Raw genomic sequence first — 93,634 nt, forward strand, 5'->3', positions numbered from 1 at the left:
ATCAAGAACGGTTCCAATGGCGCGGTCGCCATTCTCTTTACGCAGCGACGTGGCCACGCGGATAAAATCGTTACCGCTGCGGACAAATAGCGTCGAGATGGCTCCCGTTCGGCTCAGGAAGTCATCAGAAAGCGTATTGTTTTCATGCAACTCCGTTTCGCCGCCTTTCAGCAGAGGAACGGTAAGCCCGTTTATGGTCCGGCTCTGGCTGCTGTCGCTGTTCAGCGGCTGTGGCAAAAAGGTCGTGAACAGACGGGTATAGCTTTCAACCTCTTCGCTCAGGCTGGTGTTGAACATCTCAACCATATCCACCATGCCGGTGGACTGGTTGTGCAGGTCTTCAACCGCAAGATCTTCAAGCTGCTGGCTGGCGTTGTGGCTCAACAGAAAAGTGAACAGCAAAAAAAGCGTGGCGACACTTGCACCTGTTAGCAGCGATAGCTTCGTGCCCAGACCTGCCCGGCGGAAAAAGGTGATCATAAATTGCTCATTATTGAAAAGTGATGGCTGTTCAACGGCAGAGCAGAGATAACGTTTACCTGTTTAATGTAACTGAATGTTACATGTTTGTTTTTGTTAGGTTTCGGGAGAGATAAAAAATTTGCAAAAGTGAAAAGCCACTAAAATTAAGTGGCTTTTATCGGAAGGGATTATGCATAAAGAATGGCCTGCACGCGCCAGTGATTAACATGGTGATCTTCCTGCATCTGGACGATGCGATACCAGGAAGCGCCCTGTTCATCGGCCTTCAGGGCGACGACACGTTCAACGTCTTGCGGACTCCCCGTGATATTATTGACGGAGATCTGACCAATCTCGTTCAGGCCCGTGACGCAATCCGCGCTGGCAAATTCGGCCGACTGCGCCGTGGTGCTCAGCAGGCCCGCTGAAAGCAATAGCGTCGTTAAAGCAAGGGTTCGTTTCATCGTCAGCTCCTTTTCACGTGTCTCCGGTATCCGCCGGGCAATCCTTCGCAAATAAACTCATTTCCATTGTTGCTGGCATGGAGTTTATTGTGGACAGGAAAATGTCTACGGACGCAAAGCAGTGTAAAAGTCGTTCAAATGATGATGCTTACTTACGGTACAAAATGCCCTGGGCGTACCACTGTCCCGTAATAATGGTTTCATCAATCATCGTGATGACGTAATAATCTGCTTTTGCGGCAACGGCCTGTGCTTCAATTGCGTCTTCTGCATCATCCGGGGAACCACGAACCATCGCGGATACGGTACCCAGGCGTTGTAATCCTTCCGTCTGATTACGACGAATTTCCTGAGGATGATCGGTAACCGGCGGCGCCGGTTCTGGCGTACCCTGCAATACGGAACATCCGCTGAGCAGCGAGACCAGCAATAAAGCGGTAAGCCTGCGCATAAACCTGTCTCTTTTCCTGATAGCCATAGTGTAGTTGTCTGCGAATTTAGTTTTGGGGGAATGTTCCCGAAGTGTTATCTGGGACGTAGATTTCGAATGAAAATATCGTGAAACCGTAATCCAGCTCTCAACATTATGAATCATTCATCAGCACAGGATCGACAATGATTGAAATTGAAACTCGCCAGCTGAATGAGCATGAAATCATCCATGCTTTTCCGGCTGGTAAAGGTGAACAGCCGCTGCCGACGGTAGTTTTCTATCATGGCTTTCTCTCCTCGAAGCTGGTCTACAGCTATTTTGCCGTCGCGCTGGCGCAGGCCGGTTTCCGGGTGGTCATGCCTGATGCGCCGAATCATGGGGCACGCTTTACGGGCGATGAGCAGGCGCGGCTGGGGCTGTTCTGGCAAACGCTGCACGGCAATCTGACCGAGTTCGCCGGGCTGCGTGACGCGCTCTTGCAGGCCGGGCTGGTGGAGGGGAAACGGCTGGCGGTCGCAGGCGCATCAATGGGCGGAATGACGGCGCTGGGGATCATGACCAGGCATCCGGAGGTGACGTCCGTGGCTTGCCTGATGGGATCGGGCTACTTTACATCACTGGCAAAGACGCTGTTCCCGCCGCAGGCACCTCAGGAGATTGAGACCCTGTTGTCTGAATGGGACGTCAGCCATGCGCTTTCGCAGCTGGCCGATCGTCCGCTGCTGCTGTGGCATGGGGATGCCGACGACGTCGTACCGCCCGGTGAAACGTTTCGCCTGCAACAGGCGCTACAGCGTGAAGGGCTGGACAGCAATCTGACCTGCCTGTGGGGAGCAGGTGTCCGGCACCGTATTACCCCGGCCGCGCTGGAGTCAACCGTGGAATTCTTCCGTCAGCACCTTTAAACGCGCAGCACCGTGACACCCTGATCCTCCAGCTTGCTGAGGATCTCGGGGTTGGCGTTTTTGCCGGTGATCACCATGTCGATCTGTTCTGCGCGGCTGAACAGCATGCCTGCGCGTTCACCGACCTTGCTGCTGTCGACCAGCACCACCAGCTTGCCTACCACGTTAAGCATGTTCTGCTCTGCCATTGCGGTGAGCATATCGGTTTTATACAGGCCATCCGCCGTCAGGCCTTTGCCGCTGGTAAACATCCAGTGCCCGGCGTAGAGGCTGTTTTCACTGTCCTGCGGGCTCAGGGTGATGGACTGGCTCTTGTTATACTGGCCGCCCATGATCACCACGCTTTCATGTTCCTGGTCAATGAGATAGTTGGCCAGCGGCAGATAGTTGGTAATGATTTGCACCGGCTTGCCGCACATCTCACGGCCCAGCAGAAACGCCGTCGAACCGCAGTTGATCACCACGCTCTCCCCGGGATTCACCAGCTGTGACGCCGCTCTGGCAATCCGCACCTTTTCATCGTGATTCTGCGCCTGGTGGATGTTCATCGGCGTCCAGCGTGGACGCTGCTGGCTGATGGCCTCTGCGCCGTTGCGGACTTTTTTCAGCTTGCCGCTCTCATCCAGCTTGTTGATGTCCCGCCGCGCGGTAGCGGGGGAGATCCCTAAACGTTCGATCACTTTCTCGACGGTGATAAACCCTGTTTGCGCCAGGAGTTCCAGTAAAATTTGATGCCGTTGCGCTTCCGTCATGAGCTATTCCGATAAGAATTGATTTGAAAAGATGATATTTGAAATAGCGTGAAATTACTAAAATAAAAATGACATCGCCAGACGCAGGGTCTGGCGATTGGGCCTCGGTATCAGAGGAAGGACTTGAACGGCAGGTCTGGTTCAATCGTAAAGCAATCATCGAAACCACGCGGGTAGTGGTACTCAAGATTGTCTTTATCCAGCGGCCAGGTGAACTTGCCGCCAACCTGCCAGATGAACGGCTTGAAGCCATACTTGAGGCGGTCTTTTTTCATCTCCCACAGGACGCGGATCTCTTGCGGATCGGCCTGGAAGTTTGACCAGATATCATGGTGGAACGGGATCACCACTTTGGTGTTCAGCGCTTCGGCCATACGCAGCATGTCCGCGCTGGTCATTTTGTCGGTGATCCCGCGCGGGTTTTCACCGTAAGAGCCAAGCGCCACGTCAATCTGGTGCTCGTTACCGTGCTTCGCGTAGTAGTTGGAGTAGTGGGAGTCTCCGCTGTGATACAGGGAACCGCCAGGCGTTTTGAACAGATAGTTCACTGCGCGCTCGTCCATCCCGTCTGGCAGTACGCCTGCGGCTTTTTGATCGGCAGGCAGGGTGATCAATGCGGTGCGGTCAAAGGCATCCAGCGCGTGAATCTCAATGTCTTTGATTTTCACCACGTCGCCCGGCTTCATCACGATGCAGCGCTCTTTTGGCACGCCCCAGCCAATCCACAAATCCACGCAGGTCTGCGGCCCGATAAACGGTACGTCGTCCGCGCAGTTTTGCATTACCGCTGCCGCCACGTTCACGTCGATATGATCGTTGTGATCGTGGGTAGAGAGAACGGCATCGATCTGGCGAATGGCAAAAGGATCAAGCACAAAAGGCGTGGTGCGCAGGTTCGGCTGGAGCTTTTCAACGCCGGCCATACGCTGCATCTGGTGGCCTTTTTTCATCAGTGGATTGCCGTGGCTCTGTTTGCCGGTGCCGCACCAGAAATCGACACAAATGTTGGCGCCGCCTTCTGATTTCAGCCAGATCCCGGTACAGCCCAGCCACCACATCGCAAATGTGCCAGGAGCAACCTGTTCCTGCTCGATCTCTTCGTTCAGCCAGCTACCCCACTCCGGAAAGGTACTCAGAATCCATGATTCACGGGTGATGGTTTTCACTTTACTCATCGTTTGACTCCTGGTTTTAATCAAAAGTAATCATACTGTGACTTGTTGTGATTAATGCTGGCACTGTTTGAATCGATTTGCAATGGCTGTTTTGCGGAAAATTCCCCTCGCCACATCACAGAAAAAACATCATGACGTTGTTAAGATAACCGCTACAAATGATTAATATATTGAAATTTAAGAATTTATTTATTGGGTTATATCGGTAGTGAAAATCATTACTAACACCATGGAAATAAATTTCGTGATCCGTCACAAATAATCAAATGCAATCTTGTGATGATTATTTGTGATTAATAGAGTGATGACACCAACCACACAGGGATTGCCCCTCGTGTTCTCATTTTCTGGAGAGAGTTATGGAGATCCTCTACAACGTCTTTACCGTTTTCTTTAATCAGGTAATGACCAACGCCCCGCTGTTGCTGGGTATCGTGACGTGCCTGGGGTACATCCTGCTGCGCAAAAGCGTCAGCGTGATTATCAAAGGCACCATCAAAACCATCATTGGTTTTATGCTGTTGCAGGCGGGGTCTGGCATTCTGACCAGCACGTTTAAGCCGGTTGTTGCCAAAATGTCAGAGGTATACGGCATTAACGGCGCCATCTCTGACACTTACGCGTCCATGATGGCCACCATCGATCGCATGGGAGATGCGTACAGCTGGGTTGGGTATGCGGTACTGCTCGCGCTGGCGCTGAACATCATTTACGTGCTCCTGCGCCGCATCACTGGGATTCGCACCATCATGCTCACCGGGCACATTATGTTCCAGCAGGCGGGGCTGATTGCCGTTTCTCTCTATATCTTCGGCTACCCAATGTGGACCACGGTCATCTGCACGGCAGTGCTGGTCTCGCTTTACTGGGGCATCACCTCCAACATGATGTATAAGCCAACGCAGGACGTTACGGACGGCTGTGGCTTCTCCATCGGTCACCAGCAGCAGTTTGCCTCCTGGATCGCTTACAAAGTTGCGCCGTACCTGGGCAAAAAAGAGGAGAGTGTTGAAGACCTCAAATTGCCTGGCTGGCTGAATATCTTCCACGACAACATCGTCTCCACGGCGATTGTGATGACCATCTTCTTCGGTGCCATCCTGCTCTCCTTTGGCATTGACGTGGTGCAGGCGATGGCGGGTAAAACCCACTGGACGGTCTATATCCTGCAAACCGGTTTCTCCTTCGCCGTGGCCATTTTCATCATTACCCAGGGCGTGCGTATGTTCGTCGCCGAACTGTCGGAAGCGTTTAACGGCATCTCCCAGCGTCTGATCCCTGGCGCGGTGCTGGCGATTGACTGTGCGGCTATCTATAGCTTTGCGCCAAACGCCGTGGTCTGGGGCTTTATGTGGGGCACCATCGGCCAGCTGATTGCGGTGGGCATCCTGGTGGGCTGTGGCTCCTCAATCCTGATTATTCCTGGCTTTATCCCGATGTTCTTCTCCAACGCCACCATCGGCGTATTCGCTAACCACTTCGGCGGATGGCGCGCAGCGCTCAAGATCTGCCTGGTGATGGGCATGGTTGAAATCTTCGGATGCGTGTGGGCGGTCAAGCTCACCGGTATGAGCGCCTGGATGGGCATGGCGGACTGGTCAATTCTGGCGCCGCCGATGATGCAGGGCTTTGCCTCCGTCGGGCTGGTCTTTATGGCCGTCATCATCCTGATTGCACTGACTTATATGTTCTTCGCTGGCCGTTCGCTGCGAGCTGAAGAAGATGCGGAAAAACAAACAGCAGAAGTTTCTGCTCACTAAGGAGTTTCGATTATGACCGTACGTATCCTGGCTGTGTGTGGCAATGGGCAAGGAAGCTCCATGATCATGAAAATGAAAGTGGATCAGTTTTTAACCCAGTCAAACATTGACCACACGGTGAACAGCTGCGCAGTGGGTGAATACAAAAGTGAACTGAACGGCGCGGACATCATCATCGCCTCAACGCACATTGCCGGTGAGATTAGCGTCTCGGGGAACAAATATGTGGTAGGCGTACGCAACATGCTGTCGCCTGCGGATTTTGGGCCAAAACTGCTGGAAGTGATCAAAGAACACTTCCCACAAGACGCGAAGTGAGGACGCCACATGAAACTACGTGATTCGCTGGCAGAGAATAACTCCATCCTTTTACAAGCCGAAGCCAGCACCTGGCAGGAAGCGGTGAAGCTGAGCGTGGATCTGCTGGTTAAGGCGGACGTTGTCGAGCCGCGTTATTACCAGGCCATCCTGGATGGCGTGGCGCAGCACGGTCCCTATTTTGTGATTGCCCCGGGGCTGGCAATGCCGCACGGCCGCCCGGAAGAGGGTGTCAAGAAAACCGGTTTTGCGCTGGTGACGCTGAAAACCCCGCTGGTGTTCAACCACGAAGATAACGACCCGGTCGACATTCTGATCACTATGGCAGCTGTCGATGCCAACACCCACCAGGAGGTGGGCATCATGCAGATCGTCAACCTGTTTGATGATGAAGCTAATTTTGACCGTTTACGCGCCTGCCGTACCGCGCAGGACGTGCTGGATTTAATTGATAACGCCACTGCGGCGGCCGTTTAAGAGGAATTGAAAATGTCATTACCAATGTTGCAGGTCGCGCTGGATAACCAGACTCTGTCTCACGCTTACGAAACCACCCGTCTGATTGCGGAAGAAGTGGACATCATTGAAGTCGGCACCATTCTGTGCGTGGGCGAAGGCGTTCGTGCGGTTCGTGACCTGAAGGCGCTCTATCCGCATAAAATCGTGCTGGCGGATGCCAAAATCGCCGATGCGGGCAAAATTCTCTCTCGCATGTGCTTTGAAGCCAACGCCGACTGGGTCACCGTGATCTGCTGTGCGGATATCAACACTGCGAAAGGCGCGCTGGACGTGGCGAAGGAGTTCAATGGCGACGTGCAGATTGAACTGACCGGTTTCTGGACCTGGGAGCAGGCGCAGGAGTGGCGCGAAGCAGGTATCCAGCAGGTGGTTTATCACCGCAGCCGTGATGCACAGGCCGCAGGCGTGGCGTGGGGCGAAGCCGATATCAACGCGATCAAACGTCTGGCCGATATGGGCTTCAAAGTGACCGTAACCGGTGGCCTGGCGCTGGAAGATCTGCCGCTGTTCAAGGGGATTCCAATTCACGTCTTTATTGCCGGTCGTAGCATTCGCGATGCGGAATCTCCGGTGGAAGCTGCGCGTCAGTTTAAACGCTCAATCGCTCAGCTTTGGGGTTAAGGAGCGGGTATGTTGTCAAAACAGGTCCCGCTTGGCATCTATGAAAAGGCACTCCCTGCGGGGGAGTGCTGGCTGGAGCGGTTACAGCTGGCGAAGCAGCTGGGTTTCGATTTTGTCGAAATGTCGGTGGATGAGACGGACGAGCGTCTTGCTCGCCTGGACTGGCGCCGCGACCAGCGTCTGGCGCTGGTGAGCGCCATTGCCGAAACCGGCGTGCGCGTGCCATCCATGTGCCTGAGCGCTCATCGTCGTTTTCCGCTTGGCAGCGAAGATGATGCCGTACGCGCCGAAGGGCTGGAGATCATGCGTAAAGCCATTCGCTTTGCACAGGATGTCGGCATCCGCGTGATCCAACTGGCGGGTTACGATGTTTACTATCAGGAAGCCAATGATGAAACGCGCCGTCGTTTCCGTGACGGCCTGAAAGAGAGCGTTGAGATGGCAAGCCGTGCGCAGGTGACGCTGGCGATGGAGATCATGGATTATCCGTTGATGAACTCCATCAGCAAGGCGCTGGGCTACGCGCACTATCTGAATAACCCGTGGTTCCAGCTTTATCCGGATATCGGCAACCTGTCGGCATGGGATAACGACGTACAGATGGAGCTTCAGGCGGGCATCGGGCATATCGTGGCGGTGCACGTTAAAGATACCCGTCCTGGCGTGTTTAAAAACGTACCGTTCGGCACCGGGGTGGTGGATTTCGAACGGTGCTTCCAGACGCTCAAACAGACAGGTTATTGCGGGCCTTACCTGATTGAGATGTGGAGCGAAACCGCGGACGACCCGGCGGCAGAAGTGGCGAAAGCCCGGGACTGGGTGCGCGAGCGCATGGCGCGGGCAGGGCTGATGGAGGCGGAACATGCTTAAGCTGAAACAGCAGGTCTTTGAAGCCAATATGGATCTGCCGCGCTATGGACTGGTGACGTTTACCTGGGGCAACGTAAGCGCCATCGATCGCGAGCAGGGGCTGGTGGTGATTAAGCCGAGCGGCGTGGCCTATGACGCCATGAAAGTGGACGATATGGTGGTGGTTGACCTGGAAGGACGCGTCGTTGAAGGCAAATGGCGCCCTTCTTCTGATACGGCAACCCATCTGGCGCTGTACCAGCGTTACCCGTCCCTGGGGGGCGTTGTGCATACCCATTCCACGCACGCCACCGCCTGGGCACAGGCCGGGCTGGCGATCCCTGCTTTGGGTACAACGCACGCGGATTACTTCTTCGGCGATATTCCCTGCACGCGAGCGTTAACGCAGGCTGAGGTCGAAGGAGAGTACGAACTTAACACCGGCAGGGTCATTATCGAAACGCTGGGTGAGACGGAACCACTGCATACGCCGGGTATTGTGGTGTACCAGCATGGTCCGTTCTCCTGGGGTAAAGATGCGCATGACGCCGTGCATAACGCGGTGGTGATGGAAGAGGTGGCTCGAATGGCGTGGATTGCGCGCGGCATTAACCCACAGCTTCAGGGCATTGACGATTACCTGATGAACAAGCATTTCATGCGTAAGCACGGCCCGAATGCTTATTACGGGCAGAAGTGAATAAGTGCTCTGGAATACCGAAACAGTTGTAACCGGTGGTATTCCGGAGCCATTCATAAAAAAGCCCCCTGGCAGGGGGCAAATCATATATGGCTTTGATTTTCGTTTGCTTTCCTGATGCTGGCGATAAAGCGTTACTGGTAAATATCTGCACTGGCGTGCATATTACCGTTGCTGCCGGGCTCACGTGTCAGCATGACGTGATAGTATTTTGCGCCCTGCGCATCGGTTTCTTCATTAAGCGCCTGATCTGCTTCACTTTCAGTGGCGAAGTTATGATTGATGTAAATAACGCCTAAGCTCTGCACATCATCCATGTTTCTGGCCTGTTGGCTGTCTATTCTGATGGCTGCCATCGCGTTTGCACTGAGCAAAAGCGCAGCCAAAATGGCGATTGCGATTCTTTTCATGATATGCGCTCCACGACTGCGTGCTGTGATACGGGGTAATGCTCTCCTTCTCTGTTCAGGGTTTCTGATTAAAGTGTAATCGCTACTCGGGTTGCGATGGGTGACCATTTCTGATGGTGTTGTTCAAAAAAACAGCGCTTCTGATGAGTGCGATTTTAAATCACCCACTTAGAACAGCTTTACCCTTTGTGCGAATTATTTGTGCAATCAGCTTGAGTTTCCTGGGGGGCGCAAGTATTATGACGCGTCAATTTTTCAGCCGACCTTTAACACGTTCCTTGCCTCCCCGGGCCTCGGCTGACCCAGACAGGAGGCTGAATAATCCGTAAGGAGCAATTCGATGCGTCATTACGAAATCGTTTTTATGGTCCACCCTGACCAGAGCGAACAGGTTCCGGGCATGATCGAGCGTTACTCTGCTGCCATCACTGGTGCAGAAGGCACGATCCACCGTCTGGAAGACTGGGGCCGCCGTCAGCTGGCTTACCCGATCAACAAACTGCACAAAGCACACTACGTTCTGATGAACGTTGAAGCTCCGCAGGAAGTGATCGATGAGCTGGAAACTACCTTCCGCTTCAACGATGCCGTTATCCGCAGCATGGTTATGCGTACCAAACACGCAGTGACCGAAGCATCTCCGATGGTTAAAGCGAAAGACGAGCGCCGTGAGCGTCGCGATGATTTCGCAAACGAAACCGCAGATGATTCTGATGCTGGGGATTCTGAAGAGTAATTTCTGATGACCAACCGTCTGGTGTTGTCCGGCACCGTGTGCAGGACCCCCCTTCGAAAGGTCAGCCCATCAGGAATTCCGCATTGCCAGTTCGTGCTTGAGCATCGTTCTGTGCAAGAGGAAGCCGGGTTTCACCGGCAGGCGTGGTGCCAAATGCCCGTGATTATTAGCGGACACGAAAACCAGGCCATTACTCACAGTTTAACGGTCGGTAGCGCAGTAATCGTTCAGGGGTTCATTTCTTGCCACAAGGCAAAGAACGGTCTGAGCAAAATGGTTCTGCATGCCGAGCAGATTGATTTGATAGATTCTGGAGACTAGCCATATGGCACGTTATTTCCGTCGTCGCAAGTTCTGCCGTTTCACCGCGGAAGGCGTTCAAGAGATCGACTATAAAGATATCGCAACGCTGAAAAACTACATCACCGAAAGCGGTAAGATTGTCCCAAGCCGTATCACCGGTACTCGTGCAAAATATCAGCGTCAGCTGGCTCGCGCTATCAAACGCGCTCGCTACCTGTCTCTGCTGCCGTACACTGATCGTCATCAGTAATCGGGCACGGTCCATTAATACGACTTTAAGAGGATAAGGTAATGCAAGTTATTCTGCTTGATAAAGTAGCAAACCTGGGCAGCCTGGGTGATCAGGTAAACGTTAAAGCGGGTTACGCTCGTAACTTCCTGGTTCCACAGGGTAAAGCTGTTCCAGCTACTAAGAAAAACGTAGAGTTTTTCGAAGCACGTCGTGCTGAACTGGAAGCCAAACTGGCTGACGTTCTGGCGGCTGCTAACGCTCGCGCTGAAGCAATCAACGCACTGGGCACCGTTACTATCGCGTCTAAAGCTGGCGACGAAGGTAAACTGTTCGGTTCCATCGGTACCCGCGATATCGCTGATGCTGTTACTGCGGCAGGCGTTAAAGTGGCTAAGAGCGAAGTTCGTCTGCCGAACGGCGTTCTGCGTACCACTGGTGAGCACGAAGTTGACTTCCAGGTTCACAGCGAAGTGTTCGCTAAACTGGTTGTTAACGTAGTAGCTGAGTAATTTTTTACTCTGCTCACGTCGAAGCGCCGGCCTTGTGCCGGCGTTTTGCTTTTTAGCATGACCCTGCGTCATCTTTTGCTCTTGTAAGGTCGCTATTCCTGACGCATTCTCTGATAATAAATTGAAACGCAATTTTATTTATGAGATTTGTCATGGATACTGCCCTGCCCACGCCCGTCTTTGCCCGTCGACATGTGGCCTATGCCTGCGCCACGCTCTGCTGTCTGCTTTGGGGAAGCTCGTACCCGGCCATTAAAAGTGGCTACGAACTTTTTCAGATCGCGACCGACGATATCCCCTCCAAAGTCGTTTTTGCCGGATACCGTTTTCTGTTTGCCGGCGCGTTGCTACTGCTTTTTGCCCTGGCCCAGCGAAAGCCGATTGGCAGGCTCACGCCCACGCAGTTTGGCCAGCTCACGATCCTCGGACTGACCCAGACCTCCCTCCAGTACACCTTCTTTTATATCGGCCTGGCCTACACGACCGGGGTGAACGGCTCCATCATGAATGCCACCGGGACCTTCTTCAGCGTGCTGCTGGCGCACTTTATCTACCACAACGACAAACTCAGCTATAACAAAACGCTGGGCTGTGTTCTGGGCTTTGCCGGGGTGATGCTGGTGAACTTCCACAGCGGGTTAAGCGATTTCCAGTTTGTCTGGAAAGGTGACGGATTTGTGGTGCTGGCGGCCTTTATTCTCTCTGCGGCCACGCTTTACGGGAAACGCATTTCCCAGACCGTTGACCCGACGGTGATGACTGGCTGGCAGCTGGGGATAGGCGGGGCGGCACTGGTTGCGGGAGGCTATGCCACGGGCGGGACGCTGGAGGTGCACAGCATGAAAGCCGTCGCCGTGCTGGGGTATCTGACACTGCTCTCATCCGTGGCGTTCGCCCTGTGGAGCGCGCTGCTGAAAGTGAACCGCGTGAGTATGATTGCCCCGTTCAACTTTGTCATTCCTGTAGCAGGAACGGTGCTCTCCGCCATCTTCCTCGGCGAAAACATTCTGGACATCAAATACGCGATTGCGCTGGTGCTGGTCTGCTCGGGGATCGGGTGGGTGAATAAACGGCGTGCCTGAGAACAAAAGTGCCGGGTGGCGGCATCGCCTTACCCGGCCTGGGCCATTAACGTGCTCTGATGAAACTGCCGTCCGGCTGGCGGGTAAACAGTACCTGCTGCCCGTTTCCGGTATCGATCGTTAACCCGGTCACCACGCCGCTGGCATTCTGGCGGATCTGCACCATCTGACCATTTTGCAGGTTGCTGAGCGGCTTGCCTGCCCCCTCGACTTGCGCCATGGCATACACATCCGTTGCTGGCAGATTGTGGTCGCGGAACAGCTGGGCAAGGGTTTTCCCGGGCTCTACGCGATACGAACGCCACTGCTGCTCAATGCCGGTGGGCTGTTGCGCCTGTGGCTCTGAAGGGGCGGCGGCCTGCTCCTGATCTTCCTGAACCGGTTCAGGTTCAACCGGCGCAACCTGGCCCGGATCGTTAGACGGTGTGACCAGCTGCGTCTGCATCGGCTGTGAATCAGGCTGCGGCTGGCTTTGCGACTGGATATCCAGCTCAGCATTCCGGCTGACCGGCGCGGTATCAACGTTGTCACTGCCGGAAGGAAGCAGGAAGCCGATGACGATCAGCAACGCGCCGATGATAATGCCTCTGCGGTGCAAAGGCGGCAGCGGGTCCATGATGCGAAAGTTATCCGGCGCATGCCAGATTTTCGCCAGGGTAGGTTTCAGTTCAAATCGCCCGGGCATGGCTCTCCTCCTGCTCCGCGTCTTTTTATCCTGTCCTGAGAAGTGTAGTTTGCTAACTGCCTGATGGGCGTAACAAAGCCAGCTTTCGTGACATATATTAGGGAAAATCCTGACGGCTACTATTGTTTCCGTTTCGTCGCAGTTTGTCACCTTTACTTAAGACAAAGTTTTACCCATAAGGGCATGGCTGATATGCTGCCCGCTACTTTAAATGTGATGGAAGGAAAACCCATGACCACCCCGACTTTTGACACTATCGAAGCGCAGGCAAGCTACGGCATCGGCTTGCAGGTAGGACAGCAGCTGAGCGAATCCGGCCTGGAAGGTCTGTTACCGGAAGCGCTGGTGGCGGGTATCGCTGACGCGCTGGAAGGCAAGCAGCCCGCTGTGCCGGTTGACGTTGTGCACCGTGCGCTGCGTGAAATCCACGAACGTGCTGACGCCGTACGTCGCGCGCGTTTCGAAGAGATGGCGGCAGAAGGCGTGAAATATCTGGAAGAGAACCGTGAGCGTGAAGGCGTGAACAGCACCGAGTCCGGCTTGCAGTTCCGCGTAATCAATCAGGGGGATGGCGCAATCCCGGCGCGTACCGACCACGTTCGCGTACACTACACCGGTAAGCTGATCGACGGTACCGTGTTCGACAGCTCCGTCGCGCGTGGCGAACCGGCTGAATTCCCGGTTAACGGCGTTATCGCAGGCTGGATCGAAGCCCTGACCCTGATGCCAGTAGGTTCCAAATGGGAATTGACTATCCCGCACAACCTGGCTTACGGCGAGCGTGGCGCTGGCGCGTCCATTCCGCCATTCAGCACCCTGGTGTTTGAAGTCGAGCTGCTGGAAATCCTGTAATTGGTTTTTCTTATTTTCCTCTCTCCGATCGGGGAGAGGAAAATAGCGATAAAACCCGGAGTTACGACGGAATCAACATTTTGTATTGCAAACGAAACTGTTACGTGTATTTTTGTGAGCTGTTTCGCGCTGTATGAGTGATATGACACTCACTTTCAACATATTATTAACATAATATTCAAATCATAGTATTCATCCCGCCGATTCTTACCTACTATCGATTAGTCCTTACACAGGGGCCGTCATTTATTTGGCGTAAATAAAGGCCAGAAGAGCCTTAACAACACAGACAGGCATAAACAGGAAAATATCACATGGTAGATCAGGTCAAAGTCGCCGCCGCAGAAGAGGCGACGTCTGAACAGTCGCTACGGCGAAATCTCACAAACCGTCACATTCAGCTTATTGCCATTGGCGGAGCCATCGGCACCGGGCTGTTTATGGGCTCGGGCAAAACCATCAGTCTTGCTGGTCCGTCGATCATCTTCGTTTATATGATCATCGGTTTTATGCTCTTTTTCGTGATGCGTGCAATGGGTGAATTGCTGCTCTCGAATCTCGAATACAAATCCTTCAGCGACTTCGCGTCAGACCTGCTCGGCCCGTGGGCGGGCTATTTTACCGGCTGGACCTACTGGTTCTGCTGGGTGGTTACCGGCATGGCGGATGTTGTCGCTATTACGGCCTACGCCCAATTCTGGTTCCCCGGCCTGTCGGACTGGGTGGCTTCGCTGGCGGTGATTGTTCTGCTGCTGAGCCTGAACCTCGCCACCGTTAAAATGTTCGGTGAGATGGAGTTCTGGTTCGCGATGATCAAAATCGTCGCCATCATCGCGCTGATTGTCGTCGGGCTGGTGATGGTGCTGACGCACTTCCAGTCGCCAACCGGCGTACAGGCCTCGTTTGCCCATCTGTGGAATGACGGCGGCTGGTTCCCGAAAGGGATCAGCGGCTTCTTTGCCGGCTTCCAGATTGCGGTGTTCGCGTTTGTCGGGATTGAGCTGGTCGGCACCACGGCGGCGGAAACCAAAGATCCGGAGAAATCCCTGCCGCGCGCGATCAACTCCATTCCGCTGCGTATCATCATGTTCTACGTGTTCGCGCTGATCGTCATTATGTCCGTGACGCCATGGAGCTCGGTGGTGCCAACCAAGAGCCCGTTCGTCGAGCTGTTCGTGCTGGTGGGGCTGCCTGCTGCCGCGAGCCTGATTAACTTCGTGGTGCTGACCTCTGCGGCCTCTTCCGCGAACAGCGGCGTCTTCTCTACCAGCCGTATGCTGTTCGGTCTGGCGCAGGAGGGCGTTGCTCCGAGCGCGTTTGCCAAACTGTCTAAACGCGCGGTTCCGGCGAAAGGGCTGACCTTCTCCTGCATCTGTCTGCTGGGCGGTGTGGTGATGCTCTACGTCAACCCGAGCGTAATCGGGGCGTTCACCATGATCACCACGGTGTCGGCGATCCTGTTCATGTTCGTCTGGACCATCATCCTCTGCTCGTACCTGGTGTACCGCAAGCAGCGTCCACACCTGCATGAGAAGTCGATCTACAAGATGCCGCTGGGCAAGCTGATGTGCTGGGTGTGCATGGCGTTCTTCGTCTTCGTGCTGGTGCTGCTGACGCTGGAAGAAGATACCCGACAGGCGCTGATCGTCACGCCGCTGTGGTTTATCGCGCTGGGGCTGGGCTGGCTGTTTATCGGTAAGAAACGTATGGCGGGCATGCGTTAAGCATGTTGCCGGGTGGCGCTGACGCTTACCCGGCCTACGTTCGCGGACGTTGTAGGCCCGGTAAGCGCTAGCGCCACCGGGCTTTTTTATTTACCCGATAATGCACGCGGGAACAGAACGTTATTCTCGAGACTGATGTGTTCCATCAGATCGTCGATCATCTCGTTAATGCCGTTGTACATGGCTTTCCAGGTGGTGCACGCTTCTGGCGGCGGTGTGACGTTGTCGGTGGTGTGTTTGATCACTTCCAGCAGTTCGCCGGCGTCATCATGTTCGCTTTCCATCACGCTGATGGGCCCCATGGCCTGGCTGCCCATGCCCTGTTTGATCATCGGGAAGAGGATCTGCTCCTCTTTCATCATGTGGCTGGAAAGTTCTTCGTGCAGCATGGTCAGGTATTTCGCCAGGCCGCGCGGTACGGAAGGTTTATCGGCATGAACGCGTTCAACTTTGGTCGCCTGTAAAATCAGCTCCGGCAGCTGCTCGCGGTGACGGTCGTGGTAACGCACAATGATGTGGTCGATGATTTCAGCCAGCGGCGCGGTGCGCCAGTCTTTGTCGACGGGCTGTTCAGCCAGCTGAGCCAGCTCCGCTTCGATAGCCTCCACATCCAGCTCTTTACGCGACGCTGCGCGCGCCAGCGTTTGCTTACCACCGCAGCAGTAATCCATATCGTATTTACGGAACAGCGCAGAAGCGCGAGGGATGGAGAGCGCCAGCTCGCCTAAGGGTTGGTCGCGGAAGGCCATAGCAGTTACCTCATCATTAGGAATATAAGATGCATTTTAAATACATCTTTAAGTAGATACTATAACCCTTTAGAGGCAAGGGTGAAAATGCGAAGGCGATCACAAAAAAAGCGTGCTTTTAACTTGCTGATTGAATGCAGAAAAGGGCTTTCGAAAGTTTTTAAAGGTGGAGAAACAGTAAACAACCTGCCGCGCGTGCCGATAGATACAGGTCAGACAATACCTGTATATAAAAAAGGCAACGCATGTTTAAACGTATAAAAGTCATTACTCTTTTGATTTCGGTGCTGCTTGTGCTCGGCATCATGCAACTGATCTCCGCCGGCATTTTCATCAATGCACTCAATAACGATAAAGAGAACTTCACCGTTTCTCAGCTTTCCAGCCAGAACGTCGCGGAATTTACCGACGCCTGGATCAGCCTGAACCAGGCGCGCGTCACCCTCAACCGCGGCATGCTGCGCCTGCAAAGCAGCATGGCGTCGCAAATTAACGGCGGGCAGCTGAACGAGCTGGTCAATACCGCGAAAAACCTGCTGGCCGATGCCCAGACCCATTACGATAAATACTATGCGCTGCCGGAAACGCCGGGTATGGACGAGCACCTGGCCGATCGCCTGGAAGAGCAGTACCGCGTCTACTCCGCCACGCTGACGCAAATGAACGTTCTGCTGGGGCAGGGCAATCTGGAAGATATGTTCAAACAAAATGCCGAACAGAAGCAGACCGCGATGCAAAAGGTTTATCGCGAGTGGCGTGAGGCGCAGGCCGCGCTGACCGCCAAAGGTATCCAGGACAATGAAAGCGACTACAAACGCATTCTGTGGATCCTCTCTGCGGTGATGCTGCTGGTGATCGCGGTGATTATTTCCAGCTGGATTGCGATGCGCCGCGTGCTGCTGCTGCCGCTGGAAGAGGTGATCAACCATATCCGCGCCATTGCCGCAGGGGATTTAACCCAGCCGATTCAGGCTGAGGGTAAAAATGAAATGGCGATCCTGGCGCGCAACGTTCAGGAGATGCAGACTGCGCTGGCCAACACGGTGGGCGTGGTGCGTGAAGGCGCAGATACCATCTACACCGGCGCGGGTGAAATCTCGGCGGGCAGCAACGATCTCTCCTCTCGTACCGAGCAACAGGCCGCTTCTCTGGAAGAGACGGCAGCCAGCATGGAACAGTTAACCGCCACCGTGAAGCAAAACGCCGATAACGCGCGTCAGGCGTCGCGTCTGGCGCTGGACGCCTCCTCCACCGCGAAGAAGGGCGGTAACGTGGTCGAGGGCGTTGTGCGCACCATGGATGAAATCGCCACCAGTTCCAGCAAAATCGCGCAAATTACTAACGTGATCGACGGCATTGCTTTCCAGACCAATATTCTGGCGCTGAACGCGGCGGTAGAAGCGGCGCGCGCGGGCGAGCAGGGACGTGGCTTCGCGGTTGTCGCGGGCGAGGTGCGTACCCTAGCCCAGCGCAGCGCGCAGGCGGCGAAAGAGATCAAAGCGCTGATCGATGATTCCGGCGAACGCGTCAACGCGGGTTCTCAGCTGGTGAATGAGGCGGGCGCGACGATGGCGGAGATCGTCAATGCGGTTACGCGCGTGACGGACATCATGGGTGAGATTGCGTCGGCCTCCGACGAACAGAGCCGCGGTATCGACCAGGTGGGTCAGGCGGTGGCCGAGATGGATCGCGTCACCCAGCAGAACGCCTCGCTGGTTGAAGAATCTGCGGCGGCAGCGGCGGCGCTGGAAGATCAGGCAGCACGCCTGAACGACGCGGTGGCGGTGTTTAAGATCACCCGCAACCAGGCGGTGAAAGCCGCGCCGGTAAAGACCTATGCACCTAAAGCGCAGCCCGTCGCGGCGGCGTCTGAAGCGAACTGGGAGACGTTCTAAAGGCTTGCCCGGTGGCGGCTACGCCTTACCGGGCCTACGAGGCGTTATTTTGTAGGCCGGGTAAGCGTCAGCGCCACCCGGCAGAAATCACCCCTCCGACGCCGGAACGACCATCGGTTTTTCCGGCTTCGCTCTCACCGCAATCACCACCCCAACGACCAGCAGCGCGATCCCGCACGCCGTTAGCAGCGGCGGCACGCTCTGACGCATCAGGAAGGTATAGAGCAGCCCTGCCAGCGTCTCAAAGACAATCAGCGGCCCCAGTATCACCGTCGGCAGCTTCTGGCTGGCAATGTTCCAGCACAGCGCGCCCACCCACGAACAGAGCACGGCAATGGCGACCATTAACCCGACGAATACCCACGGGCGCGGTCCGAAGGGCAGGGTAAATGCCGGTTGCTGGCTACCCAGCCAGACACACGCGCCCACATAGCCCAGCAACGAGACGGGGAGGGTGACCAGCGCCTGCGCCGTCGCCCACATCATCGGATGTTTATCCGGGTTTTCCCGCAGCCAGCGTGCGTTGCGCAGGGCATACCAGGCCCAACAGACAACCGAAATAAACGCCAGAAAGATCCCTGAACCGTAACGCCACAAGCTGAAGTTTTCGAGGCCGTGGCGAAGCTCGGCAATATTCACGCATACCAGCCCCACGGCGATGCAGACCAGCGCCGGCGCCATTTTTGACCACGCCAGTTTGCCGTCACGCTGGCTGTAAAGCAGGTTCGCGAAAACCGGGATGACCACCGGCAGCGTGCCGATAATCATGGTCGACACCGGCGCACCGGTGCGCTGAATGGCGCTCGCCAGACAGACGTAGTAGATCAGATTACCCATCATGGTCAGCGCCAGCGCGGTGAGCCAGTCCTGGCGGCCCAGCTGACGCAGACGCGCGCGCCCCAGCCACGCCAGCGGCACGGCAATCAGCCCCAGCGCCAGGTAACGTCCGGTCGACTGCAATATTGCCGGGTACTCCGGCACAATCAGCGGGCCGACAAAAATCAGCCCCCACATCAAACCCGCAAGCAGGGCATACAACACGCCGCTAATCATTTTTCCATCCATCTTGATTCACTTTGCGCTCAGTGTAGAAGGGCAAAACGCGCGCGTATTGTATGAGGTTGCGCATTAGCGCGGCATAACCTGCTTCTGGTAGCGCACGGGCGTGATACCGTAGCGACGGGTGAAGGCGCGGGTCAGGTGCGACTGATCGGTCAGCCCGGTCGCGGCGGCCACCTCGGCGGCAGGCATGCCATGGGTGAGGAAGGCTTTTGCGCGCCACAGCCGGATGGCCATCAGCATCTGGTGGGGCGTAACGTGGAAATGGGCTTTGAACTGGCGCTGAAAATGGTACGGGCTGAGCGAGACAACGTTAGCCAGCTCGTCCAGGGTCAGCGAGCGCATATAGTTGTCGTGCAGATAGTCGCGAACGCGTCCGAAGCGGTGCGCGGCCTCCTGCACCACCGGCGCATGATGGGCCAGCGGCTGAAAAGTCTGAATCAAATCCAGTAGCAGCCCCTTCTGCGCCAGCGGATCGTTGGTGTGCCACAGGCCGTAAATTAACCGGCCAATCTGCTGCGAGCGCATAGGGTCGTGGCGCGTGACGTCATTAAACCACCAGTGACGCAGGCCGGTGACCTCTTCCAGCAGGTCGGGTTCGATGTAGACCATCCGGTAGCGCCAGCCGCCTTCGGTGGCGGATTCCCCGGTGTGGATCTCGTCCGGGTTCATGGTCACGACGGATTTTTCCGCGGCAAGATGCTGGGTACCGCGATAGCGGAAGCGTTCGGCACCGGTTTCGATAGTGCCGATACCGAAGGCTTCATGAGTGTGAGGCTCAAAGGCGTAGTCAGAGATATGGGCGTGATAAAGCTCCAGGCCCGGCAGCTGCGCCAGATGGCGAAAGCGCGCGCTGTCTCTCTCATCAGTGAACTGTTCCGGTACGCCTTGCACGGTGAGCCTCCTTGTGGGTCATCGCTTCATTATCAGAGATGACCCGAGGGGATGCCACAAAAAATAACCAATTTTTAACAACTACAGGATGTCTTTGACGCTTTCCGCCAGCGGCGTCGTCGGGCGGCCAATGAGCTTGCTCAGGGTACGGCTGTCGTCGAACAGACCGCCTTTGGACGCGCCGGTATCGGAATCCGCCAGCATCTCCGCCAGCCCGGCAGGCAGACCAACGCCCTTCAGCGCAGCGGCGAAATCGGCTTCGCTGAGGTTCTGATACGTTATCGGTTTACCGCTCTGCTTGCTCAGTTCCGCAGCCAGTTCGCTCAGCGTCCAGGCATTATCACCTGCCAGTTCATACACCTTGCCGGCATGACCCTCTTCAGAAACCACTTTCGCTGCCGCTGCCGCGTAATCGGCACGGGTCGCAGAGGCAATTTTGCCTTCGCCTGCGGCACCCATAAATACGCCGTGTTCCAGCGCTGGCGGCGCGCTTGCCAGGTAGTTTTCGGTGTACCAGCCGTTGCGCAGCAGAGCGTAAGGCACGCCGGAGGCCGCCAGGGCATTTTCGGTTTCGACGTGCTCCACGTGCAGACCCAGCGGGGATTTGTCAGCATGCAGCAGGCTGGTATAGGCGATGAATTTCACCCCGGCGGCTTTGGCGGCGTTTATCACGTTCTGGTGCTGTACGGCGCGCTGGCCCACTTCGCTGGAGGAGATGAGCAGCAGTTTATCCACGCCGTTCAGCGCGGTGGTAAATGCGGCTTCTTCGGTGTAATCCGCCTGGCGCACAACGACCCCTTGCTGACGCAACGCTTCGGCTTTCGCCGGGTTACGCACAATAGCCACGATCTGGCTGGCCGGAACGGTTTTCAGCAGTTCTTCAATAACGTGTTGGCCAAGCTGGCCGGTTGCGCCGGTAATCGCGATCATGATGAATCTCCTTCGTGTTTGTCTGGTGTTGTGGCACACTATCACCATAACTAACTTTTAGTAAGTACGTACAAAAAGGTAAGTATGAAAACAACAATACCGACGCTCAGCGAGCAAATGCGCGATGGCAATCTCTTTGCGGAACAGTGCCCGTCACGGGAGGTGCTCAAACACGTAACCAGCCGCTGGGGCGTGCTGATCCTGGTGGCGTTACGTCAGGGGACGCATCGCTTCAGCGATCTGCGCCGCAAGATGGGCGGCGTCAGCGAGAAGATGCTGGCTCAGTCTTTACAGGCGCTGGAGCATGACGGGTTTGTCGATCGCGTGTCGTATCCGGTCGTGCCGCCGCATGTGGAGTATAGCCTGACGCCGATGGGGCAGGAGGTAAGCGAGAAGGTGGCCGCACTGGCCGACTGGATTGAGGTCAATACGCCGCAGGTGCTGGCGAATAGGGACGAGCGTGCGGCATGAAATGCCGGGTGGCGCTTGCGCTTACCCGGCCTACGGGATCGAGGATTGCGGGTAGGCCGGGTAAGGCGAAGCCGCCACCCGGCACAATCATCGCTATCTGCTCAAATCCACCTGATAAATCGCAAACCCAATATCATCCGTCGCGACCTTTTGCATCGGATACTGCGCCTTATCCTTGATAAACACGGCTGCTTTATCGGACGGAGATGTCTCAAAGCGAATATCCAGCTTCGTGTCGCTGTGGATCGGCGCCAGACGCCAGTTGTTATCCACCGCCGGATGAATTTCACCCGCCTTTTTCGACTCCGCGCTGATCCACGCCGCCAGCACCGAACGGTTCTCATCCGGCGAGGCAAAGGCGATGTGGCTGTCACCCGTACCGGCAAACTTACCGCCATAGGCGCGGTAGTTGTTGGTCACCACCAGGAAAGTGGCATTCGGATCAATCGCTTTGCCGTTGAAAGTCAGGTTTTTGATGCGTTCTGCCTGCGGATGAATGGCCTGACATTCGCCGTCATATTTCGCGGGCTGGGTAACGTCAATCTGATATTCCACGCCGTCGATCACGTCGAAGTTGTAGGTGCGGAAACCGTCCCAGTTAATCAGCGACTGCGGTTTGCTGCTGTGCGGATCGATCTGGTTGAACTGTCCGGCAGAGCACTCCAGCCACTCCTTCACCTCTTTCCCGGTAGCTTTCACCACCACGAGGGTGTTGGGATAGAGGTAGAGATCGGCGGCATTACGGAAGGTCAGCTGGCCTTTTTCCACCTCAACGTAGCTGGCCGGATCGTTCTTCCGCCCGCCCACTTTGAATGGCGCCGCGGCAGACAGTACAGGCAGATTTGCCAGATCCGGATCGCCCTGAATATAGTGCTCCGCATAGGCTTTCTGCGCCATGTTGACTACCTGCACGGTCGGGTCATCCTGTACCAGCGCGAGGAAGCTGTACATGTTATCAGCCGATTTACCGATCGGCTTGCTGACAAATTCACGCGTCGCGTCGTGGTCATGCTTCAGGACGTCGACCAGCTTTTTATCTTCCCCTGCCAGAGATTTTTTGGCCGCTGCGTCGTAGATCGGACGCGCTTCCGCTTTCGACTGCGTGACTTTCCAGCTTCCGCTGTCGTTATTCAGCACCAGATCCACCACGCCAAGGTGGTCGCCCCACATGCCCGGCATCACCGATGGCACACCGTTGAGCGTCCCTTTTTCGATGTCCGCGCCTTTGATACCTGCGAAACCTTTGCCCGGGAAGACGGCGTGGGCGTGACCAAACAGGATCGCATCCACGCCGGGCACCTGGCTGAGATAGTACACGGAGTTCTCAGCCATCACCTGATACGGGTCGGCCGAGAGGCCAGAGTGCGCCACGACGACGACCACATCCGCCCCTTTCGCCCGCATCTCCGGCACGTATTTGCGCGCGGTTTCGGTAATGTCGTTGACAGTCACTTTCCCGTCGAGGTTGGCTTTATCCCACGTCATGATCTGCGGCGGCACAAAACCGATATAGCAGATTTTCAGCGTCTGTTTTTTACCGTCCTGGTCGACAACCTCGGTCTCTTTAATCAGATAAGGGGTAAAGAGCGGCTTCTTCGTCTTAACGTCGATGATATTGGCGTTAACGTACGGGAATTTTGCCCCTGCCAGCGCGTCGTGCAGGTATTTCAGGCCGTAGTTAAATTCGTGGTTGCCCAGATTGCCAACCGCATAATCCAGGGTGTTCATCGCTTTATAGACAGGGTGGACCTCGCCTTTTTTCAGCCCCTTCGCCGCCATGTAGTCGCCGAGCGGACTGCCCTGAATTAAGTCCCCGTTATCGACCAGCACGCTGTTTTTCACTTCACCGCGGGCGGCGTTGATCAAACTTGCCGTGCGTACCAGTCCGAATTTTTCCGTAGGGGTATCTTTGTAGTAATCGAAGTCCATCATATTGCTGTGCAGATCGGTGGTTTCCAGAATACGGAGATCCACCGTCGCTGCCTGAACGCTTGCCGCAATCAGCGTTGCCAGGAGCGTTGCGCTAAACTTAATCATCTGAGGAGTCCTTTTTTCGATCCAAGCCACAAAAGAATATGTATGTAGTATTTGTTGCTTACAGAAGTGTGAATGCTGCCAGAAAAAAGGGCGCTGAAACCAGAATTGCTTCACAGATAGCGGAATTGTTCACATTACGATATAACTAAAACAATAAGTTATGCCCACTGCGTTAACGAAGAGGTGGAGAATGTTAGATAAAATTTGTCAGCTCGCACGGGATGCGGGTGATGCCATTATGCAGGTGTACGACGGTGCGAAACCAATGGATGTTGTCAGCAAAGCGGACGACTCCCCGGTGACGGCGGCGGATATCGCGGCGCATGCGGTGATCCTGAAAGGGTTGCAGGCCCTGACGCCGGATATTCCGGTCCTTTCTGAAGAAGCGCCCCAGAGCTGGGATGAACGTCAGCACTGGCAGCGTTACTGGCTGGTCGACCCGCTGGACGGCACGAAAGAGTTTATCAAGCGTAACGGTGAATTCACCGTCAACATCGCCCTGATTGAAAAAGGAAAAGCGGTGCTTGGCGTGGTTTACGCCCCGGTAATGAAGGTGATGTACAGCGCGGCGGAAGGTAAAGCCTGGAAGGAAGAGTGCGGCGTGCGTAAGCAGATCCAGGTGCGTGATGCCCGTCCTCCGCTGGTGGTGATCAGCCGCTCGCACAGTGACAGCGAGCTGGAGGAGTATCTGCAACAGCTGGGTGAACACCAGACGACGTCGATTGGCTCGTCGCTGAAGTTCTGTCTGGTGGCGGAAGGGCAGGCGCAGCTGTACCCCCGTTTCGGGCCGACGAACGTCTGGGATACGGCGGCAGGGCATGCGGTGGCGGCGGCCGCTGGCGCGCATGTGCATGACTGGCAGGGTAAGCCACTGGACTACACCCCGCGCGAGTCATTCCTGAATCCGGGCTTCCGGGTATCACTTTACTGAGTCAGCAGCTTATGCAGCAGGGCAACCACCTGCTGCACCTCATCCTGCGTCAGCGCGCCGTCTTTAACCCACTGTACGCGACCGTTTTTATCCAGCACGACAATCGCTGAACTCTCTTCTTCCAGCTGCCACGCCTTACGCGTCACGCCGTTGCTGTCGACAATAAACTGCGACCAGGGATAGAGCTTCTTATTGCTCTCAAGGCTTGAGCGCACAAACATCCCGGAGCCGGGAATCGCGTCGTCGGTGTTCACGATGGTGGTGGTCTGGTAGCGATCGTGTGGGAGTTTCGCAGCCTTGATCGCTTCCACGAGGGTAGCGTTTTTCTCTTTAGCGGATGTACGCCCGGCAATATGTTGTACAACTCTCACTTTGCCCGCAAGCTGCGCGCTATTCCAGGCTTTATAGCTAAACTTATCATTGTCGAGAATCAATTCTCCCCGGTCAGCAATGCCGACCGGCGGGACACGTTGTCCTTTTTCAATGTTGTGTGCGGAAGCCATTAGCGGCAGCAACAGGCAAGCTGCTGCCAGGAGGTTACGTAGGGTCATGGTGTTTCCTTATTGTTAGCAGGTGATCCGACCACTTGGTCATGCGCTTTTAATCATAAGTGCGATCAATAGGCTTTTCCCGCAATCCCGATGCCAGTTTGCGGGCGAACGCACATATCTATGCAAAAACGACGGCATATACTGCGCTGTATCACGCTTTGCAAAGATTATTCTGAATAATTGTAATCAAACGGTAAATAAACTTATGCACACTGGGTAAGTACGAGGTTCTGGTCTATAGTCATTGGGCATCAAAATTTGCGCTCAGGACAGTCGGGCCGATTGTGGCACCGCAAGAGCGTATGATTCGCAGGAGATACAAGAATGAAAATTTTCCAACGCTACAACCCGCTTCAGGTGGCGAAGTACGTGAAGATCCTGTTCCGTGGACGGTTGTACATCAAGGATGTTGGCGCTTTTGAGTTTGATAAGGGCAAAATCCTTATCCCGAAAGTGAAGGACAAACAGCACCTGTCTGTGATGTCCGAAGTCAACCGTCAGGTTATGCGTCTGCAAACTGAGATGGCTTAACCAACGTGCTATGCAGTAGTAGTTAAAAAGACGGCTCCCGATGGGAGCCGTTGATGTTTGTGGGGCGTACAAAATTACGCCGATACCTTCTCTTCCGCATCCGGCAGTTTCGGCACCAGCACGGTCGGTTTGCTATCAATACGCGTTACCAGCAGCTGGTCGATGCGGTAGTTATCAATATCCACCACTTCAAACTTGAAGCCGGAGAACTTCACCGAGTCGGTACGTTTCGGGATCTTACGCAGCATAAACATCATAAAGCCGCCGATGGTCTCGTAGTTACCGGACTGCGGGAACTCGTCGATGTCGAGTACGCGCATGACGTCTTCAATCGGCGTACCGCCATCGATGAGCCATGAGTTCTCATCACGCTGCACAATTTGCTCTTCCAGTCCCTGGCCGACCAGGTCGCCCATCAGCGTCGTCATAACGTCGTTGAGGGTGATAATGCCCACCACCAGCGCGTATTCGTTCATGATCACCGCGAAGTCTTCCCCGGCGGTTTTGAAACTTTCCAGCGCTTCGGAGAGCGTCAGGGTATCTGGCACTATCAGGGTGTTGCGGATCTGCACGCCGCTGTTCAGCGCCAGGCTCTGGTTGGCCAGCACGCGGTTCAGCAGGTCTTTGGAGTCCACGTAGCCGATGATATGGTCGATATCTTCGTTACAGACCAGAAACTTGGAGTGCGGGTGCTGCGCCACTTTGGTCTTCAGGCTCTGCTCGTCTTCATGCAGATCGAACCAGATGATGTTTTCACGGCCGGTCATGGAGGACGGCACGGTACGGGATTCCAGTTCGAAAACGTTCTCAATCAGCTCGTGCTCTTGCTTACGCAGTACGCCTGCCAGCGCCCCGGCTTCCACCACGGCATAAATGTCATCGGAGGTGATGTCGTCTTTACGCACCATCGGCAGCTTGAAGATGCGGAAAATGACGTTCGCCAGGCCGTTAAAGAACCACACCAGCGGACGGAAGACGTACAGGCAGAAGCGCATCGGGTTGATGATACGCAAAGCCACAGCTTCTGGCGCAATCATACCGATGCGTTTCGGGGTCAGGTCCGCGAATAAAATGAACAAGCCGGTGACCAGGGAGAAGGAAAGGATGAAGCTCAGCTGCTCGGCCAGCTCTACGGACATGTACTTAACAAAGAGGCTATAAAACGCCGGAGAAAACGCTGCATCGCCCACGATACCGCCAAGAATGGCGACCGCGTTCAGGCCAATCTGCACCACGGTAAAGAACATGCCGGGGTTTTCCTGCATTTTCAGAATGCGTGATGCGTTGATGTTGCCCTCGTCGGCAAGCAGCTTCAGTTTGATTTTACGGGAGGCAGCCAGCGAGATCTCCGATATCGAGAAAAATGCACTGACGGCAATAAGACAAAGTATTACTAAAATACTGTTTAACATAGTTTATCCGGCTTCTCGCCAGATCCTCAGAAGGGGAGTTGATACCATTCGTGTGAAGACACATTGAACTCAGCTCGTAGCGTTGAGCCGATTATTTCAGCGGTAGTATAGCGTAAAGACGTGTAAACCTGCCAGAGGTCACGTTTTCGGCAAAAGGTGGCCGGAGGGAGAGGCTGCGCGCCACGCGGTTCGCGTGGCGCTGATGCAGTAATCAGTCCTGCTGTGGAGGCAGACAAACGCCGATGCCGCCAATGCCGCAGTAGCCATACGGATTTTTATGCAGGTACTGCTGGTGGTCGTCTTCGGCATAGTAGAACGGTTTCGCGGTCGCGATTTCCGTCGTGACCTGACGTTTATCACCGGCCGCATGCATCGCTTCCTGGAAACGCGTCAGGCTGGCGTGGGCGGCGGCCTCCTGCTCTGGGGTGAGCGGATAGATGGCCGAACGGTATTGAGTGCCGTGATCGTTACCCTGACGCATGCCCTGCGCCGGGTCATGGTTTTCCCAGAACACCTGGAGCAGTTGTTCATAGCTAATGACGCTCGGGTCATACACCACACGCACCGCTTCAGCATGCCCGGTCTCACCGGAACAGACTTCGCGGTAGGTTGGGTTAGGCGTATATCCTCCGGTGTAGCCCGCAGCGGTGCTGTACACGCCCGGCAGCTGCCAGAACAGGCGTTCTACGCCCCAGAAGCAGCCCATGGCAAACAGGGCGATCTCCATTCCATCAGGAACGTTTGTCATTGAATGGTTGTTTACGGCGTGTAATGTCGCCACTGGCATAGGGGTGTTGCGTCCCGGTAACGCATCGGCTTGTGATACCAGATGCTTTTTATCAAATAAACTCACGGTGGGGCCTCCGGGGTAGCGTTGTTTCGGTTAAGGTTGTCACGAAGCGTTTAATTGAACACAATAAATGCGATGAATGAGTCTAGATTTAATCATAAGAAATATTTGGGTGTTACACCCTTTTTCAACCCGTAATTTGGGTTTTTGGCTTTCAGGCCGTATTTTGCCGCGGAGCGGCACTGCATTTGCTTCCAGGGTGGAAACAGGGATATTCAGGAGAAAACGTGACAAAGATCCGCCAGTTATGTTTAGTCAGTTTAATGCTGACCAGCGGGATTGCCAGCGCGGCGAATGTCCGTTTGCAGGTTGAGGGGTTATCCGGGGCGCTGGAAAAAAACGTGCGTGCGCAGCTTTCTACCATCCAGAGCGATGAGGTCACGCCGGATCGGCGTTTTCGCGCGCGCGTGGATGACGCCATCCGCGAAGGCTTAAAGGCGTTGGGGTACTACGAACCCACCATCGATTTCGATTTACGCCCGCCGCCGGCGAAAGGACGCCAGGTGTTGATTGCCCGCGTCTCGCCGGGCGAACCCGTCCTGATTGGCGGCACGAACGTGGTGCTGCGCGGCGGTGCGCGCACGGATCGTGACTACCTGGATCTACTCAGCACCCGCCCGAAAGTGGGCACCGTGCTCAATCACGGGGATTACGATCGTTTTAAAAAATCCTTAACCAGCGTTTCGCTGCGCAAAGGCTACTTCGACAGCCAGTTCAACAAAAGCCAGCTTGGCGTTGCGCTTGAGCGACGTCAGGCATTCTGGGATATCGATTACGACAGCGGCGAGCGCTACCGGTTTGGCGATGTGACCTTCGAAGGATCGCAAATCCGTGACGAGTATCTGCAAAATCTGGTGCCGTTTAAAAAGGGCGACTACTACCAGTCCAGCGACCTGGGCGAGCTGAACCGTCGTTTGTCCGCGACGGGCTGGTTTAACTCCGTGGTGGTGGCGCCGGAATTTGATAAATCCCGTAAAACGAAAGTGTTACCGCTGCATGGCGTGGTCTCTCCGCGCACCGAAAACACCATTGAGACCGGTGTCGGCTACTCCACGGACGTCGGCCCGCGCGTGAAAGCCTCGTGGAAAAAACCGTGGATGAACTCCTACGGCCACAGCCTGACCACCAGCGTCAGCCTGTCTGCACCTGAACAGCAGCTGGACTTCAGCTATAAAATGCCGCTGCTGAAAAATCCGCTTGAGCAATACTACCTCGTGCAGGGCGGCTTTAAGCGTACCGATTTGAACGATACCGAGCAGGACTCGACGACGCTTGCGGTATCACGCTTCTGGGATCTCTCCAGCGGCTGGCAGCGCGCCATTAACCTGCGCTGGAGCCTCGACCACTTTACCCAGGCAAACGTCACCAACACCACCATGCTGCTTTATCCGGGCGTGATGATCAGCCGTACCCGCTCGCGCGGTGGCCTGATGCCGACCTGGGGCGATTCTCAGCGCTACTCCATCGATTATTCCAACACCGCCTGGGGCTCCGACGTAGACTTCTCCGTCTTTCAGGCGCAAAACGTCTGGATCCGCACGCTGTACGACAAACACCGCTTTGTGATGCGCGGTAATCTCGGCTGGATCGAAACCGGTGATTTCGAACGCGTCCCGCCGGATCTGCGCTTCTTCGCCGGGGGCGACCGCAGCATTCGCGGGTATAAGTACAAATCGATCTCACCTGAAAACGACAAAGGCCAGTTGACCGGGGCGTCAAAACTGGCGACCGGCTCGCTGGAGTACCAGTACAACGTCAGCGGCAAATGGTGGGGCGCGATGTTCGTTGACGGCGGTGAAGCGGTGAACGATATCCGCCGCAGCGATTTCAAAACCGGCGCGGGCGTAGGCGTGCGCTGGCAGTCACCGGTCGGGCCCATCAAGCTCGATTTCGCCGTTCCGGTGGGCGATAAAGATGAACACGGTTTACAGTTCTACATCGGTCTGGGGCCTGAATTATGAGTTTATGGAAGAAGATAAGCCTCGGGGTGCTGATTTTTATCGTATTACTGCTCGGTACGGTGGCGTTTCTGGTGGGCACCACCACGGGCCTGCATTTGCTGTTTAACGCCGCGAACCGCTGGGTGCCGGGGCTGGAAATCGGCCAGGTAACGGGCGGCTGGCGCGATCTGCGCCTGAAAAATATCCGTTATGAACAGCCCGGCGTGGCGGTGAACGCGGGCGAGTTTCATCTGGCGGTCAAGCTCGGCTGCCTGCGGGACAGCCAGCTGTGTGTAAACGATCTGTCGCTAAAAGACGTTAACGTGGCGATAGATTCCAAAAAAATGCCGAAGTCCGAGCCTGTCGAAGAAGAGGACAGCGGCCCGCTGAACCTCTCCACGCCGTACCCGATTGCGCTCTACCGGGTCGCGCTGGATAACGTCAATATCAAAATCGACGATACGACGGTATCCGTGATGGATTTCACATCCGGTCTGCGCTGGCAGGAGAAAAACCTCACCCTGACCCCAACCTCCCTGCAAGGGCTGCTGATTGCGCTGCCGAAGGTGGCCGACGTGGCGCAGGAAGAGATCGTCGAGCCGAAGATCCAGAACCCGCAGCCGGAAGAAAAACCGCTGGGCGAAACGCTGAAAGATCTCTTCTCGAAACCAGTTCTGCCGGAGATGACCGACGTGCATCTGCCGCTGAACCTCAATATCGAAGAGTTTAAAGGCGAGCAGTTGCGTCTGACCGGCGATACCGATCTGACGGTCTTCAACATGCTGCTTAAAGTCAGCAGTATCGACGGCAACATGAAGCTCGACGCGCTGGATATTGATACTAACCAGGGATCGGTCAACGCCTCAGGCAATGCGCTGCTGCGCGACAACTGGCCGGTAGATATTACGCTGAACAGCGCCCTGAACATCGATCCGCTGAAAGGCGAAAAGGTGAAGGTGAAAGTCGGCGGCGCGCTGCGCGAGAAGCTGGAGTTCGGCGTGAACCTCTCCGGACCGGTGGATATGGTGCTGCGCGGGCAAACCCAGCTGGCAGAGGCCGGTTTACCGCTCAACCTTGAGGTGGTCAGCAAGCAGCTTTACTGGCCGTTCACCGGCGAAAAACAGTTCCAGGCTGACGATCTGAAGCTGAAGCTAAGTGGCAAAATGACCGACTACACGCTGTCGTTCCGCACGGCAGTGAAGGGGCAGGGGGTACCGCCCGCCGATATCACCCTGGATGCGAAGGGTAACGAGTTGCAGGTTAACCTCGACAAGCTGACCGTGGCGGCGCTGGAAGGAAAAACCGAGCTGACCGCGCTGCTCGACTGGCAGCAGGCGATCAGCTGGCGCGGCGAGCTGACGCTGACCGGGATCAACACCGCTAAAGAGGTCCCGGACTGGCCGTCAAAACTGGATGGCCTGATCAAAACCCGCGGTAGCCTGTACGGTGGCACCTGGCAGATGGACGTGCCGGAACTCAAGCTCACCGGCAACGTGAAGCAGAACAAAGTCAACGTAGAGGGCTCGCTTAAGGGCAACAGCTATCTCCAGTGGGTGATCCCGGGCCTGCACGTGGCGCTGGGTCGCAACACGGCGGATATCAAAGGCGAGCTGGGCGTGAAAGACCTCAATCTGGATGCCACCATCGACGCGCCAAATCTCGATAACGCCCTGCCGGGTCTTGGCGGCACGGCGAAGGGGTTAGTGAAGGTTCGCGGTACGGTGGAGGCGCCGCAGCTGCTGGCGGACATCACCGCCAATAACCTGCGCTGGCAGGAACTTTCTATTGCCCGCGTACGCGTCGAGGGGGACGTGAAATCCACCGATCAGATCGGCGGAAACCTGGATCTGCGCGTGGAGCGTATCTCTCAGCCGGACGTGAACATCAGTCTGGTCACGCTGGCGGCAAAAGGTAACGAAAAGCAGCACGATCTCCAGCTACGCGTGCAGGGCGAGCCGGTCTCCGGGCAGCTGCACCTGACGGGCAGTTTTGACCGCCAGGCGACGCGCTGGAAAGGCGTGCTGGATAACACCCGCTTCAGCACGCCAGTCGGCCCGCTGGTGCTGTCGCGGTCTGTCGCGCTGGATTACCGCAACGCGGAGCAAAAGATCAGCATTGGGCCACACTGCTGGACCAACCCGAATGCTGAGCTGTGCGTGCCGCAGACCATTGATGCAGGCGCGGAAGGACGCGCGCAGATCAACCTCAACCGTTTCGACCTGGCGATGCTGAAACCGTTTATGCCGGAAACCACCCAGGCCAGCGGGGTCTTCAGCGGTAAAGCGGACGTCGCGTGGGACACCACCAAAGAGGGACTGCCGCAGGGCAGCGTTACCCTCTCCGGGCGTAACGTGAAGGTGACGCAGGAGGTCAATGACGCGCCGCTGCCGGTGGCGTTCGACACCCTGAATGTGAACGCTGACCTGCGTAACAATCGTGCGGAACTGGGATGGCTGATCCGCCTGACCAACAACGGTCAGTTTGACGGACAGGTGCAAATTACCGATCCGCAAGGGCGGCGCAATCTCGGCGGCAACGTCAATATTCGCAACTTCAACCTGGCGATGGTGAATCCGATCTTCTCGCGGGGAGAAAAGGCGGCGGGGATGCTCAGCGCCAACCTGCGTCTGGCGGGGGATGCGCAAAGCCCGCAGCTGTTTGGCCAGATGCGGTTAAACGGCGTGGACATTGACGGTAACTTTATGCCGTTCGATATGCAGCCAAGCCAGCTGGCGATGAACTTTAACGGCCAAAGCTCAACCCTCAGTGGCTCAGTGCTGACGCAGCAGGGACAAATCAACCTGAGCGGTGACGCAGACTGGAGCCAGCTCGACAACTGGCGCGCCCGTATTGCGGCCAAGGGCAGCAGGGTGCGTATCACGGTACCGCCGATGGTGCGCCTGGACGTGTCGCCAGACGTGGTCTTTGAGGCAACGCCGAGTCTCTTCACCCTGGACGGCCGTGTTGACGTACCGTGGGCGCGCATCGTGGTTCACGAGGTGCCGGAAAGCGCGGTTGGCGTCTCCAGTGATGAAGTTATGCTCAATGAAAATCTGAAACCTGTTGAACAGAAGAGCGCTGGCATACCGATCAATAGTAATCTTATCGTGCACGTGGGGAATAACGTGCGTTTGGACGCGTTTGGGCTGAAGGCGAGACTCACGGGTGACCTGAAAGTGGCGCAGGATCAACAGGGACTTGGCCTCAATGGACAAATCAATATTCCTGAAGGGCGCTTCCATGCCTACGGTCAGGATTTGATTGTGCGTAAAGGCGAGCTGCTGTTCTCCGGTCCACCGGATCAGCCGGTACTCAATATCGAAGCGATCCGTAACCCGGACGCCACCGAAGATGATGTGATTGCGGGCGTGCGCGTGACGGGCTCCGCCGATGAACCTAAGGCAGAGATCTTCTCTGACCCGGCCATGTCGCAACAGGAAGCGCTCTCTTACCTCCTGCGCGGCCAGGGTCTGGATAGCCAACAGGGCGATGGTGCGGCAATGACATCAATGTTAGTCGGTCTGGGGGTTGCACAAAGTGGTCAGGTTGTGGGTAAAATCGGCGAGACGTTTGGCGTAAGCAATCTGGCGCTGGACACTCAGGGCGTGGGTGACTCTTCGCAGGTAGTGGTCAGCGGCTATGTACTGCCGGGTCTACAGGTAAAATATGGCGTGGGGATCTTTGACTCACTGGCTACACTCACGTTACGTTATCGCCTGATGCCTAAGCTATATCTGGAAGCAGTGTCCGGCGTAGACCAGGCACTTGATCTGCTCTATCAGTTTGAGTTTTAGCAATGCGAATATTTGTTTACGGCAGTTTACGAACCAGGCAAGGCAACAGCCACTGGATGACCAACGCCCAGTTGCTGGGAAATTACACAATCGAAAACTACCAGTTGTACAGTCTGGGCCACTATCCAGGCGCGGTTCCGGGGAACGGAACGGTACAGGGTGAGGTTTATCGTATTGATAATGCTACGCTGGCCGAACTTGATGCCTTGCGCACCAGGGGCGGTGAATACGCTCGCCAGTTGATCCAGACGCCTTACGGCAGTGCATGGATGTACGTGTACCAACGTTCGGTTGACGGGTTAACGTTGATTGAAAGCGGTAACTGGTTAGACAGAGACCAGTTCTGAAAAACGACAACGCCACCGTAAGGTGGCGTTGTCGTTTTGCGCCTCTTGCTGATTGTAGGCCCGTGCAAGCGTAGCGCCGCCGGGTGCATCGACAGGCACAAAAAAGCCCCGACGCGCGGGGCTTAGTCTCAGCAGTAAGAATTACTTCTTAGCCGCACGCTCGAAAGAGGCGATGATTTCTGCTTTCGCCGCTTCTGCGTTATCCCAGCCTTCAACTTTAACCCATTTGCCTTTTTCGAGATCTTTGTAATGCTCGAAGAAGTGGGCGATCTGCGCTTTCAGCAACTCTGGCAGGTCGTTCACATCTTTAATGTGATCGTACTCTTTGCTCAGCTTGGTGTGCGGTACGGCAACCAGTTTCGCATCTTCACCCGCTTCGTCAGTCATTTTCAGCACGCCAACAGGACGGCAGCGAATGACGGAGCCTGGCTGCAATGGATATGGCGTTGGGACCAGTACGTCAACCGGGTCACCGTCCAGAGACAGAGTGTGGTTGATGTAGCCGTAGTTGCACGGATAGAACATGGCGGTAGACATGAAACGGTCAACGAACAGCGCACCGGTGTCTTTGTCGATTTCGTATTTGATTGGATCTGCGTTGGCCGGGATTTCGATCACAACGTAGATGTCTTCTGGCAGTTCTTTACCCGCAGGGACGTTGAGTAAGCTCATGTCGGTGTCCTTTAAAATGGATGGTAAACAAGTGGCAGGTATTATAGCCAACTGGCGCTGAAAGTCTCCGCCTGTTTTCGTCTTCTCTCCCTCGCGCCTTCACTTTTCAGACTGTTTCCATGACAGGATAATCCATAAACTCAGCCGCATTTTAAATGTTGAAATGAAAGCGATTACAAACTTGTGATTAACGTTTTATTCACTTTTCTGAAGTGTGATGTAACGCAATCCGTAACATATTCGATTGGCTATAGTTCATCCGCGGAACATCTTTTAACCAACAATAATCTACCCTACGAGGACGTTCATATGTGGAAGCGCTTACTTCTTGTTACAGCAGTTTCGGCAGCCATGTCGTCTATGGCGATGGCCGCACCTTTAACCGTTGGATTTTCGCAGGTCGGATCTGAATCCGGCTGGCGCGCCGCTGAAACGAACGTGGCGAAAAGTGAGGCCGAAAAGCGCGGTATTACGCTGAAAATCGCCGATGGTCAGCAAAAGCAAGAGAACCAGATTAAAGCGGTGCGCTCGTTTATCGCTCAGGGCGTGGATGCCATCTTTATTGCCCCGGTTGTCGCCACGGGCTGGGAGCCGGTGCTGAAGGAAGCCAAAGATGCTGAAATTCCGGTCTTCCTGCTCGACCGTTCCATCGACGTAAAAGACAAATCTCTCTATATGACCACCGTCACCGCCGATAACGTGCTGGAAGGCAAACTGATTGGTGACTGGCTGGTGAAGCAGGTGGATGGCAAGCCGTGTAACGTGGTTGAGTTGCAGGGCACCGTCGGGGCGAGCGTGGCTATCGACCGTAAAAAAGGTTTCGCGGAGGCCATCGCCAAAGCACCAAACATTAAGATCATCCGTTCTCAGTCCGGCGACTTCACCCGCAGCAAGGGTAAAGAGGTCATGGAAAGCTTCATCAAGGCAGAAAATAACGGCAAAAATATCTGCATGGTTTACGCCCACAACGACGACATGGTGATCGGCGCCATCCAGGCCATCAAAGAAGCGGGCCTGAAGCCGGGCAAAGATATCCTCACCGGCTCGATCGACGGCGTACCGGACATCTACAAAGCGATGATTGACGGCGAAGCGAACGCCAGCGTGGAGCTGACGCCAAATATGGCGGGCCCGGCATTCGATGCGCTGGAGAAATTCAAGAAGGACGGCACCCAGCCTGAGAAGTTGACCATCACCAAATCCACGCTCTACCTGCCGGACACGGCGAAAGAAGAGTTAGAGAAGAAGAAAAATATGGGCTACTAAGCCCTCGCCCCCTCACCCTAGCCCTCTCCCCGGAGGGGAGAGGGAAAAGGGCGGGTTGGGCAGAAAATTAAAGATGGGCACGACATAGTCCCCTCTCCCCTCCGGGGAGAGGGTCAGGGTGAGGGGGAAACCATGACCACCGAACAACACCAGGAAATCCTCCGCACAGAGGGCCTGAGTAAATTTTTCCCTGGCGTTAAGGCGCTGGATAACGTTGATTTCAGCCTGCGGCGTGGGGAGATCATGGCGTTGCTCGGCGAAAACGGGGCGGGGAAGTCGACGCTGATTAAAACCCTGACCGGGGTCTATCACGCCGATCGCGGCGCTATCTGGCTGGAAGGTAACGCTATTTCGCCCAAAAACACCGCGCATGCGCAGCAACTGGGGATCGGCACGGTCTACCAGGAAGTGAACCTGCTGCCAAACATGTCGGTAGCGGATAACCTGTTTATTGGCCGCGAACCCAGACGCTTTGGCCTGCTGCGCCGCAAAGAGATGGAAGCGCGCGCCGCGAAGCTGATGGAATCGTATGGCTTCTCTCTCGACGTGCGCGAACCGCTGAACCGTTTTTCCGTGGCGATGCAGCAGATCGTGGCTATCTGTCGCGCTATCGATCTCTCGGCGAAAGTGCTGATCCTCGATGAACCCACCGCCAGCCTCGATACCCAGGAAGTGGAGATGCTTTTTACCCTGATGCGCCAGCTGCGTAATCAGGGCGTCAGCCTGATTTTCGTGACGCATTTCCTCGATCAGGTTTACGAGGTGAGCGACCGTATTACGGTGCTGCGCAACGGCAGCTTTGTCGGCTGCCGGGAAACCCGCGAGCTGCCGCAGATAGAGCTGGTCAAAATGATGCTGGGCCGCGAGCTGGAGACCAACGCGCTTCAGCGCGCGGGCCGTACGCTGCTGAGCGAAAAACCGATCGCCGCGTTTCACGATTACGGCAGAAAAGGGACCATCGCGCCGTTTAACCTCGAGGTACGCCCCGGTGAAATTGTGGGTCTGGCGGGGCTGTTAGGCTCCGGGCGCACCGAAACCGCCGAAGTCATCTTCGGGATCAAACCTGCCGACAGCGGAACGGCGCTGATCAAAGGCAAACCGCAAACGCTACGTTCACCGCATCAGGCGTCGTGCCTCGGCGTGGGCTTCTGTCCGGAGGACAGGAAAACGGACGGGATTATTGCCGCCGCCTCGGTGCGGGAAAACATCATTCTGGCGCTACAGGCCCAGCGCGGCTGGCTGCGTCCGATCCCTAAGCGCGAGCAGAACGCGATTGCCGAGCGCTTCATCCGCCAGCTCGGTATACGTACCCCGAGCGCGGAACAGCCCATCGAGTTCCTCTCGGGCGGTAATCAGCAGAAGGTGTTGCTCTCTCGCTGGCTGCTCACCAAGCCGCAGTTCCTGATCCTCGACGAGCCCACGCGCGGTATCGACGTGGGCGCGCACGCCGAAATCATCCGGCTTATCGAAACGCTTTGCGCCGACGGTCTGGCGCTGCTGGTGATCTCGTCTGAGCTGGAGGAACTGGTCGGCTATGCCGATCGCGTCATCATCATGCGCGATCGCAGGCAGGTGGCAGAGATCCCGCTGGATAAACTGTCGGTTCCGGCGATCATGAATGCCATCGCGGCGTAAGGAGTCAAATGTGATGTCCCGTTCTCTTTCGCAAACTGGCGAAGCGAAGCGCCGCTTCAGCTGGCCGACCGGCACGCCGCAAATCGTGGCGCTGCTGCTGGTGCTGCTGGTGGATAGCCTGGTGGCTCCGCATTTCTTTCAGATCGTCGTGCAGGATGGCCGCCTGTTTGGTAGCCCGATCGACATCTTAAACCGTGCCGCGCCCGTGGCGCTGCTGGCGATTGGTATGACGCTGGTCATTGCCACCGGCGGGATCGACCTCTCCGTCGGTGCGGTAATGGCGATTGCGGGCGCCACCGCCGCCTCGATGACCGTCGCCGGGCACAGCCTGCCGGTGGTTCTGCTGGCCGCGCTGGGCTCCGGTGTATTAGCCGGGCTATGGAACGGTATTCTGGTTGCGGTGCTCAAGATCCAGCCGTTTGTCGCGACGTTGATTTTGATGGTGGCCGGGCGCGGTGTGGCGCAGCTTATCACCTCCGGTCAAATCGTTACCTTTAACTCCCCGAGCCTGGCGTGGATCGGCAGCGGTAATTTTCTGTTCTTCCCGACGCCGGTGATCGTCGCGCTGGTGACGCTGGTGGTGTTCTGGCTTTTCACCCGCAAAACGGCGCTCGGGATGTTCATCGAAGCGGTGGGGATTAACATTCGGGCCGCGAAAAACGCCGGGGTAAATACGCGGCTGATGGTGATGCTGACTTACGTGCTGAGCGGCGTCTGTGCTGCGATTGCCGGGGTGATCGTGGCCGCCGATATTCGCGGAGCGGATGCCAATAACGCCGGACTCTGGCTCGAGCTGGATGCGATCCTCGCGGTGGTTATCGGCGGTGGATCGCTGATGGGCGGACGTTTTAATCTGCTGCTCTCGGTGGTGGGGGCGTTGATTATTCAGGGTATGAATACCGGTATTTTGCTCTCCGGGTTCCAGCCGGAGCTGAATCAGGTCGTCAAAGCGGTCGTGGTGCTTATCGTACTTATCGTGCAGTCGCCGCGCTTTATCACTCTCATTAAGGGGTTCCGCGGTCATGATAAAACGTAATTTGCCGTTAATGATCACGCTGGGCGTGTTCGTGCTGGGGTACCTCTACTGCCTGACCCAGTTCCCGGGCTTCGCCTCCACGCGGGTGATTTGCAACATCCTGACCGACAACGCCTTTTTAGGCATTATCGCCGTCGGCATGACGTTTGTGATCCTCTCCGGCGGGATCGATCTCTCCGTTGGGTCGGTGATCGCCTTTACCGGCGTGTTCCTTGCCAAGGCGATTGGCTTCTGGGGGATTTCGCCGCTGCTGGCTTTTCCGCTGGTGCTGGTCATGGGCTGCGCGTTCGGCGCCTTTATGGGGCTTTTGATCGATGCGCTGAAAATCCCGGCCTTTATCATCACCCTCGCCGGGATGTTCTTCCTGCGCGGCGTGAGCTATCTGGTGTCGGAGGAGTCAATTCCGATTAACCATCCGATCTACGACACGCTCTCCAGCCTGGCGTGGAAAATCCCCGGCGGGGGGCGCCTGAGCGCAATGGGGCTGCTGATGCTGGGCGTGGTGGTGATCGGGATCTTCCTCGCCCACCGTACCCGGTTTGGTAACCAGGTTTATGCCATTGGCGGCAGCGCCACGTCCGCGAACCTGATGGGAATTTCCACGCGCAGCACGACTATCCGCATCTACATGCTTTCGACCGGGCTGGCCACCCTCGCGGGGATTGTTTTCTCGGTTTACACCCAGGCAGGCTATGCCCTGGCGGGGGTGGGCGTTGAGCTGGATGCTATTGCCTCGGTGGTGATTGGCGGTACGCTGCTCAGCGGCGGAGTGGGGACAGTCCTCGGCACGCTGTTTGGCGTGGCGATCCAGGGGCTGATTCAGACCTATATCAACTTCGATGGCACGCTCAGCTCCTGGTGGACCAAAATCGCCATCGGCATTCTGCTGTTTATTTTTATCGCGCTTCAGCGCGGCCTGACGGTGCTGTGGGAGAACCGCCAGAGCTCACCTGTTACCCGGGTGAATACCTCTGTAACAGAGCGATAACATGCTGAAATTGCTTAAACTCTAAACATTTTCCGGTAGCGGCCGATACTCTTTTTTTATGCCCAGAAATATCTCGCTACCGGAAATAACATCATGCTTAAAACGCTATCGATTCGTACCGGCTTGCTCTCTTTACTGGCCGTTATGACCCTTCTGCTGCTGATTGTCAGCGGCATCGGCATTTATGCCCTTACACAAAGTTCCGCTTCTCTCCAGCGCATCAATCATCTTCAGGGTGAACAGATGGTGCAGCTGAATGCCGGCTATACGCTGATCCTGCGCGCGCGAAACGAAGCGGGGCAGGCCGTCCGCATGATGGAGGTCGGCCTGCTGGACGATGCGGCCAGGGCGGTCAAAACCATTAACCAGGAAGTGGCGCTGGCACAGAAAACGCTGAAGGACGTGATCGGCAGCGGCGTGGCGGATGAGCAGGGGCAAAAGCTGCTGGATAACGTCGCCGCGAGCCTGGCGGTGTACAACCAGCAGGGTATCAGCCCGATGCTGAAAGCCCTGAACGAGCAAAGCGCGGACAGCTATTACGATCTGCTGGAAAACAAGCTGGTCCCGGTGGCGAAGCAGTTTGATAACGATATGCAGGCGTTCCAGGCATGGAGCGAGGCGCGCGGTAAAGCGGAGGTGGGCGCCGTGCAGGCGAGTAAAACCCGCGTGCTGATCCTGATTATCGTCGCGGCGCTGCTGACGGCTGGCATTATCGTGCTGGCCTGGCTGGTGCTGCGCCATATGCTGCTCAAGCCGCTTTCAGCCTCGATTGCCCAGCTGGAACATGTGGCGGCCGGGGATTTAACCCATACCCTGAACGCGCCAGCGAGCCAGGAATTTAATCGCCTTAACGCGGCGATCGAAGGGATGCGCCAGTCGCTGATGGACTCGGTTCTGCGGGTGCGTGAGGCCAGCTCGCAGATTGATACCGGCAGCCGCGAGCTGACGGCCGGGAATATGAACCTGGCCCAGCGCACGGAATCCACCGCCACCTCGCTGGAGCAGACGGCCGCCAGCATGGAAGAGATCACCGCCACGGTGAAACTTAACGCCGATAACGCCGAGCAGGCGCACCAGCTGGCGAAGTCGGTCTCCGATACCGCCGATCACGGCAGCGAAATGGTCTGCTATGTCATTGAGAAGATGCGCGACATCTCCGGCAGCTCGGCGCGCATCGCCGATATCCTGAGCGTCATCGACGGCATTGCCTTCCAGACCAATATTCTGGCGCTGAACGCCTCCGTTGAAGCGGCGCGTGCGGGTGAGCAGGGGCGAGGTTTTGCGGTCGTGGCGGGTGAGGTGCGTAATCTCGCCAGCCGCAGTGCTGATGCGGCGAAAGAGATCCGCTCGCTTATCAGCGATTCGCAAACCCACGTGAACGAGGGCAGCGAGCTGGCGCAGCAGGCCGGTGAGACGATGGACGAGATCGCCACCGAAGTACTGCGTATGACCAAACTGATGCGTGAAATTGCGACGGCGTCTCAGGAGCAGAGCCGCGGTATTGAGCAGGTGAATATCGCCGTCAACCAGATGGATGAAACGGCGCAGCAAAATGCGGCGCTGGTCCAGCAATCATCTGCGGCAACACGTTCCCTGGAGGAGCAGTCGCGCGAGCTGATGGAAGCGATGGCCTCCTTCAAGCTGACGACGCAAACGGCCTGAAAAAAAGGGAGCCTGCCTGGCTCCCCTTTCTACGCGTTACGCGTCCGGGAATTCGCGGATCATGCGTTCAACGTCATCCACCATATGGCGGTTGCCGACGAAGAATGAACGGCGCTGGTGCAGGCTTTCCGGCACGATATCCAGAATACGCTCTTTACCGTCGCTCGCCTTGCCGCCTGCCTGTTCGGCCAGGAACGCCATCGGGTTGCACTCGTACAGCAGACGCAGTTTTCCGTCCGGGTGGCTGGCGGTGCTTGGGTAGAGGTAAATACCGCCCTTCAGCAGGTTACGGTGGAAATCCGCCACCAGCGAGCCAATGTAGCGCGAGGTGTACGGGCGCTGGGTGGCTTTATCCTCTTCCTGGCAGAATTTGATGTACTTCTTCACGCCGTTCGGGAATTTGATGTAGTTGCCTTCGTTGATGGAGTAGGTGTTGCCCTTCTCCGGGAAGCGCATACGCTCCTGGCACAGGCAGAACACGCCCAGGGACGGATCGTAGGTAAAGGCATGTACGCCGCAGCCGGTGGTGTACACCAGCATGGTGGACGAGCCATACACCACATAACCGGCAGCAACCTGTTTACTGCCCGGTTGCAGGAAGTCTTCTTCCGTCACCGGCGTGCCAACCGGCGTGACGCGACGGTAGATGGAGAAAATCGTACCGACAGAAACGTTAACGTCGATGTTGGAGGAGCCGTCCAGCGGATCCATCAGAACAACGTATTTCGCGTGTTCACACCCTTCGAATACGACGATCTCATCTTCTTCTTCAGAGGCGATACCCGCAACGATGTCGCGCGCGCGCAGTGCAGCTTTCAATTTTTCATTGGCGAACAGGTCGAGTTTCTGCTGAACCTCACCCTGAACGTTCTCGGCACCGCTGGCACCCAGGATATCGACCAGACCGGCCTTGTTGATATCGCGGTGGATGATCTTAGCGCCCAGCTTTATTGCCGACAGCAAAGCAGTGAGCTCACCCGTAGCATGAGAGAACTCGTGCTGCTTCTCGACAATAAATTCACCTAACGTTTTCATAACACTTTCCCTGCATCTTATGTTGAGTAAAGCGGTTGATGTCCAACAATCTTAACAAACATTCAAATATTAGCGCAGAGGTGAATCGCGCCAGCAAAATACGGATTTACCTGAAATGCGTTTCACAGCCGCTGACATGTGAGTAAAATGTGCGCCACATTGAAGAAGGATAGTGACGTATGCGCATTCATATATTGGGGATTTGTGGCACTTTCATGGGCGGACTGGCAATGCTGGCGCGCTCGCTGGGCCATGAAGTGACAGGTTCGGACGCCAATGTGTATCCGCCGATGAGCACGCTGCTCGAGAAGCAGGGAATTTCTCTGATTCAGGGATATGACGCCAGCCAGCTGGAGCCGCAGCCGGATCTGGTGATCGTGGGTAACGCCATGACCCGTGGGAATCCATGCGTTGAAGCGGTGCTGGAACGCAATATCCCGTACATGTCTGGCCCGCAGTGGCTGCATGATTTTGTCCTGCGCGACCGCTGGGTTGTCGCCGTTGCCGGGACGCACGGCAAAACCACCACCGCCGGTATGGCGACCTGGATCCTCGAAGCCTGCGGCTACAAGCCGGGCTTCGTGATCGGCGGCGTACCGGGGAATTTCGACGTCTCCGCGCGTCTGGGCGACAGCCCGTTCTTTGTGATTGAAGCGGATGAATACGACTGCGCGTTCTTCGACAAGCGCTCCAAGTTCGTGCATTACTGCCCACGCACGCTGATCCTCAACAACCTTGAGTTCGATCACGCGGATATCTTTGACGACCTGAAAGCGATTCAGAAACAGTTCCACCATCTGGTGCGCATTGTTCCGGGTCAGGGCCGCATTATCCTGCCGGAGAACGACATCAACCTGAAGCAGACTATGGCGATGGGGTGCTGGAGCGAGCAGGAGCTGGTTGGCGAGCAGGGGCACTGGCAGGCGAAAAAGCTCAACGCGGATGCCTCCGAATGGGAAGTGCTGCTCGACGGTGAGAAAGTGGGCGAGGTGAAGTGGGGCCTGGTGGGCGAGCACAACATGCACAACGGCCTGATGGCGATCGCCGCGGCGCGTCACGTGGGCGTACTGCCTGCGGATGCCGCCAATGCGCTGGGCTCGTTTATCAACGCCCGTCGCCGTCTGGAGCTGCGCGGTGAAGCCCACGGCGTGACGGTGTATGACGATTTCGCGCACCACCCAACGGCCATTCTGGCGACGCTTGCCGCATTGCGTGGCAAAGTTGGCGGCACCGCGCGCATTCTGGCCGTGCTGGAACCGCGTTCGAACACCATGAAAATGGGCATCTGCAAAGACGATCTCGCACCGTCCTTAGGGCGTGCCGACGAGGTCTTCCTGCTGCAACCGCAGCATATTCCGTGGCAGGTGGCCGAAGTGGCAGACGCCTGCATTCAGCCGGCGCACTGGAGTGCGGACGTGGATGTCTTAGCGGATATGGTGGTGAAAGCCGCACAGCCTGGCGATCACATTCTGGTGATGAGCAACGGTGGGTTTGGTGGGATCCATCAGAAGCTGCTGGACGGTCTGGCGAAGAAAGCCGCGGCCGCAGAGTAAAAAAAGCCCGGTGGCGCTAGCGCTTACCGGGCCTACATTTTTTCGCACGACCTTGTAGGCCGGATAAGGCGTTTACGCCGCCATCCGGCGCAAACCCGCACAGATTACTCTTCGTTCTCAGACAGCTCGCGCAGATACTGGAAAATCAGGCGCGCAGACTTCGGCGGCTTATTCCCTTCTTTCTCTTTCTTCGCGTTGCGGATAAGCGATCGCAGCTGCTGGCGGTCGGCATTCGGCCACAGGTTCAGCACTTCAGGTACCGCGTCATCACCTTGGTCGATCAAACGATCGCGGATCTGCTCCAGCTTATGGAACAGCGCAACCTGCTGATTGTGGCGGTTTTTCAGTTTGTCCAGCGCCTGACGGATCGGCTCCACGTCGCGCTGACGCAGCAGTTTACCGATAAGCTGAAGCTGGCGGCGACGCCCTTCTTTCTTGATTTTCTGTGCCAGTTCAATGGCATCACGCAGATCCTGGTCGAGCGGGATCTTATCCAGCGCGTTTTTACCCAGTTCTACCATTTCTGCGCCAAGCTGTTTTAACTCTTCGGCGTCACGTTTAATTTCACTTTTACTGACCCAGATGATCTCATCATCTTCGTCTTCGATGTCATCACCGGGAACGTCGTCGAGCCAGTCTTCGGGCTGCTTAGTCATGTCAGGCTCCTTAAAAAAAGAGGCTAATGTTACCAGTTAAGACGCGCACTGAAAAACGGTTCTCTGTTAGACTTCACTTAACTCTCTCTTACAGTATGGCATTTGCGATGAAAGTAACCTCACAAGTTGAAGCGCAGCGTAAGATCCTGGAAGAAGCCGTCTCCACCGCGCTGATGCTCGCTTCAGGTAAATCAGATGGCGCCGAAGTGGCGGTCAGCAAAACCACCGGCATTAGCGTGAGCACCCGCTATGGCGAAGTGGAGAATGTAGAATTTAATAGCGATGGCGCGCTGGGGATCACCGTGTATCACCAGAATCGCAAAGGCAGCGCGTCGTCTACCGATCTGAGCCCGGATGCCATCGCCCGTACGGTGCAGGCGGCGCTGGATATCGCGCGTTACACCTCCCCGGACCCTTACGCTGGCGTGGCCGATAAAGAGCTGCTGGCGTTTGACGCGCCGGATCTCGATCTGTTCCATCCCGCGGAAGTGACGCCGGATGAAGCCATTGAGCTGGCCGCGCGAGCCGAGCAGGCCTCTTTGCAGGCTGACAAACGCATCACCAATACCGAAGGCGGCAGCTTTAACAGCCACTACGGCATTAAAGTGTTTGGTAACTCCCATGGCATGTTGCAGGGGTACTGCTCAACCCGCCACTCGCTTTCCAGCTGCGTCATCGCCGAAGAAAACGGCGATATGGAGCGTGATTACGCGTATACCATTGGCCGCGCGCTGGGAGATTTGCAGTCTCCGGAGTGGGTGGGAAAAGCGTGCGCCGAACGCACGCTGTCTCGCCTGTCGCCGCGTAAACTCTCCACCATGAAAGCCCCGGTCATTTTTGCCAACGAAGTGGCAACCGGTCTGTTTGGTCATCTGGTGGGGGCGATTGCGGGCGGTTCGGTGTACCGTAAATCGACCTTCCTGCTCGACTCGCTGGGCAAGCAGATCCTGCCGGAATGGCTGACCATCGAAGAGCACCCACACCTGCTGAAAGGGCTGGCCTCCACGCCGTTCGACAGCGAAGGCGTACGCACGGAACGTCGTGATATCGTGAAAGACGGCATTCTGACCCAGTGGCTGCTGACCAACTACTCCGCGCGTAAGCTGGGGCTGAAAAGCACCGGGCACGCGGGCGGCATTCATAACTGGCGCATTGCCGGACAGGGCCTGAATTTTGAACAGATGCTGAAAGAGATGGGCACCGGCCTGGTGGTCACCGAGCTGATGGGGCAGGGCGTGAGCGGTATCACCGGCGACTACTCTCGCGGTGCAGCGGGCTTCTGGGTCGAAAACGGTGAAATTCAGTATCCGGTGAGCGAAATCACCATCGCCGGCAACCTGAAGGACATGTGGCGCAATATTGTTACGGTCGGTAACGATATTGAAACACGCAGCAATATTCAGTGTGGTTCTGTATTACTGCCGGAGATGAAAATCGCCGGGCAATAATCCCTGTAAGAGCGTGATTAATAATAAAAAAGGAAGTGAGCAATGCGTAAACACCTGTTAGCGATCGTCGCGGCTTCAACGCTGGTTCTTGGCTCATCTGCGTTTGCTGCCGATCTCGAAGACAACATGGACATCCTCAGTCAAAACCTGAAGGTGGTGCAGAAAACCGACAATGCGGCGGAAATGAAAGACGCACTGACGAAGATGCGTGAAGCCGCGCTGGATGCGCAAAAAGCGACGCCGCCGAAGCTGGAAAGCAAAGCGGCGGACAGCGCCGAGATGAAAGACTACCGTCACGGCTTTGACGTGCTGGTCGGCCAGATTGACGGCGCGCTGAAGCTGGCGAACGAAGGCAAAGTGAAGGAAGCCCAGGCGGCAGCCGATCAGTTTGTCGCGACCCGCAACACGTACCACAAAAAGTATCGTTAATTGGGTGCCTGAGCTGTACGTCCTCTCCCCGTATGCGGAGGCGCATGATGCGCCCCCGCATCGTTGCTCCCTACTTGCCGGAGCGACAATCCATCCGCGCTGTCACTTCAAGCGAGCCGTTACGAAAACGGATCTCGCACAGTGTTTTCCTCGTCACCAGCGTTAAGATGATTATTGTCAAAGAAATAATCATCAAAACCCCGATACTTGGGTTTCTGCGTTTCATGGATGCCTCCTTGCTTTAAAGCGGGCGAGGTAGCGAACTCCACGGTCCGACGTGTCGTTTCGAGCCCCCGCCCTGATTTTTTATCAGGCGGGGCTTTCCACTTTCCGTCCCATGCCTGAGACGGTCAGTCTCAAGCACCCGCCGCCACTCTAGCGAATCTCCATAAGAAAACCTTATCCACGTCACATTTCTACGAGCCTGCTCGTAATCTTTTCCACTCCGCTTAGCAGTCTACTGCCGCGTAATAGCGTGATATTCATCACGTAAATCTAGCGATTTATACAGATTCACCGCATTTATGTGGCACAGATCACTGCCGCTGCTCGCCTTTCCACTTCGAAGTGGAAAACAACTCGCTACAAACAATTCCCCCTCGACGTTAGTTTTATTCCAGAGCCATTAACGGGGTAAGACGAGTGATTAACGGAGCGGTAATGAACGACGTTGGGGAACAGGCGGTGCAAACAGAACAGCTCGCGAACACCATGCTTCAGCAGGTCTACGCCCTGCTGGCCCGGCACAACATCATTCCCAACGCGGTACAGGAGCAGATGCTGACCTCCCACGTTCGCGCAATGGCGCACCGGTCCGTGACCGGCGAGCCGCTGCCGGAGGTTGAAGCAGAGCTGTTCGACGAAATTTCACCAGATTCAATGCAACTCGCCCGTGAAGTGGTAGCGCAGTTCGGCAACCTTCCTGATGAAGAGGCCTGGCTGCTCTCCGTTCACTTCGAAGTCGCGAAAGACAACCTTTAAGGAGCAACACATGGAACAGATTACAGTCGTGATTGGCGATCGCCTGGGTAAAGGTCAGAAAGTGGCTGCGGGTGTGGAAAAAGCCGGCGGACGCGCGGTTGTCGTACCGGGCATGGCAGCGGATATGAAGCTCGGTGACGTGATGAAAGCAGAAAACGCCACCTTCGGGATCTCCTTCTGCGGCAGCGGCGGCGCGGGCGCCATCACCGCTCAGACCAAATATGGCTACAAGGCCAAATACGGCATGCGCTCCGTGGATGAGGGGGTGACCGCCATCAACGAAGGCTGCAACGTGCTGGGCTTTGGCTTTATGGATAAAGAAGAGCTGGGCGAGCGTCTGGTACAGGCGTGGCAGAAGAAATACGGCGCGTAAGTATGAAAGAACAGTTCACAACCACGGTGAGAGTGAAGGGGAAGGGCGACGCCAAAGCGTGCGCCTTTGCCGACGCCCTCAACCACGTTCAGGCCGCGGTGATGAAAGCCTCACCGCATATCTTACTGCGTATTGAGCCACAGGATGTGCAGGTTGTTCAGGCGCAAGAAGCGGTGCGAAAAGAAGCGTTTCTGTTCTTCTTTTTGCGCCGGGAAAGACGCACCTACAGCGTGGAGCTGGATGTGACCGTCAACGTGACCGCCATCAATCTCGACCAGGTGGACTTCGTCACGCAACGCTGATTATTCATAAAAGGGCAGACTGATGTTCTTAATTATATTAATAAAATCGCTCATCATTGGCGGCCTGGTTGGCGTCGGTGTTGGCGCCGGGGCTGCACGCATGTTTCATGCGCCTACCACTCAGGGTATGGGCGCGTTTCGTACGTTGGGGGAACTGAACTCCTGCGAAGGGGATCCGGCGTCCCACTTCTCCTTTGGGTTAGGTTTCTTCTTTAACGCCTGGGCCTCTTCCGTGGCCGCAGGTGCCTTCACACAGGACGTTGACCACCGCATCATCCCGAACTGGGGTGCTGCTGCACTGATGATCAAAAACCGTAACGTCGGTGAAACGCTGCATGACCCGCGCAAAATGGCGATTGCCTGCGGCATCATCGGCATGATTGTCGTGACCTTCCTTAACCTGACCGCCTCCTCCGTTCCGGCAGCGCTTCAGGTCACCGCCGTGAAGGTGCTGGTACCGGCGGCTAACCTGCTGGTCAACACCGTCATGCCGGTGATCTTCTGGCTGGCGGCCATCGACGCGGGTAAAAAATCGGGCTTCTGGGCCACCATCTTCGGCGGCGCGGCGCAGCTGATCATGGGTAACGCCGTACCGGGTCTGGTACTGGGTATTCTGATCGGTAAAGGCGTGGAAGAGAGCGGCTGGAACCACGTCACCAAAGTGATGATGGCGGCGATCGTCCTGCTGTTCGTGCTGAGCGGCTTCTTCCGCGGCTTCGACATGAAGATGATCGAATCCTTCCATCTGACCGTGCCGAACTGGCTCGACATGATCCACAACTCGCTCAGCGGTAAATAACAGGAGCCTCTAAATGGAACAGAATAAAGGTTTTTGGTATGCCGACTGGTCGTTCCCGATCTTCGTTGGCCTGCTCTCCTCCGGCGTCTTCGCCGGGACGCACATGTACTACCTCTACGGCATCGGCGCGTTTAACGAAGTGGCCTTCGTGGCGATGCTGAAAGCGGGAATCGATACCGGCGTCTACGGCGCGGTGGCGGCATTTGGCGCGAGCTTCCTGTTCGCCCGAATTATCGAAGGGTCGCTGGTGGGTATTCTTGATATCGGCGGGGCGATCCAGACCGGCGTGGGCCTCGGCGTACCGGCGCTGCTGCTGGGCGCGGGGATCATGTTCCCGGTGACCAACTTCATTGCCGCGCTGATTACCGGCCTGGTGATTGGCCTGGCGATTGGCTACGTCATCATCCTGGCGCGCAAGTTCACCATCAACCAGAGCAACTCCACCTACGGTGCAGACGTGATGATGGGCGCGGGTAACGCCTCCGGCCGCTTCCTCGGGCCGTTGATTATCCTCAGCGCCATGACCGCCTCCATTCCAATCGGCGTCGGTTCGCTGGTGGGCGCGCTGCTGTTCTACATCTGGCAGAAGCCGATTACCGGTGGCGCCATCCTCGGCGCAATGATTTTGGGCTGGCTGTTCCCGGTCGCCCTTTAATACCCGCGGGCGCTTCGGTGCCCGCTTTATCAGGAGATCCTCATGTTTGATTTACTCCTGCGCCGTGCGCGCCTCGCCGACGATACCCTGACCGATATCGCCATTCAGGACGGGAAGATTGCCGCGACAGGCGACATTGACGCTCCCGCCCGCAAAACGGTTGAGCTTAACGGTGACGTGTTCGTCAGCGCGGGCTGGATTGACTCCCACGTCCACTGCTACCCGAACTCCCCAATTTACCACGACGAGCCGGACAGCGTGGGCATTGCCACCGGCGTCACCACCGTGGTGGACGCGGGCAGTACCGGCGCCGACGACGTGGACGATTTTTACGCCATCACCCGCAAAGCCTCCACCGAGGTGTTTGCCCTGCTGAACATCTCCCGCGTGGGGCTGATCGCCCAGAACGAGCTGGCCAATATGGCGAATATTGACGCCGACGCGGTGAAGCAGGCGGTGAAGCGCCACCCGGATTTTATCGTTGGCCTGAAGGCGCGCATGAGCAGCAGCGTGGTCGGTGAAAACGGCATCACCCCGCTGGCGCGCGCGAAAGCGATTCAGAAAGAGAACGGCGACCTGCCGCTGATGGTCCACATCGGCAACAACCCGCCGAACCTCGATGAGATTGCCGAGCTGCTGAGCTCCGGCGACATCATCACCCACTGCTACAACGGCAAGCCAAACCGCATTCTGACGCCTTCCGGCGAGCTGCGCGCCTCCATCACCTCCGCCCTGAAGCGCGGCGTGCGTCTGGACGTCGGCCACGGCACGGCGAGCTTTAGCTTTGAGGTGGCGAAACGCGCCATCGCGATGGGCATTCTGCCGCACACCATCAGCTCGGATATCTACTGCCGCAACCGCATCAACGGCCCGGTCCGCTCGCTGGCGAGCGTGATGTCGAAATTCCTCGCCATCGGCATGTCATTGCCGCAGGTGATTGACTGCGTCACCGCCAACGCCGCCGACGGCCTGCGCCTGACGCGCAAAGGCCGCATTCAGTCTGGCCTCGACGCCGATCTGACGCTGTTTACCCTCAAGCGCCAGCCGACGGTGCTGACGGATGCCGAAAACGACAGCCTACAGGCTGAACACATTCTGGTGCCGCTTGCCGCGATCCGCGCGGGCAAGGGCTACATGACCGAACAAGGGAGCACGGAACATGCCTTCGATTTATGAGAAGTACAACTTAAAGCAGGTTATCAACACCTCTGGCCGCATGACGGCGCTGGGTGTCTCCACGCCGCGCCCGGAAGTGGTGCAGGCGGCAATGGACGGCATGAATCACTACTTCGAGATGAAGGATCTGGTCAATAAAACCGGGGAATACATCGCGAAGCTGCTGGAGGTGGAAGGGGCGACGGTGGTCTCCTGCGCGTCGGCGGGCATTGCCCAGTCCGTGGCGGCGGTGCTGGTGAAAGACAGCGACTGGCTGCTGGAAAACCTGCACGTCACACCGATTGAAAACAACGAAATCGTCCTGCCGAAAGGCCACAACGTGAACTTTGGCGCGCCGGTCGGCACCATGGTGGCGCTGGGCGGCGGCAGGCTGGTGGAAGCGGGCTACGCCAACGAATGCTCTGCCGATCAGCTGGCGGCGGCGATCACCCCGCGCACGGCGGCGATCCTCTACATTAAATCGCACCACTGCGTGCAGAAAAGCATGCTCAGCGTTGAGCAGGCGGCGGTTGTGGCGCGTAAACACGACTTACCACTGATCGTTGATGCCGCGGCGGAAGAAGATCTGCATACCTATTACCGATCCGGCGCCGATCTGGTGATCTACAGCGGCGCGAAGGCGATTGAAGGGCCAACCAGCGGCCTGGTGATCGGCAAAACCCAGTACGTTGAGTGGGTGAAGCGCCAGACGGCGGGCATTGGCCGCGCGATGAAGGTGGGCAAAGAGGGCATTCTTGGCCTGACCTGCGCCATCGAACACTACCTGACGGCCACCAAAGAGAGCGGGGCCGAGATGGTGGCGAAGATGACGCCGTTTATCGACGCGTTGAACACCCTGAACGGCGTCACCGCGCGCGTGGTCTGGGACAGCGCCGGACGCGACATCGCCCGCACCGAGATTAAGTTCGACGAAGCCACCACCGGCGTTGGCACCGGTGAACTGGTGAACGCGCTGAAGCAGGGCGAATACGCCATTTACTTCCGTGGCTATAAAGCCAACGAAGGGATTATCGAAGCGGACGTGCGCAGCGTAAATGCTGACCAGCTGAACATCGTGTACCGCCGCATTAGCGAAGTATTAGGACAGGAGAAAAACGCATGAAACTGACCCCCAACTTTTACCGTGACCGCGTCTGCCTGAACGTGCTGGCAGGCTCAAAGGCCAACGCCAGCGCCATTTACGAGGCGGCGGAAGGTCATGTGCTGGTGGGCGTGCTCTCCAAAAATTACCCGGACGTGGCGAGCGCGGTTGCGGACATGCGCGAATACGCAGCCCTGATTGATAATGCGCTCTCCGTGGGGCTGGGTGCGGGCGACCCGAACCAGTCGGCGATGGTGAGTGAAATCTCCCGCCAGGTGCAGCCGCAGCACGTTAACCAGGTCTTTACCGGCGTGGCCACCAGCCGCGCGCTGCTGGGGCAGAATGAGTCGGTGGTCAACGGCCTCGTCTCCCCGACCGGTACCGTCGGCATGGTTAAAATATCCACCGGCCCGCTGAGCAGCAACGCGCCGGACGGCATTGTGCCGGTAGAAACCGCTATCGCCCTGCTGAAAGATTTCGGCGGTAGCTCAATCAAGTACTTCCCGATGGGCGGCCTGAAATGCCGTGACGAATACCAGGCGGTGGCGGAAGCCTGCGCCCGTCACGACTTCTGGCTGGAGCCGACCGGAGGTATCGATCTGGAAAACTATGAGGCGATCTTGCAGATCGCCCTCGACGCGGGCGTGAGCAAAATCATCCCGCATATCTACAGCTCGATTATCGATAAAGCCAGCGGTGATACGCGTCCGGAAGATGTGCGTACGCTGCTGGCGATGACGAAGAAGCTGGTTAAGTAGAACCTGCCCCTCACCCTAACCCTCTCCCACCGGGAGAGGGAACCTTTACCCCCTCTCCCTTTGGGAGAGGGCTGGGGTGAGGGGAAACAAACCGCACACACCCGAAGGAGCCACCATGCACACCCGTACCCTGCTTGTCGCTTCACTCTCTTTACTTGCTACCTCTGCTATCGCTCAAACCCAGTACGCCTGGGTGGGCACCTACAACCCCAACGGCGAAGGGCTGTACCGCTTTACCGTCGACCCGCAAACCGGTGCGCTGAACGATAAAACACTGGTGAGCAAACTGCCGAACGCCGCGCAGTTAACCGTCTCACACGACGGCAAAACGCTGTATCTGGCAAGCGAAGTGGAGCAGGGCGTGGTGCAGGCGTTGCGCATCGGCGATAACGGCGCGCTGAGCGAGCTGAATCAGGTGGCCTCCGGCGGCGCGGGGCCGGTGTATCTTTCCCTGACGCCGAACGGCAAACATCTGCTGGTGGCAAACTACGTCAGCGGAACTGTTGCGGTACTGCCCGTTAACGCAGACGGCAGCCTGGGCGATGCTACGGACACCCATCAGGACAAAGGCGAACCGGGCGCGGCGAAGCCGGAAGCTGCCGTCGAGGGCAGTTTTGCCATCAGCGATCATAACGGCCCGCATGCGCACATGATCGCCGCCGATCCGAGCGGGAAATACGTTTTTTCCACCGATCTCGGGCTGGATCGCATCTATCAGTACTGTTTTGACGATCAAACCGGAAAGCTGACCCCGAACGATCCGCCGTTTATCAGCGCCTCCTCAAAAGGGGCCGGGCCGCGCCACTTCGTCTTTACGCCGAAAGGCGATGCCCTGTGGCTGATTAACGAAGAGGCGTCTACGCTCACCCATTATGCGCTGGACAGTAATGGCAGGCTGAAAGAGGGTAAAACGGTTTCAGCCCTGCCGGACGGTTATAAAGGCACCAGTTTTGCTGCCGGGCTGGCGCTAAGCGCCGACGGGAAGCAGCTGTATGTCGCTAACCGTTTGCATAACAGCATCGGGCACTTTACCGTAACGGCGGAGGGTACGCTGACGCATCAGGATGATGTCTGGACGCGCGGCGACTATCCGCGCACCCTGACGCTCGATAAGCAGGGTCGCTGGCTGTACGTCATGAACCAGCGCAGCGACAACATCACCCGTTTCCGCGTGGCGCCGGACGGCAAGCTGAGCGCCGAGCCAGACTATACCCCGGTCGGCAGCCCATCCCAGATGGTCATTTCACCCTGAGCAGTAAGAGGACAACGACGTGCGATTTCCGAACCAACGTTTAGCGCAACTTTTCGATCTGTTGCAAAACGAGACGCTGCCGCAGGACGAGCTGGCGCAGCGGCTGTCGGTCTCCACGCGAACCGTCCGGGCGGATATCACCGCCCTGAACGCGCTGCTGGCCAGCCACGGCGCGCAGTTCATTTTGAGCCGGGGCAACGGCTATCAGCTCAAAATTAATGATGTGACGCGCTATCAGCAATTGCAGGCGTCCCACCCGCGCGCGCTGCGCATTCCGCGAACCGGACCGGAGCGCGTGCACTATCTGGTGGTGCGTTTTCTGACGTCTGCCTTTTCCCTCAAGCTGGAGGATCTGGCCGATGAGTGGTTCGTCAGCCGGGCCACGTTGCAGAGCGACATGGTGGAAGTGCGTGAGTGGTTTCACCGTTATAACCTGACGCTGGAAACCCGCCCGCGCCACGGCATGAAGCTGTTTGGCAGCGAGATGGCGATCCGCGCCTGCCTGACCGACCTCCTGTGGGAGCTGGCGCAGCAGGACAGCCTCAACCCGCTGGTGACCGACGTGGCGCTGAATGCGGGCGTGGCGGAAAAGATGGTGCCGGTGCTGCACGATGCGCTGACGCGCCATCACATTCGCCTGACCGATGAAGGCGAGCTGTTCCTGCGCCTGTACTGCGCGGTGTCGGTGCGGCGCATCAGCGAGGGGTATCCGCTGCCGGAATTCCACGCGGAAGACGTGGAAGAGAACGTGCGTGAGGCGGCGAAAGATATCGCGGTGGCTATCCAGGAGCTGGCGGGCAAAGCGCTTTCGCCGTCAGAAGAGAGCTGGCTGTGCGTGCACATTGCGGCGCGGCAGATCCAGGAGATCGCCCCGAGCGCCATTAACGCCGACGACGACGAAGCCCTGGTCAACTACATTCTGCGCTACATCAACACCCACTATAACTACAACCTGCTGAGCGATGAGCAACTGCATGCAGATCTGCTCACGCACATCAAAACCATGATCACCCGCGTGCGGTATCAAATCATGATCCCCAATCCGCTGCTGGATAACATCAAGCAGCACTACCCGATGGCGTGGGATATGACCCTCGCGGCGGTGTCGAGCTGGGGCAAATACACCCCGTATGTGATCAGCGAAAACGAAATTGGTTTTCTGGTGCTGCATATCGGCGTTGGGCTGGAGCGCCATTACAACATCGGCTACCAGCGCCAGCCGCGGGTGCTGCTGGTATGCGACGCCGGTAACGCGATGGTACGCATGATCGAGGCGGTGCTTCAGCGTAAATACCCGCAGATTGAGGTGACGCGCACGCTCACCCTGCGCGAGTACGAGCTTGCCGATGCCATCGCCGAAGACTTTGTGATCTCCACCGCCCGCGTGAGCGAAAAATCCAAACCGGTGGTGATGATCGCCCCGTTCCCGACCGATTATCAGTTAGAGCAGATCGGCAAGCTGGTGCTGGTGGATCGCACCCGCCCGTGGATGCTGGAAAAATACTTCGACGCGGCCCATTTCCGCATTCTCGACAAGCCTGTCGACCAGCAAACGCTGTTCCGCGAACTGTGCGGGCAGCTTGAAAGGGAAGGTTTTGTTGGCGCGGAGTTTCTGGATTCGGTTATCGAGCGTGAAGCCATCGTCAGCACCATGCTCGGCGACGGCATCGCGCTGCCGCACTCCCTCGGCCTGCTGGCGCAAAAAACGGTGGTCTACACCGTGCTGGCGCCGCAGGGCATTCAGTGGGGAGATGAAACCGCCCATGTCATCTTCCTGCTCGCCATCAGCAAAAGCGAGTACGAAGAGGCAATGGCGATTTACGACATCTTTGTCACCTTCCTGCGTGAACGCGCGATGGCGCGCCTGTGCCAGTGCGAGAATTTTGCGGCGTTTAAGGCTGAAGCGATGGAGAGTTTGAGTCGGTTTTGACGTTCAGGCGGACAGAGGATATCCGCCTTCATTCAACGCAGATGATGCACAACCTGGTTGCTGCTGCCGCGCCAGATAAGCATAGGATCTTTTAGATCCTGCACGAACTTGCCGTCGACCAGAACGTTAATCAGATCCACCACTTCCATCTGCTGCGCATTCAGTTCATCCAGCTTATAGCCCGTCCAGACCCAGATGTCTTTTCCCGCGCACTCGCGGCGGATGCGTTTTACCAGCTTCAGGATCGCCGGCACGTTTTGCGGATGGAGCGGGTCGCCGCCGGAGAGCGAGATCCCCTGGCGTTTGATGCGCGTGTCGTTCAGGTCGTTGATGATGCGATCTTCCATCTCAGCGGTAAACGGCATACCCGAGTTCAGGCGCCACGTGCTTTTGTTGTAGCAGCCGGGGCACTCGTGAACGCAGCCTGATACAAACAGGGTACAGCGGGTGCCGGGGCCGTTGACGATGTCGACGGGGTAGTACTGATGGTATCGCATAGAAAATGTCCAGAGAATGTGTGCGCGCTGATGCCCTCACCCCGGCCCTCTCCCACAGGGAGAGGGGGAAGAGTTCCCTCTCCCTTGAGGGAGAGGGGTAGGGTGAGGGGGAAACCCTGCGCAGAACTTACCCGATCTGCCCATTCCCCAGATGTTTCACCCTGCGCTTCACCTCCTCCTGCTTACCGGCGTTAAACGGACGGGCATCCGGGCTGCCGAGGTAGCCGCACACGCGGCGGGTCACGGAGACGCGGGCTGCATCGTGATTACCGCATTTCGGGCAGGTGAAGCCTTTGCTGGTGCACTCGAATTCTCCGGTAAAGCCGCACTCGTAGCACTCGTCGATTGGCGTGTTGGTTCCGTAGTACGGCACGTGCTGATAGCTGTAATCCCACACGTCTTCCAGCGCCTTCAGGTTGTGCTGAATGTTCGGGTACTCGCCGTAGCAGATAAAACCGCCGTTCGCGATGGGCGGATAGGCCGCTTCAAAGTCGATCTTGTCGTACGGGTTCACCTTCTTCTCCACGTCGAGGTGGAAGCTGTTGGTGTAGTAACCTTTGTCGGTCACGCCTTCCACGATGCCGAACTCAGCGGTGTCCAGACGGCAGAAGCGATCGCAGAGGTTTTCGCTCGGCGTGCTGTACAGGCTGAAACCGTAGCCAGTTTCCTCTTTCCACTGGTCTACCGCATCGCGCAGGCGCTGCACAATCGCGATACCCTTCTCACGCAGGGCGTCGTTGTCATAGATATGCTTGTCGCCAAACAGCGCGTTAATCGTTTCGTGAATGCCGATATAGCCAAGAGAGATCGACGCGCGGCCGTTTTTGAAGATCTCCGACACATCATCGTCCGCTTTCAGGCGCACGCCGCAGGCCCCTTCCATATAGAGAATTGGCGCGACGCGGGCTTTCACCCCTTCAAGACGGGCGATGCGGGTCATCAGCGCCTTACGTGCCAGCTGTAAACGTTCATCCAGCAGCGTCCAGAAGGCCGCTTCATTCCCTTTGGCTTCCAGCGCGATGCGCGGCAGGTTCAGGCTGATGACGCCCAGGTTGTTGCGCCCGTCGTGGATCTGCTCGCCGTTCTCATCCTCGTACACGCCGAGGAAGCTGCGGCAGCCCATTGGCGTTTTAAACGAACCCGTGACTTTTACCACCTGGTCGTAGTTGAGGATATCCGGGTACATTCGCTTGCTCGCGCACTCCAGCGCCAGCTGCTTGATGTCATAGTTCGGATCGCCAAATTTATGGTTCAGGCCGTCGCGGATGGCGAACACCAGTTTCGGGAATACCGCCGTTTTGCGATTTTTACCGAGGCCGGAGATACGGTTACGCAGTATGGACTGCTGGATCAGACGGGATTCCCAGCTGGTGCCGAGGCCAAACCCGAAGGTCACAAACGGCGTCTGGCCGTTGGCGGTGTGCAGCGTGTTTACCTCATATTCCAGCGACTGGAACGCGTCGTAGCACTCTTTCTCGGTGCGGGAACGGGCGTAACCGTCGGCATCCGGGATCTGCCACTCTTCCGCCGTTTTACGGTGTTTGTTGAAGCTTTCGGTCACGAACGGGGCCAGCACTTCATCGATGCGGTTAATGGTGGTGCCGCCATAGATGTGGCTCGCCACCTGGGCGATGATCTGCGCCGTGACCGCCGTCGCGGTGGAGATGGATTTCGGCGGCTCAATCTCGGCGTTACCCATTTTAAAACCGTGGGTCAGCATGCCTTTCAGGTCGATCAGCATGCAGTTAAACATCGGGAAGAACGGCGAGTAGTCGAGATCGTGATAGTGGATCTCACCGCGTTCGTGCGCTGATACCACATCGCGCGGCAGCAGATGCTGGCGGGCATAGTGCTTGGCGACGATACCGGCCAGCAGGTCGCGCTGGGTTGGGATCACTTTGCTGTCTTTGTTGGCATTTTCATTGAGCAGCGATGAGTTGGTTTGCTCTACCAGGCCGCGGATCTCCTGGTTCAGGCGACCGCGTTTCTCACGCTGGACGTCACGGTCGTGTCGATACTCAATGTAGGCGCGCGCCAGCTGCTTGTACGGACCAGACATCAGCTGGTTTTCAACCGCGGTCTGGATCTCGTTGATATCCACCTGGCTGCGTTCATGCATCTGGCTGCTAACGACTTCTGCGACGGTGGCGCAGTAATCTGCGTCATCGACTCCCGCTGCTTTAGCTGCACGCAGAATGGCTTCTTTGATGCGCTCTGATTTAAACGGCACTTTACAGCCATCACGTTTCATCACATGCGGTGTCATGATCACTCCATTTTAAAAACAGGTTATCCACAGAGGTGGAGAAGTATTCACCGGGCGTATTCCTCGCCGCGGCAAAGACTTCCCGCGTGCCCAGCCCGTGTTATCCACAATTCCGGCCAGCGTAAGCGCCGTCTTGTTGTTGGAATAGTAGACGATAAATACAAGATGTTGGGTCGGCGTGCATTTTAAGTGCTACATATAGTGATTTGCATCAAACAAGTTTGCGATTTTTTTGATGCAGAACAAAGTAAAAAGACGAGAGTACAAACGGCGGGCGCTGGGGCAATTGTAAAGACGCGAAGGAAAAATCTGATTAATTATTCAACAAAAACAGCAAAGTAAGCCGGACACGGCATCGTGCCCGGCGGAGGAATTACTGCTTTAACCACCACACGGCTTCAAACGGACGAAGCGTTGAGGTTTGAGGGGCGGGGTAGTTACTTATCACCACCTGCGACTCGCCGCTGAGAGCGTCCGCTTGCCATTCCTGAGGCGAATGACTCAGATTCGCCACCACCATCAGCGTTTGTCCCTGCCACTGGCGGCGGTAGCACCACAGGGAAGGGTGGTCAGGCAGGAGATCCTCATAATCCCCCCACGTCATTACCGGCAGGGTTTTGCGCAGGCGAATCAGCGACTGATAGGTGTAGAACACCGAATCGGGGTCATCCAGCGCCGCGCGGGCGTTCACGGTTTCGTAGTTGTCGCAGACGCCAATCCACGGCTCGGCCTCGGTAAAGCCCGCATTGTGCGAGGCGTCCCACTGCATCGGCGTGCGGCCATTATCGCGTGACTTACTCGCCAGAATCGCCAGAAGTTCATCCGTATCGCGACCGTTAGCCCGCTGTTCGGCGAACATGTTCAGGCTTTCTACGTCGCGGTAGTCGGTGATTCGGCTGAAATGCGGGTTGGTCATACCCAGCTCTTCACCCTGGTAGATATACGGCGTGCCCTGCATCCCGTGCAGCACCATGCCGAGCATTTTCGCCGCCGCCACGCGGTGTTCCCCTTCGTCACCAAAGCGCGACACGATGCGCGGCTGGTCATGGTTACACCAGAACAGCGCGTTCCAGGCTTTGTTGTGCATCCCCTGCTGCCAGTGGCGGAAAAGGGTTTTTAGCGCCACGAAGTCCGGCTTCGCCTTCGTCCATTTTTCGCCGCCGGGGTAGTCCACCTTGAGGTGGTGGAAGTTAAAGGTCATCGACAGCTCGCGGCCGTCAAGAGATGCGTACTGCTGGCAGTTCTCCAGCGAGGTGGAGGACATCTCGCCCACCGTCATCAGGTTACGCGGCGTAAAGACGTCGCGGCTCATCTCCTGAAGATATTCGTGGATGCGCGGCCCGTCAGTGTAGAAGCGGCGACCGTCGCCGAGGGTATCGTCCGGGAAATCCTGATCTTTTGAAATCAGGTTGATGACGTCCAGACGCAAGCCGTCCACGCCGCGATCGGCCCAGAACTCGCACACTTTTTTCAGCTCGGCGCGCACCGCCGGGTTTTCCCAGTTGAGATCCGCCTGCTCTGGCGCGAACAGGTGCAGATAATACTGCTCGCTTTCGGCGTGCCAGCGCCAGGCGTTGCCGCCAAATTTGGAGCGCCAGTTGTTGGGAAGCGTATCCGGCGTACCGTCGCGCCAGATATAGAACTGGCGGTACGGACTCGCTTTATCCAGCGATTCACGGAACCAGGCGTGCTGCGTGGACGTGTGGTTAAAGACCATATCCAGCACGATGCGGATGCCGCGTTCATGCGCCCGGGCAACCAGCTCGTCAAAGTCGTCCAGCGTGCCGTAGGCCGGATCGATGGCAGTGTAGTTCGCCACGTCGTAACCGTTATCCACCTGCGGGGAGATATAAAACGGCGTCAACCAGATGGCGTCAATGCCGAGGGTTTTCAGGTAGTCCAGGCGCTGCGTCACGCCGCGCAGATCGCCCGTGCCGCTGCCGGTGGTGTCCTGGAAACTCTTTGGGTAAATCTGATAGATGACGCCGTTCTGCCACCAATGAGGAAGGGTATTCATAGTGCGTTCCTGCAAATGCGAAGGGGCGCAACTGCGCCCCGAAAGAGAGAATTAAACAATCTGCAACGTGCCCTGACGGAACTTACGCTGGTAAACCACGGTAGTCAGCGCCATTGGGATGATAATCGCCACCGCCATCGCCAGCGCAAATACCTGCCAGAACGCGGGCTGAATGGAGAGGATCCCCGGCAGGCCGCCGACGCCAATCCCGTTCGCCATCACGCCGTTCAGGCCGCACAGCAAGCCCGCCAGACCGGAGCCGATCATCGCGCAGAGCATCGGGAAGCGGTATTTCAGGTTGATACCGTACATCGCCGGTTCCGTGACGCCGAGGTAGGCGGAGATAGCAGCCGGAACGGAGATCTCACGCTCGTTGTGCTTACGGCTGACGATGATGATGCCGGTTACCGCCGAGGCCTGCGCAATGTTAGACAGGGCGATGATCGGCCAGACAGGCGTACCGCCGAGGCTCTGGATCATCTGCATATCGATCGCCAGCGTGGTCTGGTGCACGCCGGTGATCACCAGCGGAGCGTACAGGAAGCCAAACAGCGCGGCACCGATTGGCGCGAAGCTGCCGGTCATCAGGTGACGGACCGCGAAGGCCACGCCGTCGCCAATCATGCGGCCAAACGGACCGATAAAGGCATGCGCCAGGAACACCGCCAGGATCAGCGAGCAGACCGGGACCACCACCAGATAGAGGTAATCCGGCACGATGCGCTTCAGGCGCGTCTCAATAAAGCCCAGCGCCAGACCCGCCAGCAAGGCCGGGATCACCTGTGCCTGATAGCCCACTTTGGCGATGGTAAACAGGCCGAAGTTCCACACCTCTGGCGTTTGCTGACCAAGTAAGTAAGCGTTCATTAACTGCGGAGAGACCAGCGTCACGCCGAGCACGATACCGAGAATTGGCGTTCCGCCCATTTTGCGCACCGCGGACCAGCAGATCCCGACCGGCAGATAGAAGAAGATCGCTTCGCCAATCAGCCACAGGAAGTCATAGATGCTTTGCAGCGCCGGGTACATCTGCGCCAGGGTTTTGCCGTCGCTCATTGGCACATCGCCGATGACGTTACGGAAGCCCAGAATTAAGCCCCCGCTAATCAGCGCTGGCAGCAGCGGGAAGAAGATCTCCGCAAAATGGGAAATCAGCTGCTCATGCCATTTCATATTCTGGCGCGCGGCCTTCTTCGCCTGCTCTTTATCGGCGGAAGAGTGCCCGGTAGTCGCCAGCAGAGCCTGATAGTAATCGCCCACTTCGGTACCAATCACCACCTGGAACTGCCCGGCGTTGGTGAAGCAGCCTTTAACCATGGAAAGCTCTTCAATGGCCTTCGGGTTGGCTTTGGCCGGATCGTTCAGCACGAAGCGCAGGCGGGTAATGCAATGGCTGACGGTGGCGATGTTATCGCGTCCGCCGACCAGGACGATCAGCTGATCGATATCTGTTTGTTTGACTTTACTCATCATGAAACCTCATGACAGATGGTGATAGGGGTTATGACCTGTGCGCAAGCCTACTCCTTCAACGTGACGGCGAAAATGGGAACGTTCCCGAAATCGGGCGAAGATCACAATAATCTATTCAAAAGAATTATGAGAGATGGGCAGGAATAACGATCTGACGGGGTTCGGTACGCCCGGTAATCTGCTCGATCAGCTGCGCGGCTGCCTGCCGCCCAGACTCGGCGTAACCCGGATCAACGCTGATAATCTCCGGGTGTAAGAACTTCATCAGCGGCGTGCTTCCCACGCTCGCTAATTGCAGCTCCCCGATGCGCTGCTCCTGCAAATATTTGCTCGCACCTAATGCCAGAGTATCCGTGGCGCATACCAGGGCGGTAGTTTGTGGCGTCAGCACGCTGGCGACCTGTTCATATCCCTGTTTCATACCCAGACCAGGCAGCGCGGCCATGGCGGGGAGATTGTGTTTTTTACAAAACGCCAGGTACGCTTCATGGCGACGCTTGCCGGTGGTGATGTCGGCATGGGGCACGCCGAGATAGCTGATATGCCGATGGCCCTGTTCATACAGGCGCTGCATCAGGATCACGATCGCCCCTTCGTCATCGTAACAGACAGAGGCAAACCCGCTGGCGTCGCGCGCCAGCAGCACCAGTGACGGTTGCCAGGGTTTGAGCACGTCCTCTTTTAGCCCGGTAAACCCGAACAGCACTACGCCATCAATGTTGCGGCGCTGAAGCATGCCGAGATGCTCCTCCACCATTTGCGCGGAGAACTTGCTCTCCATCATGATCGGATCGTAGCCCTGCTCGTAGAACGCGGGCAGCATGGTCTGTACGGCGAGGTTTTCGGAGAGGGAATCCAGACGCGAGACAATAATGGCGACCACTTTATCGCTCTGCCCGCGCATGGCGCGCGCGGAGCGGGAAGGGGAAAAACCGTGCTGATTCATCACCGCCTCGACGCGCTCGCGTGTGCGCTCGCTGACACCGCTTTCGTTGTTCAGCACGCGTGAGACAGTCGATTTCCCCACGCCGCTTAAACGCGCGATGTCTTTAATCGTAAGGCGGTTCTGCATGCTGTATTCCCTGTAACAACGATAAAATAATCAATTGAGCCTAATGCTATCCTGCGAATTCGCTATGGGCAAAGTCTGGTTTACGTTCGGTTTATTTGCAGGGCGTTATAATACCGCCCGATTAGTCACAAACGGTATGGATAAATCTCTATACTGCGCGCCGATACCCAACTTTTTACTTACCGGAGGCCACATGGATCCCGATCCCACACCTCTCCTGACCCGGAGAAAACCTTCTTACCGGTAAGCCAGCTTTTTGCTGTCTCACCGGCGTGAGGCAGCAACGTTCATACGTTCCTGCTTGATAAATTAAGTGCCTGACAGGTACGGCTTTGCCACGCCTGCGGGAAAACTGCGTCCGCCTTTGCGGATGCGGGGGAATGACTATGCTGAAAAATATCACCCGGCAGCTGCAAGCGCTGCTGAGCCGCCACCTGCCACATCGCCTGATTGCGCGCGATCCGCTGCCAAATGCCAACACCATGGCGGGAGCGGCAATCCCCGCTTCCCTGACCGAGCGCTGCCTGAACGTGGCGGCGATGGATGAAAATGAAGTCTGGCGCGCCTTTGGCGGCCACCCGGAAGGGCTTAACGCGCAAGAAGTGTCAAAAATCCGCGCGGAACATGGCGATAACCAGATCCCGGCGCAGAAACCCTCTCCCTGGTGGGTCCACCTGTGGCTCTGCTACCGCAACCCGTTCAACCTGCTGCTGACGGTGCTCGGGATTATCTCTTACGCCACTGAAGATCTGTTTGCCGCAGGCGTGATTGCCCTGATGGTGGGCATCTCCACGCTGCTGAACTTTATTCAGGAAGCGCGCTCCACCAAAGCGGCGGATGCGCTGAAAGCGATGGTCAGCAACACCGCCACCGTGTCGCGCGTGATTAACGACCTCGGCGAAAACGCCTGGATTGAGCTTCCCATTGACCAGCTGGTGCCGGGCGATCTGGTGAAGCTGGCGGCGGGGGACATGATCCCGGCGGATTTACGTATCATCCAGGCGCGGGATCTGTTCGTCGCGCAGGCGTCACTCACCGGTGAATCCCTTCCCGTAGAGAAGGTAGCGCGGACCCGCGATCCGCAGCAGATGAATCCGCTGGAGTGCGACACCCTGTGCTTTATGGGCACCACGGTGGTCAGCGGCACGGCGCAGGCGATTGTCACCGCCACCGGCGGCAATACCTGGTTTGGACAGCTTGCCGGACGCGTCAGCGAGCAGGAGAGCGAGCCGAATGCGTTCCAGAAAGGCATTGGCCGCGTCAGCATGCTGCTGATCCGCTTTATGATGGTCATGACGCCGATTGTCCTGCTGATCAACGGCTACACCAAGGGCGACTGGTGGGAGGCGGCGCTGTTCGCGCTCTCCGTGGCCGTTGGCTTAACGCCGGAAATGCTGCCGATGATTGTCACCTCCACGCTGGCGCGCGGGGCGGTCAAACTCTCTAAACAAAAGGTGATTGTTAAACACCTCGACGCCATCCAGAACTTTGGCGCGATGGACATCCTTTGCACCGATAAAACCGGCACCCTGACGCAGGACAAAATCGTGCTGGAGAACCACACCGATATCGCCGGAAAAACCAGCGAACGGGTGCTGTACAGCGCGTGGCTGAACAGCCACTACCAGACCGGGCTGAAAAACCTGCTCGACGTGGCGGTGCTGGAAGGGGTGGACGAGGAGTCTGCCCGCACGCTCTCCGGTCGCTGGCAGAAGGTGGATGAAATCCCGTTCGACTTCGAGCGCCGCCGCATGTCGGTGGTGGTCAGCGAGCAGGCGGACGTACATCAGCTGATCTGCAAAGGGGCATTGCAGGAGATCCTGAATGTTTCCACGCAGGTGCGCCATAACGGGGAGATCGTGCCGCTGGATGAGACCATGCTGCGCCGCATCAAACGCGTCACCGATAACCTGAACCGTCAGGGGCTGCGCGTGGTGGCGGTAGCCAGCAAGTTCCTGCCCGCGCGGGAAGGGGACTACCAGCGTATCGATGAATCCGATTTGATCCTCGAAGGTTACATCGCATTCCTCGATCCGCCGAAAGAGACCACCGCGCCCGCGCTGAAAGCGCTGAAAGCGAGCGGGATCACCGTCAAAATCCTGACCGGCGACAGCGAGCTGGTGGCGGCCAAAGTGTGCCACGAAGTGGGCCTGGACGCGGGTGACGTCGTCGTGGGGAGCGACATTGAGCACCTGTCCGACGATGAGCTGGCCGAGCTTGCCCAACGCACCACGCTGTTTGCCCGCCTGACGCCGATGCATAAAGAGCGCATCGTCACTCTGCTGCGTCGTGAAGGGCACGTAGTGGGCTTTATGGGCGACGGCATCAACGATGCGCCAGCCCTGCGTGCGGCGGATATCGGTATCTCCGTGGACGGCGCGGTGGATATCGCCCGTGAAGCGGCGGATATCATTCTGCTGGAAAAGAGCCTGATGGTGCTGGAGGAGGGCGTCATCGAAGGGCGTCGCACCTTCGCCAATATGCTCAAATACATCAAAATGACCGCCAGCTCCAACTTCGGCAACGTCTTCAGCGTGCTGGTGGCGAGCGCGTTTCTGCCGTTTCTGCCGATGCTGCCGCTGCACCTGCTGATCCAGAACCTGATGTACGATGTCTCTCAGGTGGCGATCCCGTTTGATAACGTGGACGACGAGCAGATCCAGAAGCCGCAGCGCTGGAACCCCGCCGATCTGGGGCGCTTTATGCTGTTCTTTGGGCCGATCAGCTCCATCTTTGACATTCTGACCTTCTGCCTGATGTGGTTTGTGTTCCACGCCAACACGCCGGAACACCAGACGCTGTTCCAGTCCGGCTGGTTCGTGGTGGGACTGCTGTCGCAGACGCTGATTGTGCACATGATCCGCACCCGTCGCATTCCGTTCATCCAGAGCCGTGCCGCGTGGCCGCTGATTGTGATGACGGGCATTGTGATGGCGCTCGGGATCGCGCTGCCGTTCTCGCCGCTGGCAAGCTACCTGCAACTTCAGGCGCTGCCGCTGAGCTACTTCCCGTGGCTGGTGGCGATCCTCGCGGGTTACATGGTGCTGACGCAGATGGTGAAAGGGTTCTATAGCCGTCGGTATGGGTGGCAGTAAATTATGTTTGCCGGGTGGCGGCTTCGCCTTACCCGGCCTACTCCCGAAACGTAGGCCCGGTAAGCGCAGCGCCACCGGGCAATAGCTTTCCTCCCAAATTCAACAACCTGTGATCTCTGTCGGCGCATTCGCTTGACGACAATTTGAGCGCATGTTAACAGAATGTTTTGCCTGTATTTGGCCCGTCAGATAAGGAACATTCATGTTACGGTACAGCCTCTTAACCGCCGGGCTTATGCTCGGCGCTTCCGCCTTTGCCGCCCCGGCAGGCGACCTTCCCTTAATGCCCTGGCCTGCGAAGGTTGAACGCCCGACCACTCAGGGCGCGCTGGTGCTTAACAATCAACTCTCTGTGAGCGTCAGCGGCGACGATCTGGGGGATGCGGTCAACCGCCTGCGCCAGCGCATTGCGCTGCAAACCGGCTGGACGCTTCAGCCGCAGGCCGAACAACCGGACAAGCCGACCATCCGCATCGCCATCGCCAAAAAGGTGAAGCCGCAGCCGCTGCCGGACAGCGATGAGAGTTATAAAATCACGGTGGACGCCAACGGCGTAAATATCTCCGCCAACACCCGCTTCGGCGCGCTGCGCGCCATGGAAACCTTGCTTCAGCTGATGCAGAACGGCGCCGAAAACACCTCGATCCCGTGGGTAACCATTGAAGATTCGCCGCGCTTCCCGTGGCGCGGGCTGCTGCTCGATTCGGCGCGCCACTTCCTCCCGATTCCGGATATTAAACGCCAGATCGACGGCATGGCCGCGGCAAAACTCAACGTTCTGCACTGGCACTTAACCGACGATCAGGGCTGGCGCTTTACCTCGAAGCGTTATCCGAAATTAACCCAGCTTGCCAGCGACGGGCTGTTCTACACCCCGGAGCAGATGCGCGAGATTGTGCGTTACGCTGCCGATCGCGGCATACGGGTGGTGCCGGAAATTGATATGCCCGGCCACGCCTCGGCGATTGCCGTCGCCTACCCGGAGCTGATGAGCGCGCCGGGGCCGTACGCCATGGAGCGCCACTGGGGCGTGCTGAAGCCAGTGCTGGATCCAACCAAAGAGGCAACTTATACCTTTGCCGACGCAATGGTCAGCGAACTGGCGGCGATCTTCCCGGATCCGTATCTGCATATTGGCGGCGATGAGGTTGACGACAGCCAGTGGAAAGCGAACGCTGCGATCCAGACGTTCATGCGCGACAACAAACTGGCGGACAGCCACGCGTTGCAGGCGTATTTCAACCGCAAGCTGGAGACGATCCTTGAGAAGCACCACCGGCAGATGGTTGGCTGGGATGAGATCTACCATCCCGATCTGCCGAAAAGCATTCTGATCCAGTCCTGGCAGGGGCAGGACGCGCTGGGGCAGGTGGCGCAGAACGGCTATAAGGGCATTCTCTCAACCGGTTTCTACCTCGATCAGCCGCAATCCACCGCCTACCACTACCGCAATGAAATTGTGCCGCAGGGGCTGAACGGCGTGGATGTGATAGCGGACACCGACAGCGTCCAGAGCTGGGCTTTCTCTATGCCGCGCCTGAAAGGCAAGCCGGTGGAAGGCAGCTTTACGCTGGTGAAAGGCGATGCTGGCTGGCGCGGATTTATTGATTTTGCCGGGAAATCGCGTCGGGCGGTGGATAACATTCAGTGGCGGGACGACAACCAGGTAACGTTTACCGTTGATACCTGGATGGGTGAAACGCGTCCGGTCGTTTCCGTTGAGAACGATAAGCTCAGCGGTTATTTCCTGGTGGGTAACGCCCGCTACCCGATCGACGGCACGCGTCTGGACTCGGTGCCAAAAGGCATACCGCCGGTGGTGCCGGACCCGGCGAACGAGGCCAATCTGCTCGGCGGCGAAGCCGCGCTGTGGGCGGAAAACGTGGTCGCGCCGGTGCTGGATATCCGTCTGTGGCCGCGCGCCTTTGCGGTGGCGGAGCGGCTATGGTCGGCGAAGGATGTCAACGACATCGACAACATGTATACCCGGCTCCAGGCGATGGACAGCTGGTCGACGGTGTCGGCTGGACTACAGCAGCATACCCAGCAGCAGGTGCAGTTCACCCGCCTCGCCAACAATGCGGATACCCTGCCGCTGCAAATTCTCGCCCAGGCGCTTGAACCGGCGCAGTATTACACCCGCCAGCATCTTAAGTTCCAGGCCGGAAACTATCATCAGTTTGAGCCGCTTAATCGCCTTGCAGATGCGCTTAACGCTGAAAGCGCCACCGTGCGTCAGATGAATAAATGGGCGGACCGTCTGGTGAGCGACGCGGAAGACACGGAAAGCGCCGATGCGCTGCGCCACGTCTTTAACCGCTGGCAGAACAACACCAGTGATGCGCTGGCCTTGAGTGAAAACAGCTATCAGCTGAAGGCCATAAAGCCGGTGATCCAGGAGGTGGATAAGCTGGCCTCGATTGGTCTGAGGCTGACGGATCTGGTGGCGCGTCAGGGCACGCTGGACGACAACGAGATCGCGTCGATCCAGAGCGAACTGGATAACGCGGCGACGATCCAGGACGAGGTGGTGATTGCGGCGGTGTACCCGCTGGAGACGCTGCTTAGGGCGACGCGGAATCAGTAGTAAAGAACCCTCACCCCAGCCCTCTCCCAAAGGGAGAGGGTGTATAAATTCCCTCTCCCTTTGGGAGAGGGTTAGGGTGAGGGAATCAGATCGCTCAGTTCTTCAACACCCACGCCTCTCTCCAGTGCGCGCCCACGCCTGGTTCAAACTGGTTTGCGGTTGGGCTGTACTGCACGCAGTAGCCGCTGAACGGGACAGGCCTGCATTCGTAGGTCTTACCGTCTTTCGGCTGTAGCACTACGGTGCCCGCTTTGTAGGACGCGACGTTATCCGGGAAGATAAAGTCATGCGGGCCGTTGCTGTCCGCCGCGTCGCTTTCCAGCATCAGATCCAGCACGTCCTGCGCGAACAGGGTGCCGTCTTTGTTGGTGGCGTAGTATTTCAGCATATGGTGCCCCGCCGTGACGTCAGTCAGGGTCATGGTCACGTCCTGGCTGGCGTTATTCATCTCCTGCTTCAGATACCCCTTTTCCGCACCGCTGTGGTTCATTACGTGCGCTTCAACGTTCACGTCGCCTTTGGTGTTCACGTGGAAGGTGACGGTCGCCTTGCCATTCTCGATTTTGCTGTAGTGCAGGTTAGAAACCGCGATGGTTTCATTCACTTCCGCCTTCTGCTCTTCGTACGAAATCGCAACGGACTGGAGGGCGCTGCCGTCTTTGACGAAGACGCTGTTCGCGCCGTGAACCGGGCTAATTTCGCCCGCTTCATCCTTCACCCCGACACGCACATCGCTGTGCGCGGCGTTGATCTTCTGCGCCAGATCGTATGACCACTGGTTCGCACCCCCCTGGGCAACGGAGCCGATGGTCAGCTCGGTACGCAGGGCGGCAACTTCCCCGTTGGCGTCGAAGAAGCGTGCAATCACTTTATCGCCCGTGTTCAGGTTATTCCCGGCAATCTGTCCGCTCAGGGTTTTACTCCACTGGGAGATCACCGCTGGGGTGTCGTCCGGCGTGACGTTGCCGCCGTTACCGAAATCAACGTCAATGGCCTGATAGAAACTGTTTGCCGTATCCGCTATTTCCCACACGCCATAAATAACCTGGTAGCCCGTACGTTCCGGGACATTACAGGTCATGGATTTTGTCATCGCCGGTGCCTGGCCATGTCCGTTAATAGTACAGAACGGCGTTAATTCGAACTGGTCACGGGTCAGCGGTTTATTGGGGTCCCAGTTTTGTTTGGTAATGTAATAACGCCAGTTGGTGGTTTTATGCGGTGCGGTATGGTGCCAGACAAATTCATGCGGGCCTGCCGTCATGGGGTTTTTGGTCCAGGCGTTCAGGCTCTGCTTATCAAGCTGGGAGTAGCTGGTAATACCGGCGCTGGCAAGCTGGCCGTCGGGCGGCATCGCACCCGTCGGGAAGCCGGAGGCCTTTTCTACGCTCTGCGGTTCATATTGTACAGAGCCACAGTCAATATTCTTGCCGAGCTTACACATATAAGCGCGGCTGGCAGGGGATTCTATATATCCGTGTGCAAGTGCGGAAGACGCAACCGTTAATGTGGTAACCGCCAGCGCAATTTTAGAGAGTTTCATTCATCATCCATTAATTAGAATAGAGCAAGGCAGCGTCAGTCTATTAATGGAGTGGCGGATGCGTCATTTCCCGGAGAGAGTAAAAATGGTCAAAATAAAAAAAGGCAGCCTGAGCTGCCTTCTCTTTATTGAAATAAATTAGCGACGTACGGCAATCGCTTCAATTTCAATTTTCACGTCTTTTGGCAGACGCGCCACTTCCACGCAGGAGCGCGCCGGGAAGGTCGCGTTGTGCTCGGTGAAGAACGCTTCGTAGGTAGCGTTAACGGTCGCAAAATCATTCAGATCTTTCACGAACACGGTGGTTTTGATGATGTCGCCCACTTTCAGACCGGCAGATTCGACGATCGCCTGCACGTTTTCCAGCGACTGACGCGCCTGCGCCGCTACGTCGGCTGGTACTTCACCGGTTTTTGGGTTCACCGGGATCTGACCAGAAGTGATGATCATGCTGCCCAGATCAACGCCCTGAACGTATGGGCCGATAGCCGCTGGTGCATTTTCCGTCGCGAGTACTTTGCTCATTTTTTCTCCAGAATTACAGCGTTAAGAATGTTCCCGGCCATTATAACAGCCGGGATTTCATTACCAACCTCAATTAGTTGGCCAGCACCACATAATGAGAAAACTCTTTTTCGCAGTATTTGCATTTGAGTGCGATGTCATTGGCGCGCTTTTTCACTGCAAAGCTGGAGGAAACCGGCTCAGCATGACTGATGCAGTTGCTGTTCGGGCAGACCAGCACGCTTTCGATGCGATCTGGCAGGCTTGGGCGGGATTTGCCCACCACGTCGTAATCGTCGATGCGGTTAACCGTGGCGTCCGGTGCGTACAGTGACAGCTGGTTAACCTGCTCGTCGGTCAGGAAAGTGTTCTCGATCTTGATCAGGTCTTTACGGCCCATTTCGCCCGACGGCAGGTTCAGGCCGATGGTGATGCGCTGGTCGGTTTCAGTCAGTTTGAACAGCGTCAGCAGCTTAAAGCCCACCTGCGCAGGGATGTGGTCAATCACGGTGCCACGCTTGATGGCTTCAACCTGGAGTTTGTTATCGTGTGTCATGGTCGTCTCCCCTTACAGAGCTAATTCGCGATTCAGAACCAGTGCCAGTAACGCCTGGCGGGCGAAGATGCCGTTTCCGGCCTGCTGGAAGTACCAGGCGTGCGGCGTTTTATCCACGTCTGTGGTGATCTCATCGATGCGCGGCAGCGGGTGCAGCACCTTCATGTTGTCGCGCGCGCCCTCGAGGTCGCTGGCGCGCAGCACGAACTGCGCCTTCACGTTGGCGTACTCGGATGGGTCAAGACGCTCTTTCTGCACGCGGGTCATGTAGAGAATATCCACGTTGCCCATCACCTCTTCGATGCTGGCGTGCAGGCTCCACGCGATGCCTTTTTCGTCCAGCATATCGAGAATGTACTGCGGCATCGCCAGCGCGTCCGGGGCGATGAAGAAGAAGCTGTTGCCGTTAAATTTCGCCAGCGCCTGGGTCAGCGAGTGGACGGTGCGGCCATATTTCAGGTCGCCGACCATGGCGATGTTCAGGTTCTCAAGCGTGCCCTGCGTCTCCTGAATGGTGAACAGATCCAGCAGGGTCTGCGTCGGATGCTGGTTAGCGCCGTCACCGGCATTCAGTACCGGAATGCCGCCGGAAAATTCGGTCGCCAGACGCGCCGCGCCCTCCTGCGGGTGGCGCATCACAATCGCGTCAACGTAGGTGCTGATCACTGAAATGGTATCCGCCAGGGTCTCGCCTTTTTTGCCCAGCGACGTGTTGCTGCTGTCCGAGAAGCCCACCACGCTCGCGCCCAGGCGGTGCATGGAGGTTTCGAAGGAGAGACGCGTGCGGGTCGAGGCTTCGAAGAAGCAGCTCGCAATCACCTTGTGCTTCAGCAGCTCCGGTTGCGGATTGGCCTTCAGTTTTGCCGCGGTTTCCAGAACCAGTTCCAGCTCTTCGCGGCTGAGGTCGTTTATGGAAATGATGTGTTTTTGATAAAGCGGATTCATGTTTATCTCCTGACGCCGGGCAAAAAAAAGCCCCTCAAATGAGGGGCTCTGGGAATAGGTTTAGCAACGGGAAGAAAAACGGCAGGCCAGCGTCTGATTTCAGACGCGGTAAGACGTTATGTCGTACACGCTTGACCATGCTTCCTCCCGGCAAATTGTCGGGCATTATACGCAGCTCGCTTTTGGGATCAAGCGATTTAATGCACGCTTTACTCAATGCAAACGGTTCTTTATGAATATTAATGCGTTCTGAGTAAATAACTAATTTGCTTATGCACCAGCGCGGTGCGCTTCACCACGCGGGGCGCGACCCAGACAATACTGCTTCCGGCCACCACGCCTAAAATTTCCGGTAACTGGTGATAATCCAGAATACGCGCCACCGCGCGGCCATATCCGGCGACGGTATGGATAAGGATAAATTCGCTGTTGTGCTCCACGCTCACTACCATTTCAGAGACGGTACGCGCCGCGTCGGGGGCCGGGCGCAGCTGGGGATTCAGCGAATAAATCTTTAGCCCTTTGGCATTGCGAATTTTTATGACACCGAGCAACTTGAGCAGACGTGAAACGGTGGACTGGCTGATGGTCTCAAAACCCCGCTCCTGTAAGTCGCGGCGGATCTCTTCCTGGGAGAGATAGCTCTTTTCCGCGATCAGACGCTGGCAGACCGTTAGCTGTAGTTGCTCTTTGGGAGAGTACTCTTCGTAATCCATCATAGTTCCCATATCAGTTCCCGAAATAACCGGTGGCACCGCACCGATCCGTAGGCCGGATAAGCGCAGCGCCATCCGGTAAATTACAACAGGGCGCCCAGGCTTAACGCCACCATAATCACCACCGTTAAAATCCCCAGCAACGGCGCGACCCATTTCAGATAGCGCACGTAGGGCACGCGGGCGATAGCCAGCCCGCCCATCACGACGGCAGAGGTGGGAGTGATCAGGTTAACGATGCCGGACGCCGACTGGTAAGCCGTAACCACCAGGTCGCGGTTGACGTTAGCGAAATCGGCAAGGGGCGCCATGATCGGCATCGTCAGAACGGCCAGGCCGGACGAAGAAGGCACAAGAAACGACAGCACCACTTCCAGCCAGTACATCACGTTGATGAACGCCACCGTCGACAATCCGGTGACCATTCCCTCGGCGCTGTGCAAAATGGTGTGGGTAATCATGCCCTTATCCATGATCACTACGATACCGCGCGCGATGCCGATAATCAGCGCGACGCCCAGCAAATCTCGCGCGCCGTTGATAAAGGTTGAGGTCAGCTCCTCTTCGCTCATGCGGGCGATCAGCCCGACGATAATCGCGCTGGCGAGGAACACCGCCGAGATCTCCGCCATCCACCAGCCCAGCACCGCCACGCCGTAGATCATCACCGCGAAGGCGAGGGCGAAGATCACCAGGATGAGTTTGCGCACCGGGGTAAACTCCAGCGACTGCTCGCCCTTGTTGCCGAGGAAGTGGGCGAGATTCTCTTCCTGCTTATCCGCCACGATCGACAGCGACGGATCCTTGCGCACCTTGCGGGCGTAACGCATAACCCACGCCACGCAGATGATCCAGCCGATCACCAGCAGCGCCAGGCGCAGAGCGATGCCGTTAGTGAAGGGGATCCCGGCGGCGTTGGCGGCGATCACCGTGGCGAACGGGTTGATGGTGGAGCCGAGGGTGCCGATCCCCGCGCCGAGCAGCACGGTGGATGCAGCAACCACCGGATCGAACCGCGCCGCCAGCATCACCGGCACCAGTAAGGTATAGAAGGGCAGCGACTCTTCTGCCATGCCGTAAATCGTGCCGCCTGCGGCAAACAGCGCCATCAGGATCGGGATCATCCACTCTTCGCGTCCGCGCAGCCGGGTGGTGACGCGCTCGATCCCGGCGTCTATCGCCCCGGTTTTAGTGACGATCCCGAGGAATCCCCCGATGATCAGAATAAACAGCGCCACGTCGATGGCCCCGGCCTGGCCGGACTCCGGATCGTACAGCCCGGCAATCGGCGCCATCAGCACCGAAACCAGCCCCTGCGGATGTGATGCCACCTGTGCATAGGTACCGGCAACCGGCACTTCTTTGCCGAGCGCCTCGTTCATCGCCATATGGTACTGCCCGGCCGGAACAATCCACGTCAGCACGGCAACCACGGCAATCAGAAAAAAGAGAATGGTGTAAGCGGAGGGAAACTTGAACTTGCCCATGATGTTCTCCTGAACCCGGCGCACCCCGCGGCGCGCCGGGCGGTGATTAGTCGCCGAGTGTCGCCACCATGACCGCTTTAATGGTGTGCATGCGGTTCTCTGCTTCGTCGAAAACGATGGAGTTCGGTGATTCAAAGACCTCTTCCGTCACCTCCAGCCCCTTCAGGCCGTACGCCATCTCGATCTCGCGGCCCACTTTGGTGTGCTCGTTGTGGAACGCAGGCAGGCAGTGCATGAACTTGACGTTCGGGTTACCGGTGGCCTTCATCACGTCCGCGTTGATCTGATACGGCTTCATCAGGCTGACGCGCTCGGCCCAGGCTTCCTTCGGCTCGCCCATGGAGACCCACACGTCGGTGTAGAGGAAATCAGTGCCCTGCACGCCTTCTTCCACGTCGTCGGTGAGGGTGATGCGCGCGCCCGTCTCTTTGGCGATGGCGCGGCACTGCTCAACCAGGCCTGCCTCCGGCCAGAAGGATTTCGGCGCGACGAGGCGGATATCCATCCCCATTTTGGCCGCGCCGACCATCAGGGAGTTGCCCATGTTGTTGCGCGCGTCGCCGAGATAAGCAAAGCTCAGCTCCGGCAGGGTTTTGCCCGGTGAGTGCTCCAGCATGGTCATCAGGTCGGCGAGGATTTGGGTCGGGTGGAACTCGTCGGTCAGGCCGTTCCACACCGGCACGCCCGCGTACTCGCCCAGCTCTTCAACGATGGCCTGGCCGTAGCCACGGTACTCGATGCCGTCATACATGCGGCCCAGCACGCGCGCGGTGTCCTTCATCGACTCTTTGTGGCCAATCTGCGAACCGCTTGGGCCGAGGTAGGTGACCTGCGCGCCCTGGTCGAACGCACCCACTTCGAAGGCGCAGCGGGTGCGGGTGGAGGTTTTTTCAAAGATCAGGGCGATGTTTTTCCCGACCAGGGTTTGTTTTTCGCGTCCGGCTTTTTTGGCGGCCTTCAGCTCAATGGCGAGATCGATCAGGTACTGGATCTCCGCCGGGGTGTAGTCCAGCAGTTTGAGGAAGTTGCGGTTTTTCAGGTTAATGGTCATGGGGAAATCCTTTTTAAAATTTAGCTGTCTGATGCCCTCACCCCGGGCCTCTCCCACAGGGAGAGGGGGCGTACATTCCCTCTCCCTTTGGGAGAGGGTTAGGGTGAGGGGAAAACGACTCAGTTACGAATCAACGTGCCTTTCTCGCCCGCCAGGATCTCCGCGCCGTCGGCCAGCGCACCGATCCCGGCAATGCCGCCGCAGGCCTCAACAAACTCGCGGCAGGCGGCCACTTTTGGCCCCATCGATCCGGCGTCGAACTGCATATCTCTGAGCAGCTCCGGCGTCACCTGCGCCAGCGGACGCTGGGTTGGCTTGCCCCAGTCGAGATACACCGCGTCGGCATCGGTGAGGATCAGCAGGGCATCGGCTTCGATCTGACGCGCCAGCAGGGCGGCGGAGAGGTCTTTGTCGATCACCGCCTCAATGCCGCGATAGCCGTTGGCGTTTTCCACCACCGGCACGCCGCCGCCGCCGTTGCAGATCACCAGGTGGTCGCGCTGGATCAGCGCCGTGATGGCGTCGCTCTCGACGATGCGCTTCGGCTGCGGCGACGGCACCACGCGGCGGAAGTAGCTGCCGTCGGCCTTAAACACCCAGCCTTTTTCCGCGGCCAGCGCTTTAGCCTGGGCTTCGCTGTAGACCGGGCCGATGTACTTGGTCGGGTTACTGAAGGCCGGGTCGGCGGCGTCCACTTCCACCTGCGTGAGCAGAACGCTGACCTCGCGCTGGGGCAGATTGTTTTTCAGCGCCTGCTGGAGCATGTAGCCGATCATCCCCTGGCTTTCGGCACCGAGAACGTCCAGCGGGTAGGGGGTGACTTTGTCGTAGGCGCTGTTCTGTAATGCCAGCAGCCCGACCTGCGGGCCGTTGCCGTGCACCAGCACCACACGCCACTGCTCCGTTAAGCCGGCGATGGTGCGGGCGGCCTGCTCGATGTTCTGGCGCTGGATGTCTGCTTCTAACGGTTCGCCGCGCTTGAGCAGCGCGTTGCCGCCAAGGGCCACAACCAGAGTGGGTTTTCGTTCCATGATGGCTCCTTTAAATTCCGTCGCGTTCCAGTGGACAGCTCATGCAGCGCGCGCCGCCGCGTCCGCGTCCCAGTTCGTCGCCTGGGATAGGCAGCACGGTAATGCCTGCTTTGTCGTACTTCTCGTTGGTCCAGACGTTGCGCTCGTATCCGATCACCACGCCCGGGCGGATGGTGAGGACGTTGTTGGCGTCGTTCCACTGTTCGCGCTCGGCTTCAAAGGCGTCGCCGCCGGTGGTGATCAGGCGGACCTGGTTAATGCCGAGGGCTTTCTCAATGGCGTGCAGCAGGTCGGTTTCCTGGGTACGCAGCAGGCCGCCGCGTCCGTCCGGGGTGAGCGTCCAGCACTGGGCATCCTTGCGCACCACTTCCGGATAAACGGAGAAGGTGTCCACGTCGATGTGGGTCATCACGGTGTCGAGGTGCATGCAGGAGCGGTGTTTTGGCAGCTCAACGGCAATCACGCGCTCGGCCTGGCGATGTTTAAACAGGCTGTTGGCGAGGAACTCCACGCCCTGCGGGGTCGTGCGCTCGGACATGCCGATCAGTACCGCGCCGCGGCCAATCACTAATACGTCGCCGCCTTCTAAGGTGGCGTGGTCGTAATTAATATTCTCGTCGCCGAAATACTTAATAAACTCGCCGTCGGCAAATGCGGGGTGCCAGCGATATATTGCCCGCAGGTTATTCGTTTCACGCTGGCGGGCGGGTTTCGCCATCGGATTAATGGAGACGCCGTTATATATCCAGCAGGAGGTGTCGCGGGTAAATAAGTGGTTCGGCAGCGGCTTCATAATAAAATCATTCGCCGTGTGGGTATCGACCACCATATTTTTAATAGCCGCCGGAATTTCACCGTAGGTTAATCCGCCGCTCAATCTGCGCGCCAGTTCGCGGTGCGGCATATCCGCCAGCCAGCCGCGCACGTCGGCGGCAAAGGTTGGCCCCAGGCGATAGTCGGAGATTTGTGTTTCAAGAAGCCAGGCTTTTGCTTCCGCAATATCAAGCGTTTGCGTAAGAAGGTCGGTCAACAGCAGGACTTCCACACCCTGCTCGCGCAGCGTGTTTGCGAAGATGTCATGCTCTTCACCCGCCCGTTCAACCGAGAGCACGTCATCAAATAGCAGCTCCTGACAGTTTGAGGGGGTTAACCGTTTCAGACTTAAATTTGGACGGTGCAGCATAACGCTACGCAATTGACCAATTTCAGAACCGACGTAATGCTTTTCCATAATTATTCCTTTAACTTTTTTTCAGAATAAAAAGGGCATGCGCCATGTGATGTGTTTAATTTCATGGCGGCTAAGCTCAATTGATTTCGTGATTTATAGTAGGCGCTTAAATAATGGTTATTGTGACATTGCTCACGCGAAAACCGATATTGAGCACTTTATTTTCAGTTGCATGATTCGTATCAGATAATGATTAATTTCATATTATTAAGGGATGAATACCTAAGCAGGAATGGGTGGCAATATTTGAAGTTGTTATTATTTTGTAGAATCACATGTTTTGAAATATTTGGTTATATTGTTGATTTTAAACAATAAAATTCAGTCTCAGGAATAGCTATGCAATAATGACAATTAACTATTTTTCACTTAAGAGAAATCAATAAATAATTATGGATTTTTAAAGGAAATAACCGAAGTGATAAAGTGTGATATGCTAACAGGTTTTGTGAGTTACATTGTAAATTCAGCGAGTTAGATACTATGTGCATAGCGCATGAAATGAGGTTATGCATAACCACTGCATAAATGCCTGTGTGCAATTAACAATGGATTAACACATTTTCCGATAAACATGCGCTGACGCAAATCTTGTCTAAAAAGGGCTGGTATGGAAGAGGCAATTCTCGTATAAAACATGAAAATGAAACAATGTTTTAATATGAGGGTTGTATCATGATTATTGGCAATATTCATCATCTCCAGTCCTGGCTGCCAGAAGAGCTGCGCCAGGCCATTGAGCACGTTAAGGCCCACGTCAGTGACGCGACGCCGACCGGCAAGCACGACATCAACGGCAACAGCCTGTTTTATCTGGTTTCGGAGGACATGACCCAGCCGTTCGCCGAGCGTCGCGCTGAATACCATGCACGCTATCTGGATATTCAGATTGTGCTGAAGGGTCAGGAAGGGATGACCTTCAGCACCCTGCCGCACGGTACGCCGGACACCGACTGGCTGGCGGACAAAGACATCGCGTTCCTGCCGGAAGGCGAGCAGGAGAAAACCGTGGTGCTGAGCGAAGGGGATTTTGTGGTGTTCTGGCCGGGCGAAGTGCATAAGCCGCTGTGCGCGGTGGGAGCGCCGGCGCAGGTGCGTAAGGTTGTGGTGAAGATGCTGGTAGAGTAACCCCTCACCCCGGCCCTCTCCCAAGGGGAGAGGGTGTAAAAGTTCCCTCTCCCCGTGGGAGAGGGTTAGGGTGAGGGCACCAGACCGCACCCTCTAATATGTGATCCAGCTTAAACTTCCCGCACTCCCTCCTCATCTCCCATTTACCTGCGCTTTTTCTGCGTCATAGTATGATCGTTAAATTAATGAACGCTGTTCTATAATGTAGAACAAAATGATTCAGCAAGGAGATCTCATGCCGCAGTCCGCGTTGTTCACGGGTATCATTCCCCCTGTCTCCACCATTTTTACCGCCGATGGCCAGCTTGATAAGTCGGGTACCGCCGCGCTGATCGACGATCTGATCAAAGCAGGCGTCGACGGCCTGTTCTTCCTGGGCAGCGGCGGCGAGTTCTCCCAGCTCAGCGCCGAAGAGCGTAAAACCATTGCCCGGTTTGCGATCGATCATGTCGATCGTCGTGTGCCGGTGCTGATCGGCACCGGCGGCACCAACGCCCGGGAAACCATTGAACTAAGCCAGCACGCGCAGCAGGCGGGCGCGGACGGCATCGTGGTGATCAACCCTTACTACTGGAAAGTGTCGGAAGCAAACCTGATCCGCTATTTCGAACAGGTGGCCGACAGCGTCACATTGCCGGTGATGCTCTATAACTTCCCGGCGCTGACCGGGCAGGATCTGACCCCGGCGCTGGTGAAAGCCCTCGCCGACTCGCGCAGTAACATCGTCGGCATCAAAGACACCATCGATTCCGTCGCCCACCTGCGCAGCATGATCCACACCGTTAAAGGCGCCCATCCGCACTTCACGGTGCTGTGTGGCTACGACGATCATCTGTTTAATACCCTGCTGCTCGGCGGCGACGGGGCGATCTCGGCCAGCGGCAACTTTGCCCCGCAGGTGTCGGTGAATCTTCTGAAAGCCTGGCGCGACGGGGACGTGGCGAAAGCGGCTGAGTATCATCAGACCCTGCTGCAAATCCCGCAGATGTATCAGCTGGATACGCCGTTTGTGAACGTCATTAAAGAGGCGATCGTGCTCTGCGGTCGTCCGATTTCTACGCACGTCCTGCCGCCAGCCTCGCCGCTGGACGCGCCGCGTAAGGCGCAGCTGAAAACCCTGTTACAACAGCTCAAGCTCTGCTGAGCCGGACGATAACGATGACCATTGAGAAAATTTTCACCCCACAGGACGACGCGTTTTATGCGGTGATCACCCACGCGGCGGGGCCGCAGGGCGCGCTGCCGCTGACCCCGCAGATGCTGATGGAATCCCCCAGCGGCAACCTGTTCGGCATGACGCAGAACGCCGGAATGGGCTGGGACGCCAACAAGCTGACCGGCAAAGAGGTGCTGATCATCGGCACCCAGGGCGGGATCCGCGCCGGAGACGGGCGTCCGGTCGCGCTGGGCTACCACACCGGGCACTGGGAAATCGGCATGCAGATGCAGGCGGCGGCGAAGGAGATCACCCGCAACGGGGGGATCCCGTTCGCCGCCTTCGTCAGCGATCCGTGCGACGGTCGCTCGCAGGGCACGCACGGTATGTTCGACTCCCTGCCGTACCGCAACGACGCGGCAATTGTGTTTCGCCGCCTGATCCGCTCTCTCCCGACGCGGCGGGCGGTGATCGGCGTGGCGACCTGTGATAAAGGGCTGCCCGCCACCATGATTGCGCTGGCTTCCATGCACGATCTGCCGACCATTCTGGTGCCGGGCGGGGCGACGCTGCCGCCAACCGTGGGGGAAGACGCGGGCAAGGTGCAGACCATCGGCGCACGCTTCGCCAACCATGAACTCTCCTTGCAGGAGGCCGCTGAGCTGGGCTGTCGCGCCTGCGCCTCGCCGGGCGGCGGGTGTCAGTTCCTCGGTACGGCGGGCACCTCGCAGGTAGTGGCGGAGGCGCTGGGTCTGGCGCTGCCACACTCCGCGCTGGCGCCGTCCGGACAGGCGGTGTGGCTGGAGATCGCCCGCCAGTCGGCGCGGGCGGTCAGCGAGCTGGATAACCGCGGCATCACCACGCGCGATATCCTCACCGATAAAGCCATCGAAAACGCGATGGTGATCCACGCGGCGTTCGGCGGCTCCACTAATTTACTGCTGCACATTCCGGCCATCGCCCACGCGGCGGGCTGCACGATCCCGGACGTTGAACACTGGACGCGCATCAACCGTAAAGTGCCGCGTCTGGTTAGCGTGCTGCCTAACGGCCCGGACTATCACCCGACCGTGCGCGCCTTCCTCGCGGGCGGCGTGCCGGAGGTGATGCTCCACCTGCGCGATCTCGGCCTGCTGCATCTGGACGCCATGACCGTCACCGGCCAGACGGTGGGCGAGAACCTCGACTGGTGGCAGACGTCCGAGCGCCGGGCGCGCTTCCGCCAGTGCCTGCGCGAGCAGGACGGCGTGGATCCGGATGACGTGATCCTGCCGCCGGAGAAGGCCAAAGCGAAAGGGCTGACCTCGACGGTCTGCTTCCCGACGGGCAACATCGCGCCGGAAGGATCGGTGATCAAGGCCACGGCGATCGATCCGTCGGTTGTCGGTGACGATGGCGTTTACCGCCACACCGGCCGGGTGCGGGTGTTTGTTTCCGAAGCGCAGGCGATCAAGGCCATCAAGCGGGAAGAGATTCAGCGGGGCGATATTATGGTGGTGATCGGCGGCGGGCCGTCCGGCACCGGAATGGAAGAGACCTACCAGCTTACCTCCGCGCTGAAGCATATCTCGTGGGGCAAAACGGTGTCGCTCATCACCGATGCGCGCTTCTCGGGCGTGTCGACGGGCGCCTGCTTCGGCCACGTGTCGCCGGAGGCGCTGGCGGGCGGGCCGATTGGCAAGCTGCGCGACAACGACATCATCGAGATTGCCGTCGACCGCCTGACATTAACAGGCAGCGTGAACTTTATCGGCACGGCGGACAACCCGCTGACGCCGGAAGAGGGGGCGCGCGAGCTGGCGCGGCGGCAGACGCACCCGGACCTGCACGCTCACGACTTTTTGCCGGACGATACCCGGCTGTGGGCGGCATTACAGTCCGTGAGCGGTGGCACCTGGAAAGGCTGTATTTATGACACCGATAAAATCATTGAGGTAATTAACGCCGGTAAAAAAGCGCTCGGCCTTTAATTATTTTTTGAGAGAAAACTGTCTGCGGAAAATATTCCGCGGGCGGTTTTTGCTTGTCTTTAATTTGCTAATTTAAACAATGAGTTGAGATATATCGGTGGCGTCACAAAAGCAAAATAACGTAATTCAGAAATAAGATATGACCATTGCTGATTAATTGAACAGCTCATTACACTCCATTAACACGATGTTGTAATTCAGCACACTACATAAGGGTGTAATTCTGATGACGCAATTAACCATGAAAGACAAAATTGGCTACGGGCTGGGTGATACCGCCTGCGGCTTCGTCTGGCAGGCCACGATGTTCCTGCTGGCCTATTTCTACACCGACGTGTTCGGTCTCTCCGCAGGCATAATGGGGACGCTGTTTTTAGTTTCCCGCGTGCTCGACGCCGTGACCGATCCGCTGATGGGGCTGCTTGTAGACCGCACCCGCACCCGCTACGGCCAGTTCCGCCCGTTCCTGCTGTGGGGCGCCATCCCGTTTGGCATCGTCTGCATGCTAACCTTCTACACGCCGGACTTCTCCGCGCAGGGCAAAATCATCTACGCCTGCGTGACATATATTCTGCTGACTCTGGTCTACACCTTCGTTAACGTCCCGTACTGCGCCATGCCGGGGGTGATCACCGCCGACCCGAAAGAGCGTCATGCCCTTCAGTCCTGGCGTTTCTTCCTCGCCGCCGCGGGGTCGCTCGCCATCAGCGGCATCGCGCTGCCGCTGGTCAGCATCATCGGCAAAGGGAACGAGCAGGTGGGCTATTTCGGCGCCATGTGCGTGCTGGGGTTGACCGGCGTGGTCCTGCTTTATGTCTGCTTCTTCACCACCAAAGAGCGCTACACCTTTGAAGTGCAGCCTGGTTCGTCGGTGGCGAAAGATCTTAAGCTGCTGCTGGGCAACGGCCAGTGGCGGATCATGTGCGCCTTCAAGATGATGGCGACCTGCTCCAACGTGGTGCGCGGCGGGGCGACGCTCTACTTCGTGAAATACGTGATGGATCACCCGGAGATGGCGACCCAGTTTTTACTCTACGGCAGCCTCGCCACCATGTTCGGCTCGCTCTGCTCGTCTCGTCTGCTGGGCCGCTTCGACCGCGTCACCGCCTTTAAGTGGATCATCGTCGCTTACTCGCTCATCAGCCTGCTGATTTTCGTCACGCCAGCAGAGCATATTGCCCTGATTTTCGCCCTCAACATCCTGTTCCTGTTCGTCTTTAACACCACCACGCCGCTACAGTGGCTGATGGCCTCTGACGTGGTGGATTACGAGGAGAGCCGCAGCGGACGTCGCCTCGACGGGCTGGTGTTCTCTACCTACCTGTTCAGCCTGAAGATTGGCCTGGCGATTGGCGGGGCGGTGGTGGGCTGGATCCTGGCCTGGGTGAACTACTCCGCCAGCAGCAGCGTGCAGCCGGTCGAGGTGCTGACCACCATCAAAATTCTGTTCTGCGTGGTGCCGGTGGTGCTCTACGCGGGCATGTTCATCATGCTGTCGTTCTACAAGCTCACCGACGCCCGCGTGGAGGCCATTAGCCAGCAGCTGATCAAGCACCGCGCGGCGCAGGGCGAGGCCGTTCCCGACGCCGCGACAGCCGCATCCCATTAACCGGAGGCAATATGGAAATCACTAACCCAATCCTGACCGGCTTCAACCCGGACCCGTCCCTGTGCCGCCAGGGCGAGGACTACTACATCGCCACCTCGACCTTCGAGTGGTTCCCGGGCGTGCGCATCTATCACTCCCGCGATCTGAAAAACTGGACGCTGGTCAGCACGCCGCTGGACCGCGTGTCGATGCTGGACATGAAGGGCAACCCGGACTCCGGCGGTATCTGGGCGCCGTGCCTGAGCTACGCTGACGGCAAATTCTGGCTGCTCTACACCGACGTGAAGATTGTCGATTCGCCGTGGAAAAATGGCCGCAACTTCCTCGCCACCGCGCCGTCCATTGAGGGGCCATGGAGCGAGCCGATCCCGATGGGTAACGGCGGGTTCGATCCGTCCCTGTTCCACGACGACGATGGCCGCAAGTACTACCTCTACCGCCCGTGGGGGCCGCGCCATCACAGCAACCCGCACAACACCATCGTGATGCAGGCGTTTGACCCGCAGACCGGCACCCTCTCGCCCGAGCGCAAAACGCTGTTTACCGGCACGCCGCTCTGCTACACCGAAGGGGCGCACCTGTATCGCCACGCGGGATGGTACTACCTGATGGTTGCCGAAGGCGGCACCAGCTACGAGCACGCCGTCGTGGTGCTGCGCGCAAAAACCATCGACGGGCCGTACGAGCTGCACCCGGACGTGACGATGATGACCAGCTGGCACCTGCCGGAGAACCCGCTGCAAAAGAGCGGCCACGGCTCGCTGCTGCAAACCCACACCGGGGAGTGGTACATGGCCTACCTCACCAGCCGCCCGCTGCGCCTGCCGGGCGTGCCGCTGCTGGCCTCCGGCGGGCGCGGCTACTGCCCGCTGGGGCGTGAGACCGGCATCACCCGCATTGAATGGCGCGACGGCTGGCCGTATGTGGAGGGCGGCAAGCACGCGCAGCTGACTGTGAAAGGCCCGCAGATGGCGGAGCAGCCCGCCGCCGCTCAGGGCAGCTGGCGGGATGATTTCGACGCCAGTGCGCTTGACCCTGAATTACAGACCCTGCGCATTCCGTTCGACGACACCCTCGGCTCGCTCACCGCCCGTCCCGGCTATTTACGGCTCTACGGCAACGACTCGCTCAACTCGACATTCACCCAGTCGACCGTGGCGCGCCGCTGGCAGCACTTCACCTTCCGGGCCGAGACGCGGATGCAGTTCTCGCCGGTCCACTTCCAGCAGAGCGCGGGGCTGACCTGCTACTACAACAGCAAAAACTGGAGCTACTGCTTTGTGGACTACGAGGAGGGGCAGGGCAGAACGATTAAGGTGATCCAGCTCGACCACAACGTGCCGTCCTGGCCGCTGCACGAGCAGCCCATTCCCGTGCCGGAGAGTGCGGAGAGCGTCTGGCTAAGGGTGGACGTGGATACGCTGGTCTACCGCTACAGCTACTCGTTCGACGGCGAGACGTGGCACACCGTGCCGGTGACGTATGAGGCGTGGAAGCTGTCGGACGACTACATCGGCGGGCGCGGCTTCTTCACCGGCGCGTTTGTGGGACTGCACTGCGAGGACATCAGCGGCGACGGCTGCCATGCGGACTTCGACTACTTCACCTACGAGCCGGTCTGACGGCTCAGGCCGGGTAGCCCAGCGCGCGTGAGAGCTGGAGCCCGGCCTGCTGAAGCTGCTCGCGGAAATTAGCCAGCTCGGCATCGTCCACGCGGGAGGTCAGCGTCGACAGGCTCAGGGCGGCAATCACGCGGGATTCGTGGTTCCACACCGGCACCGCCACGCAGCGCACGCCCTGCTCGTTCTCTTCGCTGTCCAGGGCGTAACCCTGCTCGCGGGTCTGCGCCAGGGCGCTCATTAAGGTTTCACGAGAGGCGAGGGTAGCGGGCGTAAAGGTGGTGTACTGATAGCCCTCCAGCAGGGCGTTCAGCTCGGCCTCGCCCAGCCAGGCAATCAACACCTTGCCGATGGCGGTGGCGTGAACCGGCAGGCGGCGGCCGATGCGTGAATAGGCGATGGCAGCGAGCTTGCCTTCAATCTTCTCGATATAGACCCCTTCACGCCCGTCCAGGATCCCCAGATGGGTGGTCTGCCCGGTCCGCCGGGACAGCTCCGTCAGCCAGCCTTTCGCCTTCTGGCGAATATCGATGGAGCCCACGACAAAATGACCGCGCTCGACCAGCTTCATGCCGAGGCGATACTTCCCGTTCTCCGGGTTCTGATCGATATAGCCGTGAAGCTGGAGGGTTTTCAGCAGCGAGTGGAGGGTACTCTTGCTCAGCCCCATCAGTTTGCTGATGTCGGTGATCTTAAGCTCGGTGGCCTGCTCGTTGAACAGGTCGAGGATCTGCAACGCACGTTCAACAGACTGAATAATCGGCATAATGCTGGCATGTCCACGCTGGAATGAAGGCGAAAACGTACCTTTTTCGGGGTGAAAAATCAATGAAATGGAGCCGGTTTGCCCGGCGGCGCTTCGCTTGCACGGGCCTACGGGACTTGTAGGCCGGGTAAGCGCAGCGCCACCCGGCAAGAAGAGCGCACCGAATCAATAACGTGGGAGAGGGGATCACTCCCCAAGCGTCGCCACCATCACCGCCTTAATCGTATGCATCCGATTTTCCGCCTGGTCAAAAACGATGCTCGCCGGCGACTCAAACACCTCGTCCGTCACTTCCATCCCGCCGTGCAGATCGAACTCCTTCGCCATCTGCTTGCCGAGCGTGGTCTGGTCGTCATGGAACGCCGGCAGACAGTGCAGGAACTTCACGTTCGGGTTGCCGGTCAGCGCCATCATCTGCGCGTTCACCTGATACCCGCGCAGCAGCGCGATACGCTCCGCCCACTTCTCTTTGGCTTCGCCCATCGACACCCACACGTCGGTATAAATAAAGTCTGCGCCCTTCACGCCCGCCGCCACGTCTTCCGTCAGCGTGATTTTCCCGCCGTGCTTCTGGGCCAGCGCGCTGCACTCCGCCACCAGGCTCTCTTCCGGCCAGCAGGCCTTCGGAGCCACCAGGCGCAGATCCAGCCCGGTCAGCGCCGCCGCTTCCAGCATCGAGTTGCCCATGTTGTTGCGTGCGTCGCCCGCGTAGACCAGCGTCATCTCGTTAAACGCCTTGCCCGGCAGGTGCTCCTGCATGGTCAGCAGGTCCGCCAGCAGCTGCGTCGGGTGGAACTCGTTGGTCAGCCCGTTCCATACCGGCACGCCCGCGTACTGCGCCAGCGTTTCGACCACTTCCTGGCCGTGGCCGCGATACTGAATGCCGTCGTACATCCGCCCGAGAACCCGTGCGGTATCCTTAATTGACTCTTTATGCCCAATCTGGCTGCCGCTCGGCCCTAAATAGGTGACGCGCGCGCCCTGGTCAAATGCGGCAACTTCGAAAGAGCAACGTGTACGGGTCGAGTCTTTTTCGAAGATGAGCGCGATGTTTTTACCGGTAAGTTTCTGTACTTCCTTGCCATTTTTTTTATCGGCTTTGAGCTGTGCGGCAAGGGTCAGCAGAGAGGTGAACTGTGCAGGGGTAAAATCGAGCAATTTCAGAAAGTGTTTCTTGTACAGATCAGACATTTTATCCTCGCATGGCGAACGCCACTTATTGAATTAAAATTCACTTTATATGTGTAATTATTCATTTGCAACCCCGTTTCACAAATCTTTCCAACAAAGGTGGAGGCAAACCCGTCCGTGTGTGAAAATAGAAGTATCTGCCGCACTTTAAAGAGGATTGACCCATGGCAAACCCGGAATTACTGGAAGAGCAACGCGAAGAGACGCGTCTGATTATTGAAGAACTGCTGGAAGACGGTAGCGATCCGGACGCGCTGTACACCATCGAGCACCATTTCTCTGCGGACGACTTTGAAGCGCTGGAAAAAATGGCCGTGGAAGCCTTCAAGCTGGGTTACGAAGTGACCGAGCCGGAAGAGCTGGAAGTGGAAGAGGGCGACACCGTCATCTGCTGCGACATCCTGAGCGAAGGCGCGCTGAAGGCGGAGCTGATCGACGCGCAGGTAGAACAGCTGATGAACCTGGCCGAGAAGTTTGACGTGGAGTACGACGGCTGGGGAACCTACTTCGAAGATCCGAACGGTGAAGACGGCGAAGAAGGCGACGACGAAGATTACGTCGACGAAGACGACGACGGCGTGCGTCACTAAGTGATTCAGGCGGTGGCGCGCGCCACCGCTTTTTTCAAGGCAGAACCATGGATTACCCGCAGATACTCGCCCCCGTACTCAACTTCCTCCAGTGCCCGACCCCGCAAGCATGGATTGATAAAGCCCGCGACCCGGCGAACCTGCCGCTGCTGCTCACCGACCACATGGTGTGCGAGCTCAAGGCCGCCCAGACCGCGCTGCTGCTGGTGCGTAAATACGTCGCCGACGAAAGCGGTGCCGATGCGCTGCTCGACTGGCTCAAGCCCTACGAACAGTTCACCTTCCGCGACGGCCCGGAGCCGGACTTCATCGCCCTGCACAAGCAGATTGGCAAAAGCGTGATGCCCAAAACCGACGACCCGTGGGGCCAGGCGCTCATCGACAGCATGGTGCTGCTGATTAAAGAGGAGTTGCACCACTTCTGGCAGGTGCGCGAGGCGATGCTGGCCCGCGACATTCCGTACGTCAAAATCACCGCCAGCCGCTACGCCAGAGGGATGCTGAAGGAAGTGCGCACCCACGAGCCGCTGACGCTAATCGACAAGCTCATCTGCGGCGCCTACATCGAAGCCCGCTCCTGCGAACGCTTCGCCGCGCTGGCCCCGTTCCTCGACGATGATTTGCAGAAGTTCTATCTCTCGCTGCTGCGCTCGGAAGCGCGCCATTATCAGGACTACCTGACGCTTGCCCGGCAGGTGAGCGACGACGATATCTCACCGCGCATACAGCTTTTTGGCGAAATTGAAGCCACACTTATCTCGACACCGGACCACGAGTTTCGCTTCCATAGCGGCGTGCCGGTGTAAACCGGCATAACGCAAGGATAAGGATGCGAGATGAAAAAAACGTGGATCAGTACGGTCGTTGTTATTGTCGCGGTCGCCGCCGTGGCGTTCTGGGTGTTCTTTGACAGGCAACGCGCTCCGGAAGCGCAGATTGATACCACCCTCAACGCGATGCCTGCCTGGCAGGTGATTAAGGAGCAGGAGCCCGCGCTGCATCAGCGCATCCTCGACCAGATGGCAGCCCTGCAAAAAGCGGGCGAGCCGGAGCAGCAGATTATCGACACCATCCAGCCGCAGATCCTGCACTTGCAGATGTCGCGCCTGCAAAACGCCCCGGACGCCAACGTGGTGAACTACATGACCATCAACATGGAGCAGACCGCCGCCATCCAGAAGGTGAGCGACGACGCCTGCTTCCGCTTCCTCTACCCGACGGTGAAGGGCGGCGTGAATCCGATGCGCATGCTGGATAAAGACCTGATGACGCGGCGCATGCAGGCCGACGCCGACATGATGCGTGCGGCCTACGGCAAAAAACGCCACACCGTGACGCAGGCCGAACGTGAGGCGGCTGTCGAGGATGTGCGACCGATTATGAAGGAACTTGCCGATAAGTACGGCGAGGACATCCAGCTGTTGCAGATGCCGGAGAAGGCGGTGGGCAAGGAGAAGCTCTCCTGCGATATGGTGCAGGAAATGTGGGCGAAGGTGCTGGCGCTGCCGGAGCAGAAGGCGGCAGGGGTGATTCGGCTGGCGGTGTCTGAGCTGGAGTAACCAGGGCGCTGGTTTTTTGGGCACTTAGCGCGGGTTTCGCGCGTCGTCGCTTGCATGGCGGCGCGCGACAGGTATAATCCACAACGTTTCCGCATCCCCTTCAGTGCCGAAGTGGCGAAATCGGTAGACGCAGTTGATTCAAAATCAACCGTAGAAATACGTGCCGGTTCGAGTCCGGCCTTCGGCATTCAGTACCTTATTTTCTTTTAAATCAATGAGTTAGTGTGAAAATTCCGTCTCATTGACCAGTAGAAAATGTCAATTCTTCATCACGTACAAAAGCCACTGTGTTTGTTAATGGCTTTGGTATGTTAGCACATAGTGGCGAGTAGTTCCCAGGCTCAACCTCGTATCGCTTTTCCCTTTGAAGCTGGAAGACGTGCCACCGTCTCTAAACCTATACCAAACGCTTATAGTGAAGCGCATTTTTTGCCGATGCTCCCACATGCCACACGTCGCTGATGACGTTGCAGGGAATAAACAGGTTTATGGTGGTGTTCGTACCTACAAACGATATGTAGGCTCTGCCAGCGGTTCGGCCTCGCTCCTTCGGGTACATGGTCATCCTGATAAACTTCACTGTCTGACATATCCCTGATGTTGTCGCCTAACGGCTCCGCGTGTTGTCTTACCACCAACGGGCATTAGGCTTCTATTGTCCAAAATCTGTTAGTTGCACAATTTTTGCACCCTGTATAACCTGAGATTAATCTTAATCACTCAAGGGTGGGTATGTCAGATAAGGAATCAATACGAAGGGAGTTAACTCTTTTGTTGGAGATACTCGCCTTGACTGGAGAGCAACGAGATTTTGTTGAATCAATGTACCAAGACAATGCAAACAGTAGGGGGATGGTAATGACCAACAAGCAGTTACGTATCCGCTATGGATTTCATGGAAAACACATGGAAAAAAATGTTGCCTGGGATGGCAATGATCAGGTGAATAGTGTTTTGGCTGTTCTTATTGAGGAGTTGTCTCTCCCGATAGGTGAGAAACCAGTGAATCTGATTGAACACGGTGTAGATGATGTATTTTTCTACGATGAAGAGAGTCAGAAATGGCTCGAAATCCCTCCTAAATGGCTAATCAAGGCATAAGGTCAGGGGGCAACTCGCCCCCCGCTTCTTCACTTCAACGCGCGTATGTAATCAAGCAAGGCTTTCAGTTGGCTACCTTTCATCGCCGGAACACGAATACGTATATCAGCCTTTCCTGTACTGGCGTACCTGCTTTCCCCTTGCAGTAATCGAAGGCTCATTGTTATGATCTGATGGTCTGACATTACTAACTCTCCGTGGTGGTTTGTTGTTTGTCGGATCGCTGTGTGGGATGTTCTCAGCATCCTGCACAGCACTATTAACAGCATTACGTAAATTTCTCGGTAACAGATGACGCTGTATCGTCGTCCCTGCAAACTTCACTACCTGCGTATAAACGCACACCGTTGCACCACACCAGATAAAGCTGGTGATCGGCTTTTCTTCCTTCTTCAATTTTCTGAATCCTCTGTGCTGAATGTTTTTGCATACGAGCAACTCTGAGCGCTCGTAACGTATGTGAACAGGTAATTGGTGTTCTCATACACGCATAGCGTTTTTCCGTTCTCCGTCTGTTCCTCCTGTGGGTTGGTCATCGTAATTTGTCCGGCATTAGCCAGGGCTGGTAATAGCGCCAGCGTCAGCACAAGATATTTAGATTTCAAGGCTAAACTCCTCTGTCAATTCGTCGCCTACTTCGAGCGTGTAACCAATATAAAAGAGCGTTGACCGTGGATCAGCATGGCCCAGGAGAAGGGCGATCTGTTCAATCGGCACACCTGCACGGAATAAAATTCGTCCTTTTGATTTTCGCGGGGTATGACACCCTACGTTAGAGAATCCCACTCTACGCCCGATCTTGCTGAACTCAGTGAACACAGTGTTACGAGTTACGGCGTTGCCTCTGCTACGGAGATCGCCTTTGCTAAAGATGAAATCCGTCTTCACAGGCATAGTGGATTGTTCCTCTCTCCGCATCTCTACGATTTTCCGCATGGTGTCAGTAATCTTGATACGGAGCGGTTTCACCTTCTTATTAGGATCTGCCTTTCGTTTAGATTTCTGCTGTTTCACCTCGATATGCGTTTTCCCTGCACTGAATTGTGACCAGGTGAGGGTTAACAGGTCAGAGATACGTAATGCGCTCTCATACTGCATCACCCATGCACAGTAGAACAGGTTTGTTCTGGTATTGCGTCGTAGCTCTGCCGCCACTGCTTTCACGTCCTCCGCGCTTTTAAGCGCAACTGCGATACCTTCCATTCTTTATCCCTCCTCTTGTTCGTTTCGGTGAAAACATCATTGATCAGAAATTGATCATTTTCAACAGGTTGCACGATACGTATGTTTAAGAAGAGCACAAAATGATCAAAATGTGTGCGCGGTTGCTTGAGTTGCTTAACGGCGTGATCAAGGCCGCCCCAATTCTGCTGTCCGTCAGCACCGAATATCTGTAACAGATTGAAAATTAACAATAAATTCAATTTAGCCAATGATTCATGAAAGGGTGGTTATGTCAAGAAATTTATTTTCTATGGTGGGGTGTTACCCCTGTTCGCACGGTGAAGTGATTGAAAAGTGTACTGATTGAATAGAATCAATGAGTTACAGAATACACTTTACTAATGTGTATCGAAGCGGGGCGATATTGCACGATAGATGATAATAATTCTCACCTGAGTTGATTGCATCAAGAAATGATTAGAATGCTAATTAATTGGCGGGTTTTGGCATGGAAAAAGAAACATCGTTTCAATTTAGAAAACTCGTTCAACGAATCTGGCACGGGTGCAAAGTAGTTTTCATGACAAATGGCGCTGTATTCAGCACTACACAACGGTTTGGCTAAACTGATCATTCTGACAATGAAAGTGAACAATCTACTTTAGCTTACATTTACCCAGGATCTTTACCTGTCATTTAAGATAGGTTTTGACGTTATTAATGTGGGGTTTCGATAGGGATAACCTAATATTTTCCTCTGGCTGTTCTTAGGATTGTTGCATGTGCGATTCGTTGGGTGAAGGGCGAGGGTCTACCGTTGGGTGAAGGGCGACGGTACTTTGGATAACCCTCAAATTGAGGTGCATTTGCACCACTGAATCGGAGAAAGTAACGCTTTGGTACTTTCGTAATACACGGGAAAAAGCCGACTGTTCAGAAAGGATACAGGGGAAAAGCCCGAGTATTCGGCACTCCAGATCCCAATGAATACCCCTATCAAGATTGATACCCCTATCAGAACTGATACCCCTACCCCTATCAACTTTGACAGGAGTACCCCTATCAAGTCTGATACCCGATAAGAATAAGTTAATAACAATTAACCTAATAAGAATGATCTTTATTCTTTTATGGTTTTGCGCTTGTCGCAAAGATCTTTTGCCTGGCGTCTCTCGCCGTCACTCCTGGCAAGCTCACACCTTCGCTACCCTGTCGGGCTTCGGGTTCGGCCTCGTTCCGCTCGCGACGCAGCAAAGCGTTATCTATACATTCTGTATGGTGCAATGGCGTTGCCACCGTGAAAACGGCTGCACACGATGATTTCGCCGTGGGCGAATACCATTGCGCTGTGCGCGGAATTACCATCTGACCAACCAACTACCGTTGATTGACCATCTGATAAGCTGACGAACCTCAACCATCCATTCATGAACTAACGTTCACCCATGCAAGGTTTCAGTAAGTCAGTGGCTAAGGCTTCACTGTTCGCTGATGGCTCCAGTTCATCCAGCCTCAATCCAATACCAACACCTACTATCCTGATAACTACCGTTATCCCTCTGTAGTTGTGCTATTGGTTTCGGTAAGTGCCAGAGGGCGGAAGTGATGCGAATAGAACGCCTCAGACGCGCTGTAAGCGGTTTTGAGATGGTAGGGAATGCAGATACTACTGATATCACAAAAGCTCTCAGAACGCGATACAGGAGGTTTTGTTAGTGTGAGAAGGGGTTGAACAAATAGCTTGAGTGTGTTAAAATTTTAATTCACTTAATTTTGAAATTAGCTATTGACTTTGAAATCATTTCATGTTATAGTAAGTTTTGTCGGGTGAGGAAAGCATTCATCCCGTCATCTTATTAGGCATCCAGCCTGACCCAAACAATCCAAATCACACCGCACTATCAGGCAACGTTAATAACGTTCTCCCCTGGACGGTGTTTTCGTGTATCTAACGCAAGGAGAATCAACATTAAATATTTCAACCCAGAACTTGTCTTCGAGGCTTTGAAAACTGGAGACAAGACCCGCAAGGCACTTAAGGAAGGTGCGAATAAGCGGGGAAATTCTTCTCGGCTGACTCAGTCATTTCATTTCTTCATGTTTGAGCCGATTTTTTCTCCCGTAAATGCCTTGAATCAGCC

At 56.8% G+C, this 93,634-nt stretch carries 89 protein-coding genes, 1 tRNA gene and 1 pseudogene (1 of these 91 cut by a window edge); 52 read left to right on the forward strand and 39 right to left on the reverse strand.

What is annotated here, in order from left to right; translation table 11 throughout:
• The 3 genes from ACOTW6_RS14785 to bsmA form a co-directional block, all read right to left on the reverse strand.
• Nucleotides 1-480: the start of a methyl-accepting chemotaxis protein gene (locus ACOTW6_RS14785; RefSeq protein ID WP_047052618.1), read on the reverse strand. The gene continues 1,452 nt to the left of window position 1, outside the view; the window shows 480 of its 1,932 coding nt (coding positions 1-480); its start codon is at nt 478-480; its stop codon lies beyond the left edge, outside the window.
• A 170-nt stretch (nt 481-650) separates the two neighbouring features.
• Entirely contained in the window at nt 651-926 is a 276-nt protein-coding gene (gene yjfN, locus ACOTW6_RS14790) for a DUF1471 family protease activator YjfN (RefSeq protein ID WP_003856009.1), read from the reverse strand.
• 148 nt (nt 927-1,074) lie between these two features.
• The gene (gene bsmA, locus ACOTW6_RS14795; protein ID WP_003856011.1) at nt 1,075-1,404 is read right to left on the reverse strand and encodes a biofilm peroxide resistance protein BsmA; all 330 of its coding nucleotides are present in this window, start codon (nt 1,402-1,404) and stop codon (nt 1,075-1,077) included.
• A 137-nt stretch (nt 1,405-1,541) separates the two neighbouring features.
• Here bsmA and yjfP point away from each other — a divergent pair, with 137 nt between their 5' ends.
• Complete coding sequence (gene yjfP / locus ACOTW6_RS14800; protein ID WP_063624247.1) at nt 1,542-2,264, forward strand: esterase; 723 nt, start codon at nt 1,542-1,544, stop codon at nt 2,262-2,264.
• Here yjfP and ulaR read toward each other — a convergent pair.
• The gene (ulaR, locus tag ACOTW6_RS14805; RefSeq protein ID WP_193136417.1) at nt 2,261-3,016 is read right to left on the reverse strand and encodes an HTH-type transcriptional regulator UlaR; all 756 of its coding nucleotides are present in this window, start codon (nt 3,014-3,016) and stop codon (nt 2,261-2,263) included. The genes yjfP and ulaR overlap by 4 nt on opposite strands.
• A gap of 110 nt (nt 3,017-3,126) precedes the next feature.
• Nucleotides 3,127-4,191, reverse strand: coding sequence for an L-ascorbate 6-phosphate lactonase (gene ulaG, locus ACOTW6_RS14810; protein ID WP_006810379.1), 1,065 nt, complete (start codon nt 4,189-4,191; stop codon nt 3,127-3,129).
• Nucleotides 4,192-4,550: 359 nt separating this feature from the next.
• On the opposite strand from ulaG, the gene ulaA reads away from it, so the two are divergent.
• Genes ulaA through ACOTW6_RS14840 form a run of 6 tightly spaced genes read left to right on the forward strand, consistent with a single transcriptional unit; the run spans nt 4,551 to nt 8,958 of the window.
• The gene (ulaA, locus tag ACOTW6_RS14815; protein ID WP_006810378.1) at nt 4,551-5,951 is read left to right on the forward strand and encodes a PTS ascorbate transporter subunit IIC; all 1,401 of its coding nucleotides are present in this window, start codon (nt 4,551-4,553) and stop codon (nt 5,949-5,951) included.
• Nucleotides 5,952-5,963: 12 nt separating this feature from the next.
• Nucleotides 5,964-6,269, forward strand: a complete 306-nt coding sequence (gene ulaB / locus ACOTW6_RS14820) for a PTS ascorbate transporter subunit IIB (protein WP_213789233.1) — start codon at nt 5,964-5,966, stop codon at nt 6,267-6,269.
• A gap of 9 nt (nt 6,270-6,278) precedes the next feature.
• Complete coding sequence (gene ulaC, locus ACOTW6_RS14825) at nt 6,279-6,746, forward strand: PTS ascorbate transporter subunit IIA (RefSeq protein ID WP_003856024.1); 468 nt, start codon at nt 6,279-6,281, stop codon at nt 6,744-6,746.
• A 12-nt stretch (nt 6,747-6,758) separates the two neighbouring features.
• Nucleotides 6,759-7,409, forward strand: coding sequence for a 3-keto-L-gulonate-6-phosphate decarboxylase UlaD (ulaD, locus tag ACOTW6_RS14830; protein WP_022646832.1), 651 nt, complete (start codon nt 6,759-6,761; stop codon nt 7,407-7,409).
• 9 nt (nt 7,410-7,418) lie between these two features.
• The gene (locus ACOTW6_RS14835) at nt 7,419-8,279 is read left to right on the forward strand and encodes an L-ribulose-5-phosphate 3-epimerase (RefSeq protein WP_213789235.1); all 861 of its coding nucleotides are present in this window, start codon (nt 7,419-7,421) and stop codon (nt 8,277-8,279) included.
• Nucleotides 8,272-8,958: an L-ribulose-5-phosphate 4-epimerase gene (locus tag ACOTW6_RS14840; protein ID WP_047052614.1), complete on the forward strand. Its 687-nt coding sequence runs from the start codon at nt 8,272-8,274 to the stop codon at nt 8,956-8,958. The genes ACOTW6_RS14835 and ACOTW6_RS14840 overlap by 8 nt, the downstream gene beginning before the upstream one ends.
• Nucleotides 8,959-9,092: 134 nt before the next feature.
• Here ACOTW6_RS14840 and yjfY read toward each other — a convergent pair whose 3' ends face one another.
• On the reverse strand, nt 9,093-9,368 hold the full coding sequence (yjfY, locus tag ACOTW6_RS14845; protein WP_017383944.1) for a DUF1471 family protein YjfY: 276 nt from the start codon (nt 9,366-9,368) through the stop codon (nt 9,093-9,095).
• Between the two features lie 340 nt (nt 9,369-9,708).
• On the opposite strand from yjfY, the gene rpsF reads away from it, so the two are divergent.
• From rpsF to ACOTW6_RS14870, 5 genes are all read left to right on the forward strand, one after another.
• Nucleotides 9,709-10,104, forward strand: a complete 396-nt coding sequence (rpsF, locus tag ACOTW6_RS14850) for a 30S ribosomal protein S6 (protein ID WP_003856034.1) — start codon at nt 9,709-9,711, stop codon at nt 10,102-10,104.
• A gap of 6 nt (nt 10,105-10,110) precedes the next feature.
• Nucleotides 10,111-10,425, forward strand: a complete 315-nt coding sequence (priB, locus tag ACOTW6_RS14855) for a primosomal replication protein N (RefSeq protein ID WP_003856035.1) — start codon at nt 10,111-10,113, stop codon at nt 10,423-10,425.
• Nucleotides 10,426-10,429: 4 nt separating this feature from the next.
• Nucleotides 10,430-10,657, forward strand: a complete 228-nt coding sequence (rpsR, locus tag ACOTW6_RS14860) for a 30S ribosomal protein S18 (protein WP_000135199.1) — start codon at nt 10,430-10,432, stop codon at nt 10,655-10,657.
• Between the two features lie 41 nt (nt 10,658-10,698).
• Nucleotides 10,699-11,148: a 50S ribosomal protein L9 gene (gene rplI, locus ACOTW6_RS14865; protein WP_003856039.1), complete on the forward strand. Its 450-nt coding sequence runs from the start codon at nt 10,699-10,701 to the stop codon at nt 11,146-11,148.
• A 152-nt stretch (nt 11,149-11,300) separates the two neighbouring features.
• Nucleotides 11,301-12,230 carry a DMT family transporter gene (locus ACOTW6_RS14870; RefSeq protein WP_063133712.1) on the forward strand — a complete coding sequence of 310 codons (930 nt, stop codon included), beginning with the start codon at nt 11,301-11,303 and terminating at the stop codon, nt 12,228-12,230.
• A gap of 46 nt (nt 12,231-12,276) precedes the next feature.
• Here the strand turns inward: ACOTW6_RS14870 and ACOTW6_RS14875 are convergent, their stop codons facing one another.
• Entirely contained in the window at nt 12,277-12,915 is a 639-nt protein-coding gene (locus ACOTW6_RS14875) for an OapA family protein (protein ID WP_015572481.1), read from the reverse strand.
• Nucleotides 12,916-13,146: 231 nt separating this feature from the next.
• On the opposite strand from ACOTW6_RS14875, the gene fklB reads away from it, so the two are divergent.
• Together fklB and cycA are read left to right on the forward strand one after the other, a co-directional pair.
• Nucleotides 13,147-13,767: an FKBP-type peptidyl-prolyl cis-trans isomerase gene (fklB, locus tag ACOTW6_RS14880; protein WP_008502892.1), complete on the forward strand. Its 621-nt coding sequence runs from the start codon at nt 13,147-13,149 to the stop codon at nt 13,765-13,767.
• 314 nt (nt 13,768-14,081) lie between these two features.
• Nucleotides 14,082-15,491 (forward strand): D-serine/D-alanine/glycine transporter, encoded by a 1,410-nt coding sequence (gene cycA / locus ACOTW6_RS14885; protein WP_045336773.1) that lies wholly within the window; start codon nt 14,082-14,084, stop codon nt 15,489-15,491.
• An 86-nt stretch (nt 15,492-15,577) separates the two neighbouring features.
• Here the strand turns inward: cycA and ytfE are convergent, their stop codons facing one another.
• Nucleotides 15,578-16,240: an iron-sulfur cluster repair protein YtfE gene (gene ytfE / locus ACOTW6_RS14890; protein ID WP_017383941.1), complete on the reverse strand. Its 663-nt coding sequence runs from the start codon at nt 16,238-16,240 to the stop codon at nt 15,578-15,580.
• A 245-nt stretch (nt 16,241-16,485) separates the two neighbouring features.
• Between ytfE and ACOTW6_RS14895 the strand changes: the two genes are divergently transcribed.
• Nucleotides 16,486-18,135: a methyl-accepting chemotaxis protein gene (locus ACOTW6_RS14895; RefSeq protein ID WP_003856047.1), complete on the forward strand. Its 1,650-nt coding sequence runs from the start codon at nt 16,486-16,488 to the stop codon at nt 18,133-18,135.
• 87 nt (nt 18,136-18,222) lie between these two features.
• Here ACOTW6_RS14895 and ACOTW6_RS14900 read toward each other — a convergent pair whose 3' ends face one another.
• The 3 genes from ACOTW6_RS14900 to ACOTW6_RS14910 form a co-directional block, all read right to left on the reverse strand.
• Nucleotides 18,223-19,188, reverse strand: a complete 966-nt coding sequence (locus ACOTW6_RS14900) for a DMT family transporter (RefSeq protein WP_017383939.1) — start codon at nt 19,186-19,188, stop codon at nt 18,223-18,225.
• Nucleotides 19,189-19,263: 75 nt separating this feature from the next.
• Nucleotides 19,264-20,088, reverse strand: coding sequence for an AraC family transcriptional regulator (locus ACOTW6_RS14905; protein ID WP_121479352.1), 825 nt, complete (start codon nt 20,086-20,088; stop codon nt 19,264-19,266).
• A gap of 81 nt (nt 20,089-20,169) precedes the next feature.
• A complete protein-coding gene (locus ACOTW6_RS14910; protein WP_121479351.1) occupies nt 20,170-21,018 on the reverse strand; it encodes an SDR family oxidoreductase in 849 nt (282 codons plus the stop codon).
• An 84-nt stretch (nt 21,019-21,102) separates the two neighbouring features.
• Here ACOTW6_RS14910 and ACOTW6_RS14915 point away from each other — a divergent pair, with 84 nt between their 5' ends.
• Nucleotides 21,103-21,489: a winged helix-turn-helix transcriptional regulator gene (locus tag ACOTW6_RS14915; RefSeq protein ID WP_090279956.1), complete on the forward strand. Its 387-nt coding sequence runs from the start codon at nt 21,103-21,105 to the stop codon at nt 21,487-21,489.
• A gap of 93 nt (nt 21,490-21,582) precedes the next feature.
• Here the strand turns inward: ACOTW6_RS14915 and ACOTW6_RS14920 are convergent, their stop codons facing one another.
• Nucleotides 21,583-23,526 carry a bifunctional 2',3'-cyclic-nucleotide 2'-phosphodiesterase/3'-nucleotidase gene (locus tag ACOTW6_RS14920; RefSeq protein ID WP_421766264.1) on the reverse strand — a complete coding sequence of 648 codons (1,944 nt, stop codon included), beginning with the start codon at nt 23,524-23,526 and terminating at the stop codon, nt 21,583-21,585.
• A gap of 190 nt (nt 23,527-23,716) precedes the next feature.
• Here ACOTW6_RS14920 and cysQ point away from each other — a divergent pair, with 190 nt between their 5' ends.
• Nucleotides 23,717-24,457, forward strand: a complete 741-nt coding sequence (gene cysQ / locus ACOTW6_RS14925; RefSeq protein WP_015572488.1) for a 3'(2'),5'-bisphosphate nucleotidase CysQ — start codon at nt 23,717-23,719, stop codon at nt 24,455-24,457.
• On the opposite strand, the gene ACOTW6_RS14930 is transcribed toward cysQ, so the two are convergent.
• Entirely contained in the window at nt 24,451-25,008 is a 558-nt protein-coding gene (locus ACOTW6_RS14930; RefSeq protein ID WP_017383934.1) for a YtfJ family protein, read from the reverse strand. The genes cysQ and ACOTW6_RS14930 overlap by 7 nt on opposite strands.
• A 324-nt stretch (nt 25,009-25,332) precedes the next feature.
• On the opposite strand from ACOTW6_RS14930, the gene ACOTW6_RS14935 reads away from it, so the two are divergent.
• Nucleotides 25,333-25,539 (forward strand): DUF1107 domain-containing protein, encoded by a 207-nt coding sequence (locus ACOTW6_RS14935; protein WP_003856054.1) that lies wholly within the window; start codon nt 25,333-25,335, stop codon nt 25,537-25,539.
• 74 nt (nt 25,540-25,613) lie between these two features.
• Here the strand turns inward: ACOTW6_RS14935 and ACOTW6_RS14940 are convergent, their stop codons facing one another.
• On the reverse strand, nt 25,614-26,951 hold the full coding sequence (locus ACOTW6_RS14940; protein ID WP_006810357.1) for a hemolysin family protein: 1,338 nt from the start codon (nt 26,949-26,951) through the stop codon (nt 25,614-25,616).
• Between the two features lie 211 nt (nt 26,952-27,162).
• On the reverse strand, nt 27,163-27,804 hold the full coding sequence (gene msrA, locus ACOTW6_RS14945) for a peptide-methionine (S)-S-oxide reductase MsrA (protein ID WP_047052607.1): 642 nt from the start codon (nt 27,802-27,804) through the stop codon (nt 27,163-27,165).
• 224 nt (nt 27,805-28,028) lie between these two features.
• Between msrA and tamA the strand changes: the two genes are divergently transcribed.
• From tamA to ACOTW6_RS14960, 3 genes are read left to right on the forward strand one after another with little or no spacing between them, the layout of a single operon-like run.
• On the forward strand, nt 28,029-29,762 hold the full coding sequence (gene tamA / locus ACOTW6_RS14950) for an autotransporter assembly complex protein TamA (RefSeq protein WP_047052606.1): 1,734 nt from the start codon (nt 28,029-28,031) through the stop codon (nt 29,760-29,762).
• The gene (gene tamB / locus ACOTW6_RS14955) at nt 29,759-33,535 is read left to right on the forward strand and encodes an autotransporter assembly complex protein TamB (RefSeq protein ID WP_121479349.1); all 3,777 of its coding nucleotides are present in this window, start codon (nt 29,759-29,761) and stop codon (nt 33,533-33,535) included. Before tamA ends, tamB begins: the two co-directional genes overlap by 4 nt.
• Before the next feature lie 2 nt (nt 33,536-33,537).
• Nucleotides 33,538-33,882 carry a gamma-glutamylcyclotransferase family protein gene (locus tag ACOTW6_RS14960; protein ID WP_017383925.1) on the forward strand — a complete coding sequence of 115 codons (345 nt, stop codon included), beginning with the start codon at nt 33,538-33,540 and terminating at the stop codon, nt 33,880-33,882.
• Between the two features lie 141 nt (nt 33,883-34,023).
• Here the strand turns inward: ACOTW6_RS14960 and ppa are convergent, their stop codons facing one another.
• Nucleotides 34,024-34,554: an inorganic diphosphatase gene (gene ppa, locus ACOTW6_RS14965; protein ID WP_006810347.1), complete on the reverse strand. Its 531-nt coding sequence runs from the start codon at nt 34,552-34,554 to the stop codon at nt 34,024-34,026.
• A gap of 309 nt (nt 34,555-34,863) precedes the next feature.
• On the opposite strand from ppa, the gene ytfQ reads away from it, so the two are divergent.
• From ytfQ to ACOTW6_RS14990, 5 genes are all read left to right on the forward strand, one after another.
• Nucleotides 34,864-35,820 (forward strand): galactofuranose ABC transporter substrate-binding protein YtfQ, encoded by a 957-nt coding sequence (ytfQ, locus tag ACOTW6_RS14970; protein WP_017383924.1) that lies wholly within the window; start codon nt 34,864-34,866, stop codon nt 35,818-35,820.
• 132 nt (nt 35,821-35,952) lie between these two features.
• Nucleotides 35,953-37,455 (forward strand): galactofuranose ABC transporter, ATP-binding protein YtfR, encoded by a 1,503-nt coding sequence (ytfR, locus tag ACOTW6_RS14975; RefSeq protein WP_017383923.1) that lies wholly within the window; start codon nt 35,953-35,955, stop codon nt 37,453-37,455.
• 10 nt (nt 37,456-37,465) lie between these two features.
• Nucleotides 37,466-38,491, forward strand: coding sequence for a galactofuranose ABC transporter, ATP-binding protein YtfT (gene ytfT / locus ACOTW6_RS14980; protein ID WP_161956914.1), 1,026 nt, complete (start codon nt 37,466-37,468; stop codon nt 38,489-38,491).
• Complete coding sequence (gene yjfF, locus ACOTW6_RS14985) at nt 38,478-39,479, forward strand: galactofuranose ABC transporter, permease protein YjfF (protein ID WP_062932463.1); 1,002 nt, start codon at nt 38,478-38,480, stop codon at nt 39,477-39,479. Before ytfT ends, yjfF begins: the two co-directional genes overlap by 14 nt.
• 93 nt (nt 39,480-39,572) lie before the next feature.
• Entirely contained in the window at nt 39,573-41,141 is a 1,569-nt protein-coding gene (locus tag ACOTW6_RS14990) for a methyl-accepting chemotaxis protein (RefSeq protein WP_062932462.1), read from the forward strand.
• A 36-nt stretch (nt 41,142-41,177) separates the two neighbouring features.
• Here ACOTW6_RS14990 and fbp read toward each other — a convergent pair whose 3' ends face one another.
• Nucleotides 41,178-42,176: a class 1 fructose-bisphosphatase gene (gene fbp / locus ACOTW6_RS14995; RefSeq protein ID WP_003856070.1), complete on the reverse strand. Its 999-nt coding sequence runs from the start codon at nt 42,174-42,176 to the stop codon at nt 41,178-41,180.
• 179 nt (nt 42,177-42,355) lie between these two features.
• Here fbp and mpl point away from each other — a divergent pair, with 179 nt between their 5' ends.
• Nucleotides 42,356-43,729, forward strand: coding sequence for a UDP-N-acetylmuramate:L-alanyl-gamma-D-glutamyl-meso-diaminopimelate ligase (mpl, locus tag ACOTW6_RS15000; RefSeq protein ID WP_017694649.1), 1,374 nt, complete (start codon nt 42,356-42,358; stop codon nt 43,727-43,729).
• Nucleotides 43,730-43,833: 104 nt separating this feature from the next.
• On the opposite strand, the gene yjgA is transcribed toward mpl, so the two are convergent.
• Nucleotides 43,834-44,385: a ribosome biogenesis factor YjgA gene (gene yjgA, locus ACOTW6_RS15005; RefSeq protein ID WP_017383918.1), complete on the reverse strand. Its 552-nt coding sequence runs from the start codon at nt 44,383-44,385 to the stop codon at nt 43,834-43,836.
• A 95-nt stretch (nt 44,386-44,480) separates the two neighbouring features.
• Between yjgA and pmbA the strand changes: the two genes are divergently transcribed.
• Nucleotides 44,481-45,833 (forward strand): metalloprotease PmbA, encoded by a 1,353-nt coding sequence (gene pmbA, locus ACOTW6_RS15010; protein WP_062932461.1) that lies wholly within the window; start codon nt 44,481-44,483, stop codon nt 45,831-45,833.
• A 42-nt stretch (nt 45,834-45,875) separates the two neighbouring features.
• Nucleotides 45,876-46,262, forward strand: a complete 387-nt coding sequence (gene cybC, locus ACOTW6_RS15015) for a cytochrome b562 (RefSeq protein ID WP_062932460.1) — start codon at nt 45,876-45,878, stop codon at nt 46,260-46,262.
• A gap of 70 nt (nt 46,263-46,332) precedes the next feature.
• On the opposite strand, the gene ACOTW6_RS15020 is transcribed toward cybC, so the two are convergent.
• Nucleotides 46,333-46,488 carry a Hok/Gef family protein gene (locus ACOTW6_RS15020; RefSeq protein ID WP_017383916.1) on the reverse strand — a complete coding sequence of 52 codons (156 nt, stop codon included), beginning with the start codon at nt 46,486-46,488 and terminating at the stop codon, nt 46,333-46,335.
• Nucleotides 46,489-46,904: 416 nt separating this feature from the next.
• Between ACOTW6_RS15020 and ACOTW6_RS15025 the strand changes: the two genes are divergently transcribed.
• The 10 genes from ACOTW6_RS15025 (at nt 46,905) to ACOTW6_RS15070 (ending at nt 55,569) form a co-directional block, all read left to right on the forward strand.
• Nucleotides 46,905-47,243 (forward strand): PRD domain-containing protein, encoded by a 339-nt coding sequence (locus ACOTW6_RS15025; protein WP_026080657.1) that lies wholly within the window; start codon nt 46,905-46,907, stop codon nt 47,241-47,243.
• Nucleotides 47,244-47,253: 10 nt separating this feature from the next.
• Nucleotides 47,254-47,616 carry an SFCGS family glycine-rich protein gene (locus tag ACOTW6_RS15030; protein ID WP_006810339.1) on the forward strand — a complete coding sequence of 121 codons (363 nt, stop codon included), beginning with the start codon at nt 47,254-47,256 and terminating at the stop codon, nt 47,614-47,616.
• Between the two features lie 2 nt (nt 47,617-47,618).
• Complete coding sequence (locus ACOTW6_RS15035; protein ID WP_062932459.1) at nt 47,619-47,918, forward strand: DUF4312 family protein; 300 nt, start codon at nt 47,619-47,621, stop codon at nt 47,916-47,918.
• A 22-nt stretch (nt 47,919-47,940) separates the two neighbouring features.
• A complete protein-coding gene (locus tag ACOTW6_RS15040) occupies nt 47,941-48,717 on the forward strand; it encodes a DUF4311 domain-containing protein (protein ID WP_006810337.1) in 777 nt (258 codons plus the stop codon).
• 13 nt (nt 48,718-48,730) lie between these two features.
• Entirely contained in the window at nt 48,731-49,372 is a 642-nt protein-coding gene (locus ACOTW6_RS15045; protein WP_015572508.1) for a DUF4310 family protein, read from the forward strand.
• A gap of 42 nt (nt 49,373-49,414) precedes the next feature.
• Nucleotides 49,415-50,548, forward strand: coding sequence for an amidohydrolase/deacetylase family metallohydrolase (locus ACOTW6_RS15050; RefSeq protein ID WP_062932458.1), 1,134 nt, complete (start codon nt 49,415-49,417; stop codon nt 50,546-50,548).
• Nucleotides 50,532-51,650: a DgaE family pyridoxal phosphate-dependent ammonia lyase gene (locus ACOTW6_RS15055; protein WP_047052598.1), complete on the forward strand. Its 1,119-nt coding sequence runs from the start codon at nt 50,532-50,534 to the stop codon at nt 51,648-51,650. Before ACOTW6_RS15050 ends, ACOTW6_RS15055 begins: the two co-directional genes overlap by 17 nt.
• On the forward strand, nt 51,647-52,387 hold the full coding sequence (dagF, locus tag ACOTW6_RS15060; protein ID WP_062932457.1) for a 2-dehydro-3-deoxy-phosphogluconate aldolase: 741 nt from the start codon (nt 51,647-51,649) through the stop codon (nt 52,385-52,387). Before ACOTW6_RS15055 ends, dagF begins: the two co-directional genes overlap by 4 nt.
• A 115-nt stretch (nt 52,388-52,502) precedes the next feature.
• Complete coding sequence (locus ACOTW6_RS15065) at nt 52,503-53,639, forward strand: lactonase family protein (RefSeq protein ID WP_062932456.1); 1,137 nt, start codon at nt 52,503-52,505, stop codon at nt 53,637-53,639.
• Nucleotides 53,640-53,658: 19 nt separating this feature from the next.
• Nucleotides 53,659-55,569, forward strand: a complete 1,911-nt coding sequence (locus ACOTW6_RS15070) for a BglG family transcription antiterminator (protein WP_062932455.1) — start codon at nt 53,659-53,661, stop codon at nt 55,567-55,569.
• Between the two features lie 32 nt (nt 55,570-55,601).
• Here ACOTW6_RS15070 and nrdG read toward each other — a convergent pair whose 3' ends face one another.
• The 5 genes from nrdG to treR form a co-directional block, all read right to left on the reverse strand.
• The gene (nrdG, locus tag ACOTW6_RS15075) at nt 55,602-56,066 is read right to left on the reverse strand and encodes an anaerobic ribonucleoside-triphosphate reductase-activating protein (protein WP_045333420.1); all 465 of its coding nucleotides are present in this window, start codon (nt 56,064-56,066) and stop codon (nt 55,602-55,604) included.
• 127 nt (nt 56,067-56,193) lie between these two features.
• Entirely contained in the window at nt 56,194-58,332 is a 2,139-nt protein-coding gene (gene nrdD, locus ACOTW6_RS15080) for an anaerobic ribonucleoside-triphosphate reductase (RefSeq protein WP_023305323.1), read from the reverse strand.
• A 373-nt stretch (nt 58,333-58,705) separates the two neighbouring features.
• Complete coding sequence (gene treC / locus ACOTW6_RS15085; RefSeq protein ID WP_213789236.1) at nt 58,706-60,349, reverse strand: alpha,alpha-phosphotrehalase; 1,644 nt, start codon at nt 60,347-60,349, stop codon at nt 58,706-58,708.
• A gap of 51 nt (nt 60,350-60,400) precedes the next feature.
• Complete coding sequence (treB, locus tag ACOTW6_RS15090) at nt 60,401-61,819, reverse strand: PTS trehalose transporter subunit IIBC (protein WP_003863402.1); 1,419 nt, start codon at nt 61,817-61,819, stop codon at nt 60,401-60,403.
• A 127-nt stretch (nt 61,820-61,946) separates the two neighbouring features.
• Nucleotides 61,947-62,894 (reverse strand): trehalose operon repressor TreR, encoded by a 948-nt coding sequence (treR, locus tag ACOTW6_RS15095; RefSeq protein ID WP_213789237.1) that lies wholly within the window; start codon nt 62,892-62,894, stop codon nt 61,947-61,949.
• Nucleotides 62,895-63,280: 386 nt separating this feature from the next.
• Between treR and mgtA the strand changes: the two genes are divergently transcribed.
• Entirely contained in the window at nt 63,281-65,989 is a 2,709-nt protein-coding gene (gene mgtA, locus ACOTW6_RS15100) for a magnesium-translocating P-type ATPase (protein WP_213789238.1), read from the forward strand.
• Nucleotides 65,990-66,191: 202 nt separating this feature from the next.
• The gene (locus ACOTW6_RS15105; protein WP_213789239.1) at nt 66,192-68,576 is read left to right on the forward strand and encodes a beta-N-acetylhexosaminidase; all 2,385 of its coding nucleotides are present in this window, start codon (nt 66,192-66,194) and stop codon (nt 68,574-68,576) included.
• Between the two features lie 94 nt (nt 68,577-68,670).
• On the opposite strand, the gene gbpA is transcribed toward ACOTW6_RS15105, so the two are convergent.
• The 5 genes from gbpA to ACOTW6_RS15130 all read right to left on the reverse strand — a co-directional run bounded on the left by gbpA (nt 68,671) and on the right by ACOTW6_RS15130 (nt 72,263).
• Nucleotides 68,671-70,119 carry an N-acetylglucosamine-binding protein GbpA gene (gene gbpA / locus ACOTW6_RS15110; protein ID WP_213789240.1) on the reverse strand — a complete coding sequence of 483 codons (1,449 nt, stop codon included), beginning with the start codon at nt 70,117-70,119 and terminating at the stop codon, nt 68,671-68,673.
• Between the two features lie 138 nt (nt 70,120-70,257).
• Nucleotides 70,258-70,644, reverse strand: coding sequence for a 2-iminobutanoate/2-iminopropanoate deaminase (gene ridA / locus ACOTW6_RS15115; RefSeq protein ID WP_213789241.1), 387 nt, complete (start codon nt 70,642-70,644; stop codon nt 70,258-70,260).
• Between the two features lie 73 nt (nt 70,645-70,717).
• Nucleotides 70,718-71,179, reverse strand: a complete 462-nt coding sequence (gene pyrI, locus ACOTW6_RS15120) for an aspartate carbamoyltransferase regulatory subunit (RefSeq protein ID WP_003863370.1) — start codon at nt 71,177-71,179, stop codon at nt 70,718-70,720.
• Nucleotides 71,180-71,191: 12 nt separating this feature from the next.
• Nucleotides 71,192-72,124: an aspartate carbamoyltransferase gene (gene pyrB, locus ACOTW6_RS15125; RefSeq protein WP_121479341.1), complete on the reverse strand. Its 933-nt coding sequence runs from the start codon at nt 72,122-72,124 to the stop codon at nt 71,192-71,194.
• Between the two features lie 34 nt (nt 72,125-72,158).
• Nucleotides 72,159-72,263, reverse strand: a complete 105-nt coding sequence (locus tag ACOTW6_RS15130; protein ID WP_022646880.1) for a pyrBI operon leader peptide — start codon at nt 72,261-72,263, stop codon at nt 72,159-72,161.
• On the opposite strand from ACOTW6_RS15130, the pseudogene ACOTW6_RS15135 reads away from it, so the two are divergent.
• Nucleotides 72,243-72,360, forward strand: a pseudogene (locus tag ACOTW6_RS15135) (hypothetical protein). The gene ACOTW6_RS15130 and the pseudogene ACOTW6_RS15135 sit on opposite strands and share 21 nt — an antisense overlap.
• A 3-nt stretch (nt 72,361-72,363) precedes the next feature.
• Here ACOTW6_RS15135 and ACOTW6_RS15140 read toward each other — a convergent pair.
• The 5 genes from ACOTW6_RS15140 to arcA all read right to left on the reverse strand — a co-directional run bounded on the left by ACOTW6_RS15140 (nt 72,364) and on the right by arcA (nt 77,640).
• Entirely contained in the window at nt 72,364-72,843 is a 480-nt protein-coding gene (locus tag ACOTW6_RS15140) for an arginine repressor (RefSeq protein WP_121479467.1), read from the reverse strand.
• 80 nt (nt 72,844-72,923) lie between these two features.
• Nucleotides 72,924-74,327 (reverse strand): YfcC family protein, encoded by a 1,404-nt coding sequence (locus ACOTW6_RS15145; protein ID WP_045344399.1) that lies wholly within the window; start codon nt 74,325-74,327, stop codon nt 72,924-72,926.
• Nucleotides 74,328-74,373: 46 nt separating this feature from the next.
• Nucleotides 74,374-75,378 (reverse strand): ornithine carbamoyltransferase, encoded by a 1,005-nt coding sequence (gene argF, locus ACOTW6_RS15150; RefSeq protein WP_003863360.1) that lies wholly within the window; start codon nt 75,376-75,378, stop codon nt 74,374-74,376.
• A 119-nt stretch (nt 75,379-75,497) separates the two neighbouring features.
• Nucleotides 75,498-76,409 carry a carbamate kinase gene (locus tag ACOTW6_RS15155; RefSeq protein ID WP_048220406.1) on the reverse strand — a complete coding sequence of 304 codons (912 nt, stop codon included), beginning with the start codon at nt 76,407-76,409 and terminating at the stop codon, nt 75,498-75,500.
• Nucleotides 76,410-76,419: 10 nt separating this feature from the next.
• Entirely contained in the window at nt 76,420-77,640 is a 1,221-nt protein-coding gene (arcA, locus tag ACOTW6_RS15160) for an arginine deiminase (protein WP_023305333.1), read from the reverse strand.
• 675 nt (nt 77,641-78,315) lie between these two features.
• Between arcA and ACOTW6_RS15165 the strand changes: the two genes are divergently transcribed.
• From ACOTW6_RS15165 to ACOTW6_RS15185, 5 genes are all read left to right on the forward strand, one after another.
• The gene (locus tag ACOTW6_RS15165) at nt 78,316-78,768 is read left to right on the forward strand and encodes a YhcH/YjgK/YiaL family protein (RefSeq protein WP_090279920.1); all 453 of its coding nucleotides are present in this window, start codon (nt 78,316-78,318) and stop codon (nt 78,766-78,768) included.
• 235 nt (nt 78,769-79,003) lie between these two features.
• Complete coding sequence (yagE, locus tag ACOTW6_RS15170; RefSeq protein ID WP_121479340.1) at nt 79,004-79,912, forward strand: 2-keto-3-deoxygluconate aldolase; 909 nt, start codon at nt 79,004-79,006, stop codon at nt 79,910-79,912.
• 14 nt (nt 79,913-79,926) lie between these two features.
• Nucleotides 79,927-81,894 carry a xylonate dehydratase YagF gene (gene yagF / locus ACOTW6_RS15175; RefSeq protein WP_121479339.1) on the forward strand — a complete coding sequence of 656 codons (1,968 nt, stop codon included), beginning with the start codon at nt 79,927-79,929 and terminating at the stop codon, nt 81,892-81,894.
• A gap of 226 nt (nt 81,895-82,120) precedes the next feature.
• A complete protein-coding gene (locus tag ACOTW6_RS15180) occupies nt 82,121-83,503 on the forward strand; it encodes an MFS transporter (RefSeq protein WP_121479338.1) in 1,383 nt (460 codons plus the stop codon).
• 11 nt (nt 83,504-83,514) lie between these two features.
• Nucleotides 83,515-85,125, forward strand: a complete 1,611-nt coding sequence (locus ACOTW6_RS15185; protein ID WP_213789242.1) for a glycoside hydrolase family 43 protein — start codon at nt 83,515-83,517, stop codon at nt 85,123-85,125.
• A gap of 4 nt (nt 85,126-85,129) precedes the next feature.
• Here the strand turns inward: ACOTW6_RS15185 and xynR are convergent, their stop codons facing one another.
• The 3 genes from xynR to argL form a co-directional block, all read right to left on the reverse strand.
• Nucleotides 85,130-85,888, reverse strand: coding sequence for a DNA-binding transcriptional repressor XynR (xynR, locus tag ACOTW6_RS15190; RefSeq protein ID WP_062932439.1), 759 nt, complete (start codon nt 85,886-85,888; stop codon nt 85,130-85,132).
• A gap of 186 nt (nt 85,889-86,074) precedes the next feature.
• A complete protein-coding gene (argF, locus tag ACOTW6_RS15195; RefSeq protein ID WP_045907043.1) occupies nt 86,075-87,079 on the reverse strand; it encodes an ornithine carbamoyltransferase in 1,005 nt (334 codons plus the stop codon).
• Nucleotides 87,049-87,144, reverse strand: coding sequence for a putative translational regulatory protein ArgL (gene argL / locus ACOTW6_RS15200; RefSeq protein WP_213083700.1), 96 nt, complete (start codon nt 87,142-87,144; stop codon nt 87,049-87,051). Before argL ends, argF (ACOTW6_RS15195) begins: the two co-directional genes overlap by 31 nt.
• A 99-nt stretch (nt 87,145-87,243) precedes the next feature.
• On the opposite strand from argL, the gene rraB reads away from it, so the two are divergent.
• The 5 genes from rraB (at nt 87,244) to ACOTW6_RS15225 (ending at nt 90,329) form a co-directional block, all read left to right on the forward strand.
• Complete coding sequence (rraB, locus tag ACOTW6_RS15205) at nt 87,244-87,669, forward strand: ribonuclease E inhibitor RraB (protein WP_032625251.1); 426 nt, start codon at nt 87,244-87,246, stop codon at nt 87,667-87,669.
• Between the two features lie 47 nt (nt 87,670-87,716).
• Nucleotides 87,717-88,475, forward strand: a complete 759-nt coding sequence (gene miaE / locus ACOTW6_RS15210; protein ID WP_213789243.1) for a tRNA isopentenyl-2-thiomethyl-A-37 hydroxylase MiaE — start codon at nt 87,717-87,719, stop codon at nt 88,473-88,475.
• A 30-nt stretch (nt 88,476-88,505) separates the two neighbouring features.
• Nucleotides 88,506-89,228: a topoisomerase II gene (locus ACOTW6_RS15215; RefSeq protein WP_213789244.1), complete on the forward strand. Its 723-nt coding sequence runs from the start codon at nt 88,506-88,508 to the stop codon at nt 89,226-89,228.
• A gap of 105 nt (nt 89,229-89,333) precedes the next feature.
• Nucleotides 89,334-89,415 (forward strand) — tRNA-Leu (locus ACOTW6_RS15220).
• Between the two features lie 545 nt (nt 89,416-89,960).
• Nucleotides 89,961-90,329 carry a hypothetical protein gene (locus tag ACOTW6_RS15225; RefSeq protein WP_029497222.1) on the forward strand — a complete coding sequence of 123 codons (369 nt, stop codon included), beginning with the start codon at nt 89,961-89,963 and terminating at the stop codon, nt 90,327-90,329.
• A 392-nt stretch (nt 90,330-90,721) separates the two neighbouring features.
• Here ACOTW6_RS15225 and ACOTW6_RS15230 read toward each other — a convergent pair whose 3' ends face one another.
• Both ACOTW6_RS15230 and ACOTW6_RS15235 read right to left on the reverse strand, forming a co-directional pair.
• Nucleotides 90,722-90,934: a hypothetical protein gene (locus ACOTW6_RS15230; RefSeq protein ID WP_040117147.1), complete on the reverse strand. Its 213-nt coding sequence runs from the start codon at nt 90,932-90,934 to the stop codon at nt 90,722-90,724.
• On the reverse strand, nt 90,924-91,532 hold the full coding sequence (locus ACOTW6_RS15235) for a tyrosine-type recombinase/integrase (RefSeq protein WP_058678885.1): 609 nt from the start codon (nt 91,530-91,532) through the stop codon (nt 90,924-90,926). The genes ACOTW6_RS15230 and ACOTW6_RS15235 overlap by 11 nt, the downstream gene beginning before the upstream one ends.
• Nucleotides 91,533-93,634: the final 2,102 nt, after the last annotated feature.

This window comes from Enterobacter cloacae complex sp. IR5403, assembly GCF_049238705.1.
Taxonomy (GTDB): domain Bacteria; phylum Pseudomonadota; class Gammaproteobacteria; order Enterobacterales; family Enterobacteriaceae; genus Enterobacter; species Enterobacter hormaechei_C.

What these genes read in the sequence shown, in the direction of transcription:
- ytfQ (WP_017383924.1), top strand. Translation starts at nt 34,864, where the DNA reads ATGTGGAAGCGCTTACTTCTTGTTACAGCAGTTTCGGCAGCCATGTCG.
- ACOTW6_RS14920 (WP_421766264.1), bottom strand. Translation starts at nt 23,526, where the DNA reads ATGATTAAGTTTAGCGCAACGCTCCTGGCAACGCTGATTGCGGCAAGC.
- pmbA (WP_062932461.1), top strand. Translation starts at nt 44,481, where the DNA reads ATGGCATTTGCGATGAAAGTAACCTCACAAGTTGAAGCGCAGCGTAAG.
- ridA (WP_213789241.1), bottom strand. Translation starts at nt 70,644, where the DNA reads ATGAGCAAAGTACTCGCGACGGAAAATGCACCAGCGGCTATCGGCCCA.
- ACOTW6_RS14840 (WP_047052614.1), top strand. Translation starts at nt 8,272, where the DNA reads ATGCTTAAGCTGAAACAGCAGGTCTTTGAAGCCAATATGGATCTGCCG.
- ACOTW6_RS14835 (WP_213789235.1), top strand. Translation starts at nt 7,419, where the DNA reads ATGTTGTCAAAACAGGTCCCGCTTGGCATCTATGAAAAGGCACTCCCT.
- ACOTW6_RS15155 (WP_048220406.1), bottom strand. Translation starts at nt 76,409, where the DNA reads ATGGAACGAAAACCCACTCTGGTTGTGGCCCTTGGCGGCAACGCGCTG.
- ACOTW6_RS15180 (WP_121479338.1), top strand. Translation starts at nt 82,121, where the DNA reads ATGACGCAATTAACCATGAAAGACAAAATTGGCTACGGGCTGGGTGAT.
- ulaD (WP_022646832.1), top strand. Translation starts at nt 6,759, where the DNA reads ATGTCATTACCAATGTTGCAGGTCGCGCTGGATAACCAGACTCTGTCT.
- nrdD (WP_023305323.1), bottom strand. Translation starts at nt 58,332, where the DNA reads ATGACACCGCATGTGATGAAACGTGATGGCTGTAAAGTGCCGTTTAAA.
- cysQ (WP_015572488.1), top strand. Translation starts at nt 23,717, where the DNA reads ATGTTAGATAAAATTTGTCAGCTCGCACGGGATGCGGGTGATGCCATT.
- priB (WP_003856035.1), top strand. Translation starts at nt 10,111, where the DNA reads ATGACCAACCGTCTGGTGTTGTCCGGCACCGTGTGCAGGACCCCCCTT.
- yagE (WP_121479340.1), top strand. Translation starts at nt 79,004, where the DNA reads ATGCCGCAGTCCGCGTTGTTCACGGGTATCATTCCCCCTGTCTCCACC.
- pyrI (WP_003863370.1), bottom strand. Translation starts at nt 71,179, where the DNA reads ATGACACACGATAACAAACTCCAGGTTGAAGCCATCAAGCGTGGCACC.
- yagF (WP_121479339.1), top strand. Translation starts at nt 79,927, where the DNA reads ATGACCATTGAGAAAATTTTCACCCCACAGGACGACGCGTTTTATGCG.
- yjfF (WP_062932463.1), top strand. Translation starts at nt 38,478, where the DNA reads ATGATAAAACGTAATTTGCCGTTAATGATCACGCTGGGCGTGTTCGTG.
- ACOTW6_RS15215 (WP_213789244.1), top strand. Translation starts at nt 88,506, where the DNA reads ATGAAAAAAACGTGGATCAGTACGGTCGTTGTTATTGTCGCGGTCGCC.
- miaE (WP_213789243.1), top strand. Translation starts at nt 87,717, where the DNA reads ATGGATTACCCGCAGATACTCGCCCCCGTACTCAACTTCCTCCAGTGC.
- ACOTW6_RS14930 (WP_017383934.1), bottom strand. Translation starts at nt 25,008, where the DNA reads ATGACCCTACGTAACCTCCTGGCAGCAGCTTGCCTGTTGCTGCCGCTA.
- argF (WP_003863360.1), bottom strand. Translation starts at nt 75,378, where the DNA reads ATGACCATTAACCTGAAAAACCGCAACTTCCTCAAACTGCTGGACTAC.
- ACOTW6_RS15045 (WP_015572508.1), top strand. Translation starts at nt 48,731, where the DNA reads ATGGAACAGAATAAAGGTTTTTGGTATGCCGACTGGTCGTTCCCGATC.
- ACOTW6_RS15165 (WP_090279920.1), top strand. Translation starts at nt 78,316, where the DNA reads ATGATTATTGGCAATATTCATCATCTCCAGTCCTGGCTGCCAGAAGAG.
- ulaR (WP_193136417.1), bottom strand. Translation starts at nt 3,016, where the DNA reads ATGACGGAAGCGCAACGGCATCAAATTTTACTGGAACTCCTGGCGCAA.
- mpl (WP_017694649.1), top strand. Translation starts at nt 42,356, where the DNA reads ATGCGCATTCATATATTGGGGATTTGTGGCACTTTCATGGGCGGACTG.
- ACOTW6_RS15050 (WP_062932458.1), top strand. Translation starts at nt 49,415, where the DNA reads ATGTTTGATTTACTCCTGCGCCGTGCGCGCCTCGCCGACGATACCCTG.
- ACOTW6_RS14960 (WP_017383925.1), top strand. Translation starts at nt 33,538, where the DNA reads ATGCGAATATTTGTTTACGGCAGTTTACGAACCAGGCAAGGCAACAGC.
- ACOTW6_RS14900 (WP_017383939.1), bottom strand. Translation starts at nt 19,188, where the DNA reads ATGATTAGCGGCGTGTTGTATGCCCTGCTTGCGGGTTTGATGTGGGGG.
- treR (WP_213789237.1), bottom strand. Translation starts at nt 62,894, where the DNA reads ATGCAGAACCGCCTTACGATTAAAGACATCGCGCGTTTAAGCGGCGTG.
- ACOTW6_RS14895 (WP_003856047.1), top strand. Translation starts at nt 16,486, where the DNA reads ATGTTTAAACGTATAAAAGTCATTACTCTTTTGATTTCGGTGCTGCTT.
- ACOTW6_RS15105 (WP_213789239.1), top strand. Translation starts at nt 66,192, where the DNA reads ATGTTACGGTACAGCCTCTTAACCGCCGGGCTTATGCTCGGCGCTTCC.
- rplI (WP_003856039.1), top strand. Translation starts at nt 10,699, where the DNA reads ATGCAAGTTATTCTGCTTGATAAAGTAGCAAACCTGGGCAGCCTGGGT.
- ulaB (WP_213789233.1), top strand. Translation starts at nt 5,964, where the DNA reads ATGACCGTACGTATCCTGGCTGTGTGTGGCAATGGGCAAGGAAGCTCC.
- argF (WP_045907043.1), bottom strand. Translation starts at nt 87,079, where the DNA reads ATGTCTGATCTGTACAAGAAACACTTTCTGAAATTGCTCGATTTTACC.
- fklB (WP_008502892.1), top strand. Translation starts at nt 13,147, where the DNA reads ATGACCACCCCGACTTTTGACACTATCGAAGCGCAGGCAAGCTACGGC.
- ACOTW6_RS14940 (WP_006810357.1), bottom strand. Translation starts at nt 26,951, where the DNA reads ATGTTAAACAGTATTTTAGTAATACTTTGTCTTATTGCCGTCAGTGCA.
- ACOTW6_RS14870 (WP_063133712.1), top strand. Translation starts at nt 11,301, where the DNA reads ATGGATACTGCCCTGCCCACGCCCGTCTTTGCCCGTCGACATGTGGCC.
- rraB (WP_032625251.1), top strand. Translation starts at nt 87,244, where the DNA reads ATGGCAAACCCGGAATTACTGGAAGAGCAACGCGAAGAGACGCGTCTG.
- ytfR (WP_017383923.1), top strand. Translation starts at nt 35,953, where the DNA reads ATGACCACCGAACAACACCAGGAAATCCTCCGCACAGAGGGCCTGAGT.
- ACOTW6_RS15065 (WP_062932456.1), top strand. Translation starts at nt 52,503, where the DNA reads ATGCACACCCGTACCCTGCTTGTCGCTTCACTCTCTTTACTTGCTACC.
- argL (WP_213083700.1), bottom strand. Translation starts at nt 87,144, where the DNA reads ATGAATAATTACACATATAAAGTGAATTTTAATTCAATAAGTGGCGTT.
- treB (WP_003863402.1), bottom strand. Translation starts at nt 61,819, where the DNA reads ATGAGTAAAGTCAAACAAACAGATATCGATCAGCTGATCGTCCTGGTC.
- ACOTW6_RS14990 (WP_062932462.1), top strand. Translation starts at nt 39,573, where the DNA reads ATGCTTAAAACGCTATCGATTCGTACCGGCTTGCTCTCTTTACTGGCC.
- arcA (WP_023305333.1), bottom strand. Translation starts at nt 77,640, where the DNA reads ATGGAAAAGCATTACGTCGGTTCTGAAATTGGTCAATTGCGTAGCGTT.
- fbp (WP_003856070.1), bottom strand. Translation starts at nt 42,176, where the DNA reads ATGAAAACGTTAGGTGAATTTATTGTCGAGAAGCAGCACGAGTTCTCT.
- ACOTW6_RS14875 (WP_015572481.1), bottom strand. Translation starts at nt 12,915, where the DNA reads ATGCCCGGGCGATTTGAACTGAAACCTACCCTGGCGAAAATCTGGCAT.
- ACOTW6_RS15140 (WP_121479467.1), bottom strand. Translation starts at nt 72,843, where the DNA reads ATGATGGATTACGAAGAGTACTCTCCCAAAGAGCAACTACAGCTAACG.
- yjfN (WP_003856009.1), bottom strand. Translation starts at nt 926, where the DNA reads ATGAAACGAACCCTTGCTTTAACGACGCTATTGCTTTCAGCGGGCCTG.
- ACOTW6_RS15035 (WP_062932459.1), top strand. Translation starts at nt 47,619, where the DNA reads ATGAAAGAACAGTTCACAACCACGGTGAGAGTGAAGGGGAAGGGCGAC.
- dagF (WP_062932457.1), top strand. Translation starts at nt 51,647, where the DNA reads ATGAAACTGACCCCCAACTTTTACCGTGACCGCGTCTGCCTGAACGTG.
- ACOTW6_RS15040 (WP_006810337.1), top strand. Translation starts at nt 47,941, where the DNA reads ATGTTCTTAATTATATTAATAAAATCGCTCATCATTGGCGGCCTGGTT.
- ACOTW6_RS14910 (WP_121479351.1), bottom strand. Translation starts at nt 21,018, where the DNA reads ATGATCGCGATTACCGGCGCAACCGGCCAGCTTGGCCAACACGTTATT.
- rpsF (WP_003856034.1), top strand. Translation starts at nt 9,709, where the DNA reads ATGCGTCATTACGAAATCGTTTTTATGGTCCACCCTGACCAGAGCGAA.
- ACOTW6_RS14935 (WP_003856054.1), top strand. Translation starts at nt 25,333, where the DNA reads ATGAAAATTTTCCAACGCTACAACCCGCTTCAGGTGGCGAAGTACGTG.
- ACOTW6_RS15145 (WP_045344399.1), bottom strand. Translation starts at nt 74,327, where the DNA reads ATGGGCAAGTTCAAGTTTCCCTCCGCTTACACCATTCTCTTTTTTCTG.
- xynR (WP_062932439.1), bottom strand. Translation starts at nt 85,888, where the DNA reads ATGCCGATTATTCAGTCTGTTGAACGTGCGTTGCAGATCCTCGACCTG.
- ulaA (WP_006810378.1), top strand. Translation starts at nt 4,551, where the DNA reads ATGGAGATCCTCTACAACGTCTTTACCGTTTTCTTTAATCAGGTAATG.
- bsmA (WP_003856011.1), bottom strand. Translation starts at nt 1,404, where the DNA reads ATGGCTATCAGGAAAAGAGACAGGTTTATGCGCAGGCTTACCGCTTTA.
- cybC (WP_062932460.1), top strand. Translation starts at nt 45,876, where the DNA reads ATGCGTAAACACCTGTTAGCGATCGTCGCGGCTTCAACGCTGGTTCTT.
- ulaG (WP_006810379.1), bottom strand. Translation starts at nt 4,191, where the DNA reads ATGAGTAAAGTGAAAACCATCACCCGTGAATCATGGATTCTGAGTACC.
- ACOTW6_RS15055 (WP_047052598.1), top strand. Translation starts at nt 50,532, where the DNA reads ATGCCTTCGATTTATGAGAAGTACAACTTAAAGCAGGTTATCAACACC.
- treC (WP_213789236.1), bottom strand. Translation starts at nt 60,349, where the DNA reads ATGAATACCCTTCCTCATTGGTGGCAGAACGGCGTCATCTATCAGATT.
- ulaC (WP_003856024.1), top strand. Translation starts at nt 6,279, where the DNA reads ATGAAACTACGTGATTCGCTGGCAGAGAATAACTCCATCCTTTTACAA.
- mgtA (WP_213789238.1), top strand. Translation starts at nt 63,281, where the DNA reads ATGCTGAAAAATATCACCCGGCAGCTGCAAGCGCTGCTGAGCCGCCAC.
- rpsR (WP_000135199.1), top strand. Translation starts at nt 10,430, where the DNA reads ATGGCACGTTATTTCCGTCGTCGCAAGTTCTGCCGTTTCACCGCGGAA.
- ACOTW6_RS15030 (WP_006810339.1), top strand. Translation starts at nt 47,254, where the DNA reads ATGGAACAGATTACAGTCGTGATTGGCGATCGCCTGGGTAAAGGTCAG.
- pyrB (WP_121479341.1), bottom strand. Translation starts at nt 72,124, where the DNA reads ATGAATCCGCTTTATCAAAAACACATCATTTCCATAAACGACCTCAGC.
- ACOTW6_RS15235 (WP_058678885.1), bottom strand. Translation starts at nt 91,532, where the DNA reads ATGGAAGGTATCGCAGTTGCGCTTAAAAGCGCGGAGGACGTGAAAGCA.
- ACOTW6_RS15225 (WP_029497222.1), top strand. Translation starts at nt 89,961, where the DNA reads ATGTCAGATAAGGAATCAATACGAAGGGAGTTAACTCTTTTGTTGGAG.
- ytfE (WP_017383941.1), bottom strand. Translation starts at nt 16,240, where the DNA reads ATGGCCTTCCGCGACCAACCCTTAGGCGAGCTGGCGCTCTCCATCCCT.
- gbpA (WP_213789240.1), bottom strand. Translation starts at nt 70,119, where the DNA reads ATGAAACTCTCTAAAATTGCGCTGGCGGTTACCACATTAACGGTTGCG.
- nrdG (WP_045333420.1), bottom strand. Translation starts at nt 56,066, where the DNA reads ATGCGATACCATCAGTACTACCCCGTCGACATCGTCAACGGCCCCGGC.
- ppa (WP_006810347.1), bottom strand. Translation starts at nt 34,554, where the DNA reads ATGAGCTTACTCAACGTCCCTGCGGGTAAAGAACTGCCAGAAGACATC.
- yjfP (WP_063624247.1), top strand. Translation starts at nt 1,542, where the DNA reads ATGATTGAAATTGAAACTCGCCAGCTGAATGAGCATGAAATCATCCAT.
- yjfY (WP_017383944.1), bottom strand. Translation starts at nt 9,368, where the DNA reads ATGAAAAGAATCGCAATCGCCATTTTGGCTGCGCTTTTGCTCAGTGCA.
- tamB (WP_121479349.1), top strand. Translation starts at nt 29,759, where the DNA reads ATGAGTTTATGGAAGAAGATAAGCCTCGGGGTGCTGATTTTTATCGTA.
- ACOTW6_RS15130 (WP_022646880.1), bottom strand. Translation starts at nt 72,263, where the DNA reads ATGGTCAAGCGTGTACGACATAACGTCTTACCGCGTCTGAAATCAGAC.
- ACOTW6_RS15020 (WP_017383916.1), bottom strand. Translation starts at nt 46,488, where the DNA reads ATGAAACGCAGAAACCCAAGTATCGGGGTTTTGATGATTATTTCTTTG.
- yjgA (WP_017383918.1), bottom strand. Translation starts at nt 44,385, where the DNA reads ATGACTAAGCAGCCCGAAGACTGGCTCGACGACGTTCCCGGTGATGAC.
- ACOTW6_RS14915 (WP_090279956.1), top strand. Translation starts at nt 21,103, where the DNA reads ATGAAAACAACAATACCGACGCTCAGCGAGCAAATGCGCGATGGCAAT.
- ACOTW6_RS15185 (WP_213789242.1), top strand. Translation starts at nt 83,515, where the DNA reads ATGGAAATCACTAACCCAATCCTGACCGGCTTCAACCCGGACCCGTCC.
- cycA (WP_045336773.1), top strand. Translation starts at nt 14,082, where the DNA reads ATGGTAGATCAGGTCAAAGTCGCCGCCGCAGAAGAGGCGACGTCTGAA.